We start from the raw sequence: 115343 nt of genomic DNA on the forward strand, positions 1-115343 counted from the left end.
CACGTGCGATATCTTCTACTACGTCTACGTGTTCACAGCCACCATAGTAACGTTTTCCAGGATATCCTTCAGCATACTTATTCGTTAAAACAGAACCTTGTGCCTCCATTACTGCTTCACTTACGAAGTTTTCCGAAGCAATTAACTCAATCTTTGAACGCTGTCTTCCTAGTTCTGCCTCAATTGCAGCAAATACCTTTTCATCTTGACGTTTTAAATGATCCACCAAAATCCCCCTTTTCTGAACGAATTACATCGATTCCCAACAGTTTTTTCTTATTTATTCAGAAAAAACGAAAATTCAGGTTGTAATTCTTTCGAACCTTCATGTTTTCAACTACATTCTAACATGACTTTCTATATCATAAAAGAAAAAAAAGACCGAAAATCGGTCTTTTCTTTCTTCTATTATAAAGTCAGACAACATACCTTTTATCTTATGATAAACAGTTACTATATGACTTCCTAATTTCTCATATTTAACGGCAAGTGATAGTCTCTTCCACTGCCGCATAGACAGCACGCGCTCCACCAATTAGTTTTCCACGTGTTTTGGCCATCGTTACATGCGCACTTCCAATTGCCTTCACACTTGTACGAACCGGAACAGCTACATGCTTTAAATGCATACCGATAAATGTATCACCAATATCCATTCCTGCATCAGCTTTAATAAACTCAACTACTACCGGATCTTTCAAATTGTGATACGCGTATGTCCCCAATGCACCACCTGCTGATCTAACAGGCGTAACTGTTACAATTTCAAATTGATATTTTATCGCTACTTCTCTCTCAACTACTAAAGCACGGTTTAAATGCTCACAACATTGAAACGCTAATTCAATACCTGTTTGCTCTTGAAATTGTTTTAACTCAGAGAAAATCGCCTCTGCTACTTCCATCGTTCCTGATGTTCCAATTCTTTCGCCTAGCACTTCGCTCGTGCTACAACCCACTACAAAAATTTGACCGCTTTGTAATGAAGCTTGTTCTTGGAAATCAGAAAGCGACATTTGTAGCTGTTCTCTTACCTTTACGATTTCTGTCATTACGCCTCTTCCTTTCACAGGTTGGTTCACCAAATTATATTTCACACTACTGATAGTTAGAATCTATTACTTTGTTTCGTATGTTTTAATTTTTCCTACGCGGTTTTCGTGACGACCACCTTCATAGTCAGTTGTTAACCAGATTTTCGCGATATCACGCGCTAGACCAGCACCAATTACACGCTCGCCCATCGCTAGCATGTTAGTGTCATTATGCTCTCTCGTTGCTTTCGCGCTGAAAGTATCATGAACTAACGCACAACGGATACCATTTACTTTGTTTGCTGCGATTGACATACCAATGCCTGTCCCACAAACTAAAATACCACGATCTACTTCACCATTCGCTACCATTTCAGCTGCTGGAAACGCAAAGTCAGGGTAATCAACAGAACCAGCTTCACATTCACAACCTAAATCAATATATTCAATATTTAACTCTTCTAATAAACTTACAAGTTCTTTGCGGATATTCATACCGCCATGATCAGATGCTATTACTACTTTCATTTTTACCCCTCCAAATTTTCAATCAATTATCTTCATTTCACACTCGCTACCTCACATAGGAAGAAGTGATCTCCAATATCGTATTATACACGAAACATTAACCTACTGAATGTTTTTTCAGTAAAGTTTGTACAAGTTTTTCCATCTCATCTAACGTTTCTTTATAAATAGAAAGCGAGCCTCCAAATGGATCTGAAATGTCCTTGCCTATACCTTCAGTTAATCCATATAACGTATTTAATTTCTTTTCAACGCTCGGATAATGCCCAAGTACAATTTGCTTATGGTTTTCTGTCATCGTTACGACAATATCAGCCCAATCAAGCAAAGTTTCATTTATTTGCTGCGCCGCATGATCAATTAAAATTCCTTTTTCAGCTAAAGCTTCCTTCGCATGTACCGATGCATCGCTCCCAGGATAGGCGAAAACACCAGCAGATTGCACTTCAAACTTATCTCCTCCGTGATGACGAAGCAACGCCTCAGCCATTGGACTACGACATGTATTGCCAGTACAAACAAATAACACTCGTTTCATTCAAACCCACCCCTATATTCGATTTCTTACCATTCATCATAACTTACATTAGAATAGAACAAAAGAAATGTGAATATACAAAAGGCGCATTTCTCTTATATTTTTTCTAAGAAAAATGCGCCTTATCCACATATATGTGAAACCCTATTTCCAAGTGCCTAGAGTATTTTAACATACATGCTGAACATGCAACAAAAATAAGGAATCCATTTCATACGAAACGGATTCCTCTTATATTGCAATTATTTCATTGTAACTTTCATTACTTCTGTTGAACCTTTTGTAGCTGCTACGCCTACAGTTGTCTTAATAGACTCAGCTGCATCTGTGTTTGTAATAACAATTGGAGTAATTGTGCTTTTCGCTTTTTCACGGATTAATTCTAAGTCGAATGAGATTAATTTATCTCCAGCTTTTACAGCTTGGCCTTCAGAAACGTGAGCTTCGAAACCTTCGCCTTCCATTTTTACAGTTTCTAATCCAACGTGGATTAAAATTTCTGTACCGTTTTTCGCTTTAATTCCGATAGCATGTTTTGTGTGGAATAATTGTACGATTTCACCATCAACTGGAGATACAACTACACCTTCAGTAGGATCGATTGCAACACCGTCACCCATCATACGTCCAGCAAATACTGGATCTGGTACTTCTTCAATATTTTTCACTGCTCCAGTTAATGGAGCTACGATTGTTTCTTCATTTGTTTTTGAACCAAGACCGAATAATTTTTTAAACATAGGATAGTCCTCCTTATAATTTACCTAAAAGTTTATAGGGCAATCCCTAGTAAAGCTCGGGATACATGTAAGACTTCATACTTCGAATATTATACTGTAAAAACGCTTTCGAAATAAATTACGTCATTACTAATAGACTCTTATTGTAGCGCTTCACAAAATTCCAGTCAATTCTGATTGTCTGAATAACAATTAGAAGTTAACTTCTATTTATATTTTCTCTTTTTTTGCCCAACTTGTCTAGAGGTCTTTACTACATTTTATTTTTTGTTGTTAATTTGTAAAATTTAATTCAAACTTTTTTCAAAATCCACTTGACTAAAGTAAGTAACTATTTTATTATTACTTACGTAAGGTAAGTTAATAACTTTTAGGAGGTTTTTAAAAATGATGGATTTCGGTCTACTTATTATTCGTCTTATTATAGGAATTACATTCATGGGTCATGGCGCTCAAAAATTATTTGGTTGGTTCGGCGGTTACGGTTTAAAAGGAACAGGTGGCTGGATGGAGTCAATCGGTTTACGTCCTGGTGTATTTATGGCATTTATGGCTGGCGCAACTGAATTACTAGGTGGTTTCTTATTTGCATCAGGTATTTTCATTGTAGTTGGTTCATTATTTATCGTTGGAACAATGTTAATGGCTATCTTCACTGTTCACGGAAAAAATGGTTACTGGGTAACACAAAACGGATATGAATATAACTTAATGTTAATCGCTGTCGCTGTTGGTGTAGCTTTAATCGGACCTGGCGCATACGTTTTACTTTAATTTTTATCTCAAATTTGAGATTCTTGAAAAAAGAACTTACTTCATTACAATTGAAGTAAGTTCTTTTTATGAAACAAAATATTATTTCCAGCAGGATTTTCTCATCGTTATCTTGTAAACAAACAATAAGTATTCATATTTAGAAAGGGGATTACAAGCATGTTATCCATTAATCCAAATGAACAAACTGAAAAAGATAATTACAAATTACTTACTGGAAGTATCATCCCTCGTCCTGTCGCATTCGTTACTTCTGTAACAAAAGAAGGCGTACTAAACGGAGCACCATATAGTTATTTCAATATTGTCGCTGCTAATCCACCACTTATCTCAGTATCTGTACAACGAAAAGCCGGAGAAAGAAAGGACACTTCCCGAAACGCAATTGAAAAAGGAGAATTTGTCGTACATATTTCTGACGAATCATATGTAGCAGCAATTAACGAAACAGCAGCTAACCTCCCGCCAAATGAAAGTGAAATTGAACTAGCAAAACTAACACCAATCGAAAGTGAAGTCATCTCTGTTCCAGGTGTAAAAGAAGCAAATATTCGAATGGAATGCGTATTAGAACGTGCAATTCCACTTGGCGGAACGGAAGACTCACCAGCTTGTGATCTACTAATTGGACGCGTCGTTCGTTTCCACGTTGCCGAACATCTATATGAAAAAGGGCGCATTCACGCCGAAGGACTCAAACCAATAAGCCGCCTAGCAGGACACAACTATGCAAAATTAGGAGAACAATTTGAATTGGTTAGGCCAATCTAAAAGCGGAAGCGGCTCGTTCAGAATCGCAGGGCATTGGAGCTCTCGACCTTGAAGCGCTTTTTGCTTCATGCGAGAGAGCGAAATGACCGGAGATTCTAGTCGCTGAAGCTGGATAATCTTTAAAAGTGGAAGTGGCCCGTTTAGCTCTGACCAGCTAAGGTTCTCTCGCACAAAAGGTGCTTTTTACCTTTCGTGCGGGAGGTTCTTAGATGCGAAGAGCTGGCCACTGGAACTGGATAATATCTAAAAGTGGAAGCGGCTCGTTCAGAATGGGAGGGGGATGGAGCTTCTGACGTAGAGGCGCTTTTTGCCTCGCAGGAAGACGCGAAGCCACCGACCATTCTAGCCGCTGGAGCTGGATATATTTAAAAGCAAGGCGGCTAGATTCCTCCCATCACTCAAATATAAAATCCCCTGCTTTTTAGCAGGGGATTTTATCATTGTAATTCTTCCTTCTTTTCCTCTAAAGTAGGCATTTTCTCTTTTTTCGGCTTCCCTAGCTTAATTACGAAGAAGTATAGGGAAAGCAATGTAATAAGAAAAACAATTAAAAACGGGTACGGAGAGTAAAAGGCACGCGCCGCCTCAGTCTTTCCCGCAACAAATTTCAATGACTCAATATCTAAAAACTCAGCAAACATTTGTACACCGAGCATACTAAACCAAAAAACAAAAAAACTAATAATAATACCAAAAACTTGCTTCAATCTCGTCATTCATCTCATCCTTTCTATATCTGTAATTTTTAGCGCAATAAATATAGTACAAACAAAATATTCACAGAAAGGAACTATCTCACCATTCACGAATTAACTTAATCCAACTTAACATCGAAATTTGCAAAATAATACCCCAAATTATAAGTCTTCTTAGCCATCGAGGATAGAAGGTTAAAAATTTAACATACCATTCCAATAGCTTGTTCATAATTCCCTCCTACATAAAATTATATAGGAAAAAGGATATATAATCCAAACCCAACCAAAATGATACCACCTACTATCTCACCATATGTACCGAGCATATCTTTCGCATGTCTCCCAATTAATAAACCCATCCACGCTAATAACATGCTAACAAATCCAAAAAGTAAAATCGTAATAATTGTTTGTGCTCCATAAATACCAAGACTAAGTCCTACTGAGAAACTATCTATACTGACGCCAAATGCAAATACGAATAAACTAATTCCAATAGGGGCTGTTCTAGTCTCTTCATTTTGTAAAATGCTCGAATATACGATATAAAACCCTAGTCCGATTAATAAAATAGCACCCGCAAAATGTGCGATATCTCCATACTTCTCTGATAAAAAACGACCTAGTACCATTCCTATAAACGGCATAATAATATGAAATATCCCTATCGTCATACCAATATACAGGATTTGTCTTAACTTTAGGGGTATCATCCCCATACCAAGACTCACCGAGAACGCATCCATCCCTAAGGCGAATGCCATAATTATTAAAGGTATTAGCTGTTCAAACGTCATTCATGCCCCTCCTTGGACGTGCTACTTCACAATATGCTTATCCAAGGAGAAATATTCTGTTTGCTAATCTTACCTTATCATTCAATAATAATATGATGTCCTGCCGCTTTTGTTAAACGATTCATAATTGCATTCCCTATTCCTTCATTAGGGAATGACTCACTAAAAATAACATCCACTTCACTTGCATCAAATGTTCTAAGTACATCATATAATTTAGTCGCAACACTAGCTAAGTCACTTCTAACACCACAAGATAATATAACATCTGCACTATATACATGCTGATACTCTTCTGTCGTTAATACGCCTACTTTAAATCCTTCTTCCTTTTTCTCATCCACAAGATGCTGAATAAACTCACGTGAGCCCTCAACAATACTAAGTGGTGCTTTCGGGGCATAATGTGTGTATTTCATTCCAGGCGATTTCGGTTTTTCCTTCTCATCCTTTAAAGCTGGATCTAAAGAAACAGTACCTATCACCGCTTCTAATTGTTCTTTCGTAATCCCACCTGGACGTAATATTGTTGGAACCGCGCTTGTACAATCAATTACAGTTGATTCAACGCCTACTCCAGTTGCACCACCATCAACAATACCTGCAATCTTCCCATTCAAATCTTCATATACGTGAGAAGCTAATGTTGGACTTGGACGCCCTGAACGATTCGCACTTGGTGCCGCAACAGGTACATTCGCCTCTTCAATAAGAGCAAGTGCAATTGGATGATCAGGCATTCTTACTCCAACCGTATTAAGTCCTGCCGTCACCTTCTCTGAAATCCCTTCTTTTCTCGGCAAAATAATTGTTAATGGTCCTGGCCAAAAATGCGCCATTAACTTCTCTGCAACTGGTGGAATTTCTTTCACAATCCCATCTAACTGAGATTTTGTACCTATATGGACAATGAGTGGATTATCACTCGGTCTTCCTTTCGCTTGGAAAATTTTCGCGATTGCTTCATCATCCATCGCATTTGCACCTAACCCATATACTGTTTCCGTAGGGAAAGCAACCGCCTCATTTTCTCTTAATAATTTTGCTGCTTCTTGTAACTGTGGATAATATTTTTTTCTTTCCACAACATTATCCACAACCCACATGTTTGTATGCATTTTTTTCCACGTCCTTTTCTACCCTTAAATACTTGTATATTTTTAGTTTACTATGAGATTTATCCAAAAGACAAACAAGGTTTATCCACAAAATGTGGATAAACCTAATTAATCCGTGGATAACTTTGTGAATAGCTGACAATTTAGTATTATTGCATTCTGCTCTTTTATATTTTTACAAAAATGTTCTAGTTGTTGAATTCCCTCTGGAACCTCATCCTTTTCTATAGTAAAAAAGTCAAAAAACTGAAAGATCGGTACAGATTGTGGATGATTTGTTAGTAAGTACAATTGTTGAACACTTTTTTCTTTCATATACTGCAAAAACATTTCAAAAAAATATAAGAAAGTCTGTTTATCCACATGAGGTGTGAATAAACAAGAACGAATAAGCACATCTTCCCCACTTTGTTCATAACCAATTACAGCTCGTATTTCTTCCGCCTCTTCCAAAATCATAAATTGTGCGTACAACTCATTTATTTTATCATCTTTTTTATTAGCTTGTCCGAAAAAAGAATGTAATCTTTCCACATCTGCTTTCGTAGCAAAATACACTTTCTTCATAATAAATCCCTCCTCATTTTTATATATGAAGAGGGATTTATTAATAGTACTATTTAGAGAATAAAGATGTAAAAGCTTCTACAATAAACAATTTAACTTCTGGCTTTTCTTCTTCCTCTTCTACTTTTACATACTCATTTTGCTTTTCTTGTTTTTTCTCCACAGGTTTCTCCACTTTTTCCACAGTTTTTATTTCTTCTTTACTTACAGGCTGCTCTTCGACTTTTGTTTCATTTTTTACTACTTTCTTTTCAGAAGCTGTTACTTTTTTTACTACTTCCTGCTTTACAGCTTTCGTTTCTTTTACCTTATCTACTTTCTTCTCTTCTTTATCTATTACTTCCTCATCTAGTTGTTTCACCTGCTCCTCTTCAGGAGATTCCGCCTTCACAACGTGCTCTTCTTTTCTTACAGCTGTCCCGCTCGAAAAATCTAAGAAACACATTGGTGGAAATAATACACACCACCAGTTCGCCCCTTCACCTTCTCCAATTGTGATTAATACTGCTTCATATTCTCCTGCTGGATAAATAAAATTCCCGTATACCTTTGTAGGAAACTTTACATTCTTACTAAATTTCACTTGAAATGAATCTTTACTTCCTTCTCTTTTTAACGTATTTTCCACCGTTTTCTCGATTTCTGGAATATGACTTTGAATTACTTTGCGTGCCTCTTCAAATGAAGTTAAATCCGCTACCCACCCATCAATTTGTGCTTTTACTTCATCACGCACTTTACGCTTTAATGCCTGGTCTTTATCTGAATCACTATTTGCTAAAATTCTTAATCGAACGGCCTCTTTCGGAATAACTGAAGGCCCTTTCGCATCAGCTTTCATATATCCAAACTGCACAAGTAACTGTGCACCAATTAATAGTATAAGAAGATAAGCAATAACTTGTTTTTTCATTTCCTCCACCGTCCCTTCTACAAACAGTGTGGACAGACTTTCATCTTTCTAAACTATTAAATTCAAAATCTATATGAATTTTTCCACAAAAAAATAGAGTAAGGTGTGAACCTTACTCCATCTCTGCAAATACCATACGATCTTTTCCGTTAATATCGAAAACAACCTCAACATGAGCATGTGGAAAAGCTTGTTGTAACAATCTTTTTACATCCTCACCTTGTCCTACTCCAATTTCAAACGCCACAATCGCTTTCTTCTGCAACACATTCGGCAATTCTTCCATAAAACGGCGATAGAAATCTAATCCGTCTTCACCACCAACAAGTGCTCTCTTCGGCTCATGCTCTTTCACAACAGGAGAAAGACCACGCCAATCCTCTTCCGGTATATATGGAGGATTTGAAACAACAACATCTAGCTTTTGACCCGTTTTATGAAATGGTGACAATAAATCACCGTGATAGAACGTTACTTCTGCACCTAAAGCTTTTGCATTTTCTTTTGCAACTTCAATCGACTCTTGTGCAATATCTACTGTATAAACATGAAGATTTTCATTTTCTAAAGCAAGCGTAATAGAAATCGCTCCACTACCTGTACCTATATCTGCTACATGTAGTTTCTCATCACCAAAATGGCGCTCGATTCTTTCTAATACTCCCACTATAAGCTCTTCTGTTTCCGGTCTTGGTATTAATACTTCTTCATTCACAAAGAAAGACCGTCCATAAAACATTTCATAACCAATCATATATTGAATAGGAATACCTTCTACATGCTTGTGGATAAACTCCGTAAAGCTTTTCTCTTGATCCTCAGTTATTTCTTCACGCATATTCATAAGTAATCCTGTTCTGTTCACCTTTAATACATGACAAAGGACAATTTCTCCCGCATTTTCATCTCGTCCATTTTCCTGTAAAAAAGAAGAAGCCCATTTCAGGGCTTCATAGACACGCATTACTCAGCTGCCTCCATCTTTTGAGCCTGATCTTCCATCACTAAGGCATTGATGAAATCATCTAACTTACCTTGTAAGATTTGATCTAGCTTTTGAATCGTTAAACCGATTCGATGGTCTGTAACACGGTTTTGCGGGAAGTTATACGTACGAATACGCTCTGAACGATCTCCCGTACCAACAGCTTGTTTACGGTTTTGATCATACTCAGCTTGCGCTTCTTGTCTAAACTTATCATAAACACGTGCGCGTAATACTTTCATCGCTTTTTCTTTATTCTTGATCTGTGATTTCTCATCCTGACAAGATACAACTACACCAGTCGGTAAATGCGTTAAACGCACCGCTGACATCGTTGTATTAACGCTCTGTCCACCAGGTCCACTAGAAGCGAATGTATCAACACGAACATCTTTCTCATGAATATCAATTTCTACTTCTTCTGCCTCTGGTAATACAGCTACAGTTGCTGTAGATGTATGAATACGTCCACCAGATTCCGTTTCAGGAACACGTTGTACACGGTGAGCACCATTCTCGAATTTCAGCTTCGCGAAAGCACCTTTACCATTAATCATAAAGATAATCTCTTTATATCCACCTAACTCTGTATAGCTAGCCTCAATAATCTCCGTTTTCCAGCCCTGTACCTCAGCGTAACGGCTATACATACGGTATAAGTCACCAGCAAATAAAGCTGCCTCGTCTCCACCAGCAGCTCCACGAACCTCAACGATAACGTTCTTATCATCATTAGGGTCTTTTGGAACAAGTAAAATTTTCAGACGCTCTGATAATGTTTTATCTTGTGATTCTAACTCAGAAACTTCTTCTTTTACCATTTCACGCATTTCTGCGTCTAACTTATCTTCTAACATTGCTTTCGCATCTTTTAATTGCTCACGAACATCCTTATACTCACGATACACCTCTACCGTTTCCTGTATATCAGACTGTTCCTTTGAATATTCACGAAGCTTATTTGAATCACTAATAATCGCTGGATCACTTAACAATTCATTTAACTTCTCATAACGATTTTCTACAGCTTGCAAACGATCTAACACATCATTCACCTCTACATCCTAGTATCTAATACAAATAGTATATGGTACTTACTCAAAAAAACGCAAATTATATTTAAAAGTGGCGGTGGCTCTTTCAGCTCTGACCAGCTAAGGTTCTTTCGACCTAAAGGTGCTTTTTACCTTTTGGGACGGAAGGTTCTTAGATGCAAAGAGCTAGCCACCAGAACTAGATATATTTAAAAGCGTAAGCGGCTCACACCGCTCATTCTCTCTATTTTGAAAAAAACCCGCCTTGCGCAGCGAGTTTTACTTATCTTTGTTTGCAGGTACTGCATGACAATGACGACAACGCGGTTCATACGATTCTGAAGCTCCAACTAAAATAATTGGATCATCAAATGCCGCTGGTTCTCCATCAATTAATCGTTGTGTACGACTTGCTGGAGATCCACATACAGAACATACTGCTTGTAGTTTTGTCACATGTTCAGCAATCGCCATCAGCTGAGGAACTTGTCCAAATGGTAGACCACGGAAATCTTGGTCTAAACCAGCTACAATGACACGATAGCCACGATTTGCCAATACTTGCACCACTTCCACAATGTCCCCATCAAAAAATTGCACCTCATCGATTGCAATAACATCCAGCTCTTCTGTAATATGTTCAAATATATCCTTTGAAGCCGAAACAGGAACTGCTTTTACCTTTAATCCGTTATGTGATACTACATCTTCTTCACTATATCGATTATCAATACATGGTTTAAATACAATTGCATGTTGTTTTGCAAATTGCGTACGGCGCACACGGCGGATTAGCTCTTCTGACTTGCCAGAAAACATACTACCGCAAATCACTTCAATCCAGCCATTTTGATTTATTAAGTACATGAAGCTCTCCTTTCATCTACTTTTCAGTTAAAAGTAGGGTAAAGGTATAATATTTTCGCAAAAAAAACAGACAAGCGAATACATACACTTGCCTGTTTTATGTTTTTATTACTTAAGACCGTATTTCTTATTGAAGCGGTCAACGCGTCCGTCTGCAGTAGCAAACTTCTGACGTCCAGTGTAGAATGGGTGAGAATCAGAACTGATCTCAACTTTTAGTAATGGATAAGTGTTACCATCTTCCCACTCAACAGTTTCGTTAGATCCTTTAGTAGATCCGCTTAAGAATTTGAAGCCTGTGTTTGTGTCCATGAATACAACTTTCTTGTAATCTGGGTGAATTCCTGCTTTCATTCTTTTCATCTCCTTCCGCCCTGAATCATTTTCGAAACAGAGTTTTTCATCTTCAGCTGCATACACAACTATATTGATGAAACACATATGATGAAATTATAACAAGGCTAACTTCATTTTGCAACTACCTGTTTTTGTCTTTTTAATTTTAAAAGCGCAAGCGGCTCGTTCAGAATGGGAGGGGGATGGAGCTTCTGACGTAGAGGCGCTTTTTGCCTCGTAGGAAGACGCGAAGCCACCGACCATTCTAGCCGCTGGAGCTGGATATTAAATTGAAAGTGGAGGTGGCTCGCTCAGCTCTGACCAGCTAAGGTTCTTTCGCCCTAAAGGTGCTTTTTACCTTTTGGGCGGAAGGTTCTTAGATGCGAAGAGCTAGCCACCGGAACTGGATATTATCTTAAAGTGGAGACGGCTCGTTTAGCTCTGACTGGCTAAGGTTCTCTCACTTATTTCTCTCTTTAATATCACCTAAACAGCATAAAAAACTCGCTTACTATAAAATAAGCGAGTCCTGATTTTTTCCCTTTACTTAGTTGTTACATACCTTTTTGAGTCTGCAACAATGTTTTGTAAAAACTCTTCATTTGTCTTCGTTTGACGAAGCTTACGTAAGAAACTTTCAACGAAGTCTGGTGTATCACGCATTGTTTTACGAATGCCCCATAACTTGTCTAAATGTTCTTTTGGAATTAATAGATCTTCTTTACGTGTACCAGAACGACGAATATCGATCGCCGGGAAGATACGACGTTCAGCTAATGAACGATCTAAGTGAAGTTCCATATTTCCAGTTCCTTTAAATTCCTCGTAAATAACATCGTCCATACGTGATCCTGTATCAACAAGGGCTGTTGCTAAAATTGTTAAGCTACCGCCTTCTTCAATATTACGCGCAGCTCCAAAGAAACGCTTCGGTCTATGGAAGGCAGCTGGATCGATACCACCTGATAATGTTCTACCACTTGGTGGAATAACGAGGTTGTAAGCTCGAGCTAAACGGGTAATACTATCCATTAAAATGATAACATCTTTCTTGTGCTCTACAAGACGCATCGCACGTTCTAACACAAGCTCAGCTACTTTAATATGATTTTCTGGCACTTCATCAAAAGTAGAACTTACAACATCTCCTTTAACAGAACGTTCAATGTCTGTTACTTCCTCTGGACGCTCATCAATTAAAAGTACAATTAATTCTGCTTCCGGATGATTTGTTGTAACACTATGCGCGATTTCTTTTAATAGACTTGTTTTACCAGCCTTTGGAGGCGCAACAATTAAACCACGTTGTCCAAATCCAACTGGTGCGATTAAATCCATGATGCGTGTCGGTAACTTTTTAGGTTCCGTTTCCAATTTCATTTGGCGATCTGGGTATAATGGTGTTAATGCAGGGAAATGCACACGCTCTTTTGCTGAATCTGGATCATCTCCGTTTACAGCTTCAACTTGTAATAACCCAAAATAGCGTTCATTTTCTTTCGGAGGTCGTACTTTACCAGAAACCTTATCTCCATTACGTAAATCGAAACGACGAATTTGCGAAGCTGAGATATAAATATCTTCTGAGCTTGGAGAATAGTTGATAGGACGTAGGAATCCAAATCCTTCTGATTGAATAATTTCTAATACGCCTTCCATGAAAAAGAAACCTTCTTTTTCTGCTCGAGCTTTCAAAATAGAAAAAATTAACTCTTTTTTCGTTAATTTGCTATAATACGAAATCTTAAATTCTTTCGCAAGCTCGTATAACTCTTTTAATTTCATGTTTTCTAATGCTGCAATTGACAAATTCATTCAGACACCACACTTTAACGTTATTCTCTTTTTTCATGGGTAAAGGGAAAAAATACGGAAGGCAAATAATTAATAATGAAAGGCAATAAGTTCAAGTAGGGTAATATTCACTATTGTAACCCTTTTATCTAGTTTTAATCAATACGTTGGAACACAAATACAAGAAGCGAAGACAAGAAAATTTGTCTTCGCTTCTTATTTAATTTAGTTCCAGCTCCGATAGTTAGAAAAGTCGACCATTTTAACCTTTCTGAGCGAGCCGCTTGCACTTTTTATTTAATCCAGCTCCGGTGTCTAGAAGGGTCAGTCATTTCCCCCCTTCCTGCGAGGCACAAAACGCCTCTTCGTCAGGAGTTCCAATGCCTTCCCCTTCTGAGCAAGCCACCTCCGCTTTTTACTTAATCCAGCTTCAGCAGCTAGAATGGTCGGTGGCTTCACTTCTTCCTACGAGGCAAAAAGCGCCTCTACGTCAGAAGCTCCATCCCCCTCCCATTCTGAACGAGCTGCTTACGCTTTTTATTTAATAACCAAGTTTGGTTTTTTATTCAAGCTATGACGTCCATCCACGAAGCGAACTGTGCCTGATTTTGCGCGCATAACAAGGGATTGCGTTGTTCCTACGCTACCTTTAAATTGAACACCGCGTAATAGTTCTCCATCTGTTACGCCTGTTGCTGCAAAGATTGCATCGTCACCTTTTACTAAGTCCTCCATGCGAAGGATACGATTAATGTCTTCTATGCCCATTTTTTTACAACGTGCTAATTCAGCTTCGTTTTGTGGCAATAGTTTTCCGTGAATTTCTCCACCTAAACATTTTAAAGCAACTGCTGCTAATACACCTTCAGGTGCTCCACCAGATCCAAATAAAATATCTACACCTGTACGATCAAACGCTGTATTAATCGCTCCAGCTACATCTCCATCATTAATCAATTTAATGCGCGCACCAGCTTTACGAATTTCTTCGATAATTTCTTGATGACGTGGACGATTTAAAACTGTCGCTACAACATCTTCAATATCTTTATTTTTCGCTTTCGCAACTGCACGTAAGTTATCAATAATAGGCGCATCAATGTCGACCGCCCCAACTGCTTCTGGGCCAACCGCGATTTTATCCATGTACATGTCAGGGGCATGTAACAAATTACCGTGGTCTGCAATTGCAATAACAGCAAGAGCATTCCAGCCACCAGCTGCTACGATGTTTGTCCCTTCTAAAGGATCAACCGCAACGTCTACACGTGGTCCATATCCTGTACCTAATTTCTCTCCGATATATAGCATTGGTGCTTCATCCATCTCACCTTCACCAATTACAACTGTACCTTTCATCGGAATTGTATCAAATACATCACGCATAGCTGATGTTGCTGCACCGTCTGCCTCATCCTTTTTCCCGCGCCCCATCCAACGCGCTGATGATAAAGCTGCAGCCTCTGTTACACGTACTAACTCCATAGATAAACTTCTCTCCACGATAATCCCTCTCCTTTAAGTCTTTATATTTCTGCCGTATTTTGTGAACCGTGTTTTTCTATAAAGTGATACTTCCGCAAGTAGTGATGCTTCGCTTCCCCCTTGCGGAAGTATCACTTATGCGTTCTTCATTTCTTCAATTTCTTGCTTTGTCATTTGTTCTCGCCAAATGTTTGCTCCAAGCCCTTTAAGCTTGTCCACTATATTCTCATAACCTCGATCAATATGCTCAAGTCCTGTTACTTCTGTAATTCCATCTGCCATTAATCCTGCAATAACAAGTGCCGCTCCTGCTCGTAAATCACTCGCCTTCACTTTTGCACCTTGCAATAATACAGGACCAGTTACAATTGCCGAACGACCCTCTACTTTAATTTGAGCATTCATACGACGTAATTCATCAATGTGTTTGAAACGGGCACCGTAAATTGTATCTGTTACAACTCCCGTCCCGTGCGCCTTTGTTAAAAGCGTCGTAAACGGCTGTTGTAAATCCGTTGGAAAACCTGGATATACAAGCGTTTTGATATCAACTACTTTTAACTTTCTATTACCGTTCACCGTAATTTGATCATCGTTCGTTTCAACTTGAACACCAGCTTCTCTTAGCTTTGCAGTAACTGATTCTAAATGCTGAGGAATAACGTTATCAACCGTTACTTCTCCTCCTGATGCAGCTCCTAGAATCATATACGTACCAGCTTCAATACGATCTGGGATGATAGTATGGTGACAACCATGTAAAGAGTCCACACCATCTATTCGGATTACATCTGTACCAGCACCTTTAATACGTGCTCCCATGCTTGTTAACAATGTAGCTACATCAATAATCTCGGGCTCTTTCGCTGCATTTTCAATAACAGTTCTACCTTTTGCTCGTACAGCTGCTAGCATAATATTAATCGTAGCTCCTACACTAACAACATCTAAATAAATACGTGCCCCGCGTAGCTCATCTGCTCTTAAATAGATGGCACCTTGTTCATTCGTAACATGTGCACCTAGCGCTTCAAACCCTTTAATATGCTGATCAATCGGCCTCGGTCCTAAATGACATCCACCCGGAAGCCCAATAACAGCTTTTTTAAAACGGCCAAGCATTGCACCCATTAAATAATAAGAAGCGCGCAATTTTTTCACTTTTCCATTTGGCAAAGGCATTGCAACCATGTTAGAAGGATCGACTACCATCTCCTCCTCCTGTCCATAAGTTACTTTCCCTCCAATTTCCTCTAGTAAGTCTCCTAACATTTTCACATCCGAAATATTAGGGACACCACCAATAGTTACTGGAGTATCTGCTAAAATTGTCGCTGGAATTAATGCAACGGCACTGTTCTTTGCACCACTTACTCGAATTGTTCCATTTAAAGCTCTTCCGCCTTCAATTAGCAATTTTTCCATATTGAGCTCCCTTCTTGTGAATGTATTTACTTTCTATCTTTTTATAGAAAGCTCCCCTTAAGAATCTCAATTACTCTTTCCATCCCAAAACTCAATAAATAGGAAACCATTATCTTCATTTCTCCTGTAGCACGAATAGATAAAGATCAACTATTCATCGAATGTACTTTATCAATTTAGATACGTTATCACATTTATTAATAGGACTATGCACATTATTTTCTATTTAAAAACCAAAAATGATAAAATCTTTAGACTTGTTCACGCTTTCATTATACAACGAAAGGAAACCGTCTAAAAGACTAGACGGTTTCCAAAACGGAATTTTATTCTTACGCTTTACCGTTAGAACCGAATTCGCGAATTTTACCAATAACAGTTGCTTTGATAGCGTCGCGGCCAGGTCCGATAAATTTACGAGGATCGTAAACTTCTTGGTCTTTGTTTAATACTTCACGAACAGCTTTTGTAAACTCGATTTGGTTCTCAGTGTTTACGTTGATTTTTGAAGTACCTAAAGAGATAGCTTTTTCGATATCAGCAGTTGGGATACCAGTACCACCATGTAATACTAAAGGTACGCCAGTGAAGTCACGAACTTGTTCCATTTCAGCGAATCCTAAGTTAGGCTCACCTTTGTAAGGACCGTGTACAGAACCTAAAGCTGGAGCTAGGCAATCGATACCTGTTGCTTCAACAAGGTGCTTACACTCTGCTGGGTCAGCGTAAATTACGCCTTCAGCGATTACGTCGTCTTCTTGTCCGCCAACTGTTCCAAGCTCAGCTTCAACAGATACGTTACGAGCGTGTGCGTATTCTACTACTTGTTTAGTAGTTTCAACGTTTTCTTCGAATGGGTGGTGAGAAGCGTCGATCATTACAGATGTGAAACCTGCATCGATTGCTTCTTTACATTTTTCGAAGCTTGAACCATGATCAAGGTGAATCGCTACAGGAACAGTGATGTTCATTTCTTCGATTAAAGCTTTAACCATAGCTACAACTGTTTTGAAACCAGTCATATGACGAGCTGCACCCTCAGATACACCTAGGATTACAGGAGATTTTTCTTCTTCCGCAGCAGCTAAGATAGCTTGAGTCCACTCTAAGTTGTTCATGTTGAATTGACCAACTGCGTATTTTCCTTCTAGTGCTTTGTTTAGCATTTCTTTCATAGAAACTAAAGGCATGGTGAATCCTCCTAAAAAACGTTTTTTGTATCCGATAAGTTCTTATCGCTGGTAGTATGACCAGAATAAGGTAAAATATGTATATCTACATACCGGACTTTTTTCTACACTCAATAGGATAACAACTTGTACTCAAAAACTCAACCGTATTCACCTGCACAATAGTCCATGTAAACGCTTTTTTCCATATTTTTTATAAAAAATTCATTTTTACGCCTCTACAGCGAGCTCATTTCTCACAGCTTGACGAATTTCATCAATATCAAATGGTTTAGCAAAATGCATTAAAGCACCTAAATCTTTTGCTTCTTGGATCATATCAAGCTCTCCATAAGCAGTCATTAAAATTACTTTAATACTCTCATCAATTTCTTTTACATGCTTTAAAATCTCTATACCATCCATGCCTGGAATTTTCATATCTAACACTACTAAATCTGGATTATCTTTTTTCACGATATCTAAAGCTTGAAATCCATTTGCTGCTTGGAATGTCTGATAACCTTCTTTTTGGAACACTTCATGTAATAGCACACGAATCCCATATTGATCATCAACGATTAAAATTTTACCTTCCATAATTCCCAACCTTTCTGTGTAAGTACAAGATTTAAAGCTTCTTATATCTTAACGATTTATTTTCGCTATTCTTTGGCAAATTCCTTCCTATTCTTTCTTATTTTACCGTTTCCTATTTTGTTATGCTACCCTACGATTTCACCTTTCTAAAAAAATAAACTATAATGAAAGCCGGCAAACACGTACGAAGGGAGTAACATTATGTTAAAAATTTTTTCAACTCAATTAAGTGGTTATTTCTCCAGAGTTTCTCAAAAAGAAGAAATGAATATAGAAGATAGTGCTCGTTTACTTGCTCAAGCACTAGTTGGCGATGGTTTCATTTATTTACATGGTACAAATGAAATGGAAGGCGTTGTTGCCGAGGCACTATTCGGTGCTGAACCAATGAAGCAAGCAAAACGCTTATTTGAAAATGGTAAAGAAGCAGAAGTAACCTCTGCGGATCGTGTACTTCTTATTAGCCGTTTTTCAACAGATGAAGCGGTTGTAGAAATTGCAAAAAAACTACAAGAAGAGGGACACTCTATTGTCGGCATTTCTGCTCTTCAAGAAGGTACGGAATCACTCGAACGATATACAGACGTACATATTGATACAAAACTGTTAAAAGGTCTTATTCCAGACGATGAAGGTAATCGCTACGGATTCCCAAGTTTAATAGTAGCTTTATTTGCTTATCACGGAATCAAATTTACAATCGATGAAATGTTAAATGAATATTAAAAAAAAGCGCCTTATTTCAGGCGCTTTTTTTATTACTTGCTCTCTTTATTCGTAATAGAAGCTCTTACGAAGTCATGGAACAATGGTTGTGGACGGTTTGGACGAGAAACAAGTTCTGGGTGGAACTGTGCTGCCACGAACCAAGGGTGGTCTTTTAATTCAATGATTTCAACTAGACGGCCGTCTGGGCTTGTACCAGAGAATACAAATCCTTCTTTTTCCATATCAGGACGGAACTGGTTGTTGAACTCATAACGATGACGATGACGCTCATATACAACCGGCTCATTATAAGCATTGTAAGCATTTGTTTCTTCAGCAAGCTTACATGGGTATAGACCAAGACGAAGTGTACCACCTAGGTCCTCTACATCTTTTTGTTCTGGTAATAAGTCGATGATTGCATATGGTGTGTCAGGGTTGATTTCAGAAGAGTTAGCACCTTCTAAACCTAATACATTACGTGCGAATTCGATTGATGCAAGTTGCATACCTAAGCAAATTCCTAAGAATGGAACTTTATTTTCACGAGCATATTGAATCGCAACGATTTTACCTTCTACACCACGATCGCCGAAGCCACCTGGTACAAGGATACCATCTGTATCGCCAACTAATTCTTTTACGTTTTCTGCTGTTACGTGCTCAGCATTTACCCATTTTACTTCTACATCTGTGTCGAATGAGTAACCAGCATGACGAAGTGCTTCTACAACAGAAATATAAGCATCTTGAAGTTCTACATATTTACCAACAAGAGCGATTTTTGTTTTCTTAGAAAGATTACGCACTTTGTTAACTAGCGCAGTCCACTCTGTCATATCTGCAGCTGGATTGTCTAATTTTAAGTGGTCACAAACGATTTGGTCCATGTTTTGTTCTTGAAGAGATAATGGAACCGCATATAAAGTATCTGCATCGCGAGCTTCGATAACTGCTTTTGTATCGATGTCACAGAATAATGCAAGCTTGTCTTTCATATCTTGAGAAACAGGCATTTCTGTACGAACAACGATAATGTTTGGTTGAATACCTAAGCTACGAAGTTCTTTAACACTATGTTGTGTTGGTTTTGTCTTCATTTCACCCGCTGCTTTTAAGTACGGGATTAACGTACAGTGAATGTACATTACATTGTCACGACCGATGTCGCTCTTAATTTGACGGATTGCTTCTAAGAATGGTAGAGACTCGATGTCACCAACAGTTCCACCGATTTCTGTAATAACAACATCCGCATTTGTTTCACGACCAGAACGATATACGCGTTCTTTAATTTCGTTAGTAATATGAGGAATAACTTGAACTGTTCCTCCTAAATATTCACCGCGACGCTCTTTTTGAAGAACTGAAGAGTAAATTTTACCTGTTGTTACGTTGCTGTATTTGTTTAAGTTAATGTCGATGAAACGCTCATAGTGACCAAGGTCTAAGTCAGTTTCTGCGCCATCATCTGTTACGAATACCTCACCGTGTTGGTATGGGCTCATAGTCCCTGGGTCTACGTTAATGTATGGATCAAACTTTTGAATCGTTACGTTTAAACCACGATTTTTTAAAAGTCTTCCAAGAGATGCTGCTGTAATACCTTTTCCTAAAGACGATACTACACCGCCTGTTACAAAAATATACTTAGTCATGAAAAAGCTCCCTTCTATTTTGCTGTTATATAATCACCGTTGCAAAGCGCAACGTATGTAGATAACACTGTATCCATCTTATTGTTAGACTCTTTTTATTTTCTAAACAAAAAACAAAAAAGAAAATTGCTCCCCTCATCACAAAAAGTAATAAGTAGGGAGCAATTTTCTTTTATATTTACACTTTAAAAGTATTATCGTCCTTTTTTAAAGAGCCCAAAAATGATTCTACATGGACGATAATAAAAAGTCAAGAACTACAGTTCTTCCTCTTCTTCTTCTTCAGTTTCATCATACTCAAGTTCTTCTTCAGCGAAGTCGTCGTCATCTTCGTCTAAATCATCAAGATCGTCGTCATCTCCGTCTTCTTCTTCAAGAACCTTGTCCAAATCTTCTACATCGTCTTCATCTTCACTTACGTCTGCATCGTCGAAGTCATCTTCGTCTTCTTCAATGTAGTCGTCAAAACCGTCTTCTTCAACTTTACGTTTCTTCTTCGGTTTTGGTTGAGGCAAGATTTCTTCATCAATTTGCTCATATGGGTACCAGCTGCGTAGTCCCCAACGATTTTCTCCTAAATTAATGAAACGTCCATCGATGTTTAAGTCTGTATAAAATTGTGCGATTTTCGCATTAACTTGCTCTTGAGATAGTCCCAGCACTTGAGCGATTTCTTGAACCAACTCGTTGAATGTCGTTGCTTGTTTTTTATCCCCTAAAACGCTATGTACAACTTCAATCATTGAACATTCTTTTAGCTCTTCTGGTGAATATTGCTTAAAATCCACTTATGCGGCACTTCCTTTCATCAAATATAACCTTATATATAACGGCCTGCTTAAAAAAATCCATACTATTCATTATAAACAAAAGTCGCACAAATATGCTACAAAAAAAACGGGAAACTTTTATAGGGTAGTAAAATTATAATTTGTCTGTTCCTTATTTCGGAAGCATATGGGCCCCTTGCAATACATACCTAATTTGCATTTCTGTATATTCTTCGAGCGTATACAGTTTTTGCAGCGCCCAGCGTCTAAATCCCCACATCTGTCCTTGTATAAAAATATTATGCGCAAGAAGCTGTATTTCTTTTTTATTTAATGTAAATGTTCCATTTTCCGTACACTGTTCTAAAATATTCTCGAACATTCCTACCATTTGAAACTCCTTTTCTAATACATACGGAAGTGATTCTTTCGGTAAAAAGCGTACCTCTTGATACATTATCAATACTTCTTCCTGTAATTCGTCCATCACTTTAAAGTAATTCGTTATTGCTATCTTTAAACTTTCTATACTCCCTTTTTCTGTACACACTACTTCCTCTAATCTTTCTTTTACATGTTCATATATACTATCACAAACTAAATATAAAACATCATCTTTGGTACGAATGTACTCATAAAGTGTCCCTATACTAAACCCAGCCGCTTTTGCAATCTCTCTCGTTGTTGTACGCGGAAATCCTTTTTGTTTAAACAGTTGCACCGCACCTTTAATCATTTGTTCACGTCTTAACGCAACTAATTTTTCATCTTTCACCGATGCATGCACATTATGTTTAACCATTCCCTTCACCTCTCTCTATTATTTTTTGGAAGGAAAAAGCGTAGGAAAATACCTACGCTTTCGTTCCTACTTCGTTAACATACGAGAAATTACAAGCCTCTGAATCTCTTGTGTTCCTTCATATATTTGTGTAATCTTTGCATCTCGCATATAACGCTCTACTGGATAATCTTTCGTATAACCGTAACCACCAAATACTTGCACCGCTTCAGTCGTCACCTTCATCGCTGCATCGCCTGCAAATACTTTTGACATCGCTGATTCTTTTCCATACGGAAGCCCTTCTGATTCAAGCCAAGCCGCTTGATATGTTAAAAGGCGTGCTGCTTCTACATCTGTTGCCATATCCGCAAGTTTAAAGCCAATCCCTTGCTGCGCCGCAATTGGTTTTCCAAATTGATGGCGCTCTCTTGCATATTCTACAGAAGCATCTAAAGCCCCTTGTGCAATACCAACAGCTTGCGCCGCAATACCGTTACGACCTCCATCTAATGTTTGCATCGCAACTTTAAACCCTTGTCCCTCTTCTCCAAGTAGATTCTCTACAGGAATACGGCAATCTTCAAACATAATTTCAGTCGTTGGTGAAGAGCGAATCCCTAGCTTGCTCTCCTTCTTCCCAACTGAAAATCCCGGTGTATCACTTTCTACAATAAATGCACTCGTACCGCGCTGCTTCGATTCAGGATCAGTTAGCGCAAAAACAACATAAATATCAGCAATACCGCCATTTGTAATGAAAATTTTTGATCCATTTAAAATATAATGATCGCCATCTCTCTTTGCGATTGTCTTCATTCCACCAGCATCCGATCCAGATCCTGGCTCCGTTAAGCCATATGCACCAATTTTCTTCCCTTCAGCCATCGGTCGTAAAAACTTTTGCTTTTGCTCTTCTGTCCCAAATTTAAAAATTGGCCATCCCGCAAGTGAAGTATGCGCGGACAGTGTTACACCTGTTGAAGCACAAACGCGAGATAATTCTTCAATAGCGATTACGTACGCTAAGTAATCGCTTCCAATTCCGCCGTACTCTCCAGGCCATGGAATACCAGTTAAACCAAGCTCTGCCATTTGATCAAATAACTCTCGATCAAATCGCTCTTCTTCATCACGCTCAGCTGCTGTTGGTGCCACTTCATTTTTAGCAAAATCTCGAACCATTTTTCTTATCATTTCATGCTCTTCTGATAGTTTAAAATGCATCTCCGTCTCCCCCTCGCCCTTTTATAAAGCACGGCTAATAACAAGTTTCTGTATTTCACTTGTTCCTTCATATATTTGCGTGATTTTCGCATCACGGAAAAATCGTTCTACTGGATAGTCTTTCGTATAACCGTAACCACCAAATACTTGCACCGCCTCAATCGCGACTTCAACCGCTGTCTTAGAAGCAAATAATTTCGCAATAGATGCTTCTTTACCGCATGGTAATCCTTGTGCCCTAAGAGATGCCGCTCTATATACGAGTAACCTTGCTGCCTCGACACTTGTTGCCATATCTGCAAGCTTGAAGCCAATCCCTTGCTGCGCCGCAATTGGTTTTCCGAATTGCTCACGTTCTTTCGCATAATCAATTGCACAGCCAAGCGCCGCTTCAGCAATTCCTAACGCCTGCGCACCGATTCCAATTCGCCCAACATCTAAATTCGCCATCGCCACTTTGAATCCTTGTCCTTCTTCCCCAAGTAAATTCTCAGCTGGCACTTTCATATCTTCAAAAGTAAGTTGTACTGTACGAGAACCGAGAAGTCCCATCTTATGTTCATCTTTTCCAATGATTAAACCAGGTGTATCTTTCTCTACTATAAATGCAGAAATACCACTTTTTCCTGCCTCTGGATTTGTAGAAGCGAATACAATGTATGTACTTGCTTCACCACCATTTGTAATAAACACTTTCGATCCATTAATAATATAATAATCACCTTTTTTCACAGCTCTTGATTTCAAACTCCCTGCATCTGATCCTGCATTTGGCTCTGTTAAAGCAAATGCACCTAAATATTCCCCAGTTGCAAGTTTAGAAACATATTTTTTCTTCTGTTCTTCTGTTCCAAAATATAAAATCGGATTCATTCCAACTGACGTATGTACAGCTAAAATTACACCAACTGTTGCACTTACCTTTGAGATTTCCTCAATTGCTAGAATGTAAGAAATAAAGTCCATTTCTGCCCCGCCGTATTTTGCAGGCGCTGGAATACCCATTAATCCAAGCTCACCCATCTTTTGCAAAATCTCTTTCGGGAACACCCCTTGTTCCATACTAGGAACAAAGGGAGCTATTTCCTTCTGTGCAAAATCCCGAACCATTTTCCTCATCATTTGCTGCTCTTCATTAAAACGAAAGTTCATATATTCCGCCTCCATTTGCTATATATCCTTTAAATAATTTGGTAAGACCACTATGTTGTAACAAAGGGGGCATTTATTCGTAAACGTAGAATCCACGACCTGTTTTACGCCCTAACCATCCTGCATTCACATACTTACGTAATAATGGACATGGGCGATATTTACTATCTCCTAATCCTTCATGCAACACTTCCATAATGTATAAACACGTATCTAAACCGATAAAATCAGCGAGTGTCAAAGGCCCCATCGGATGGTTCATACCAAGCTTCATGACTTCATCAATTGCTTCTTTCGTCGCTACACCTTCATATAACGTATAAATTGCTTCGTTAATCATCGGTAGTAAAATGCGGTTTGATACAAAACCTGGGAAATCATTCACTTCAACTGGTACTTTCCCAATTTTTTTCGTAATATCTTCAATTGCTTCATATACCGCATCATCGGTAGCCAAACCACGAATAATCTCAACAAGCTTCATAACTGGAACTGGATTCATAAAGTGCATACCGATTACTTTTTCCGGACGCTTCGTTACCGCTGCAATTTCTGTAATTGGCAGAGATGACGTATTCGTCGCTAAAATTGCGTGTTCTGGAGCAATTTCATCTAGATTCGCAAAGATTTTCTTTTTAATATCCATTTTCTCAACAGCTGCTTCAATAATAAGATCCGCTTCTTTCACACAATCTAAATCAAGCGTTACTGTAAGACGATTTAATGTCGCTTCCTTCTCTTCTTCCTTCATGCGTCCTTTTTCTACTTGGCGCGCTAAGTTTTTCGTAATGATAGCCATTCCTCTATCTAATTGCTCTTGCTTTAAATCTTGTACCTTCACGTCATATCCTGCCATTGCACATACTTGTGCAATTCCTGATCCCATTTGCCCTGCACCAATTACAACAATGTTTTGTACACCCATTTTTTCTTCCCCCTTAATTGTTAATAAATTTTATACCCTCGAACTTTAATTAGTGGACTTCAATCATCACTGCGTCCCCTTGACCGCCACCGCTACAAATCGAAGCAATTCCAATTCCGCCGCCGCGCTGCTTAAGTGCATGGATTAGTGTAACGATAATGCGCGCTCCGCTTGCTCCAATTGGATGTCCCATCGCTACCGCGCCGCCATTTACATTCAATTTTTCCGGATCAATTCCTGCGATTTCTGTACTTGCAATTGCTACCGCTGCAAATGCTTCATTAATCTCGAATAAATCGATGTCTTCAATTTTCTTGCCTGTTTTTTCAAGCAATGCGTTAATTGCATAACCTGGCGTTCTTGGGAAATCTTTAGATTCCACTGCAATTGCTGTATGTGCCAAAATTGTCGCTAATGGCTTTCTTCCTTCTTGCTTCGCTCTGTCTTCGCTCATTAATACAAGTGCGGCACCACCATCATTTAGTCCCGGCGCATTACCAGCTGTCACCGTCGCTGTCTTATCAAATACAGGTTTTAACTTTGCTAACTTTTCAATCGTTGTATCTTCACGTGGCGCCTCATCCTTTGCAACGACAATAGGATCGCCTTTTCTTTGCGGAATCGTTACTGGCACGATTTCCTCTTCAAAACGCCCTTCTTTATGCGCTGAAACCGCACGCTGATGGCTACGATATGCCCATTCATCTTGCGCTTCGCGAGAAATTCCATCTTCCTTCGCAACTTCTCCACCATAAACACCCATGTGTGTACCTGAAAATGCACATGTTAAACCGTCAGCAACGTTTAAATCAACAACTTCGTTATTGCCCATTCTGTATCCCCATCTTGCTCCGCGTAAAATGTAAGGACTGTTACTCATCGACTCCATACCGCCAGCTACAATTAGTGATTGATCGCCAGTACGAATAATCTGATCCGCCAACGTAACCGCACGAAGTCCTGATGCACAAACTTTATTCACTGTTTCCGTCTGCACTTCCCATGGGATTCCAGCAGCCCTTGCAGCTTGGCGCGATGGAATTTGCCCCTGTCCACCTTGAATAACCGTTCCAAATATAACTTCTTCAACATCACTAGCCGCAACATTTGCTCTTTCAAGCGCTGCTTTAATTGCAATTCCTCCAAGTTCCGTCGCTTTTACATCTTTTAAAGATCCTCCAAATTTTCCAACTGGTGTTCTTGCAGCACTTAAAATAACTGTTTTACTCATGTTTCTTTCCCCCATTTCATTTTTTAATACTGAGCGCTCGCTCGGTATCCCTACGTTGAGAAGAGGTGCAATCATTGCACCTCTTTCTAAAGTTGTATACATTCTTACAAACTACATCGCTTCTTTTTTCTGTCCGATAACAGATCGTTCTAAAATCTCTGTCACATCAAGAGTTTGAACCTTCTCTTCTACCTCTTTCGCTTTCGTTCCATCACTGATCATCGTTAAGCAATATGGACAACCTGTACCGATAATGGATGGCTGTACAGCTAATGCTTGTTCTGTACGAGCAACGTTAATACGTGAACCTGTTGTTTCTTCCATCCACATTAAGCCACCACCTGCGCCACAGCACATTCCCGTTTCACGGTTACGTGCCATTTCTACAAGATTCACTCCAGGAATCGCTTTCAAAATGTCACGTGGCGCTTCATACACTTCGTTGTATCTTCCTAAATAACAGGAATCATGGTACGTAACTGTTTCTTCAATAGCGTGAACAGGCTTTAAGCGCCCTTCTTTCACCCACTGAGCTAACAATTCTGTATGATGATAGACTTCTGCTTGCAAGCCAAAGTCCGGATACTCATTTTTAAATGTGTTATAAGCATGAGGATCAATCGTAACGATTTTCTTCACTCCTGCCTTTTCAAATTCTTCGATATTCTTTGTCGCCATCTCTTGGAATACAAATTCATTTCCAAGGCGGCGTGGTGTATCTCCAGAATTCTTTTCTTTATTACCGAGAATTGCGAATGAAATGCCTGCTTCGTTCATTAACTTCGCAAACGATATCGCAATCTTCTGACTACGATTGTCGTATGATCCCATTGAACCAACCCAGAATAAATACTCGAATTCCTCCCCAGCTTTTGATTTTTCTTTTACAGTTGGAACTGTTACTTCGTCATCACCTTGGCGCCATGTTTCACGCTCTTTACGGTTCAGCCCCCACGGATTTCCTTGACGCTCGATATTTGTCATCGCGCGTTGTGCTTCCGCGTCCATTTTCCCTTCAGTCAAAACGAGATATCGACGTAAGTCAATAATTTTGTCAACATGCTCATTCATAACTGGGCATTGATCTTCACAGTTACGACACGTTGTACATGCCCAAATCTCTTCTTCTGTAATAACATCTCCGATTAAACTCGGATCGTAAGCGAGCGTTGTAGACGCTGATTCTTGTTGCCCTTTTCCAGCTGCCATCATCGCTAACTGATTTCCTTGTGTATTATTGAAGGCAACTACTGGAACCCACGGTGCTTTTGATGTTACCGCAGCTCCTTTATCAGTTAAATGATCGCGAAGTTTTAAAATTAAGTCCATCGGTGATAACATTTTTCCTGTTCCTGTTGCCGGACACATATTTGTACAACGGCCACACTCTACACAAGCGTATAAGTCAATAAGTTGATTTTGTCTAAAGTCTTCAATTTTACCAACACCAAATGTTTCTTGCGTTTCATCTTCAAAATCAATCTTTTCAAGCTTCCCTGGGTTTGAAAGACGACCGAAGAATACATTAGCTGGTCCTGCAATTAAATGCGCATGTTTTGATTGTGGAACATACACTAAAAACGTTAACAAAATTAGTAAATGCACCCACCAAGAAAAATAGAACACTGAAATGGCTACGGTTTCATTTATCCCACTAAAAACGTAAGCGATTGCAGAAGCAATTGGTTCACTCCATGAAAGCTCCTCGCCATGCCATATAAGTCCCATACCGTTACCAAGTAGCACAGAAATCATTAAACCACCGATAAAAATAAGAACAAGACCTGATTTGAAGTTACGTTTTAAACGAACAAGCTTTTCTACATAACGTCTATGAAAAGCCCAAAATACTGCAATTAAAATAACAAGGGTGACAATTTCCTGGAAGAATGTAAATGCAGGGTATAGTGGTCCAAGTGGAAGATGTGATCCTGGTGCGAGTCCTTTCCAAACGAAGTCAATTGCTCCAAATTGGACAAGAATAAATCCGTAAAAGAACATAACGTGAATGATGCCGCTTTTCTTATCTTTCAGCAGCTTTTTCTGACCGAAAACATTGACCTTAAGGAGATCCCAACGCTCTTTAAAACGACGGTCAAACTCAATTTTTTTTCCTAATTGTATGTAGGCCATTCTCGTCCGTATAAGATATACAAACAAATATCCTGCATAAGCAATAACAGCAATGGCAGCCAGCCAATTAATAATCAGTAAGCTATTCATTTTTATGCTACCCCTCTCTTTGTAAGCCCTCTTTCTTTTTGAATCTTCAAAAATATATAATTTTCTGAATTATATCCCCTATCCCCATTATATAATGAGTGAGCATTCAGTCAACAGTTTTTTGTTATAGAACAACACATTTTTTCATAAAGCTGTTTATTTCGGTGAAACTATAAAGTGAAACTTTAATCAGTAGGGGCGGTTCTTCCCCCGCTGATTATTAGTTGAACCAATCGGGCTTTTACGGGCAGTTGATTTCCTAACTAGCTTCTGCTTATTCATCAATTTTTGAAATAGGAAGCTTACTGCCCGTTAAAGCGGGGTAAAGTGAAACTTTAACCAGTACAACATCTATCCTCTAAAGAAATTTATAATAACAGCCGTGCTACCCGTATCATTTGTAACATACTGAAGGTGAAAAGAATGCGAAGGAGGGAATTCACTGATGCTCTACTTATCTCTTTTGTTAATATCCGTTGCTCTTTGGATTACAATTGACCTTTCATACGGGAGACTTCTTCATTTAAAACGGGTAAGCTCTCGCACTTTCCCTTTACGTCAAAGTGATTTTCACCTTTATACATATGGGAAAGATTTATATGATGCTTTATTTACTGATATAAAACAAGCACAGCACCACATTCATATTTTATTCTTCATTGTAAAAAACGATAAAATCAGTCGTGAATTTTTAAAGTTGCTGATTGATAAGGCTCAGGAAGGAATTGAAGTACGACTTTTACTTGATCGATTTGGCAGCCATTCTTTATCAAACGAAGCTATTCGCTCCCTGCAAAAACATGGTGTATCTTTTTCATTTTGTCATAAGGTAAAATTTCCTCTTCCTTTCTTTTCTGCCAATCAAAGAAATCATAGAAAAATTACAGTGATTGATGGGAAAACCGGCTATATCGGGGGATTTAATATTGGCGAAGAGTATCTAGGGCATAATGAACACTTAGGATTATGGCGAGACTATCATTTACGTCTTACAGGAGAAGGGGTTCAAGATTTACAAAAGCAATTTTTGCATGATTGGTTTGATGATACGAAACAGAATTTATTGGATGCTTCTCTTTATTTTCCAAAACAACAACCAGGTACCATCTTGCATCAATTTATTCCGACTGATGGTGCTTATTTACAGCATACTTTTTTACATTTAATTAACGGAGCAAAAAAAGAAATCTGTATCGGTACGCCATATTTCATTCCTGGAAAAAAAATTATGAATGCCTTATTAAAAGCAAGAGAAAGAGGGGTTCAAATCACAATTCTTGTTCCAGAAAAAGCTGATCACCCTCTCGTTCGGGAAGCAAAATTCCCGTACTGCCGAAAATTAATACAGGCTGGTTGCAATATTTATGCATTTCAACAAGGGTTTTTTCACGCCAAAATTATTATAGTGGACGATGATATTTGTGATATCGGAACGGCAAACTTTGATATGAGAAGTTTATATATTAACCATGAAATAAACTGCCTGTTATATAATAAACATTTCATTCAAACAGTAAAAAATAAATTTCATGAAGATCTAGAGAATGCATCCGTACTTTCCTATAGCGATGTAAACCCGCCTTCTCTTATCAATAGAGGAAAGGAATGGATTGGAACAATACTTGCTTTCTTTTTATAGGAAAGACAATGAATAAAAGAGGTGTATCTCATATGATTATACGGTTTGGATATGTCTCACATGCAATGGCACTCTGGGACTGTTCTCCTGCCAAAACAATGACGTTTACAAGTTTTAAGAAACTTAGCAAGCAAGAACGAGAAGACAAACTGTACCATGTTATAAAGCAAAATTTAGAGCACACAATACGTATCCTTCATTACAATATAGCGCATGAAATCCCACTATATCGCCTATCGTCTTCCATCGTCCCACTTGCAACACATCCCGAAGTCGAGTTTGACTATATTGGGGTATTCACACCACTTTGGCGTAAAATAGGGGCTTTAATTAAAGAACACAATTTACGAATAAGTTTTCATCCAAATCAATTTACGCTATTTACAAGCGACAAGCCACATATTACTACTAACGCTATTACGGATATGACTTATCATTATAAAATATTGGATGCTATAGGCATTGCAGATTCTTCTTACATTAATATTCATGTAGGTGGAGCCTATGGAAATAAAGAAAAGGCGATTGAGCGCTTCCATGAAAACATAAAAAAACTTCCTACACATATAAAAAAACAAATGACTCTTGAAAATGATGATAAAACCTATACAACCGCTGAAACTTTATCCATTTGCCAAAAAGAAAATATTCCATTTGTATTTGATTATCATCATCATATGGCCAATCTTTGCGAGGAACCACTAGAAGAGTTGCTTCCTGCAATTTTTGAAACTTGGTCACATACAAATATCTCTCCTAAAGTTCACATTTCCTCCCCGAGATCGGAAAAAGAATTTAGGGCTCATGCTGAATATATCGATTTAGAGTTTATTAAGCCTTTCTTACACATTGCAAAAAAACACAATCATAATTTCGATATTATGATTGAAAGTAAACAAAAAGACTTAGCACTATTCCAATTAATAGATGAACTTTCTGCTATAAGAGGAATTAAAAGAATAAGTGGTGCAATGTTACAGTGGTAAATTGTAACTTTGCACCATTTTTTCAAAAAAGTAATTTTTATAGTAAAAAACATTCTGTTTTATATGCTATTATTTAAATTAGCATTTTCTCCCCGAGATTCAACTTTATTGAAACGGAGTCATAATATGATTAATCAAAAAAAGTATATACAATCTGTCATAATATACATATTTATATTTGCTCTTTGGATATTCCTTATACCAAATGAGTCGAATATAAAAGAAATCGGGATTCTTTTCTTATTCTGTTTCGCTGCACTTTTTTCTTGCTATTGCTTATGTAAAGCGATTAGAAAAATGACGCATGGTGATAAATTATTTTGGATTTTATTATTATGTACTTGTCTATGCGGGTTAGCTATGGAAATAACTTTATTTCTTCCTTCACTTTCTATTCATAAGCAAGTTATATTCTCATATAAAGCATTACCTTTTTTTATCATACAATATGTTTTACTCTTTGTTGGATTTGCTATAAAGTTTATAAAAATTTACTCTATTAAGGGTCTTGCTCAATTTTCATTCGATAGCATCTTTATTGTTATTATGAACATTTATTTCACTTTAACTTTTATCTTGGACCTTTCAAGCTTCCGTATGTTAACAAAGGAAACTTGGATTTTAATTGGCTATTTTATTGCACAATCATTAGTAATTTACGCCGTTATTAGTCTTTATAGAAGAGAACAATATTCTTCTAGTAGAATCGCATTAATTATCGGTTTCACTATTATACTCGTATACGGTTACATTCATCTGTTTCAATTAAATTTTGGGATGAAAACTTCTCCTGAATTTAATTATTTAATACACACTGCTTCTATTTTATTAATTGGACTTTCTTCCATACTATATATCTTGGATAAACCAATGCAACATGAAACGAAAGCAAAATATTATCGATTCGATTATGTACGTTTTATACTACCTTATTTTAGTATAATTATTACTTTTTCCTTTATTATCATTCAACCTTGGGATGATAAATTTATGTTAATTGGTCTCGTATTATCACTTATTTTGTTATTCTTGCGGCAACTTTACATGTGGAAAGATAATCAAGCACTAATCCTTACATATGAACAGTTGACTACACAACTAGAGGACGAAGTTGAAGAAGGTGCATTTGCATTATCAAAAAGTGAACAACGCTATAAGTCTTTATTCGAAGATCATCCCGATGCCGTTTTCTCTTTAAATATGAATGGCATTTTTCAACAATCTAATAAGGCATGCGAAAGCTTATTTACTGCCTATTATTGTGAAGTAGCAAGCTATTCTCTGGTACACTTCATTGATTCAAAAGACCACGAACTACTAAAGAAGGCTTTACAAATTACAAAGGAAGGTAGGCCACAAACGTTAGAAGTTCGTACAAAAGAACAAGAAGGCTATTATTATTATCTTCATATTACACTTATCCCTACTTTTATAAACAAAGAAGTGGTCGGAATGTTTGGGATAGCGCGTGATATTACCACTCTATATGAAAAACAAAAACAAGTAGAGCATTTAGCCTTTCACGATGCACTTACTGGATTACCAAATCGTCGAAAGTTCGAAAAAGATTTAAAAGCCATTTTAAATACAGCCCAAACTAACGCAAATGATGTCGCCGTCATATTCCTTGATTTAGATCGATTTAAAAAAATTAACGATAGACTTGGCCATGACGTTGGAGATTTATTATTAATTGAAGTAGCAAAAAGATTACGCGGTTGCTTGCGTTCAAAAGATATCGTCGCTCGCCAAGGTGGAGATGAGTTTACAATTCTGTTACCAGAAATGTACTCAGAAAAAAGTGCAATTTTTATAGCTGAACAGATTTTAACTATTTTAAACAAACCATTCTTCATTCAAGGCGAAGAACTCTCTATTACACCAAGTATCGGAATTGCGATGTACCCTGATTATGGAACTTATGTAAATGAATTAATGAAAAATGCTGATATGGCTATGTATCGTGCGAAAGCAAATGGAAAAAACCGATTTGTTTTCTTCTCAAAAGAAATGAGTATCGCTCAAAATGAAATTCAATTCTTAGAAGGTGAACTTTCAAAAGCATTACAACAAAATGAATTTTTCCTTGAATACCAGCCACAAGTAAGCACAAAAACAAAACAAATTATCGGTTTTGAAGCATTAATACGTTGGAAGCATCCAAAACTCGGTATCGTATCTCCTGCCCAATTTATTCCTCTAGCAGAGGAAACTGGTTTTATTATTGAACTTGGCAATTGGATTTTACGTACTGCCTGCTTAGAGGCAAAAAGATGGCATAATCAAGGTTTTTCTCACTTAAAAGTTGGTGTAAATTTATCTGTTGTTCAATTTAACCATGCAGATTTAATCCCAACTATTTCAAAGGTGTTGGAAGAAACAGAACTGAAACCAGAAGCACTAGATATTGAAATTACGGAAAGCATCGCAATTAATCAAAATCAATCTGTAGTTGCAAAACTAGAACAACTTCAAAATCTCGGTATTCAAATTTCAATCGACGACTTTGGAACTGGTTATAGTTCTTTAGCTTATTTAACAAAATATCCAATCAACACATTAAAAATCGCTCGAGAGTTTATTTGTGGAATTACAACTAGCCCTTTAGAAGAAGCAATTGTCTCTTCCATTATTACACTATCAAAAGAACTAAATTTAGAAGTGATTGCAGAAGGTGTAGAAACAGAAGAAGAATGGAAATTTTTACATAAACAAAATTGTGATCACATTCAAGGATTCTTTATTAGCAAACCTGTTTCTAGTAAAGACGTTTGGATGTTACTCCATAAAAAAACAACCGTCTAAGTAAGACGGTTGTTTTTTAGAACTCAAAAGGTACTTCATTAGCTAATTGTATCTCTTGATTATTATGAGAAATTATTTGGTTTTTCTCTAATGCTGTATCTCCTAATGAAATACCCCATGCCATCGCTAACGTTAGTAAACTACCAATAAGTAGTTTTTTCATATTCCATCACCCGCATTTTTTCTTTAAATATATCATGAAAAATTATCCAGACTTTATGCAATTATGCATATTTGTTCTTTATGTCTTTTTTATTTCTTCATTTTTTTTATAAGTGATTCTTTTAATTCATGGTTTCCTAATATATCAAAAAAGAAGCATGCTTTTTCGTAAGCATCTTCAATTTCTGCTCTATCACACCCAAGTTTTGCTAAGCATTCACCTTTTCGAAAGTATAACTGTCCAATCAATGTCATACTGTTAATTCGACACGATAGGTCAATGGCTTTATTTGCGTGACAAAGCGCTTCTTCGTATTGATTGTCTATGTATAATGCTTTTGCATGATTATGTCTCACCTTCACATCAAACTCTTTATTATCATGCAATGCCTCTAATTGTTTTAATATATTTTCAAACAAATCAATACCCTGCTTCAAATAGCCGTTTTCAGCATAAATGTTTGCAATTGCGTTTTCAATATAAAGGTTCTGATATACATCTATTCCTACCAGTTGTTGATTGAGCAATTTCTTTAATTCTAAAATGCAATATTCGTAATCGATTTTTTTCAATACGTAAGCAGCTACATAATATTGCCATTGAAGAAATTGCTGAAGCTCGGGATGATATTCTTCCTTTTTCAATTCATTGCATACTCTATTATAAATTTCTTTATATTTTTTTTGCTTACAAAGCAGAATAATTTGATCTTTTAACTGCTTATTCCTCTCAATATCAGAATAAATAAGTACCTCATAAAAATGAATGATGGGAACTTGTAATTTTGCTGCAATACCTTGCAATATATCCATACTTGGGTATACCGCGCCCGATTCAATTCGACTTACTTCCGATTGATGACATATGTTCTCGGATAACTGTTTTTGTGTTAATCCTCTCATCACCCTAATTTTCTTAATTTCACTTCCTAATTTTTCTGCGTGCATACTTACTCACCATCCCATTATAACAATCTAATTTTTTAAGTTGTCATACCACTACAATAATGTGAATTCGACAATTTTTGATATGAAATAATGCATAATATATATATAATTCGGCAAATTTTTCATACAATTCATCTCACATACAATAATAGATTAGGAGTGTTATAGATGAATTATAGAAAACTTGCTAGTGCTTTCGTTACATTCGGTCTTCTTTGCCCTTTATCAACAGAAGCTATTCATGCTCAAGAATTAGACAAAAGTGTAGTCAAAGTTGAAATTGCTCAGCCTGGTTTAACAATCGGGAAATTAACACAACCTCAAAATGATACGAAAGAAAATATTGCTAAAAAGTATTTAAAAGGTGAGGTAAATGGGGCGAAAGCTCAACAAGAACAAGTCACTACTGAAAAAAATGTAGATTTCCAACCTACAAATAAAGAAACCAAAGAAAATCAAACCGAAGTTCGCCTTGCACAAACATATAAAAACTATAAAGTATATGGCCAAGATCTCATTGTAAAAGTAGATAAAAATGGAGTGATCACAACTGTTAGTGGTAAAGTTGTTCAGAATTTAAATCAACAACCTAATCTTACTATAACAAATTTTTTGTCGAAAAATGAAGTAAAATCTAAATTACGCGATATAGTTCAAATTCCAAGTGATGCAGTTGAGACAGAATTCTCTAGCGAAACCGTTGTTTATAAGAAAAAAGATGGCTATTATACATTCGCAACTGTTATTACATTTACTTATGAAAACAATGAACAAATTATAAACGGCAATGCTATCGTTGATCTAAAAACTGGCGAAGTACTTTTCCAAGAAAAGTTCATTAAAAACAAAGAGAATAAGACTATAAATCAAGTAACATCACCTAGATTATCCCCTGCAAGTGAGCAAGGAACTGGGAAAAATGCACTTCAAGAAAACATCTCTTTCAATATTGCCAAAGGCACTGATGGGAAATTTTATTTAGCGGATTTATCACGCGGAAATGGTATTTATATTTATAATGCAAACTACGCCGATTCCCTCGGAGGATATAGTCAAGCTGGTTATCCAGGGACACTAATTTCAAGTAGCAATCCTAATTTTGCAGATAAAGAAGCCGCGGGCGCTATGAAGAATATGAGTGATATTTACGATTACTTTAAGAAAGAACATAATCTAAAAAGTTACGACAATAAAGATTCAAAAGTTGTTGCTAGTGTACACGGTTTTGATTCTACTGAAGTTAGTGATGGTGTAAAAGAAGACTATGTAAATGCATTTTGGCATCCCGCTTGGAACCAAATGGTATTTGGTGATGGTTTAGGCGGAAAACTAACATCCGCTCTTGATGTAACAGCTCATGAATTTGGACATGCTGTATTCAGTGGCACGACGAAAAATAAAGTCGTGAGATATCCAAGCGCTGAAACATCTGCACTAAACGAGGGATTAGCGGATTTCTGGGGTACACAAATCGAATATTACGTAAAGAAAGATAAAGGAAACTGGATTATGGGCGATACATTAGGTGGCCTAACAATTCGTGATATCCCAAGGGAAATTGGTGACGGCGGTCATAAATTATATACAAATTTACAAGATTTCTATAACGATGGTAATAATCAAGAATCACACGTGAATTCTGGTATTATCAGTCACGTATTATATCAATTAGCTGAAGGTAAAACATATAACGGTGTTGCTGTTCAAAAACAAGGAAATGAAAAAGTAAGTAAAGTTGTTATGCGTGCATTGCAAAATTATGCAACTTCCGCTGAAGACTTTGAATCACTTCAATCTCATATCGTACAAGCTGCAAAAGATTTATATGACACTGCCGTATCAAATGAATTTGCAAAAGCATTTGAAGCACACGGTTACAAACCGTTACAAAAAGTAAATAAAGTAATAGAAGTACAATAATTATAAAAAGAAGGTTACCTCTCATAGGTAACCTTCTTTTTATATCCAACCCTTTTCTTCCGCAATTGTAATTGCCTCAATTCTATTTTTCGCATCGAGCTTCGTTAATACTTCAGAAATATAATTACGTACTGTGCCCGGCGAAAGATAAAGTGCCTTCGCAATTTCGTTTGCCGTCTTTCCTTCTTTCGCAAGCAACAATACTTCCTTTTCGCGATCTGACAACGGATTTTGCTCCTGCCATAGGCCGAACATTAAATCTTGGGAGACCTCTCGTTTTCCCTTCATTACATTACGAATTGCTGCCGCTAAATCTTCACTTGGGCTATCTTTTAACAAATATCCGTGCACACCAGCTTTCATTGCTCGTTCAAAATAACCAGGTCTTGCAAATGTTGTTAAAATCATTACTTTGCATGATGATTTTTCTTTCTTTAAAGTCTCAGCGATATCCAATCCACTTTGAATCGGCATTTCAATATCCATAATACTTACATCTGGCTTTAACGATTCAATTAATTTTAACGCCTCTTCCCCGTTCGCAGCTTGTCCAATTACTTCGATATCATCTTCTAGATCAAGCAGAGCCCCTAACGCACCACGAAGCATCCGCTGATCTTCTGCAATAATAATTCGGATCATGCCCTCACCTCATCTTTTCCTGTTCTAATAACAACTGGAACTTTTACTGTTAACAACGTCCCTGGATTGATTGTACCTAGTTCAACAAATCCATCAATAAGAGCAATTCGTTCTTTCATGCCGCGAATACCATTTCCATCATGATTTTGATCTGTTAAACCGATTCCGTTATCTTCTACTTTCAAAATCAGTTCACCTTGTGATTCTAATACAGAAACTGCGCACCGCGTCGCCTTACTATGTTTTACAACATTTGTAACGGCCTCACGTAAACACATCCCGACAATATTTTGTTCAATTGGTGATAACGAGCTCGATCTTGCTTCTTGCCTCACTTCTAATTCAATATTAGCTGCTTGTAAGATTGCTTTTATTTGCTCTAGCTCTTCTTCTACCGTAATCATACGCATATCAGAAATTAATTCTCTCAGCTGTTTTAAGGCTGTACGAGACGTTTGTGTAATTTCCTTCGCTTCCGCACTTGCACGCTCTGGATTTTTTACGATTAACTTCTCTACAAGCTGGCTTTTTAAAGTAATAAGAGATAACGTATGCCCTAATGTGTCATGAAGATCTCTTGCAATCCGCTGCCGTTCTTCACGTTTTACTAAGTCTTTAATTTGCTCGTTCGCCTCATCTAATTGATTTCTTAACATCTTTTTCTGATTAAAATTACGCATACCAAATGGCGTAAGAAGCATTAAAATAAACATCGGAACGATATTTACTAAACTTGTAGTTGTTATTTGATTCATATTTACAAATAAAAATGCTCCAAGCATTATAACTAAAGAGCATAACAGCACTCGAAATACTTTCTTATTTGGCGCAAATCCCATCGCACTTGCTGTGAAAAAGCCAAAAAATATCATAAAAGGATTATAAAATAAAGCAAATAAAAAGATGAGTATCATTTGAATGCATGCCCATAAAATAAACGTCTTCTGAACAAAATAAAGCTGACGGTATGTGATAATAAAAAGTATCAACATACCGCTTCCTAGCACAAGCTTCCACCCTGATGCTTGTGCTAAATGGTAAATTGGAAATAATAAATACACAAGCCACATGTACGGAAAAAATCCCATATGTTTCGGAAAAATCTCAATCCTCTTCTTCTCTATCATTTATACCGCTTCCTGTCTTTTTCTTATATATATTGATACTACAACAAATATAAGGAAATAACCTCCTAATACCGCGATATTTTCCCATCCAATTGATTTTCCAGCTACAATATCCCACGCACCACTTCCGAAATGGTATGTCGGTGTCCATTCACCAATCGTTTTTAATATTTTTGGGAATACTTCAATCGGCATCCACAATCCGCCAACTATAGCTAAACTCATATTTAAAATATTTGCTAAGCCAGCAGCTGCGTCCGCCTTCTTAATGGAACCTATTACTGTTCCTAACGCTAAAAATGGTGTTACCCCTAACAATAACCATAACCCCGCACCAATCCATTGCCCTACCGTTAACTCAACATGATTAATTAGTATCCCTGCAATAAAAATAACTAATATTGAAAAAGCATTTACTACTGTTTGAGCGATAATTTTTGCTGTTAAATATGCTCCCTCTGGAAGCGGTGTAATTTTTAAAAGATGTGTCCATCCTTGCCCTTTTTCCTGAGAAAGTCTCACACCGAAACTAAAGAGTGCAGTCCCTACAATACTGAAAGTTGCCATCGAAATTAAATAATGTGCTTTCCACGCATCTCCGTTTTGTGGTACTTGAACAACATTTGTAAAAATGTAGTAAAACATAACAGGCATTAATAATGAGAAAAAGATAAATAATTTATTGCGGAATGTACGTAAAATTTCTATTTTGCACTGCATCCATAACGCTCTCATGCGATTTCCTCCTTCTGATTTGCGACAAACTGTTCAAATGCCTCATCAAGGCTTCCACGTTCAATTGAAACATCTGTTACAGGTAAACTCCTTTGATAAATGGCTTTTAAAGTTGCATCCGTATCCTCCGTTGTTAAAATGAAGCATCCTTCGTTTGACTTTACTTCTGTTACATTTGGTAATTCCTTTAGTAATTTTGTAGGAATGCTTTCCTTTGAGTAAAATGTGATTGTTTTTCTCGAAATTGTTGCTTTCATTTCGTCTGGTGTACCATCTGCGATAATCTTTCCGTTCGCAAATAATAAGATACGATTTGCTAAAGCATCTGCTTCTTCTAAATAATGCGTCGTTAAAATAATCGTTTTCCCTTCACTTGCTAACTTTCGAATCGTTTCCCAAAATATTCTTCGAGACGTAATATCCATTCCGACTGTCGGCTCATCTAAAAATAACAAAGCTGGATTTCCCGCAAGTGCAAGCGCAAAGTTTAACCTTCTTTTTTGCCCACCTGATAACTTCTCACATCTTTGCTTTCGCTCTGATTCTAAATTTGATAACTGCAGTAACGTTTCTTTCGCTATAGGATTCGTATAATAACTACAGAATAACTCAATTGCCTCTTCCACCGTAATACTATCAATGACACTTACTTCTTGCAGCATTGCACCGAGGCTATTACGAACATCTTTATGCTTTGGACTCTTTCCAAATATAAAGACCTTACCTTCTGTTGGGTCCTTTAATCCAAGCATCATCGACATCGTCGTTGTTTTCCCCGCACCATTCGGACCAAGTAACGCTACTATTTCCCCTTTATTTACATGGAATGAAACATTATTTACTGCGTTTTTATGTTTAAATGTTTTAGAAACACCATTTACTTCAATAATCTTTTCCATCTCTCCACCCCCGCTGTTTCTTATATTTACATTGTATTACTTGGAAAACTTAGGAAACAGTATAGTGCGTCATAACATCGATATGACAATTGTCATGTATTCTTTATGAGAGGAATCAACCCGCATACCGCAAGCGAGTAGCAGGACGAAAATAAACATGATACAATTGGATAAGATATATATTCGAGGAAGGACAGTGGTTTTCATGATTATTCGTAATGAACAAGATTTAGAAGGCTTACGAAAAATCGGCCGCATCGTTGCGCTTGCACGTGAAGAAATGAAAAAACAAGCGAAGCCAGGTATGACAACGAAAGAGCTTGATTTGATCGGTAAAAAAGTATTAGATGAGCATGGTGCTATTTCTGCACCTGAAAAAGAATATGATTTTCCAGGTGTAACTTGCATTAGTGTAAATGAAGAAGTTGCTCATGGTATTCCAGGAGATCGTGTATTAAAAGAAGGCGACTTAGTAAACGTCGATGTATCTGCTGCACTTGATGGCTATTATGCAGATACAGGCATTTCATTTGTTCTTGGAGAAGACGAGGCAAAAGAAAAACTTTGCCAAGCAGCGGTTGATGCATTTTGGGCAGCAATGAAAAAGGTTAGAGCTGGCTCAAAACAAAATCAAATTGGTCGTGCTGTTTCAAACTTCGCACATAAAAGTGGATACAATGTTATTCAAAACTTAACTGGTCACGGCATTGGTCTTAGCTTACATGAAGCACCAAATCACATTTTAAGTTACTATGACCCAATGGATAATGCGCTTCTAAAAGACGGTCTTGTTATCGCTGTAGAACCTTTCATCTCTATGAAAGCTGATCATATTATTGAACGTGGTGACGACGGTTGGACATTCGTTACACCTGATAAAAGTCTTGTTGCACAATGTGAACATACCGTTGTCGTAACACGCGGTGAACCAATAATCTTAACAGAAATCTAATACCAAAAACGGCTGTTTTGTAGATTTATTCCACATAAAACAGCCGTTTTTTATTTTTGGGAAAATATGTGAACTAGTGTTGAACTCTTTATCATTTAAGTATATAATCTTTAGCGGAGGTTACTTAAGCTTATCTTTACTAAAAAGATATTGTAACTAAGGAGTAAAACACCTTCTTTCTTATTGTTTAAACAGGCTCAAAAATGACCGTAGTAACGTGTTAGTCGAATATTCTGTAATCCTTATATTTCTCTAACAATGTAAGAAACTATCACCTTTCAACTTCGGTCCACTAATCGCACAACTCTCTTTAGACAAAATAAATGACTATTTTCAAAGTACATATTGTCTTCATTCTGACCAAAACCAACCCTATCTAGATTTTTATTTCCACATAACTTTAAGGCAAAAATAAGCCTTCACAAAGGGATACACTACATTGGTTAGTATGTATCGTAAAACTTACCTTTATAACCATTCTTTTTTACTAGATATACATGAAAACTATCTCACATATAAAGGTCTGATATCAGTATTTATATCAGTATTTTTTTCGACATTTTTTGTCGAATTGTGTATATTTCCATAGAACTGTGTAAATATACATTTTGTTTTACGTTAAATAATATTGCTTTGAACATAATTCTGTTTGTCTGAGAACGCGTATAGAAACGGAGGGATAACAAAAATAAATAGCTTATAACAAATACTTTTAATATTCCATTTGTTCATGTGGAATAAGTCCCCAATGGACAAATGAATGTTCAGAGGAGGAAAAATGAAAAAACTTTTTAATGTATGTTTAATTGTATTCGTACTATTTTCGCAACTTGCTAGTTTTCCATACAATCAAGTAAGAGCGGAAACCTTAACAGGAGATTCCTTATTTGACACTGTTGAAATGAAAGATGAGACGAATCATATTATTGACGAATCAAAAAATCCTAACAATTTAATAAAGATAGGATCAACCATTCAAGTAGAATACGCTTGGTCAATAAAGGATCAACAAGTTGTACATGCAAATGATACAGCAGTAGTTCAAATACCACTTGCATTAAAAGTATCTAAAGATTTGCAAGGGGATTTAGTAACAGATCAAAAAAATATTGGTCAATATTTTATAACAGCTAAAGATAATAAATTAAAATTAATATTTAATGATCAAGTAGAAAATTTGAAAGACGCTAAAGGAAAAATTAAAGTTGATACCGTGTTTAACTCAACTTTAAAACCTGGGGAAAAATCAGTTCAAATCGCTTTTCCTTTAGGAACAATGGTTCAGCCTATATCAGTTCCTGTTCAAGTAGAAAACTCTAAAGAAGATGGCACCAAACAGGATACTAATAAACAAGCGCAAGATCCAGTAGCTAAACCTGTTACTGACAATCCGGAGCAAGATCCAGCAACTAAAACTGTTACTGATAATCCGGAACAAAACCCAGCAACTAAAACTGTTACCGATAATCCGGAACAAAACCCAGCAGCTAAAACTGCCACTGATAATCCGGAACAAAACCCAGCAGCTAAAACTGCCACTGATAATCCGGAACAAAACCTAGCAGCTAAAATTGCTACTGACAATCCAGAACAAAAGCTATCAAGCGACCCTGCTGAGAATACAAATTCAGGTCCAAAGCAAATAACAACAAACATTTTAACCGGTGTAAAGTTGACGGATAAAGACGGAAAACCATTTACAGAGGATAACCGTCCAAGTACAGATTCCCCTGCCAATATTGAGTTTACATGGGAACTTTTAAAGTCAATGAATGTGAAAAATGGAGATTACTATATTTTTGATCTTCCTAAACATTTTAAGATTTACAATACAATTAACAGTCCTTTATATGACAGTGAAAACCATCAAATTGGTAATTTTACTGTTACAAAAGATGGAAAAGTCACGATGACATTCAACGATTATGTTGAAGAGCATCCAGATGTTGCTGGTAACCTACAATTAAAGACAGAATTTAATAAAGCTGAAATTAAAGGTACAACAACACAAGAAATTCCTTTCCCGATTAAAGATAAGGATATTTCTATTACAGTTGACTTTAAGCCTAATGTACAAACAGCTACGAATAAAAAAGGATTACCTGATAGACCAATTAATACAAATGAAATTAATTGGAAAGTAGAGATGAACAAAACGCAAGACACCCTTAAAAACGCTATTTTTAAAGATAACATTCCACAAGGTACAAACTTAAATAAAGATTCTATTAAAGTTTATTATTTAGAAGTTGATGTTAATGGGAATGTAACGCGTGGTGCAGAAGCTGAGCCAACAGATTACAATATTATTTCATCAGATGGCTCAAAATTGGAGATTGCTTTTAAAGATTCTATCAATAAAGCATATCAAATCGAATATGCCACAAAAATTACTGATGAAAATATTAAAAGTTTCCGAAATAACGTTACGATAACGAGTGATAATCAAAAGCAACAAAACGCAAGCTCTACTGTAACGGTTTCTCGTGGTACACACTTAAATAAAACAAGTAAATATGATCCAAAGACGCAAACAATTGAGTGGACAATTACTTACAATGGTGATCAAAGAGAGATCAAAAAAGCAGATGCGATTTTAAAAGATATTTTTGACGATACACACGAACTAGATGCAAATTCTATTGTTGTAAAAAACGCTTCATATAATGAAAAAGGAACGCTTGTAACAGGAGACGCTGTTAATAATTACACTGTAAGTAACAAGAAGAATGGCTTCGATTTACAGTTTAATGATGATATTAATAGTGCTTATGTGATTACCTATAAAACCAAGCCAACTAATAAAGTTATAGAAGATGGAAAAGTAAAAAATAAAGTTACAGCTGATAATGATTCAAGTAAAGAAAATGAAGCTAGCTTCAAGCAGCAAAATATTATTAAATCTAATAATAAAGCTGAAACAAATTATAAAGACAAAACAACACCTTGGACAATTATAGTAAATAATAACAACTATCCATTAAACAACGCGATCATTACGGACACCTTTGATCATGGTGGATTACAATTAAAAGATAAGAAACTAGAAATTAAAGACGGAAATTATACCCTTCAGGCTGGGACTGACTATATTTTAGATACAACAGATAAAGGCTTTAAAATTACTCTTATAGGTACGTATCAGTCTAATATGACAAAGACATTAGTCGTAAAATATACGACAGACTTTGATTATACAAAGCTAGAAAGTGGTAAAACTTCATTTAAAAATACAGGTAACCTATCTTGGATAGATACGGATTCTAATCCACAATCAAATAAGGTTGAAGCTAATTTTGATCCTGATACTTTCACAAAAGCAAATGGTTATAAATACGGTTCTTATAACGCCCAAACGAAGGAAATTACTTGGATAATAGGCTTTAACTATAATAATGTTGAGATTAAAGATCCTTATGTTATAGACGTCATACAAGATAAACAAAAGTTAGTGCCTGGATCCATTGAAGTGCGCGATATGATTTTAAATGGAAATCCTGATAATGCACAACCTGGTAATGCTGTACCAACTGAGAAATATGAACTTGAAGAACCTACAGAGAAAAATAAAAACACCCTAAAGGTTCATTTCAAACAATCAATTAATTCACCTTACTATATTATCTTTAAAACAAGCCTTGATGGTGAACTTATCCAAGGCACCTACAAAAACGAGGCAGATTTAAAAGATGGCTCTAAAATCGTAAACACCCTTACAGGTGACACTCAAGTAAATAAAGGTGGCAGCTTCGTTACTAAAAAAGCTGTGCAAGACGACAACTATATTAATTGGAGTATCGCAATTAACGAAAGCCAATCAACCATTGCAGATGCCGTTGTAACAGATGACCCAACCGAAAACCAGGTAATTGTGGAAGATTCATTCCACTTATATCCTACAATTGTTGATCCATATGGAAATTTAACAAAAGATACAGTAAACGAATTAAAAGAAGGAACAGACTATAAACTCAAAATAACAACAGACAATAATACCGGAAAGCAACATTTCGAAATTGCCTTCTTGAAAAAAATTGATCGAGCTTATATTTTAGAATATCGCTCACTTATTAATGCAGATGATAAAGAAAAAGTAAGTAATAAAGCGAAAATCGCAGGCAATAAGTTGACAGTTAAAAACACAGAAACTACTGAAACGATTGAAGTGAGAATGTCTTCTGGTTCAGGCGGAGGATCTGCTACTAAAGGCCGTGGAAACCTTGAAATTATAAAGGTAGATAACGACAATAAGAACGCACTATTAGCTGGGGCAGAATTTACTTTATACGATCGTACAGGTAAAACTGTTATCCGTAAAATTGCAACAGACAAAGACGGTATCGCTAAATTTAATAATTTAAAACGCGATAAATATTTATTAAAAGAAACAAAGGCTCCTGAAGGCTATGTAATTAGCTGGGATTTAAAACAAGGGAAAATTGTTGAACTTGGTACACAAGAGACTACAACATATAAACTTGCAAATAAGAAGTTTGTCGGTAAAGTAGTTTTAACAAAGTCTGATGACCTGAATAAAAACGTCACACTGCAAGGTGCCGTTTTCACACTACTTGATAAAGATAAAAAAATAATTTCAGAACACGAAAAATTAACAACAAATGATAAAGGACAAATTACTGTAGATAATTTAAAACCAGGAACTTACTACTTAAAAGAAATAAAGGCTCCTGAGCATTATCAATTAGATGATCGACTTATTGAATTTACAATCGAGGAAGATCAAACAACAGTAATTAATAAAACGGCCCAAAACAGCTTAATTAGAGGCTCAGCTATCCTAACAAAAGTTGATAAAGAGGGTAATACTTTAGAAGGTGCTGTATTTAGTGTACGGGACCAAAATAACAAAAGAATTCCTGGTTATACCAAATTAACGACAAATGGTAACGGACAAATCGAAGCGAAAAATTTACTTCCTGGAGAGTACCAGTTTGTTGAAGAGAAAGCACCTGAACATTATGAAATAGATAAAAAACCGCTTAAATTTACAATTGAAAAAAGCCAACAGAAAGCACTTACTGTTACCGCGACAAATCACCTCATTAAAGGTGGTGTCACTTTAACGAAAGTCGATGATGTCGATGGCACTGCCCTTGAAGGTGCTGTATTTAAAATTGTCGATGCGAATGACGAGAAACAAGTAATTCGTGAAAATATAAAAACAGGTTCAGATGGAAAAGTTACCATTAAAGATCTAGAGCCTGGTGTTTATAAATTTATCGAAACAGAAGCTCCTAAGGATTATACGTTAAGTACAAACCCTATCGAGTTTACAATTGATAAAAGCCAACAAGCTCTTGCTACTGTTACGGCAAATAACAGCTTAAAAACGGGCGAAGTTGAATTATTAAAAGTTGATGAGTTTGGTGAGAAAAAACCACTTGAAGGTGCAGTATTCAAGCTTGTCGATACAAATAATAATGACGTTTCCCCTTACACTAACTTAACTACTGATAAACACGGTAAAGTTAAAGTTAGTAACCTACGTCCTGGTACGTATAAATTCATTGAAATAGCTGCTCCTGAACATTACGTTTTACGAGCAGAACCTATTGAATTTACAATCGATAGAAGTCAGAAAGAAACTCTACTTGTGAAAGCTGAAAATGCTTTAAAACCAGGAGATGTTGAATTAACAAAAGTTGATGATATCGATGGTACAGCTCTTGAAGGTGCTGTATTTAAAATTGTTGATGCAAATGATGAAAAGAAAGTCATTCGCGAAAATGTAAAAACTGGTGCGGATGGTAAAGCTATCGCTACTGGCTTACGCCCTGGCGATTATAAATTTATCGAAGTAACAGCACCGAAGTATTACGACAAAAATACAAAACCAATTAAATTTACGATTACAGAAAGTCAAACAACTCAGGCTACTGTTACCGCTAAAAACAGCTTAACAAAAGGCGGTATTGAGTTAACAAAAGTGAATGCTGCAGATGAAAAGGAAACACTTGAAGGTGCAGTATTTAAAATCGTTAATAGAGATACTAATGAAGATGTTCGTACGGACCTTGTTACGAATAATAAAGGAATGCTAGTTGTAGATGACTTACGTCCTGGTAACTATAAACTTATCGAAACAAAGGCTCCAACTTATTACGATGTAAATGTAGAACCAATTGAATTTACAATCGAAAAAGGACAACAAAAACTCCTTCCACTTACATTTAAAAATAGTTTAACGAAAGGAAAAGTTAAACTTATTAAAGAAGATGATGTGGAAAGTAGTAAAGCTCTTGCCGGCGCTGTATTCACATTGCAAGACCCAACTGGCAAAGAAATTATGAAAGATTTAACAACAGATGATCACGGAGTATTAGTTATTCCTGATTTAGCACCAGGGGATTATCAATTTATCGAAACAAAAGCCCCTGAACATTATAAATTAGACCAAACACCTATTAAGTTCACAATTAAAAAAGGTAGTAAGGAAGATCTTCCTATCCCTGTTACTGTAAAAAATAGTTTACTTACAGGTGGCGTCACTTTAACAAAAGTTGATGATGTTGATGGCACTACTCTTGAAGGTGCAGAATTTATAATCGTTGACGCTCATGATACTAAAAAGGTAATTCGAAAAGATTTAACGACTGATAAAAACGGTAAAATTACTGCTTCTGATTTACGTCCTGGAGACTATCAATTTATTGAAGTAAAAGCTCCAAAAGACTATACCTTAAGCAAAGACCCTATTCCGTTCACTATCGAAAAAAGTCAAAAAGAGAATATTACTGTTACCGCTACTAACAGTTTAAAGAAAGGTGCAGTAACATTAACAAAAATTGATGACATCGATCGTACGATGCTCGAAGGTGCAATCTTTAAGATTGTGGATATGAATGGTAAGGAAGTTCATACGAATCTTGTTACAGATAAAAACGGAAAAATTTCTGTTTCTGATTTACGCCCTGGAGACTATCAGTTCATTGAAACAAAAGCTCCTGAGCACTATGTATTAGATGAAACAACGATTCCATTTACAATTGAAAGAAGTCAAACGAAAGAGATCAATGTTACAGGCAAAAATGCTTTGAAAAAAGGTAGCGTTGAACTAACAAAGATTGACGATATTGATATAAATACAAAACTTTCTAACGCCGTATTTAATTTATTAGATGCAGACGGTGAGCTAGTTGAAGAAGGCTTAAAAACAAATGCTGAAGGTAAAATTGTTGTTGAAAATCTACGTCCTGGTACGTATCAATTCGTTGAAACAATTGCTCCTGAACATTACGATTTAGATAAAAAACCTATCGTATTTACAATTAAAAAGAGCCAAACTGAAACTCTTCATATCACTGCTACAAATGCTTTAACAAAGGGTGCAGTTAAACTTTCTAAAGTAGACGATATTGATGGCACTGTTCTTAAAGATGCAGTATTTAAAATTGTTAATATGAACGGTGATGTAGTTCATAAAGACCTTGTTACAAATGAACAAGGAATAATCGAAATTAACGACCTACGTCCTGGTGATTACCAATTCATCGAAACGAAAGCTCCTAAGCATTACGTTTTAGATGAAACACCAATCAAATTCACTATTGAAAAAGGACAGAAGAAAGTTATTTCTTTAACTGCTACAAATAGCTTAAAACAAGGTAGTATCGAATTACTTAAAGTTGATGATTTAAACACTCAAACAAAACTTGCCGATGCGGTATTTAATTTACTAGATCAAGATGGCAAAGTACTTAAAACAGATTTAAAAACAAACAGTGAAGGTAAAATCGTTATCGAAAACTTACGTCCTGGTACGTATCAATTCGTTGAAATAACGGCCCCTGAACACTATGATTTAGACAAAAAACCAATTATATTTACAATTGAAAAAAGCCAAAAAGATATTGCTACCGTTACTATGAAAAATAGTTTAACAAAAGGCGGCGTGGAACTTTCTAAAGTGGATGACGTCGATGGCACTACTCTTGAAGGCGCAGTATTTAAAATTGTGGATATGAATGGCACTGTAATTCGCAAAGATCTTGTTACGAATCAACAAGGTAAAATTAGCGTTTCTGACCTACGTCCTGGTGATTATCAATTCATCGAGACAACGGCTCCGAAACACTATGATTTAAACAAAGAGCCAATTCCATTCACAATCACAAAGAGCCAAGCTGATCCTATCTCCGTTACAGCTACAAATAGCTTAACGAAAGGCACTGTGGAACTTTCTAAAGTAGATGATGTAGATGGTACTGCTCTTAAAGATGCGATATTTAAAATTACTGATATGAATGGTAACGACATTCGCACTGAACTTACAACAGATGTACATGGAAAAATTTCTGTTTCTGATTTACGTCCTGGGGACTATCAGTTTATTGAAACGAAAGCTCCTGAACACTATAAATTAGATAGTACACCTATTAAGTTTACAATTAAGAAAAGCCAAAAAGAAAAGCTCCAAGTTACTGCTACAAATAGCTTAACTGAGGGTGCTGTAGAATTAATAAAAGTGGATGATATAAATCCAGATACAAAACTTTCTGATGCAGTGTTTAACATCATCGATGCGAAAGGTAAAATTGTTCGCACTGATTTAACTACTGATAAAGATGGGAAGATTTCAGTTTCTGATTTACGTCCGGGAGATTATCAGTTCATTGAAACGAAAGCTCCAACTGGCTATGATTTAAACGTTAAACCAATTCCTTTCACAATTACGAAAGGACAATCTCAGGTTACCTCTGTTACAGCCTTAAATAGTTTAACAACAGGTTCAATTGAGTTAACTAAAGTTGATATTGATCACCATGGAACACTTGAAGGTGCCATTTTCAATATTTTAGACCAAGATGGAAAAGTCATCCGAGAAGGTTTAAAAACAGATCAACACGGAAAAGTAATCGTAAATGATTTGAAACCTGGTAATTATCAATTAGTAGAAACAAAGGCTCCTAAAGGCTATCAATTAGATGCATCACCAATAAACTTTACAATTGATAAAGCCCAAGCTAAGCCACTACAAATTACAGTTTCAAATAAAAAAATTGAATCTTCTTCAGGTGGAGATGACAAGCCAATTACTCCTCCAAATAAAGAAGATAACAAAGGCAATGAAACATCTGAGAAACACGAAAACGGAACTTCTGAAGAACAAAATAATGAAACACCTGAGAAACACGAAAACGGAACTTCCGAAGAAACATCGAATAAAACAGATAACAAACAGCAAGATGATCGAAATACGGATAAGCACCTTCCAAATACAGGTCATAAAGAAGACCCTACACAAACAGTAGGTATTGTTCTTCTACTAGCTGGATTATTAAGTATTTTAGCTACAAAACGCAAAAAAAATTATTAATAATTTTTTCACATCCAATCAATCTCTCAATTGATTGGATGTTTTTTTATACAAAAAGGACGATACATAAAGTATCGTCCTTTTAACGGGGTGAGGCTGCCCAAAAGTACGGAAAACCTTTGAACAGCCTCTTATTTTCATATGGATGCCTTACATATATCACTGATAATAATTATGAAATGCGGAAACATAATTACCATCAACTGATTCAAACATGAGAAATGAAACCCTACAGTGGTTCCATTCCTCTACATAATCTAAAGTTTGGGTACACTAGATTCATGCAATGTAGGAGCTTTCAGAGTAGAAAGCGAACCTTCGTTTAAAATGATAGCATACATATCTCCCTCAAAAATATGCAAATATGCATATATCGTTTTTTTATTTCTCAATGTCAGAATATTGAAAAATAAAAGGTGTGAAGGTAAAATAAAGTCATTATCCGTCTTCTTTTGTCAGTCAGAGAGAATAGAAGAATAGGAGAGGAAAAAATGAGAAAATCATTGAAACAAAAAATAGTAAGCTCTTTGCTTGCTGTATCACTTGCTGTTAGCTTAGCTCCAATTGGGCAAGCAAAAGCGGATTCCACGTCAGAGGTTACACAAACTCCATCTATTACAAAACAGATTGATCCAAACCGCGCGATTGAACATGTTCGTTTCTTATCTGAAACAATTGGTCCTCGCCCCGGTGGAACAAAATCCGAAGAATGGGCTTCTCGTTACATTGGTATGCAGCTTAAATCAATGGGCTATGAAGTAGAATATCAACCATTTCAGGTGCCCGATCAATACGTTGGATTCATTGAATCACCCCTATCAACAAAACGTAATTGGCAAGCTGGTGCTGCTCCTAATGCACTAATTTCTACAGAAGCTGTTACAGCTCCCCTTATCTTTGTTCAAGGTGGGACAAAATTAGAAGATATTCCAAATGAAGTAAATGGTAAAATTGTTTTATTTGAAAGAGGAACGACAGTTACCGACTATAATAAACAAGTTGAAAATGCTGTTAGCAAAGGTGCAAAAGGTGTTCTTTTATACAGTTTAATTGGCGGACGCGGAAATTATGGACAAACCTTCAATCCCCGCCTAATGAAAAAGCAATCTATCCCTGTCTTTGGTCTTGCTTATGCGCAAGGAAATGCATTTAAAGAAGAAATCGCTAAAAAAGGGACAACAATTCTTTCCCTAAAAGCGAGACATGAATCTAAATTAACATCTCTAAATGTTATCGCCAAAAAGAAACCAAAGAAGAGTACAGGTAATGAAAAAGCAGTCGTTGTAAGCTCGCACTATGATAGTGTTGTCGGAGCACCTGGCGCAAATGATAATGCTTCTGGAACTGGATTAGTATTAGAACTAGCTCGTGCTTTTCAAAATGTAGAAACTGATAAAGAAATTCGCTTTATTACCTTTGGTTCTGAAGAAACTGGATTACTTGGTTCGGATTATTACGTGAATAGTCTATCCCAAAAAGAACGCGACCGTATTTTAGGTGTCTTTAACGCCGACATGGTTGCAACAAATTATGATAAAGCAAAGAATTTATATGCTATGACACCTGATGGCTCTACAAACTTTGTAACAGACGCTGCCTTGCAAGCAGGTAAACAACTAAATAATAACCTCATCCTACAAGGTAAATTCGGTTCTAGTGATCATGTTCCATTTGCTGAAGCTGGTATTCCTGCTGCTCTATTCATTTGGATGGGTGTCGATAGTTGGAATCCATTAATCTATCATATTGAGAAGGTATACCATACACCTCAAGATAACGTATTAGAAAACATTTCACCTGAACGAATGAGAATGGCATTAGACGTTATCGGAACAGGAGTTTATAACTCGCTTCAAAAACCTGTTCCTCAAACTGAACAGAAAGCTGCTTAATCATTTAAAAGACCACTGATTTTATCGGTGGTCTTTTATTGAGAAAAAATATATATGCATAAAAGCATATTTTATCCTACCCATTATCGTATACAATATTAATTGTAACAAAACTGATTACAACTAATAAGGAGGCTTTTTCTATTATGAAAAAAATGATTTTAGCAGGTGCATTAACTTTAGCAGGAATTACTGGAGCTACTGCGTTTATTCCTGAAACAAAAGTCGCTGCTGCCGCTCAAGAACAAAGCTTTACAAAATTTTATTCTTTGCAAACTGGAGGTAGTTCTGAACAAGAACCTATTTTCCTTCAAAAAGGACAAGAACTAACAATTCATCCTAACAGCAAAACTCCTAGTTACAGTGTTTATGACTCAAATCATAACCTAATTGGACGTTATTCTGATGGTTACGGCCGAATTTTCACTGCAAAAACAGATGGAAATATGTATGTTCAATTTCATGCACCTTACGTTTACTATAGTCCTGTTAGTTTCTCTGTTACTTATACTATTCAATAAAAAAGAGGTCCTTTATAGGGCCCCTTTTATTTCTCTTGCCAATTCACTTTTACAAATCCATCTTTTACTGTTAATCCGCTTATATTCAATACATATTCTTCATTTGCTTTTAAAGTAACTGTAAAAGTACCTTTTTTCGATTCACAAATTTCCTTTAACTCTTTTATACCTTCTCCTTGTCTTTCATACACACTAAAGCATAAGTTTCCTCGTTTTGCATCTGTCTCATAAGAAAATGTCACTTCTGTATCCTTTTCATACTGAAATTCAATATCCTTACTGGCAATATCCCATGATGAGAATTTTGCCTCATAACTTGTTTTCCCTTGCTTCTCATTTGCTAAATATATATCCCCGGCTCTCCACGCGTCATCTAACGTTTGTGCAAAAGTAAAACCACTAAGTAATACAAACATTGTGCTTGCCAATATCGCAACTAATGTTACTTTCTGTTTTTTAACAAAATTCACCTTACATTCTCCTTCAACCTTCTTTTTACTTCTTCTTACCATATATAATAAAAAACCAATAAAGAATGGCAATATAACTGCTAAAATACTCCATCCTTTGCTCATTTGATGTGCTTTAGCATCTGTATATACCCATGATGCAACACATATTAAAAGTGCTATAAAAGCTAAAAACATCGTCACTCCAGCTACTTCAAATAGTACAAACGGATTAGCGAACTCTTTCATGTAATCTATACTCCTTCTTTAAAAATGACTGTATTACAACATATATCGGAATGTATACATGCATCATAATCACAATGGCTATCAACATAGGAATTTTATAATCCAAATGTGTGACAAATTGTTCTATAACAATTGTTAACAAAACAATCCAAATGGTGTGAATACAAATCATCCATTTCCTCTCTAACTTCTGAGCCTTTCGCACGCCCTGCTTCGTGTTATTTATTAGCTCTTCGCTTGGAGTTATCTCTTCTGCTAAGCTACTCTTTACCTTCTGTTCAAATTTATCTTCTGTCATAAACGAACCCCTCCAAATGTTCTCGCATTTGCTTCTTCGCATAATTAAGGCGATATTTCACTGTATCAATCGGTATATTTAATATTTCGCTCATTTCTTTATAAGAGTATTGTTCATAATAGTAGAGTACGAGCACGGTTTTATATTTTTCATTCAATAGCTGTATAACTTCCCGTATCATTTCCGCTTCCACTTTTTGAATAAATTCTTCTGATATATTCACATCATCTGCGAAATCTATTTCTCCACCATCTTCTTTATGAAATAAATCTAAGACGCGATCTTTCCATCTTTTCTTCTTGCGGTAAAAGTCATAAAATGTACGAACGCAAATTGTAGTAATCCACTTTTTATAATTATCTACATAAGAAAGTTGGTGCCTTGATGAAAAAACCTTTATCCACGTCTCTTGAAAAATATCTTCCGCATCTTCTTTCGTTTTCGCTAACTTATAGCATAAGGAATATATTTGCTGCTTATATATATCAATTAATTCTTCTATCTTTTCTTCCATCACAAGCCTCCTGTCATTTATATAAGACGACGCAAATTCCCCTTTTGTTTGATAAATTTTTTTTATTATCTCCACATAAAAAGGCAATCACAACATCGTGTGATTGCCTTTTATTTAAAAACGAAAGTCCTATTCTAAACGAGCCGCTTCCGCTTTTCTTCATTACATTTTTTCTGGTGCAGATACTCCTACGATTGCTAATGCATTTTGAAGTGTAGTGCGTACTGCTTTCATTAACTCGTAACGAGCTTTACTTAATTCTAAGTTATCTTGGTTTAATACTTTTTCTGCATTGTAGAAGCTGTGTAATGTTGCTGCTAATTCAAATGCATAGTTTGTAATACGGTGTGGCAGACGTTTTTGTGCTGCATCCGCAACTACAGCTGGGAATTCACCAAGTTTTTTCAGTAACTCTACTTCTTTCTCAGAAGTAACAAGTTTATAGTTCACATCTCCATCTACAGCTAATCCTAATTCTTCGCCTTGACGAAGGATACTACATACGCGAGCATGAGCATATTGTGCATAGTATACTGGGTTTTCATTAGATTTTGATACAGCTAAGTCCATATCGAAGTCTAAATGAGAATCACCGCTACGCATTGCGAAGAAGTAACGCATTGCGTCCACGCCTACTTCTTCCATAAGCTCACGAAGTGTAACTGCTTTACCCGTACGCTTACTCATCTTCATTTTTTCACCATTTTGGTATAGTTGTACCATTTGGATGATTTCTACTTCAAGCGTGTCTTTATCGTAACCAAGTGCTTGAATAGCAGCCTTCATACGAGGAATGTAACCGTGGTGGTCAGCACCCCAAATGTTGATTAACTTATCAAAACCACGCTCTAATTTATCACGGTGATACGCGATATCTGGCGTTAAGTATGTGTAAGAACCGTCGTTTTTAATTAATACACGATTTTTGTCATCGCCGTAAGTCATTGAACGGAACCAAGTTGCGCCGTCTTCTTCAAAGATCTCTTCACGCTCTTTTAATACAGCAAGAGCTTGATCGATTTTTCCGTTTTTGTATAGTGATGTTTCTGAGAACCATACATCAAATTTAACACGGAAGCTTTCTAAGTCTTTTTGAAGTTTTGCTAATTCATATTTTAAACCGTATTCACGATAGAATTCATAACTTTCTTTTTCATCAGCTTTCGCATAACGATCGCCGAATTCTTCAGCTAAACGTTTACCGATTCCAATGATATCCGCACCATGATAACCGTCTTCTGGCATTTCTTTATCTAAGCCTAAAGCTTGCATGTAACGAGCTTCAACAGAAAGAGCTAAGTTATGAATTTGGTTACCAGCATCATTAATGTAGTACTCACGAGATACATCGTAGCCTGCTTTTGCTAATAAGTTACATAAAGTGTCACCTACTGCCGCACCACGTGCATGTCCTAAGTGAAGGTCACCTGTTGGATTCGCAGATACGAACTCAACTTGTACTTTTTCACCTTTACCAGTATTCGTTTCACCGTAAGCTTCACCAGCGTTTACGATTGTTGGAATTAAATCTGTTAAGTAGCTATTATCCATATAGAAGTTAATAAAACCAGGACCAGCGATTTCGATTTTTTCAATAGAAGCTTTTGCTTTATCGAAGTTTGCAACTAGTTCTTCTGCAATCATACGAGGTGCTTTTTTCGCAACGCGTGCAAGTTGCATTGCCATATTTGTAGAGAAGTCACCATTTGTTTTATCTTTTGGAGATTCTAATACAACGTTTGGAATCTGTTCTTCTGTCGCTAATTCTGCCTTTAATACAGCAGCCTGAATTTCTTCTTTAATCAATCCTTTTACTTGTTCTAAGGAATTCATTATTTTGCCTCCTTCAAATTAATTGTAATAGTATATCTGCCAGCTTCTTGTTCACTTAGAAGCAATGCGTAAGTTAAGAAGAGTTGTCCTTTTTTCTTTTCATCCGACCATTTAAAAAGAACGTTATCAGTCTTTGTTTGCAATGCAAACGTACCAAGTTCACTCGTATACGTACCAGTTGTCCATTCACCTTTCACATGCGTCTGACGCATAGAAACAGCACCTGAACGCATAATGAGAACTTGTTCATCTTGAATTTTAATAATTGTTTTCACTTCGCCTTGTTCGTTCGGCTCCTGGAATGTTACATATGTACCTTGACCTTTTACATAGTATTGACCATTTGCTTCAAAAGCAACGGTTTCCTTCCTCGCCCCTTCACGGATTTCTGTTACGAAATGAACGTGTACCGGCAAGCCTGCAAGTTGTTTCTCCACGTCTTGCACACCTTTCAAATGTTATAGATATTAAATACTACTTATAATAAATCACTTTTCCTATCATATCAAAAAAAGACTCTGTCTGTCTGCTGAAAAATCAGGAAAACTCCATTTCAAAAAATAATTCACTTCTACTTTATTTCATATGATAAAATATTTTTTAAATCTAAATATTCTTTCAATTAAAGAGGTGAATATAGTGATACCAACAAAGTTAAAAAAGGGTGATGAAATACGAGTGATTTCACCATCGTGTAGTTTAAGTATTGTTTCAAATGAAAATAGAAAACTTGCTATAAAAAGATTAACTGACATGGGCTTTCAAGTTACATTCTCAAAATATGCTGATGAGATAGATCGATTTGCTTCCTCCTCTATTTCTTCCCGCATTCAAGACCTCCATGAAGCATTTGGAGACCCTAATGTAAAAGCTATTTTGACTACACTTGGCGGATACAACTCAAATGGTTTATTGAAACATCTCGATTATGATTTAATTCGTGAAAACCCGAAATTTTTCTGTGGTTATTCTGATATTACTGCCTTAAATAATGCAATTTACGCAAAAACAGGGCTTGTTACATATTCAGGACCCCATTTCTCTTCGTTTGGAATGGAGAAAGGGCTCGGGTATACAACCGATTACTTTTTAAAGTGCTTAACTTCTAATGAGCCTATTGAAGTCCTGCCATCTGAAACATGGAGCGATGATTCTTGGTATATAGATCAGGAAAATCGAGAATTTATTAAAAATGAAGGATACGTTTCAATTCAGGAAGGAGAAGCTACGGGAGATATTATCGGTGGCAATATGAGCACATTTAACTTACTGCAAGGCACACCATATATGCCAAATTTAAAGCACAAAATTTTATTTATTGAAGAAGATAGTTTAACTGGAACATCTACTCTTAAAACTTTTGATCGTTATTTACATTCCCTTATGCAGCAGCAAGATTTTGAATACATAAAGGAAATCATTATAGGAAAGATGCAAAAAGGTGCAGAATGTACGATAGAAGACATTCAAGAAATGATTGCTTCAAAACCTGAACTTGCACATATTCCTATCATTGCAAACGCAAGTTTCGGGCATACAACCCCGATTTTCACTTTCCCAATTGGTGGATGTGCAAAAATTATTTCTAACAAGGAAAAAACATCTATCACTATTTTAACCCACTAAAAAGGAGCGAATGAGTCGCTCCTTTTATGGTTTTTCTATTTTTTCCAACGCTTTTTGTGGAATAGATTCTTTCGGGATTTCAGCCCATCCTTTTCCTTGCATACCTTTTGCATAAATTTTTATAAACGCCCCCGTATGCAATTCACGGTTCATCATTCTTTTAATGATCTGTAACTTTCCGTCTTCTGTATACCCTTTAAAAGTATACAAGTATTCTCCGTCTTTTTTCTCACCTTTATCTATAACCGCATAATAATCTTGTATTTCTTTATTTGAAAAGAAGTTGTCTACAAAAGCATGTACACCTTCTGTTTTTGTGTTCAAATAATACGCTGTTCCACCTAGAATAATGGCGAATATAGCTAAAACTTTAATTACCAATTTCATACATGAACCTCCTGTTTGCACTTCTTTCTCACTAGTATTATATCTATACTTGTATTATACGGAAAAGAGCATACTATACTCTATCTAAAAGTCTTACACTTTCCTTACATTATTGTAAGGGATTTTTTCTTACAGCAAGTTCCCAAGAAAAAATTTTTCCGTTTCATACACTTTTATATTATTATTGAATGATACGAATTTTTATTACAAAAATCAAAGGAGACAGTTTTCAAATGGCTATCTTGCAAGGTTTAGCACTATTACTTGTTGTACTTTGTCTATTTACACTTTTTAGTTACCGTGCGCCTTATGGAATGAAGGCGATGGGTGCTTTAGCTAATGCAGCAATCGCAAGTTTTCTTATTGAAGCATTTCACCGTTATATAGGTGGAGAAATGTTTCATAATGACTTTTTACAATCAGTAGGAGAAGCTTCCGGTAGTATGAGCGGTGTCGCAGCAGCGATTTTAGTCGCATTAGCAATCGGTGTTTCCCCCGTATACGCTGTTTTAATTGGTATCGCTACTAGTGGATTCGGTATTTTACCAGGATTTTTCGCTGGATACGTTTGTGCTTTCGTCGTGAAATTTCTCGAAAAGAAATTACCAGCTGGCGTGGAATTTTTAGCAATCCTATTTATCGCTGCACCAATCTCACGCGGAATGGCAATGCTTATGGATCCGCTTGTTAACGCAACACTCGGTAAAATCGGTTCTATGATTTCAGTTGCAACTACAGAAAGCCCTATCATTATGGGTATTATGCTTGGTGGATTAATAACAGTTATTTCTACCTCTCCACTAAGTTCTATGGCACTAACTGCAATGCTTGGATTAACAGGTTTACCTATGGCAATTGGTAGTCTTGCCGTTGCGGCCTCAGCCCCGATGAACTTTATTTTCTTTAAACGATTAAAAATTTGTTCAAAGAAAGATACAATTGCTGTAGCAATCGAACCTTTAACACAAGCCGATGTTGTCTCAGCAAATCCAATTCCAATCTATATGACAAATTTCGTTGGCGGTGCACTTGCCGGTATTATTACATCGCTATTCCAGCTTGTTAATAATGCACCAGGAACAGCATCACCAATTCCAGGTCTTCTTGTCCTATTCGGATTTAATGACGTTATAAAAGTAACGATCGCTGCCGTACTATGTGGAATCGTTACCACTATTGTCGGATACATTGGATCTATTGTGTTCCGTAAATATCCAATCCGCTCTGCTGATGAAATTCGCGGAGTTACTTCGGAAGAGAAGGTTGCATAAGAAAAAGAGCTATTCCCATCGTTTGAGAATAGCTTTTTTTGTGTTGCGTAACGGTAAATGAAATTATATCGGCGGTTTTTTTAATATATCAGCGCAACTCGAATTATATCGGCGGTTTTTTTAATATATCAGCGCAACTCGAATTATATCGGCGATTTTTTTAATATATCGACTTACCGACACATAACGACAAAATAAGAGCCCTCTAATCATATAGAGGGCTCTTACTTTATCTAGCTGCAGCGGCTAGAATCTCCAGCCATTTCACACTCTCGGTCGAGCGTTCCAATGACCTGCGATTCTGAGCGAGCTGCCTCCGCTTTTATTACTATCCAGTTACGCCTCCTAGACCCTTGCGTCTAAGAACCTGCAGTGGCTAGAATGATCGGTGGCTTCGCTTCTTCCTTCGAGGCAAAAAGCGCCTCTACGTCTGAAACTCCATCCCCCTCACATTCTGAGCGAGCCGCTTCCGCTTTTATTTCACCCAACCGAGCAGCATTTCCCGCACGAATTTGCTTGCTGCGACTGGTGTTTGATCACTATGGTCGTAGACTGGAGCTACTTCTACTAAGTCTGCTCCAACTACATTTATATTTGAATTTGCAATTGCTACGATGGAATCTAATAATTCTTTAGATGTGATACCGCCAGCTTCTAACGTTCCTGTTCCTGGAGCGTGAGCTGGGTCTAATACATCAATGTCGATTGTGACATAGACTGGGCGGCCAGCAAGTTTCGGTAATACTTCCTTTAACGGTTCTAATACGTCAAATTTGTATAAGTTCATACCTACTTCTTTCGCCCATTCAAATTCTTCCTTCATTCCAGAACGAATTCCGAAAGAATATACGTTTTCCGGACCAATTAAATCACACACTTTACGAATTGGTGTAGAGTGGGATAAAGGCTCCCCTTCATACGATTCACGTAAATCAGTATGAGCATCCATGTGGATGATTGCTAAATCCGGATATTTTTTTGCCATTGCCTTAAAAATTGGCCAAGACACTAGGTGCTCACCGCCGAGACCTAGTGGAAACTTATCGGCATCTAAAAGTTTTGATACATACTCTTCAATCATGTCTAAGCTGCGTTGTGCGTTTCCGAATGGTAATGGGATATCACCCGCATCAAAATATTTTACCTCTTCTAGTTCACGATCTAAATACGGGCTATATTCTTCAAGACCGATTGATACTTCACGAATACGTGCAGGGCCAAAACGAGATCCCGGACGGTAACTTACTGTCCAATCCATAGGCATCCCATAAATAACTACCTTTGACTCTTCAAAACTTGGATGACTTTTAATAAATACTTTACCTGAATAAGCTTCATCAAAACGCATATTCTTTTCCTCCTTATGTGGAACTTAAGGTATCCCAACCTTTCACTATTTCTCAAATTTGGAGCGAATTGCTCCTCTTTCTCGATTTACCGGGTCTTCTGTTTCATAACAAGAAGACGATTTTCTTTACAGGAGTGTAAGTATCTAGCATGTTCAAGTCTTCTGGACAAACACCTTAAATGAGCTACTTACACTTTATTTGTTTGATACAATTCTCTTACTTAATTAAATCGCCAACAAATTTCGGTAATGCGAATGCTGCATTGTGTAATTCTTTTGTGTAGTATTTCGTTTCGATTTCGTGGAAACGCTCTTCACTTACTTCTAATGGATCATGTTTTTTAGATCCAATTGTGAACGTCCAAAGACCACTTGGGTAAGTTGGAATGTTTGCTGTGTATAAACGAGTAATTGGGAAGATCTCTTTTACGTCTTTAAACACAGTTGTAATTAGTTCTGGTGTAAACCAAGGGTTGTCCGTTTGTGCAACGAAAATACCATCTTCTTTTAACGCTTTTGAAATTCCAGCGTAGAAGCCTTTTGTAAATAGGTTTACTGCTGGTCCTACTGGCTCAGTAGAATCTACCATAATTACATCGTATTCATTTTCGCTTTCTGCGATATGTAGGAAACCGTCTCCTACTTTTACTTCTACACGCTCATTATCTAATGCGCCTGCAATTGATGGTAAGTATTGTTTAGAGTACTCAATTACTTTTCCATCGATTTCAACAAGAGTTGCTTTCTTTACACTTGGGTGTTTTAACACTTCACGAATAACACCACCATCACCGCCACCAACAACTAATACGTTTTCAGGGTTTGGATGTGTAAATAAAGGTACGTGTGCTACCATTTCGTGATAAACGAACTCATCTTTTTCTGTTGTCATAACCATGCCATCTAAAATAAGCATGTTTCCGAACTCTTCCGTTTCGACCATATCAAGTTTTTGGAATTCTGTTTGCTCCGTATGTAATGTGCGGTTAATACGCGCCGTAATCCCAAAATGTTTTGTTTGTTTTTCAGTGAACCATAGTTCCATCGTACAATCACGCCTTTCAATGCAAATTTATAATAGGGACATCATTAATGTCCCCTAACAAAAATAAAACAAAACATCCAAAATGTATAGTTAAAAGTACAAAAATACCGAAAATATATTTTAGTCAGAGGGTTCTAACATATGTGCGGAAAGGGTTTGCACCGTAAAAGGAAAGAAAACCCTTTCTTAAGAAAGGGCTTTTGTCTCTATTTCTACTGGTTTACGAATTGGAATTAGGATCATAATACAACCTACTAACACAACAATTCCACCTACTAAAAACGGACTTTGTGGTGAAACAGTATGACCGATAATTCCTGATAAAATTGGAGCAATCGCACCACCTAACCAACGAACAAAGTTATAAACACCTGACGTAACAGATCTTTCATAAGGTGAAATATCCATTACATAACTTGTATATAATGCATTGTTTAAGCCAGATGCCAATCCTGATAAAACGATAAGAGTAATTTGTAACCACATAATTTTCACAAAGAATAGTGCAATTAAGAAAATCGCAAATACGAGTAAACTACCCTTTAATAATGTTTTTGGTTCATATTTCCCTTCTAGCTTATGTGCTAAAATTGCAGAACCGTAAGCTAACGCGAGCCCCCATCCGCAAAATACAAAGCCTAATTGAATAGCTGATAAATGCATAATAAGTGGTGAATATGCTAACACAACGAAAAATCCGTAGTAGTATAACATTCCTGAAATCGCACCTTGCATAAACGGTTTATACTTCACCAGGTTAAGTAATTCTCCTACCCCAGCAGCCTTACGCTTCACTTTTCGCTCCGGTTCTTTTACAAAAAAGAATACTAAAATAAATGCTAAGAAAATTAAAATACTTGTCGCGAAAAACGGATAACGCCAAGAATGACCACCTAATATCCCGCCTAATAATGGTCCGCCAGCCATGCCTAAACCGATAGCTGCTTCGTATAATCCTACTGCTTCATGAACTTCTTTACTTAATGCTATTAATAGCGTCATTGCTGTAGCAAAAAACATCGCATTTCCTAATCCCCATCCAGCGCGGAAAAGAGATAATTGAGCAATCGTTTGCGATATACCGCATATAAACGCAAATACAGTCACAATCGCAAGACCGATTGTCATCATTCGTTTATCACCAAATCTCGATGCAAATATACCAGCTGGTAACATCATGATTGCCATCGTTAAAATATAAGCGGTAAATAACATTTCAACTTGCCAATGCGTTGCACCGATTTTCTCAGCAATAATTGGCAAAATTGGGTCAACTACCCCTATACCCGAAAAGGCAAGGAAGGTAGCCACCACTGTAATCAATCTCCCTAGTTTTTGTTTGCTCTCCATTTTGATTACTCTCCTTTTGTGTTCTCTAAAAATGTTACTGCACGATGTAAACTATCTTCTAGTTCTGCCTTTACACGTTGCATTTGCTCCATTTTTTCGTCTAGCGTTTCCACTTGTTTTTCAAGCATATCTTTAATTTCTTGAATCACTTCACGATCACGAGGGTTTTCGCTATTTCTTCTTTGCTCCATTCTTTCTTTTAACGATAAAAAATGCTGCATCTCTTGAAGCGTAATTCCTAACACTTCTTTCGCTTCCACAATTTTTTTAATTCTGGCGATATCCCCGTCTGTATACAGGCGAATGTTCCCCTCACTACGTTCAGGGGGATGAATTAAACCAATTTCCTCATAATAACGAAGTGTACGTTTTGTCAAACCAACTTGCTTTGTTACTTCATCAATTTTATACATGTTTATTCCTCCCTTCACTTGATTATTACATTTTACGTTAACGTTAACTTTTGTGCAACTGTTAGACTTTTGTAAATGTTTGTCATATTCAATTGTATTTTCCCTAAAGCAGTTTCATAATGAAAGAAAAGAGATAATAAGGAGAATTTCACATGAGTAAACCACTTATTTTCGCTCACCGCGGAGTAAAAGGAACACATCCCGAAAATACGATGATTGCCTTCCAAGAAGCAGAACGCATTGGCGCTCACGGAATTGAACTCGATGTCCACTTATCAAAAGATGGTGAACTTGTCGTAATTCACGATGAAACCGTCAATCGTACAACAAATGGCGTTGGACTTGTTTCGGAAAAAACGGTAGAGGAACTACAATCATTGGACACTGGTAGCTATAAAGACCCTTCTTTCCATGAAGCAAAAATCCCAACGTTGCGTGAGGTTTTCATTTGGCTTTCCACAACGAACTTACAACTAAATATTGAATTAAAGACAGATGTTATTCATTACCCAAATATTGAGGAAAAAGCTGTTGCACTTGTGCGTGAATATCATCTTTCTAATCAAATTGTATTTTCATCATTTAACCATGACTCTGTTTCATTATTAGCAGAAATTGCTCCTGAAATCCCAAGAGCAATTTTATATGATACACCACTTTCTGATCCAATTGCCGAAGCAAAACATAGAGAAGCAAATGGATTACATCCAAACTTCCAGTTATTAACGAAAGAATTTGTGCAGTCAGCACAAGAGCAAGGGTATGTTTTCCGTCCATATACAATTAATGAATACAAAGATTTACAAACTATGATTGATTATGGTGTAGATGTCATCATTACCGATTGGCCAGCACGTGCCTTTGAGCTCCTTTTTTAATGGAAGGGGCTTTTTTATTTTCGAAATTTCATTGTTTAAAATAAATGAAAACCCTCAATACTAATACAATAACGCTTGTATTAATGAGGGGCTGAAAAAAGATGGATCAAACTATGAATCCAAAACTTAAAAAATATAAACGTCTTTTCTTCACCGCAATGTTTTCTTGCGTCCTTTTCTTCGTTTTTTCTTTTTTTGTTATTATTATAGTTGCAAAAATTATGGGACCTCCTCCTGTTGCGGTCCCGCAAACAAGCGTCTTTTACGCAAATGATGACACTGTTATAGGACAAAGTAATGAAATGCAAAAACGTTACAATGTATCTCTTAATGAAATTTCACCTTATGTAAAAGAGGCGACACTATCTATTGAAGATCAACGATTCTACAAACATCATGGCTTTGATATGAAACGTATTGCTGGTGCCATTGTTGCCGATTTAAAAGCGATGGCAAAAGTCCAAGGTGCTAGTACGATTACACAACAGTATGCTCGTAACCTTTACTTAGATCATGATAAAACGTGGAAACGTAAACTATTAGAAGCAATGTACACAATTCGCCTTGAGGTGAATTATAATAAAAATCATATTTTAGAAGGATATTTAAATACAATTTATTACGGACATGGCGCTTATGGCATCGAAGCTGCATCCCGTCTATATTTCGATAAAACGGCAAAAGAGTTAACATTAGCAGAAGCTAGTATGCTCGCAGGTATCCCGAAAGGGCCAAGTGTCTATTCTCCCTTTTTGAAAGAGGATCGTGCGAAAGGACGACAAGCTCTCATATTAGATGAAATGGTAGAACAAGGATATATTACGAAGCAACAAGCAGCCTTAGCGAAGAAAGAGCCACTAACTTTTGCCTCATTAGATACGAAAAAAGTAGCAGAGGTCGCACCATATTTCCAAGATGCTGTACAAGCTTCGCTCCTTCGTGATGTTGGATTAGACGAACAAGCTTTACAACGGGGTGGCTTGCGAATTTATACAACGCTAGACCCTAAACTACAAGCTGTAGCAGAACAAGCTGTAAAAGATCACATACCTGACACAACAAACATACAAACTGCTCTCGTCTCTATGAATCCAAAGACAGGTGAAGTGGCTGCTCTTGTTGGTGGAACTGATTATACTACGAGTCAATTTAACAGGGCTACACAAGCCATTCGTCAGCCTGGTTCTACATTTAAGCCATTTCTATATTATGCGGCATTAGAACGAGGATTCACGCCTGCTACGCGCTTAAAAAGCGAATATACTGTATTCACCTTAGGTGACGGCGTTTCAAAGTATAAACCGAAGAACTATAAAGATTATTATGCAGATGATTTCGTAACGATGGCACAAGCTCTCGCAGTCTCTGATAACATTTATGCTGTGAAAACGAATTTGTTTTTAGGCGATGACGCGCTTGCAAAAACAGCGAAACAATTTGGAATTAAAAGTGCATTAAAAGATGTGCCTTCTCTAGCTCTTGGTACATCACCAGTAAAACCAATTGAAATGGTTAACGCTTATAGCATGTTCGCAAATGGTGGAAAAGAAGTAAAACCTACTTTCATTCGCCGCATTATGGATCACGAAGGAAATATATTATACGATGCTCATTTAGAGAGTAAACAAGTTCTCGACAAGAGCAAAGCGTTTGTAATGGAAGAAATGATGACTGGTATGTTTAATAAGAAACTAAGCAGTTATGCTGCTGTAACTGGTCAATCGATGTTATCCAAACTATCAAGAACATATGCCGGCAAATCTGGTTCTACTGAAACGGATAGTTGGATGATCGGATTTACTCCGCAAATCGTAACTGGTGTGTGGGTCGGATATGATCAACCTAAATCTATTTCAAACGTAGCAGAACAAGGATATGCGAAGAAAATATGGACTGATACGATGGAGAAAGGGTTAGAGGGACAACCAAAAAAAGAATTTAAACAACCAAGTGACGTCGTAGCGGTTAATATCAATCCAGAGAACGGTAAAATTGCTACAAAAAATTGTCCTATTTCTGTGAAAATGTATTTCGCTAAAGGTACCGAACCGACTGAATATTGTATGGATCACGTCGATGATAAAGAAGAATTTGAAAAAACGACTGAAGAAAAGAAAAAAACAAGTTGGTGGAAAAAATATCTTCCTTGGTAAAAAAAATAGCTGACGGGCATCCGTCAGCTATTTTTTATTCACTTAATAATGCACGGCGCAATTCTTCACTAGATTCGTTCCAAATCGCTTCATTATGTTCTTTCAAGAACGTACCAAGTACCTTTTTAGATGATTCATCCATATGGTCAACCATAATGTGACGCTTCAATGATTTATCCATTTTATTTACGTGCTCTGGAAGTGATTTATATCCGCGGCGAATTTCACGGTCTACTGTCATTTCACAAGCTGTTACACCTGCATAATACGCACCTGTCGCAGTTCTTTCAATCGTTACCCAAACAAGCCAAAATGGTTTTCCGTTTGGAACTTCATCTTTATTTGTTAAAAACTTAATACCTTTTTCTACTGTACTACGCGCGTGCATCGCACCAATATCAACGAATGCAGTTTTCTCTAGTACATCAACAAATACAGGTGAAATGTTTTCTAAGCTTAATGCCCCAACACCAAATCCACCATGTCCATCTGTTGAATCATTTTTCACGATATTAAAACCGATTTTTTTCTTTTTCTCTGTCATATGTAAAATCCTCCTCACTTAAAAATTATAAAAGGCCAAAAATAGGCGCAATGATGCTATCTAAAAATACAAATACATGCGGAATAACTACCTGGAAAATAGGTTGAATTGTGTAATTACTAAGCGGTGTAATAACGAGAATTAATAACGCAATTGCCCCGTATTTTTCATACTGTGTCATTTTCGCGCGAATATTTGCTGGCGCTAAATCTTCCACAACTCGATACCCATCAAGTGGCGGGATCGGTAATAAGTTAAATACAAGTAAAACGATATTCAGCATAATAAAAATCTGGAAAAATTGAGCTAACGTATCTGCTACTGCAGATGGAATTGAGTATAATACACCAAATTTTACTAAGCTATACCAAATAATTAAACCAATTGCGCTTAAAATTAAGTTACTAATCGGCCCTGCAATTGAAACTAATATACCTGCAAGACGCGGTCTTTTAAAGTTATATGGGTTAACAGGAACCGGTCTTGCCCAACCGAATCCAAGAATTAATACTGCAATCAAACCTATAGGATCTAAGTGTGCCATCGGTGATAACGTTAAACGGCCTTGTCTCTTTGCTGTATCGTCTCCAAATTTATATGCTACATATGCATGTGCAAATTCATGAACTGATAATGCGATAATAATGGCCATTGCTACCAAAGGAATTTGGTGCAACGGGTATCTAAATAACTGATCCATGCTTCATCTCCTCTTCCATATGTCAAAAAAAGAAATTATTTGTTTTTTCGATTGTTCTTCCCCATAATCCGCTATAATAAGAGTGTAACTTACATAAAAGGAGCGATTGTACATGCCATACGTAACAGTGAAAATGCTAGAAGGACGCACAGAAGAACAAAAGAAAGCTCTTGCTGAGAAAGTAACAGCAGCAGTAAGCGAAACAACTGGTGCTCCTGAAGAAAACATCGTTGTTTTCATCGAAGAAATGTCTAAAAACCATTATGCAGTTGGCGGAAAACGCTTAAGTGACAAATAATTTCAAGTTTTTTCATAAGAAGCAGCCATTAGCTGCTTCTTATTTCTTTCCTTCTAACAACTCAATAATTCTCTCTTTATATTTTCCTTTTCTTCCATCTTCATAGATTAAATCATGTGGATAGAATAGCTTTTGATCCGTTCTTTTCTTACCTGTAATCGCCTCAACAATATCCGACTCACGTGAAAGCTCTCTAAGCTCTCCGTTTGGCATAAGAAGTAGGATTGGTAGACGCTCTTCTTCTTCTCCTGCACGATAAAAGTCATACGGTAAGTCTGATGTTGAATCAACTACTAAATAATACTCCGGATCAAGTCCAATCTTTTTAAATAAACTACTTAATTCCATCCAATTATCTAAACCGTGTTTATCTGTAAACTCTACATATTTAAATAGATTTCGATTCATAAAACGGCGGCATAAATCGCTTAAAATTGAATCTTCTTCTTCCTGCCATACTTGGAAGTAGTAATACATAACGTTCTCGTCTAACTTTAAATAATCCTCTACTGTTACTTCTTCTTCAAATAAAGAATAGAAATGAACAGGATGATTTTTAAATGTATAATACTTCTCGTGCAGTGATTTCGCACGGTGTAAAATCTTCGTTAAAATAACTTCTGCACTTCGCGTTACCGGGTGGAAATATACTTGCCAATACATTTGATAACGACTCATAATGTAATGCTCAACAGCATGCATACCACTATTTTTAATGACTACTTGATTCCCATACGGACGCATTACACGCAGTATACGTTCCATATCGAAGTTTCCGTACTTTACGCCTGTAAAATAAGCATCTCTTAATAAATAATCCATACGATCCGCATCAATTTGGCTCGAAATCATACTAATCGCTAATTTATTAGTAGATGTTTTTGCAATTACATCTGCTACCTTTTGTGGAAACTCCTTATCAACACGACTTAATACATCATTAATCTCCGTATCGCCTACGATAATCTTTTGCGTAAATTTCTCATGATCTAATGAAAATACTTTTTCAAACGAGTGAGAAAATGGGCCGTGACCGACATCATGAAGTAATGCCGCACATAAACATAACAATCTATCTTCAGCATTCCAATTTGGTCTGCCATCAAACACATCATCAATCATACGACGAATAATTTCGTATACACCTAACGAATGAGTAAAGCGACTATGCTCTGCACCGTGAAATGTAAAAAATGTCGTTCCAAGCTGCTTAATACGGCGCAAGCGTTGAAATTCTTTCGTTCCGATTAAATCCCAAATAACACGATCACGCACGTGCACATATTTATGTACTGGGTCTTTAAACACTTTTGTTTCGCTGAGTTTGTCGTTTAAATATACCACTTTCCGACATCCCCCTTTCTTTACTACATTCTTACTTTATATTATAAACGAAATGAGAAACAGAAAGAAATGAAAGACTGTATTAATTCCCTTTATAAAAAGAAAAAATCACCTTTACCGAAGTAAAAGTGATTTCCTTTATACATTATTTACCTAAAACGAATTCAGCAACTTCGTCTAAGATCATATCTTTCCCTAGTGGGAAGTAACCTTTGTTTAAGTCTTCATTTTTAATTGTAAATACGTGGTTATTTTTAACAGCGTTCATGTTTTTCCAAATTGATTCTTCTTGGAATTCTTTTAAGCGCTGAGAACCGTCACCAGTTGTAAATACGAATAAGTAATCTGGGTTGTAATCGATTAAAGCTTCTTTTTGTACTTGTATTAACGGTTTATCAGTTGGTGTACCTTTAACTGCTGGTAGTTTTAAATCATTAAAGATTACGCTACCGTAACCGTAATCACCATATACGCGGAAAGCATTTGGATATGCAGCCATTTTCATAAATGTTGCTTCACCAGTTTTAGCGACGATTTTGTCATGTAATTTGCTTGCTTTTTCATCATACTTTTTGAACCATTCTTTTGTTTCTTTTTCTTTACCGAAGATTTGACCTACTTCTTCGAATTTTGGACGCCATTGATCTAATGGAGTGTTTAACATAACTGTTGGTGCAATTTTAGATAATTGATCATAAATCTTTTCTTGACGATTATTTACAAGAATTAAATCTGGTTTTGCAGCAGCTACTGCTTCAATGTTAATTTTATCGCCCCAAGCAGAACCAACTGGTTTAACGTCTTTTAGTTTCTTTTCAATATGTGCATCAATTTTTTCTTGAGATGTATTAGCAGTAATAACCGGTTTCATACCGAAAATTAATAATTCTTCTGTTGAACCACTAAGGTCAGCAATTTTCTTTGGGTTTGCAGGAATTTTAATTTCCCCTTTTGCATGTTTTACAGTGCGCTCTTCAGTCTTTGCATCTGCTTTCTTTTCTTCTTCTTTGTTAGAACAAGCTGCAAATAGTACAGAAGTCACAACTAGTACCATTGCTAATAGTGCCATTTTAAAATTCTTCATGTTCCCACTCCTTCTAGCTGTATTTATCTTATAAGTTACAATGAACTATAAGAAACAAGGATAACAATTAATCAATATATATTTATTAATTGTTGTTAACAACCCATTCTAACGGGCGTTCAACTTCCCATTCTTATATAAGAAGCTCAACGTCCATTAGAAGCCCCCCTCTTTACGAGGGGGTTCTACTTATGCTTTTTTACGCAATTGATTACTAATCATCGCTAAATCATATGTTAAACAAATTGGCTTACAGTTTACTGGACATGGAACGATTTGAGCTTCAATCTCAAATACGTTACGAAGTGTTTCACTTGTCATAACTTCATCTGGCGTTCCTTGTTTCATTAACTTACCTGCTTTTAATGCAATCATATGATCAGAGAAACGAGAAGCATGGTTTAAGTCATGGATAACCATAACAATCGTTCTACCTTCTTCTTCATTTAACTTTTTCAATAAGTTTAATACTTCTAATTGATGAGCCATATCTAAGTACGTTGTTGGTTCATCCAATACAAGTAATTCTGTTCCTTGTGCAAGAGCCATTGCGATCCAAACACGTTGACGTTGACCACCTGATAGCGCTTCTGCTGGACGATTCGCAAATTCTTTCATTCCTGTCACTTCAAGTGCCCAGTTAATGTAGCGATAATCCTCTTCTTTCAACGTGCCAAACCCTTTTTGATGAGGGAATCTTCCATATGACACAAGCTCAAATACAGTAAGACCCGTTGGCACTTCTGCAGTTTGTGGTAAAATCGCCATTTTCTTTGCAATTTCTTTCGTTGGCTGTTTCTCAATTGCTTTTCCGTCGAGATAAACAGTACCTTGCTTTGCCTTCAAAATACGAGACGCCGTTTTTAATAATGTGGACTTCCCACAACCATTTGGTCCAATAATTGTTGTAATTTTCCCTTCCGGAATTTCAACTGTTAACCCGTCAATAATTAAACCTTCATTATAGCCAACAGATACCGCATCCACCGCTAAAGTTGCCATACGAAAAGCCTCCCTTTATTTTGTCCTCATAAGTAAATAAATGAAATATGGTGCACCAATTACAGAAATAACAAGACCGACTGGTATTTCTGAAGTTGTTAATACACTTCTTGAAATTACGTCTGCGAATAAAAGTAAAAACGTTCCTATTAGCGCAGCGGTGGGCAACATAATTTGATGTTTACCACCAACAAGGCGCCTTGCTAAATGCGGGGCCATTAAACCGATAAAGCCAATTCCGCCCGCAACAGCAACAGATGCACCTGCTAAACAAACTGCAATAAATAATAATTTACGTCTTTCTTTTTCTACGTTTACACCAAGGCCAACTGCTGTAGAATCGCCTAGGTTCATTACATTTAATATGTGTGCTTTACTTATAGCAAGCGGTAAGAAAATAACCATCCATGGAAGTACACTTAATACGAATTTCCAATCTGTACCCCATAGACTTCCCGCCAGCCAAATCGTAGCAAAACGAAAATCGTTAGATGTCATCTTCATAGAGAAAATTAAACTAACAGCTCCAAATCCAGCTGCAACGGCAATACCGACAAGTATTAATCGAGTCGATGAAACGCCGTCTTTCCATGCTAGTAAATAAATAATTACCGCTGCTAATATCGCTCCAACTAGTGCAAAGAATGGAAGAATGAATACAGATAAAAATGTACCAGTCCCTACTTTCCCGAAGAAGAAGTAGACGAATATAACAACTGTTAATCCCGCTCCAGCATTAATACCTATAATACCTGGATCAGCAAGCGGATTTCGTGATAAACCTTGCAAAATCGCACCTGACATAGCTAAAGCAGATCCGACTAGTATAGCAATTACCATACGCGGCATACGGAATTCAAATAAAATAACAGACTGATCTTCAGCCCCTAGTCCAACCAATGACTTTAATACGTCCATTGGCGGGATTTTAAAAGTTCCTGTATTTAAACTAATAAGAAATATAGAAACGATTAGTCCTACTAAAATCGTTAATATAGAAATGTTCTTTTTTGTTAAGACACTCGTCCTCACATCTTTCCTCTCCCTTCATTACGTGCTAAGTAGAGGAAGAATGGAACCCCAATTAGCGCTGTAATTGCTCCAATTGGCGTTTCAAATGGCGGGTTAATAACGCGAGATAACATATCTGCACATTCAATTAACAGCCCGCCTAAGACCGCAGAACATGGAATAACCCATCTATAGTCCGAGCCTACAAGAAAACGAGTCATATGCGGAATTACAAGACCAACAAATCCAACTGATCCTGCCATGGAAACTGCGGAACCCGTTAAAACAAGAACAAGTACTGTTCCGATAAATTTAATTAATGTCGTATTTTGACCAAGTCCAATTGCAATTTCTTCACCGAAGCTCAAAATTGTAATATATCTCGACATCATAATTGCGATAAAAAGACAAACAAGGCCAATTGGCACTAACATATTAATACTTTGCCATTTCACTCCAGCAACTCCGCCTGCATTCCACATGCTTACCTCTTGGGCAAGATTGAAATACAATGCGATTCCAGATGAAATCGCCCCTAATAAAGCACTAATAGCTGCACCTGCTAAAGCTAATTTCACAGGTGTTAATCCACCTGGTGAAGAAGACCCAATTCCATATACAATGCTTGCACCAAACGCAGCTCCAATAAAAGATGCGATAACAAACATTAAATAAGGTGAATTAGGAAAAAATGCATACATAATTGCAATTCCAAATACAGCCCCATCTGTAATCCCCATTAACGATGGCGAAGCAAGTGGATTTCGCGTCATACCTTGCATAATTGCTCCTGATACCGCTAAAAAGGCACCTGCAACTACGCCCCCTATTGCTCTAGGCATGCGAAGCTCTTGAATTACATTATGATGTGTAATAGATCCATCAAACTGAAATACAGCTTGCCATACAGTCTTTAAACTAATATCTGCAGCCCCAAAAGAAATAGAAACTGCCATGCTTAAAGCTAACAAAACTGTACCCGCTACTAAAATAATAGAAGCGATAAGCGGTCTGCTCTTAATCTCTTTAACATTCTCTTCTTGCTGTTCTATACTGCTTGCGCTCGCTTCCATCCCTCAACCATCCTAACTAACAACATATATTTATTGAAATGAAATTTATTCTCAAATAGTAATAAAAAAATTAGGTGAATTGTTATTTTCCTGATAATGATTCTCAGAATCAGACACTTCTATTCTACCTATCGCTTTAAAAGACTGTCAACCATTATTTTGAAATATAAATTTATACAAATTGGAATTTTAATACAAAAGTTGTGTCTATCCTTTAGAAAACGTTCGTCCATACAAGAGTACTTTCGCAGAATAAATTATTCCTCTTATGGGCATAAAAAAGAAGAGTAATCTTTTCACTCTTCTTTTTCTTACTTATTTAACTTTGCTTCAATTTTTGCGATTAACTCATCTTCTGTTGGAGCCGCAACTGGACGGTTATTTACAAATGCGAATGATTTTTTACGACCAGGACCACAGTAAGACTGACATCCAACTTCAATCGTTGCACATGAATCTACTTTTTTTAACTTCGGAACTAACGTTTTAACGTTCGTTGCCTGACAGTCATCGCACACGCGAAACTCGTTTCCCATTATATAACACTTCCTCTATTTTAAACTTTTCTCAAGTACGTTTAAAAATAAACACTAAATGGTATTTTACCGCTCTTTGAAGCTCGTTGCAAGTTTCCCTACAAAGCCTATTCTCTACATAATGCTACATATTTTATATGCTCTCCTACAGAAGCGCTCACCATTCATGGGAAAATTTTTACCTTTCATCGAAATCTACCATATTTTTAAAAGCTTTGTATAAAAGTTTATTTTTTTGCCCATTATAAAAATAGGAAGTTCATAAAAAGAAAGGGAGTTGAATCTATGAAAGTAAGACAAGATGCTTGGACAGATGAGGATGATTTATTACTTGCTGAAACGGTACTTCGTCATGTTAGAGAAGGAAGTACGCAATTAAATGCATTTGAGGAAGTAGGGGATCAGTTAAATCGTACATCTGCTGCTTGTGGTTTCCGCTGGAATGCTGTTGTTCGCTATAGCTATGAACAAGCTCTTCAACTAGCAAAAAAACATCGTAAAGATAAAATGCGTGCTGCAAGCGGTGAACAAGCGAAAAAACGTTTACTTTATACACCACCAGCTTCAGATTCGATAACTGATTATGAAGAATTAGTACAAGAAGAATCAATCGTACAATATAAAGAAGCTATTCCATATCAAGAATCTACTGCTCCTGCTGCAAGAAGCTCTATGACAATGCAAGATGTTATTTATTTTTTACAAACAGTCGGATCTTCAAATATAAAAGTGACAGCTCTTGAAAACGAGAATACGAGATTGAAACAAGAAATTAAAGCACAAATCCTTCGGAATGAGGAACTAGAAAAGAAACTAGAAAAATTAGAAAAGCAATCTCATACTGTACAAGAAGATTACGAAACACTTATGAACATTATGAACCGAGCTCGTAAATTGGCAGTCATGGATGACGAAGAACGTTCTCAAACATCTTTCCGAATGGACCGAAACGGTAATTTAGAAAAAATTGCAGAATAAAAAGGATGCATGTAATGCATCCTTTTTATTATTTCACCTATAAGCTCCCCCTTTATATGTGAGAAAACTCCATTCTTCATTTTTTGCTATAATAGAGATTGTCATTTTAAAGATAAGGGGTTAGTTATATGAGCAATTCCCGTTCCATTTTATCTCAGCCAGAGTGGCGCATTGTAGATCAATCTAGTTTAGGACCAACATTCCATGCACTTCAGTCATTCGCAATGGATGACACATTATGCACAAGCATTGGAAATGGCAAGTCAGCGGCAACAATGCGTTCATGGGTTCATCACAATACAATTGTCCTTGGCATTCAAGATTCACGCCTTCCGCATTTAGAAGAAGGTATTTCTTTTTTAAAACAAAACAACTTCAATGTTATTGTCCGTAATTCTGGCGGGCTTGCGGTCGTGCTTGATGAAGGTGTTTTAAACGTATCACTTTTATTCCAAGAAACAGAAAAAGGTATCGATATTGACCTTGGATACGATACAATGTGGCATTTGATTAAGGAGATGTTAAAGGATTACGACGTTACTATCGAGGCAAAAGAAATTGTCGGCTCTTACTGTCCTGGTAGTTATGACTTAAGTATTCGCGATCAAAAATTCGCTGGTATTTCACAACGTCGTATTCGCGGAGGTGTCGCTGTCCAAATCTATCTCTGCGCTACCGGAAGTGGCTCTGAGCGTGCCGCACTCGTTCGTGATTTCTACAACCTAGCAATTCAAGGGGAAGAAACACGCTTTACGTACCCTGAAATTGTACCAAGTACGATGGCCTCACTCTCAGAATTACTTGGTGAAACCATTACAGTACAAGATTTAATGATGCGTCTTTTAAAAACATTGCAGCAATTCGCTCCAAAGTTAACACCATCTCAATTAACAATAGATGAGATTCCTTTATATGAGACGAATTTACAACGTATTATTGATCGTAATAATAAAGCACTTGGTTTAGAAAAATAAAGACCGTCGCTATAATAGCGACGGTCTTTATTTCAATTCATTATAGAATTAAAGTGCTTGAGCTGCTGTAATTAAAGCTAACTTGTACACTTCTTCCTCGTTACATCCACGAGATAGGTCATTTACAGGCATGTTTAAGCCTTGTAAGATTGGTCCTACTGCTTCGAAGTTACCTAAACGTTGAGCGATTTTGTAGCCGATATTACCAGCTTCTAAGCTTGGGAATACGAATACGTTAGCATCACCTTTAATTGTAGAACCTGGAGCTTTTTTCTCAGCTACAGATGGTACGAATGCAGCATCGAATTGGAATTCTCCATCTAAAGTTAACTCAGGAACCATTTCTTTTGCAATGCGAGTTGCTTCTACAACTTTTTCTGTTTCTGGAGATTTCGCAGAACCTTTTGTAGAGAAGCTTAACATAGCAACGCGTGGATCAATGCCGAATAACTCAGCAGTTTTCGCACTTTCGATACCGATTTCAGCTAAATCTTGGCTGTTTGGTGCAATGTTAATTGCGCAATCAGCGAATACATATTTCTCTTCTTCACGTACCATGATGAATACGCCAGAAGTTTTTGTAACGCCTGGTTTTGTTTTAATAATTTGAAGTGCTGGACGAACTGTATCAGCTGTAGAGTGAGCTGCACCACTTACTAGACCGTGTGCTTTGCCCATGTATACAAGCATTGTACCGAAGTAGTTTTCGTCTTTAAGGATTTTGCGAGCGTCTTCTTCAGTTGCTTTACCTTTACGGCGTTCAACGAAAGATGCTACCATTGCATCCATTTCTTCGTATGTAGCTGGGTCGTAAATATCAACGCCTGCTAATGTTAAATTCATGCTAGCAGCTTTTGCGCTAATTTCTTCTCTATTACCAACTAAGATTGGTTTTACTAACTCTTCTTTTGCTAAACGCTCTGCAGCGCCTAAAATTCTTTCATCAGTTCCTTCAGGAAGTACGATAGAAATGCCTTTTCCTTGAACTTTTTCTTTTACTGTTGTAAATAAGTTGCTCACGAATAAACCCTCCTACATATGTTAAAAAAACTCTATCTTTAAGAATACTGCTTTTCTTCTATATTTTAAACTTATAGCTCCCAAAAAATAGATAAAATAAAAATGATTATATTTTCATAAAATTCAGCCGTTAAATTCACCTTGCTTAAACACTTAAATGTGACAATTTTATGCGCCAAGGTTTTATATAGATGATTTTAAAACTATATATGCTATAGTTAACGTGTAAAACTATCATTAACTGAGGTGAATAGAATGAGTGAAGCAACAACAACGTTAGATGGCTGGTATTGTTTACATGATTTACGTTCTATTGATTGGGCTGCATGGAAAACATTATCTAGCGACGAACGCGGACAAGCAGTGTCTGAATTTTTAAATGTCGTTGAAAAATGGAACGAAGTAGCTACTGCGAAAAAAGGTAGTCACGCAATGTATACAGTTGTTGGCCAAAAAGCTGATATTATGCTTATGATTTTACGTCCAACAATGGAAGAGTTAAATGAAATTGAGACAGAATTGAATAAAACAACTTTAGCTGAATATATGGTTCCTGCATATTCTTACGTATCTGTTGTTGAATTAAGCAACTATCTTCCAGCTGATGAGGATCCATACCAAAACCCGCAAATTTTAGCTCGCTTATATCCTGAATTGCCGAAAGCAAATCATATTTGCTTCTATCCAATGGATAAGCGTCGCCAAGGTGATGACAACTGGTACATGCTTCCTATGGAAGAGCGTAAAAAAATGATGTACAGTCATAGTAAAATTGGCCGTCAATACGCAGGTAAAGTACGCCAAGTGATTTCAGGATCTGTTGGATTCGACGATTTCGAATGGGGCGTAACATTATTCGCTGACGATGTTCTTCAATTTAAAAAACTTATATATGAAATGCGCTTCGATGAAGTAAGTGCTCGTTATGGTGAATTTGGAACATTCTTCGTTGGAAACATTTTACCAGACGAAAAAGTAGAGAAATTTTTACACATATAAATGGTGAAAAGGAACGAAATTCGTTCCTTTTTTTATTCTTCTCTATATTTATCCTCAAAAATCCCCTTTTTTCTGCACTTTTGAAGAAAAACCGACATTTTTTCAAATTTATTGTAAAATTGTAACCTTTTTATATGTAAAGATATGCTAAAATGATACGAGCTATATGCTAAATAACGATGCGAAGGTGATAATCTATATGAAAAAAATTTTGTCTATTTTACTATTGCTTGTATTGTCAATTTCTTCCTTAGGAGTAACAACATCCCATGCGGAAGAAAAAATACATATTGAGGCAGCCGCTGCACTTTTATTTGATGCAGATACTGGAAAAATACTTCACGAGCAAAATCCCGATGAATTGCTAGCTATTGCTAGTATGTCGAAATTAATTGTTGTTTACGCTGTTTTAGAAGCAATTAAAGAAGGAAAAATCACATGGGATACGAAAGTAAATATTTCTGATTACGCTTATGAAGTCTCTCGTAATAATGAATTCTCTAATGTACCGTTCGAAAAAGGACGTCAATATACTGTAAAAGAATTATATCATTCTATTGTTATATTCTCTGCAAATGGATCTAGTATCGCTTTAGCAGAACTTCTTGCAGGAAGTGAGAAAAACTTCTTAAATCTTGCAAATGAACATGCTAAAAAGCTAGGATTAAAGAAATATAAATTTGTAAACGCTACGGGCTTAAATAACGCTGACTTAAAAGGAAAACATCCTGAGGGTACTGATCCAAATGCAGAAAACTCTATGTCAGCTCGTGATATGGGTATGCTTTCAAAAGCAATGATTACAAAGTATCCAGAAATGCTAGAGGATACAAAACAAAGATTTAGAAACTTCCCAGACAATCACCCAAAACCAATTCGTATGGAAAACTGGAATTGGATGTTACCAGGAGCTGCTTTCGCTTATGAAGGTACTGATGGTTTAAAAACTGGAAGTTCTGATACAGCTGGATACGGATTTACTATTACTGCTAAACGTGGTGATGTACGTCTTATCTCGGTTATTATTAAAACAAAATCAATGGATGAACGTTTCACAGAATCTCGTGAATTAATCGAATATGGATTTAATAACTTTGAAAAACAAAAACTAAAAGTTAATAAGAACAATACAATCTCTGTAGTAAAAGGGAAAGAAGACCAAGTAACTGTTGCACCCGAAAAAGAAATAACAGTAATTGCGAAAAAAGGTAGCAAAGAACCTTATAAAATTGGGACTGAATTAGATAAATCTCTTGCTGAAGATGGACATTTAGTTGCTCCTATTAAGAAAGATGCCAAAGTAGGCTCAATTACTTTAGAATCAACTGATAAATATGGTTTCTTAGACGGTAGTAAAAGTATGAAAGTTACTGCAAAAACGACAGAGGAAGTTGAAAAAGCAAATTGGTTTGTGTTAACAATGCGCTCTATTGGTGATTTCTTCTCAAACTTATGGTCTAAAGTTTTTTAATAAAAAAGCTGGCTCACGCTAGCTTTTTTTATTTTCCGCTCTCAATGTAAAACTTCGTTTGGTTGTCATATCTGAGCCCTTTTCCTCATACGTATGAACTAGTAATTGTTACACACTTCATCTAGAGATAAACCTCTTTCCAAAAGGTATTCCAAAAAGAGAGGTGACACATAATGGGAGTTATTGCTTATAACGAAGAAGATGTAAAGTTGTTAGCTAGACTGATGCGTGCTGAAGCCGAAGGAGAAGGACAACAAGGAATGTTAATGGTCGGAAACGTTGGGGTAAATCGTGTCCGCGGAAATTGTTTAGACTTTAAAAGCATTCGTAATTTACGTCAAATGGTTTATCAAAACCCCGGCGGTTTTGAAGCAACGCAAAAAGGATACTTTTATCAACGGGCACGTGAACAAGATATTGCCCTAGCAAGACGGACCATTCAAGGGCAACGTTTTTGGCCTGCCAACTTTGCCTTATGGTTCTTTAGACCTGAAGGGGCATGTCCACCGACTTGGTATAACCAACAAAACTCTGGTCGCTTTAAAAAGCACTGCTTCTTCCAGCCATCTGCTGGAGACTGCCCTAGCGTATATTAAGGAATAAAAATGAGGAGGGATTTTTGAATGGCACAGCAACAAAATCCGTACTATGGAACAGGTTTTTATCAACCATCTGGAACTTATGTACAACCGCAACAAATGACTCAACAACAGCAGCAAGCGATGCAACAACAAACAGCTCAAGCTGCGCAAGCTCAATATGCAATTTCTCAAGGCATGTTACCTCTAGAGCAATCCTATATTGAAAATATCCTTCGTTTAAACAAAGGTAAGCAAGCTACGGTTGTAATGACTTATGAACGTGGCAGTTCCCTTGGTACACAATCTTATACAGGTATTATTGAAGCAGCTGGCCGTGACCATATTGTTATTAGTGAACCGCAATCAGGAAAACGCTATTTACTACTAATGATCTACTTAGATTACGTAGAGTTTCCAGAAGAAATTGCGTATTTACCTAGTCAACAAGCAACTTATACTCCAAGACCATAAAAAAAGCTGGCAAATGCCAGCTTTTGTTTTTTTATAATCCTTTTACAACTGCAGTCCCTACTAGAATCCACGCCACAATAAACGCTACACCACCAAGAGGTGTAATTGGACCAAAGAACTTAATGCCTGTCGTACTTAATGCATACAAACTACCTGAGAACATAATAATTCCAGCTACCATTAGCCAACCAGCAGTAGTTAAAAGTGATGATTGAACCTTATCCATCAATAAAGCAACTACGAATAGTCCACCTGCATGAAACATTTGATATGTAACGCCTGTTTTCCAAACTTCTAACATTTTTGCAGAAATTTTATTTTCTAAACCGTGTGCTCCAAAGGCTCCTAACGCAACAGATAGCCCCGCTGCAATACAACCTAGTAAAAAGAAAATTTTCATCTTAATTCCCCTTTTTTACCTTTATCATAAGCAATTTTTGCATATAAGCCAAACGATTTATCTTCTAAAAATCAAATAAAGAATTACCGTTTGCATCACTTTCTTTTATATATACTGGCTCCCCAGAAACAGGTGCAATTGGTTGCATAGTTGTTACTGGTTGTGATCCAATTACTTGCGATTGAATTTTCGGTTCTCTATATGTAGATGTTTCAACTTGTTCATCTAATAATAAGTCACATAAAGCACGCACAACTAATAAATGTTCTTTTGACTTTTGTCCTTCACTACTTTTTGCCTTCGCAATTTCATTCGCCATTTTATTTAAAATCTTGTCGCTAGATATTTGCATTCCTTATCACCTCGTACTTTGTAATTCTTTCTCGAATTGTCCCAATTTTTCTACTGAACCAAATACTATTATCATATCACGTTCTTTCAATTTTTCCTGCCCTGCCGGATTATGTATAATATTCCCATTTCTTGAAATCGCTAATATTGTTACATCAAACTGATTCCTTACATTACTCTCTAGTAACGATTTACCAACTAATATTGAATCTTTTCCAACTAGAATTTCTTCAATGACAAATGACTGTTCTACTCCATACAACACTGTATCAATATAATGAACGGTTAATGGATTTGCAATACCTTTTGCGATATGAATACCCGCCATACTAGATGGATTAATAACCTTATTTGCACCAGCACGCCTTAATTTCTCTTCAGTTTCTGGCTTTTCAGATCTCGCCACAATTTTAATCGTATCGTTTAACCCTCTTGCTGTTAATGTAATAAATACATTTTCAGCATCATTTGCAACAATAGCAACTAAACCAGCTGCTTTTAAAATTCCGGCATTATGTAATACTTGATCTTCCGTTGCATCTCCATGTACAAATAAAAGCTTTTCCTGCTCCAATATACTTTCATCTTTATCAACAACGACAAATGGAATATTCTTTTCTTGCAATTCATGTACAACTTGAAGCCCCACTCTACCGCAACCACATACTATAATATGATTTTTCAACTGCGCTATTTGTTTATCCATCTTCTTCCTCCGTACTGCATGAAATAAATTCCCTTCAATAATCATAGCTGCCACTACCCCAATTGCATACGTAACAATACCTACGCCAACAGGAATAATAAGAAGCGCAAATACTTTCCCCGTTTGCGTTACAGGAACGGCATCTCCGTATCCAACAGTCAATACAGTAATCATTGTCATCCAAAATGCTTGAAACAAACTAATCTCTTCAATCGTCATAAATCCTATCGTTCCTAGAATTACAACAAAAGTCATACATATAACTGCTATCCATAATTGCTTACGTGCATTCATACTGTGTTTCAACTCTTTTCTCTATCTACAATCTTTGCCAGTGGAAATAAAATACGTATATACTAGATACGGAATCTATGAAAGAGGTTGATATAATGAAGACATTTCTTTCCGCCTTACAATGGGCACTATTTATTTTAGCTGGAAGCCTTATTGTACCAATTAGTGTCGCAACTAGTTATGGTCTTAATGGCGCTGAAGCCATCGCATTTGTACAAAGAACATTATTTGTTCTAGGTTTTGCTGGTCTCTTGCAAGCTATATTTGGGCATAAACTTCCTATTCAAGAAGGTCCTGCTGGCCTTTGGTGGGGAATTTTCTCCCTTTACGCAAGTTTAGGCGTCGTACTATTTGGATCAAATAATGAGACACTTAAAGTTCTTCAATATGCTTTCTTATTAAGTGGTATTATTTGTATTATTCTTAGCGTTTTTGGACTTATTGATAAACTCGTTCGCTATTTTACACCGACAGTCATTGGAACGTATTTATTTCTTCTTGTCGCGCAGCTTAGTGGCTCCTTCTTAAAGGGAATGTTTGGCCTTGATGGAAAACATACAGAAGTACAACCTAACGTATTTATTCTTTCACTCATTGTTATTTTACTATCCTTTTTCATCATGAAGCTACCTATTATTGGACAATATTCCGTTCTTTTCAGTATCGTATGCGGCTGGATATTATTCGCATGCTTCGGATTATCTAATCCAATAACACCAGTGACAGACATAATCCGTTTTCCATCCTTATTTGTTTTCGGAATGCCTCGTGTTGAATGGAACATGGTAATTACGGTCATTTTCGTTACGCTCTTACTTCTAACAAATATGTTAGCAAGTATTCGCATTGTACAAAAGGTTGTCTCTAAATATGAAGAAAACGCTGCATCAGATCGTTTTAAACAAGCTGGCATTATAACAGGAATCAACCAATTGCTAGGCGGCCTATTTTCAGCTATTGGGCCTGTCGCTATTTCTGGATCAGCAGGTTTTATTGCAACGACTAATATTTATAAACGTCTCCCGTTTATATTAGGGTCAAGCTTTATTATTGTCGTTAGTATATTTCCAAAGATTACTTCATTCTTTGCAGCAATCCCTGTTGCAGTTGGTTATGCCGCTATTTATCCTGTATTCGCAAGCATGATTGGCCTCGCCTTTCGAGAATACGAAACTGTCCAGGATAAAGAACGATTATTTAAAGTAGCCGGTCTTTCAATCTTTACGGGAGTCGGAGTTATGTTTGTTCCAGCAGGAGCATATTCCACACTTCCACCATTTCTAGCATCGTTTTTAAGTAATGGTCTCGTTCTTGGATCTGTAATGGCAATCTTGCTAGAAATACTATTTTCTCGTTCCACAGCAAAACAAATATCTTAAATTGGAAAACTTCCATTATTGCACTCTACCTTTAGAGTTGTTACGATAAAATCAAACTTTAATCATTGGGGTTTTATTCATCCCCAATGATTATTAACCAATATTATGAGCAACACACTCATAATAATTTATCTACTTCTTTTCAAAGAGGTTTGATGTCTTACTATTATTCCTCAATCTCTTCATGAACATGTATTTTGATTTCAATTAAAGAAAGGAATTTTCTATATGACTTATAAAATGATTGTTTTAGATTTAGATGATACTTTATTACGTGATGACCATACTATTTCACCTCGTACGAAAGAAGCGTTAATGACTGCACAAGAGCAAGGCGTAAAGGTTGTACTTGCTTCTGGACGTCCAACGTTCGGTATGCGCAATGTAGCGAAAGAACTTCGTTTAGAAGAATACGGCAGTTTCATTTTATCTTTTAATGGTGCAAAAATTATTAACTGTAAAACAAACGAAGAAATCTTTAGTAGTACACTATCTCCTGAAATCGTTCACAACCTATTTGAAATTAGTCAAACTGAAGATGTATGGATTCATACTTATATGGGCGATGATATCGTAACGGAAGAAAATAATCCTTATACTGAAATTGAGGGCGATATTACTGGTATGCCAATTGTTGTAGTAGATGACTTTAAAGCTGCAGTTAAAGAGCCCGTAGTAAAAGTATTAATGAATAAAGAAGCTGAACGCCTTGTTGAAGTTGAAAAGAAACTACAAAAACAGCTAGAAGGCCAATTAAGCGTGATGCGTTCGAAACCATTCTTCTTAGAATTTACTGAAGCTGGTGTTACAAAAGGAACGAGCTTAAACAAACTGATCCAAAAGCTTGGCATTAAGCGTGAAGAAGTTATCGCAATGGGCGATAGCTATAACGACCAAGCGATGATTGAATTTGCTGGTCTTGGCGTTGCAATGGGCAATGCACCTGATGATATTAAAGAAATTGCAAACTACGTAACAGATACAAACATGAACGATGGTGTTGCAAAAGTTGTAGAGAAATTCGTTTTAAAAACGGATATACTTGTTTAATATTTTCATTCACAAAACCTATTTGAAGTCAAATACTTCAAATAGGTTTTTATTTAAATTCTCATGCTTTTGTGACTATATTTTGAACTTTGCACTATTCTCGTAGTGTAAACTTTCTTTTTGTATATAATGAAACAAAATAGACTATTTTATTTTGAAAAAGAATACAAATTTACTATATACAAGCATACGTTAAAGGAGGCTACTTTATGTTATCTACACCAATCGGACGATTAAGAGCAATTGGACTAGTTGAGGGTATTTCTTTCCTATTACTATTATTTGTAGCAATGCCATTGAAATATTTCGCAGGATTTGCAACAGCTGTTAAAATTACAGGCATGGCTCATGGTGTTCTATTTATTCTATTCATCTTTGCAGTAATTCAAGTAACAATCGTACACCGTAAATCAATTTTATGGGCACTTGGAGCATTTGTTTCATCAGTTATCCCATTTGGCACTTTTGTACTAGATGCAAAATTAAAGAACGAGCAACAATAATAATAAAAAGGTAGTTAACGACTGTTAACTACCTTTTCTATTTATAAATTTGGAATTTCCCAATCAATTTCTCTTTCGCCCATATTAGCTAAAATCGTATTTACTTTAGAATATGGCTTACTACCAAAGAAACCACGTCTTGCCGATAATGGGCTTGGATGTACAGATTCGATAATATGATGATTCGGATTCGTAATTAACTTCTTCTTCGCCTGCGCATGGCGCCCCCACAATATGAAAATAACTGGCTTTTCACGCTCATTCAACAGTTCAATTACACGATCTGTAAAGTGCTCCCATCCTTTTCCCTTATGAGAATTTGCTTCGCCTTGCCGAACTGTTAATACGGTATTTAGTAATAATACTCCTTGTTCCGCCCATTTTACTAAATAACCGTTATTCGGGATTTCATAACCATATTCATCTCGAAGTTCTTTATACATATTTAACAATGACGGTGGTGTTTTAACACCAGGTTGCACAGAAAAGCTTAAACCATGCGCTTGATTCGGTCCATGATATGGATCTTGTCCTAAAATAACAACCTTTGTATTTTCATAACTTGTATACTGAAGAGCGTTAAAAATATCTTCTACCTTCGGATAAACAACATGCGTGCTGTATTCTTCTGTCAAAAAACTGGATAGAGTAAGATAATACTCTTTCTCGAATTCTGGTGCCAATAGTGGCTCCCAATCATTCTTTAAAACATTTTCCATACTGTCACTTCCTGTCTAATTAATTCACCATATCCTGTCTTGTAAATACTACGAACGAAATAACAAGAGAAACAACTGCCCAAACAGTTAAATTCATCAAAGAAAATCCCATCGATAAACCTTGTAATGCAGGTAATTTTCCTGATAAATAATCCGTTAATGATAAATTCACACTAAAAATATATTTGGCGCCTTCCCAAGATGTTGCGAACGAGCTTAAAATACCGCCTGCAATTAATGCAGCTAGCATAACGCCCATACCAGCTGGTGTATTACGAATTAAAACAGAGACCATAAATGATATAGTTCCGACAACGATAGCAACAAACCATGCTAGTCCATACGCCATTAAGATGTATTGCCACTGCGGAATAAGATGCACAAAGTTCGTATTTAGCGTTTCCTTATCAATAACAAATCCTGTTAAAACAGGTAAATTCCATCCCGAGTATCCAAATACAAGCCCTGATAATATGTAAGCAAACAAACCTACAAGAAACAGTATGAGCGAAATGAAAAATAACATCGTCACGTATTTACTAAGGAGTATTTTCCAACGCCGAATTGGCCGCGTAAGTAACATCTTCATCGTCCCATCACTTCGTTCTCCTGAAACGATATCAATGGCTACAATCATTACAAGAAGCGGAATAAATAATGTAATTCCTTGTTCAATAAATGCTCTGACAAAAGTCGGTGCACCCGGTGCCATCGGATTAATATCATGATCTAAATAATATTGTTGTTGCTCAACTCTTACCTTTAACCAATCACGCCATTCTTCTGGCAACCTAGAATTGTTCAACCGGTTCTGAGAATCAACAATTTGCTGTTGCAATGAAACCTTCCAATCAGTTGTACCGAGTCTTTTTTGTGTCGTTTCTATTTCACGATACTGCGCATACACAAAAAGCGGGATCAAGATTGCTAAAATAAGCATGACAACAAAAATACGTTTCTTGCGGTAAATCTTTTCTGATTCATTTAAAACTAGATTCGCAAATTCACGCATGCTGCTCACCCCTTGTGAGTTCAATAAATAAATCTTCTAGCGTAAATACAAGCTCCTTAACGCTATGTACATCTATTTCATTTTCGACAAAGTGTTTATTCCAACTACTTATAGATGCAATATCCATGCGGCATAGTAATCGATCGCCTTCTACACTCACTTCCCTTACTTCTTCGGCCGCTTCTAGCATATCTTTCGCCTTAGAAATTGGTGTAACAATCCATTCTACACGATCACTTGCTGTTTTAATTAATTCTTCAACCTTGGCAACTGTTATCATTTTTCCTTTATGAATAATAGCAACGCGATCGCATATCATTTGCACTTCACTTAGCAAGTGACTTGAAATAAACACGCTCATATTTTCTTCTTTTACAAGCTTATGTATAAATTCCCTAAGTTCTCTAATCCCTGCTGGATCTAAACCATTCGTTGGCTCATCTAATATGAGCAATTTTGGATTCCCAAGGAGCGCCTGCGCAATTCCAAGGCGTTGTTTCATACCAAGTGAGTACGTTTTTACCTTGTCATGAATTCTTTCATCTAAATGAACCATTTCAGCAATTTCAATAATACGTTCATCTGATATATCACCTAACATACGAGCAAATTGCTTTAAATTTTCCCATCCCGTTAAATATGTATACAACTCTGGGTTTTCAACGATACTCCCAATTTGACGCATCGCTTCTCTGAAATTTTCCTTAATCGAATAACCACCAATAGAAATCGTACCTTCTGTCGCCTTAATCAATCCGACTAACATTCGAATGGTAGTCGTCTTTCCAGCACCATTTGGTCCTAAGAACCCGAACACTTCTCCTTGCTTTACATCAAAGGAAATATTCTCTACAAGAGTCTTCTTTCCAATTACCTTCTTCAAATCTCGTACGGAAAGTATCGTCGTCATTTTACCCCTCCTTGTTCTAGTTTTAATTTACTTACAACATTTTGAACTAAACGTTCTGCCATATACGTATAACCTACTTCGTTCGGATGAAAATGATCAGAGTATAATAAATCTTTCCCACGGTTTTGGAATAAATCAAATGTCGGTGTAATATATACATTTTTATCGTTTAGCGCTAACTTCTCTAAAGATGCATTCCAGTCCACAACAATGTTTGAAGACCCTTTTAAATCTTCTACATCTTCAAAAGGATTGTATAAACCAAGCCAAAAAATCGGACTATCTGTATTTAATTTACGAATTTCTTCTATAATTTTCTTTGCTTCATTTTGAAACGTTTCTGTGTCAGGACGATACGTCTCTAAATCTATTTTCCCAAGCGATTCCCAGCCTGGGAACAAATCATTCCCACCAATCGTTAACACGATTACATCTGCTTGCTTAATTGAATATTGAGCGCCATTACTTTCAATTTGTTTTAATAAATCGGGCATTTTTGCACCACTAACTGCTAAATTTGTTAATGCAATTTTTTGCTTATAATCTTTTTGTAAATCCTCTTTCATTCGCCCAACATAGCCAATTCCTTCTTTATCACCAACGCCACGCGTTAATGAATCACCTAAACTAACGATTTGTAACGTTCCCGTTTTCTTTTTCTCTTTTGCCACTACATCGGTCTTTTTAATTAAATTTGAAGCTTTCGGATTTAATACATCATTTACACCTGAAACAAAGCCATATGCAAATAAACAGAAAGATGCAATTGTAATGAGTAGAATTACTTTTACTACTTTTGATCTCATATCAAAACCCCTTTTAGCCCTCATAGATTGTCCATAATTATACCAAACGAAATTTTGAAAAGCGATTTTCACACCTTCTCAATTACGTCGTTTCTCTATTTACTAACTCTGGTAATAACTCTATATGCTTCACATCTAATTTCTCTTCATTAATCTTTTCATATAATAATTCAAACGCTTTTACTCCAACGTTTTTACTAGAATGCGAAATCGTCGTTATACCCAATATATCTGCCACCTCTTGATCATCACACCCGATAATCGTAATATCCTCTGGAATACGAATTCCTTGTTTTTTTGCTTCTGTAACCATCCCCGCTGCAATATGGTTACAAGATACAAGGAACGCCGTCGGTTTTACTGACATATGAGCCCATTCTCTAATTACATTGCGTCCATCTTCCACTGTAAAACAACCCTCAAATTTCCAGGTCTCTAACGGTGTTACGATACTCTGTTGAAGCGAATCTTCATATGCCTTCTTTCGTCTTTGGCTATTAACACTATTACTTCTTCCAATACAATATCCAATATGTGTATGACCGGCATCTATTAAGCTTTTCATCCCAAGTGAAAATACTTTGTAGTAATCGATATGGACACTTGAAATGCATTTTGAATCTATTTCTTCACACATAACAATCGGGCCGAATTTTGTATATTCTTCAAGCTTCTCCTTACTATTTGCCCGAGAACAAATAATAACCCCATCAAGCTTTTTCATTTTTAACATATTTAAAATTTCTAGTTCTCTTTCTTCGCTATAATTCGTCTGGCAAAGCATCATATTATAATTATTCTTTGCTGTCTCTTTTGATATCCCCTCGATAATAGCGCTATAATATTGATCATTTACGTGTGGCAATAAAACGCCAATTACATTCGTTTTTCCTTTCACTAAATGAATTGCATTCACATTTTGCGTGTAATTTAATTCTTCTATAATCGCTAAAATTTCTTTTCGTTTCTGTTCATTTACGTACGGATGATTATTTAGTACACGTGAAACAGTTGAAACAGATACTCCAGCAAGTTCAGCAATCTTTCTTATATTTGTCATCTCATTTTCCCCTTCTCACAAAAATTCTCCCTTGACCTGGTAAGCTTTCCACAATATATCCTTTCCTAGCAAATACATTTAGAAAGGATATACAACTATGCTTCGATTCAAATTAGAATATATATTTTTCATTGGCGGTTTACTCATTCTTGCCATCGGTATTAATATGATGACGACAATTACTTCCTTTGGACTTAGCCCTTATGATTCCTTCTTTATTGCACTATATCAAAATTTTGGCATAAGTATTGGTTTTTGGATTTTCATGATTAACTTTGCTTTTACACTTATCGTACTCTTTTGGAATAAAAAACAAATTACAATCGGTACAATTGTAACGATGGTTCTTATTTCTCTTTTTGTTGATTGGATTGGTTCCATTACAACTATTATGGACGCTATCCGCTCTCTTCCAAAATATATAACACTTATTTGCGGAAATCTATTCGTTGGAGCTGGAATTGGTCTTTACGTCTCTACAAACCTTTGCGCAGCGCCTCAAGAAGCTTTCGTTTTAACGGTTGCTGAGAAGAAAAAATGGACGTTTAGAAGAACAGAGATTTCATTAGCCTTTTTATTTTTAACGTTAAGCTTTTTATTAGACGGACCTATCTATTTTGGAACAATCATCTTATCCTTTACAACAGGCTGGATTATCCAAGCATTTATTCAAGTTGGTACGCAGATTTTAAATAGAAAAGAGCCTATTAAGCAAGCTGCTTAATAGGCTCTTTCTGTTTTATGGTAAGGATACTACTTAGCATCCCCTTCAATTCGATAGTTCGCTTTCAAACAATCTATTTCTTCATACCCTTGCAACGTATGTAGAATATAATCATAATCAGCAAGAGACGCACGATGCGTTACAATTACAATTTCAGCCTTTCCTTTCTCTTCAAGCGGCATTTGAATAATTTTCTCAAAGCTAACTCCGCGCTCAGAGAACAATGAAGTAATTTTTGCAAATACACCAATTTCGTCTTTTACATGCAGTCTTAAAAACTTTTTCACGACAATTTCGTCTGGCTCTTTTAATACTTTTTGATATTGTGGGACTACAGCACTATTTCCTGTTACCCCTAATCTAATATTTTGCATTACAGCAACTAAATCCGAAACAACAGCTGTCGCTGTTGGTAAACTTCCTGCGCCTGGTCCATAAAACATCGTTTCCCCAACTGCTTCACCATACACATACACAGCGTTATATTCATTTTGTACTGCCGCAAGAGGATGTGTATTTGGAAGTAAAGTTGGTTCAACTGTAACCTCCAATTTTTCACCATCTCGTTTTGCAAGACCGATTAATTTAATTGTATAACCTAAGCTCTTACTATATTCAATATCTTCCTCTGTAATAGAGGTAATCCCTTTTACTTTCACGTCTCCAAGCTCTACATTTGTAGAGAAACCGAGAGTAGCTAAAATCGTCATTTTTCTTGCTGCATCTAAACCTTCTACATCTGATGTTGGATCTGCTTCTGCAAATCCAAGTTGTTGGGCTTCTTTTAACACGTCGTTATATGCTCTCCCTTCGTCTGACATTTTCGTCAAAATAAAATTTGTCGTTCCATTTACAATTCCCATTACTTTCGTAATAAGATCTGAGGAAAGTCCTTCTACGATACTGCGTAAAATTGGAATTCCCCCTGCCACACTCGCCTCATAGAATAAATCAGCCTTATTATCTTTTGCTGTCGCTAATAACTCAGCTCCATGTAATGCCATTAAGTCTTTATTTGCAGTTACAATATGCTTTCCGCTTTTTAAAGCTTGTAAAATATATGATTTTGCATCATCAATGCCACCCATCACTTCAATGACAACATCAATATTTGGATTATCTAAAATTTCATTTGCATCTTGTGTTAATAGAGTAGAAGGTACCTCTACCTCTCTCTCTTTCTCAATGTTTTGCACTAATACTTTCGTTACCTTCACTGGACAACCTACTTGGTGTATGAGTCGTTCTTGATGATCCGTAATAATACGAACCACACCACTGCCAACTGTCCCAAGACCTAATAACCCAACTTGAATTTCTTTCATAGTACTGTCCACCCCTCAAAAATTGTGTTTAGATGAAATTATATGAGTAAAAAATCTGAAAAACAATGTATTTTGAACATTCAGAAAAATAAAGTTTAATCTTTACAAGGAAAACGTTGCCACGTGTTACACAATCCTTCTTTACAATATATAAGGGGTTTCTTGATACACGTAATAATTCAACCAATTAGAAAACAATAAATTACCATGACTCCTCCACCTAACAAGCGGCTTTTCATCTGGATTATTATGTTTAAAATAGTTTTTTGGCACATCAATATTTAATCCCTTGTCACGATCTCGTTCGTATTCTTGTTTTAACGTCTCACAACTATATTCGCTATGTCCAAGGGCAAACACTTGCCTTCCTTCTGGCCCAATAACAAGGTGAACACCTGCTTCTTCAGAGTTTGCTAACAATGTTAAGTCTTTCACTCCTCTAATATCATTCTCTCGTACTTCTGTATGACGAGAATGCGGAGCAAAAAACAATTCATCAAATCCTTGTAACAATTTCACATGTTGCTCGCAAACTTCATGTTCAAATACACCGAACATTTTTTCCTTAAGGGGATACTTTGGAACACCATAATGATAGTACAAGCCAGCCTGTGCTCCCCAGCAAATATGGAGCGTAGATGTTACATTCGTTTTTGAATACTCCATAATATGTTTAAGCTCTTCCCAATAATCTACCTCTTCAAAAGCAAGAGTCTCCACTGGCGCTCCTGTAATAATGAGCCCATCAAACTTTTCATTTTCAATATCACGAAACGTTTTATAAAAGCTTGTTAAATGTTCTTGCGTTACATTACGAGATAGATGTGATTCCATATGAAGCAAATGAACATCTAATTGTAACGGTGTGTTTCCAATTAAGCGAAGTAATTGTGCCTCTGTGTCTTGCTTCGTTGGCATTAAATTTAATATAGCAATTTTCAAAGCGCGTATATCTTGTGTTTCCGCTCGCTCCTTCGTCATTACAAAAATATTTTCTTTTTGTAACACTTTGCGAGCCGGTAAATCTTTATCAATTATGATCGGCATGTGTTTTGCCCCCAACTAGAGCTGCTTCCAAATCTGCAATAATATCAGAAACATCTTCTATACCAACTGATAAACGAATTAAATCAGATGTAACACCAGCTAAACGCTGATCTTCAGCATTTAATTGTCTATGCGTCGTACTAGCAGGATGTATAACGCAAGTTCGTGCATCAGCTACGTGTGTTACAAGAGTTGCTAGTTTTACATTTGCGATAAATTCTTTTGCTGCTTCTAATCCGCCTTTAATACCGAAAGTTAAAACACCACTAGCACCTTTTTTCAAGTACTGTTGTGCCAATGAGTAATTTTCATTACTATCTAAGCCCGGATAATTCACCCATTCAATACGTTCATGATTAGCAAGCCACTTAGCAACTGCAAGAGCATTTTCACTATGACGTTCCATTCGTAAATGCAATGTTTCTAAGCCAATATTGCTAATATATGCATTGAATGGGCTCATACAATTTCCATAATCTCTTAATAGCTGAACACGTGCTTTCACAATATACGCTGCTGCACCAAAGTTTTGAACGTAACTTACACCGTGATAACTTGGATCTGGTTCAACAAGTTCAGGATACTTTCCATTTGTCCAATCAAAGTTTCCACCGTCAATTACAATACCGCCTAAGGAGCTCGCATGCCCATCGATATACTTCGTCGTAGAATGAACAATAATATTTGCCCCATGTTCAAACGCCTGGCATAAATAAGGAGTTGCTAATGTATTATCAACGATAAAAGGTACCTCTAATTCTTTAGCAGCAGCTGAAAATTCTTTAAAATTTAAAACATTCATCGCTGGATTTCCTAACGATTCTGCATAGATAAGTTTCGTCTTGTCATTAGCAAGCGCCGTAATTTCATCTGCCGTTAAATTTGGATTAAAGAACGTAACATCAATGCCCAGTTTACGCAAACTCACTCCAAATAAATTAAACGTTCCCCCGTAAACCGTTGAAGAACAAAGTAAATGATCCCCACTACTACAAATATTTAAAACTGCGAGCATAATAGCTGCTTGCCCAGAAGCCGTTGCAACAGCTCCTACACCGCCTTCTAAATCTGATAACTTCTGCTCAAATGCGGCTAGAGTAGGGTTTCCAATACGTGTATAAATATATCCTTCTGCCTCTAAGTTAAATAGGGCTGCTAAATCATCTGAAGTATCGTATTTATATGTTGTACTTTGATAAAGTGGTAAAACACGTGGTTCACCATTTTTTGGCGTATAGCCACCTTGCACACAAATTGTTCCTTTTCCCCATGATTCTCCCATCTCTCATTCTCCTTTCTTTTATACAAAATAAAAAACTGCCCCTTTCCTGAAAACAAGAAAGGAGCAGTTTGAAAACACGCTCTAAAGGCTCTTTCTTATCTTTCAGGATTACTACCTGCAGGATTTGGCACAATTCCGTTATACGGCTGTTGCCAAGGTTTCATCGGGCCTGTCCCTCCACCTTTTCTTGATAAGACTATGCAATTACCGTTGATTTTATAGCAATAATTTCCTAATGTCAAACGGTTTTTCTGAATGTTCTAAAATAAATGTTAACAGTTTCATATAAAGCAACAAAAGAAATATATTCTAGTCTATTTCAAAAAAGACCTTTAAAAACCTCAAATCAGTCTATAAAATTAAATAAGTAATTTAACCTATAAATTCAAATTCCCCTAAAGTTAGCCTATATGTTGAATAGGCCATCTTCTCAAAAAGATACTATATATATTCAATCCATTTTTCACTAGTATATTTCACTTTTTTACCTACTAAGATTTACATAACGGAGGTATAACATGACAAATAAAAAAGATATGCAGTACATACTTGCTCTATATGGCATTCTTCTAGGATCTATAGTAGGAGCTACAGTCTGGTTATTTTTAGTCACAATAAATATTGGAATCCACTTTATTTGGGGATACTTGCCTGAAGTTCTCTCTTTTCCCTCTTATTACACCCTTTGCGTAACAATAATTGGCGGGGTCCTTGTTGGTCTATCACAAAAACATTTCGGTACATACCCACGCCTTATGCCTGAAGTGATGGCTGAATATAAAAAAACTGGTCGAATCGAATATCGCTTTGTCCATCAGGCTACTTTAACAGCGATTATTGTTTTAATTTTCGGTGCTAGTCTTGGTCCAGAAGCCGCACTAGTTGGAATTATAGGCGGACTGTGCACATGGGTAGGGGATCGCTTTAAATTTGCCTTAAAGAGTATGAATGAGCTAACCGAGATCGGAATTGGAGCTACTTTAAGTGTCATTTTTAACGCACCATTATTCGGTTATTTAGCACCAAATGAAAATGAGGGGGAACAAATTGCTGCTTTTTCTAAAGGAAAAAAGGCGATTGTATACTTAGCTACTACTTTCGCAGGTTTTTCTGTTTATTTACTACTGAGTAAACTCGATAATCGTGGATCCTTTATTGTTGATTTCGGGGAAGGTGCACTTTCTTTCAATGAATGGATCGCATTTCTTCCACTTGCTAGTATCGGTGCTATAGTTGGTTTCTTTTATTTCAAGTTAGAATTCACATTAGAGAAGTTAATTCACCCTTTTAGGGAATACAAACTGACACTCGGAATTATCGGTGGTATTTTATTAGGAATTGCGGGAACTTTTCTTCCGTACACATTATTTTCAGGTGAACATCAATTAAAAGAATTAGTTGTTGAATGGAGCCATTTATCTTTTTGGATACTACTTCTTTCAGGGATTTTAAAGTTGTGCATTACTGCCGTTTGTTTGAACACAGGGTGGCGAGGTGGACATATCTTCCCAATTATATTTTCCGGGTCAAGTATCGGATACGCTGTAGCATCTATTCTTCCTATAGATCCAGTAGCATCTGTTGCCATCGTAACGACAGCAATTTCAAGCTATGCGTTACGAAAGCCAATAGCTATAACATTACTATTACTTATGTTTTTCCCGCTTAATTTACTATTGCCCATGCTTGGTGCAGCTGCTATCGGGAATGCCTTTCCGCTCCCAAAACATAACGAAAATAAAAATTAATAAAAATAGGCAGTGGGGATGAAAGCTCCACTGCCTATTTTTTTATTACACATGCTGCTTTAATAACGCTTCTAACTCCTCAAAATTATGCACTTCATATGTCGGTATAATCCCACTATCATTTAATTTCCTTTCTGGATTAAACCAACAAGTATCAATTCCCGCTACATATCCACCTTTCATATCAGCGCTTAATGAATCCCCAATAATCAGCCCTGCTTCAGGTGCAAAGTTAGGAATCCGTTCAAAAACATAATCAAAATACTCTTTCATCGGTTTTTGAAAACCTGTATCTTCCGAAACAAAAACATCTTTAAATAATGAATGTAAACCTGCATTACGCAAACGTTTATCTTGCGTCTTAGAAACACCATTTGTCACTATATACAATTCATACTCTCCTTGAATTTGATTTATAAATTCAAACGCACCTTGCATGAGTTGATTTCCTTCTTCTAAGTAGTTACGATAATTATTTTCCAATAATATTCCATCCACTTCTTCTCCATACTCTTTAAACAACAGAGAAAATCTTGTATTTACAACTTCATCGCGTGATAGTTCTCCTTTTTCAAAAGCATCCCAAAGACCTTTATTTATTTTTTTATAACGAGCCTCTATCTCGTCTGTTAAAGGGATTCCCTTCTCTTCAAAAAGCACCCGTAAAGCCACTTTTTCAGCCTTTTGGAAATCTAGTAATGTATCATCTACATCAAATAACAATGTTTTATATTTTTTCATAAATTCATCACACTCTCTTTTCTACAAAAACAAATTTACATAAATCGTATCATTCCTTCTTGTAAAGATAATAGGAGATATCTCATACTATACATGGGGGTGAAAATATGAAAATCAGCAAAAATGAGGAAGAAATTTATCAATACATGCGAATCCATCAATTCCATACCCTATTTTCATTTCATGTCTTGCCATATGTAGAGCTGCATTCTTTTCAAACGAAAGAGATGATATGTAGCGAAGGAAATGCTCTCCCTTATCTCTATTACTTAATTTCTGGGAAAGCAAAAATATATATGAGTCATAAAAACGGGAAGGTTTCATTAATTAATTTTATTCAAGCACCATCTTTTATCGGGGAATTAGGATTAATAGGAGTAGAAAATATTACTAAGTCCGTTGAAGTACTAGAAGATTGTGTGTGTTTGGCACTTCCTCTTAAAGATTGTCAGCAACTTTTATTACAAGATGCAACGTTTTTACAGCACTTATGTAAATTTATTGGAGAAAAGACAATTACTCGCACTGAAAATCACGCAAAAAACTATAGTTATCCTTTTGAAAATCGATTAGCTGCTTTTATTTTATTAACAGAGCAAAATAATTGTTATATAGAAAAGCATACCGAGGCCTCGGAATATTTAAATGTCAGCTACCGTCATCTTTTATATGTATTAAATCAGTTTTGCCAACAAAATTATTTAAGAAAAGAAGGCCGAACATATTATATACAAGATCGAAATACATTAGAAAAACTTGCTGATGAACTAAAAATATAAAAAAACAGCATTAACGTTTACATGTTAATGCTGTTTTTTCGAGTGACGATTATACTTTTAATTAAAATTTACTTGCTACTTTAGCTGCTTCTTCAAGACCTGCAGCAATGATTTCTTCTGCTTTATCTGGGAATTGGTTATGCCCTTCAATAACTACTGTTTCCATGTTTGTTGCGCCGAAGAAGCCCATCATACTTGCTACATATTTAACAGCCATTTCTACCTCAGCTGCTGGACCTTCTGAATATACGCCGCCTCTTGCATTTAATAATGCAATCTTCTTATCTCCGATTAGGCCAACTGGACCCTCTGGCGTATATTTGAACGTTTTACCAGCACGGTTTAAATAATCAATATATGTGTGCAATACTGCTGGAATCGTTAAGTTCCATAATGGGAAGCCGAAAACAACTTTATCAGCTTCTAGGAATTGATTTAAATACTTATCAGCAACTGCTACTGCTTTTGCCTCTTCTTCTGTTAAATCAAATCCTTTACCTACCTTGAATGTACCATTAATCATATCTACGCCTACATATGGTAATTCTTCTTTATATAAATCAAGTTCTACTACTGTATCATTTGGGTGTGCTTCTTTATAGTTTGCTAAAAATGCCTCATATAATTTTACACTAACTGCTTGTTCCGCTGGACGGTTATTTGCTTTAACGAATAAAACTGTTGCCATTATTTATTCCTCCTAGTACTCACTCTTATGTTGTTATATGCTTTCAAAAAAGGTATCCCTTGTAATTGTTGTTTTGTTGCTTACAAACATATTTTATCTTTATATAATGACAATTTCGTCCTCACATAGACGTATTTTTCCATAAAAAAAGTCCACCTTCCAAAGGCGAACTTGGTCTTACGACTTTCGTCTTATACAATTCCATTTTTCACTGCATATAATGCCGCTTGCGTACGATCAGATAAATTCAACTTACTCAAAATGCTACTTACATGCGCCTTAACCGTCTTTTCTGTAATAACTAAAACAGATGCAACTTCCTTATTGCTCATCCCTTTCGCTAATAGCTGCAATACTTCATTTTCTCTCGCTGTTAGCACATCCACTTGAATAGAAGGTTCTTCTTCCTTTTCTTCTACAGGTAACGTTTGAGAGAGAAGAGCATTTGCTATATCCGGATGTAATTGAATATTACCTTTATATGCGCTTCGAATAGCCTCAACAAGCTGATCTGGTTCTACATCTTTTAAAATATAACCACTTGCTCCAGCCCTTAATGCAGGTAACACATGCGCCTGATCAGAAAAGCTAGTTAATACAATTACTTTCACATTTGGATACTCTTTTTTAATATATGCCGTCGCCTCAACACCATCCATTTCAGGCATGTATAAATCCATTAATATAACATCGGGAGTTGTTTCTCCTACTTTCACTAACGCTTCTTTCCCATTATTCGCTTCTCCAACTAACTCTAAATCTTCCTGTGTACTTAAGAAAAATGCTAATCCTTTTAAAACGACTGTATGATCATCAACTAACAATACTTTTATTTTCACGAACTTCCCTCATTTTCACATCATAATGGTACGTTTATTTTTACACTTGTTCTTTTCTTATCACTTACAATTTTAATTGTTCCACCAACTAATTCTACTCTTTCACGCATCGTAGTCATACCTAGTGATTTCTTTTCTTTTATATTCTTTTCCACAAATCCCTTTCCTTGATCAACTATTTCTAATGATACATTTTTCTCATTCACTGTAAAATAAATCGTCGCTTCTTTTATACCTGCATGCTTACTTACATTGTTCAGTGCTTCTTGGCCTATGCGCCACAAAGCTTCTTCTACTACACGAGGTAAATCACGAACACCCGTAACTTGCTCCCTAATTTTCAGTCCCAAATTTTCACCGTACTGCTTTAGAGCTGGCAATAATCCTTTTTCTAATCCTGCCGGACGAAGCTGCCAAATTAATGTCCTCATTTCTTTCAAAGCTCCTTGCGCCAGTTCACGCATCTCATACAAAGATTGATCTACCTTTTCATTTTTACCTTTTAAAACTGCCTCAGCGCCTTTTGTCATGAAGGTTAATGAAAATAATTTTTGCGAAACAGAATCATGTAAATCTCTTGCTAACCGATTTCTTTCTTCCATTCGCACAAGTTCACGGCGCTGCTCGTTTAACCTCAAATTCTCTATTATTAACGAAACATGGTTCGATAATGCTTGAATTACATCTATTGTATTAGCATCCAACTCTCCATTATTCAAGCTAACACATAAAACACCAAATATATGGTTTTGAATATGTATTGGTGTAGCAATAACAGCTCGATTTAGATGTACATTATGTCCTATTTGATGTTTTATTAGAACTGGTTCATCTTGTTCTAACGCCTTCTTGGCCGCCTCTTTTATATCCTCTTTTAACTCTTCCTGAACGTAAGACGCTCGCAGAGATAATTCTTTTTCCTCCCTAATAAAAAGCGCTACTTGATTCCATTGAAATACTTCACCTACGTGATTTACCACCTTTTCAGGTAGTACATTAAACTTATGAATCGTTTTTAAATCTTGAATGAAACGCTCTAATTTCACATAATAATGTGCTCTTCTCTTTTCATTTTCATATAATTTTGTTCGCTTTAAAGCCGTACCAATTTGGAAGGCAACCGATTGGAGTAATACTAATTCTTCTTCTGAAAAATGTGTTTTACCCGGACTTGCAACATTTAACACCCCAAATTTTTCTCCCCCAGCTTTTAAAGGAACCGTAGCATGATGAAGAATGCCCTCCGTATCCCCCCAATTATATTCAATTGCATTATTAATTCTTTTACATTCAATAATATTAACGGCTCTCTCTAATTTTCCATCTACAAAACCTCGTAAACACCAACATTCACCTTCGCACATCGGGCGTTTATTTTCATATGTAAGTGCCTCTGGTAATTGATAATCAATTAACTTCGTATACTTCCCATTTTCATCCGCAAGAAAAATCCATCCTGTCGTTAAGCCTGTTACACTTAGTAATTTCTCTAGGACAGCTTGCAATACATGATATGTATCATTTGATGTATTTAATGTTTCTGCAATTTCCTTTAATATAACTAATTCATTTGTACGATTATCTCGAAACATACTCAGTCTCCTGCATACAAGATTTTAAATAGCTCTTAAAATAAATCATCTACTTTTCACTTTGTACTTATTCGTAACATTGATATAATGGTGAGAACATAGTTTTCATTATATCACTCGAGGGGGCTTTCATAATGACATTAAATAAAGCACTTACTATCGCTGGTTCTGACACAAGTGGCGGTGCTGGTATACAAGCAGATTTAAAAACATTCCAAGAACTGGGCGTATACGGAATGACATCTCTTACAACAATCGTAACGATGGATCCACATAACGGTTGGGCACATAACGTATTTCCAATCCCAGCTTCTACATTAAAACCACAATTAGAAACAACAATTGAAGGTGTTGGCGTAGACGCTTTAAAAACAGGTATGCTTGGATCAGTAGAAATTATTGAAATGGTTGCAGAAACAATCGAAAAGCACAATTTCAAAAATGTAGTAGTTGACCCTGTTATGGTATGTAAAGGTGCTGATGAAGCATTACATCCTGAAACGAATGATTGCTTACGTGACGTTCTTGTTCCAAAGGCATTAGTTGTAACACCAAACTTATTTGAAGCTTACCAATTAAGTGGCGTAAAGATTAATTCTCTTGAAGACATGAAAGAAGCAGCGAAAAAGATCCATGCTTTAGGTGCGAAATACGTCCTAATTAAAGGCGGTAGCAAACTTGGTACGGAAACTGCAATCGACGTCCTATATGATGGAGAAACATTCGACCTTCTAGAATCAGAAAAAATTGATACGACAAATACACACGGCGCAGGTTGCACATATTCTGCTGCAATTACAGCAGAACTTGCAAAAGGAAAACCTGTGAAAGAAGCAGTAAAAACTGCTAAAGAATTCATCACAGCTGCTATTCGTTACTCATTCAAAATTAACGAATACGTAGGTCCAACTCACCATGGTGCATATCGTAAATTTGTTGTATCAAAAGAACTTGTCTAATATATAAATAAAAAACACTCACAAAGTTCATACATTGCCTCTGTGAGTGTTTTTTATAAGCTTTATGTCTTCTGGTCATCTTATCTTTAAGATACAGAGCTGACCTTATTTCTACCATTTCGTTTCGAGTAGTATAACGCATCATCTGCCACTTGAATAAATTGCTCCGGTGATCCTTCATATTCTGAAACCCCCACCGAAACTGTAATTTTTATTTTCGTTTCATCTAACAATTGAAATGAGTGACTTTCAACAGCTGTACGAATTTGCTCGCCCGTAAGAATTCCGTAAGCTAATCCCTTATTCGGTATCAAAAGCGCAAACTCCTCTCCACCCTTTCGAAAAGCCAAATCTGGAAATTGTGAAGTTTCTCGTAAAATACATCCTACTTGTTTTAGCACTTCGTCCCCTGCAGGATGCCCGTACGTATCATTTACATACTTAAAGTGGTCAATATCTATAAGTAGTAAACAAAACGAATCATTTTTCATGTTCTTATTACTAATATGACGATTCATCTCTAAATCAAACTGTCTTACGTTTCCTAAACCTGTCAATGCATCTATCGTTGCGTATTGTTTTATCTTTTGAAATAACTCATTGGATTGTAAAACATAATTTGCACTTATGAATGTTATGTAACCTGTAATAATACTAGAAATTAAATATAATCTCACTATGTGGATCTCTTTAATTAACCATATATATAACGCTGGGATTAGAATAGATAAAATATATGTGTGTAACCATACCCACTTTCCCCCTAAAGAAAGCTTCATGCGCGAAATAAAGATACTCCCTATTCCTATCGCAATGATTGTATAAAAAGCCACTTGAGAAGCTAATGAATAATCCATAAACAACAGCCTAGTTACTAAAATCATACCAATTGTTATGGTACTCGCTATCGGTCCTCCAATAATAACAGCTAGAATAACAGCTAAGTAGCGTAAATCCAATAGAATGGTACCAACACGAACACTGAAATACATTAATACTATACCTAGTATCCCAGTAAAAATGCCTACTACACATTTCTGCCCAAAAGAGAATCCTTCTTTTAACGGCTTATCCCTTAAAAGCTGACCTCCAATAAAAATAAAGGAAAGAATAATTGTTGTATTTACAAATAAGTCCCTTAACATAAAATAATCTCCCTACTTTTCCATCTATCCCCTTCCTCACCTTATTGTATACGAAATACCTTTAATTCCCAAATATTTTATTTATTTTTGCTGTTCCACGTGAAACAGCAAAAAAATAAAAAGGGCGAAAACTCGCCCTTTTTCATTAACAACAGCGTGATATTTTTCCACCCTTTACATTAAATCTTGCTTCTTGTGCCTCAGCAAAAAATTGCTTTTGACATACAACCTCTTCTTCAGGATGATGCTTTTTCATATGCTCCACATATACTTCATAACTTGGTACCCCAACGAGCAAACTAATAAAGCGTTTTCTTTCACCCCATACTTGCCACAACTTTTTAAGCATAGTTCCTCGACTCACTTTCATCTCTAGGAATATATGGTGCCTCTTTTAACGGCATTGGCTTATTTCTTAATACTTGGATCCAAATTCGAAGTGCTGAAATTAACACAGCGATTACAACTATCATAAAAATTCCGCAAAGCGCTGCATCGATATAATCATTGAAAATAATTTGCTTCATTTGAGCAACATTTTTTGCTGGCGCTAACACTTTTCCCTCATCTAATGCTCCCTGAAATACCTTTGCATGCGATAGAAATCCAATTTTAGGATTTTCATGAAATAGCTTTTGATATCCCGCCGTCATCGTTACAATCAGCAACCCGACAGTTGGAATAAGTGTTACCCAAACGTACGCCTTTTTTCCCATTTTGAACAAAATTGTCGTTCCAAGTAATAATGCAATACCTGCTAGCATTTGATTTGCAATACCGAAAAGTGGCCATAATGTATTAATTCCACCGAGCGGATCTATTACCCCTTGGTATAAGAAATATCCCCACCCTAATACACATAATGTTGTAGCGATTACATTCGCTAATGTAGAATCCGTTTTCCCAAATGGCTTATATACATGCCCTAAAATATCTTGAATCATAAATCGGCCGACACGCGTTCCGGCATCAATTGTTGTTAAAATGAATAGAGCTTCAAAGAGAATCGCAAAATGATACCAAAATGCCATCATGGCCGTTCCACCTATTACTTGTGAGAAAATATATGCCATACCTATCGCTAATGTTGGCGCACCACCTGTACGTGATAAAATTGTTTGCTCTCCAACATTTACAGCGAGATCTTTTAGTTCATTTGGTGTAATAGCAAATCCCCATGAGGAAATAACTTGAGCTGCCTGCGAAACATCTGTACCGATAAGTGCTGCGGGGCTATTAATTGCAAAATACGTTCCCGGTGTTAATACACAAGCCGCAATCATCGCCATCGCTGCTACAAACGACTCCATTAACATTGCTCCATAACCGATTGGCTGTGCGTGTCCCTCTTGCTCGATCATCTTCGGCGTCGTACCTGATGAAACGAGAGCATGGAATCCAGACACTGCACCACAAGCAATAGTAATAAATAAGAACGGGAATAAGTTTCCAGAAAACACAGGACCAGTTCCATCAATAAATTTCGAAACTGCTGGCATTTGTAAATCTGGTGCTACAATTAAGATACCGATTGCTAACCCTACAATTGTTCCGACTTTTAAAAATGTACTTAAATAATCACGTGGTGCTAAAAGCATCCAAACTGGTAATGCCGATGCGATAAATCCATATACAATAAGCATAATAGCAATTGTTTCACCACTAAATGTGAACATACTTGCAAGTGTTGGATTTTCTGCTACATACTGTCCTCCAACAAGAGATAAAATAAGTAGGATAATACCAATTACTGATCCTTCTCCAACACGACCAGGCCTAATATAGCGCATATAAACTCCCATTAAAATAGCGATAGGAATCGTTGCTGCTATCGTAAACATTCCCCAAGGACTTCCGATTAGTGCCTTTACTACGACTAACGCTAATACTGCTAATAAAATAATCATAATTCCTAAAATACCTATCATTGCAATTAGTCCTGTAACAGGTCCAATCTCATCTTTAATCATTTCTCCTAACGATTTACCATTACGTCTCATCGAAGCAAATAAAATGACAAAATCTTGGACAGCCCCCGCAACAACTACCCCAACAATAATCCAAATGGTTCCTGGTAAATATCCCATTTGTGCTGCTAAAATCGGTCCTACTAAAGGTCCCGCCCCAGCAATCGCTGCAAAGTGATGTCCAAACAATACCCACTTATTTGTTGGAACATAGTCTTTCCCATCGTTTAATGTATGGGCTGGTGTTTGCCGATTATCATCTAAATTAAAAACCTTTCTCGCTATAAATCTACTATAAAAGCGGTAAGCAACTGCATATACACATACGGCAGCTACTAAGAGCCATACAGCATTAATGGTTTCACCTTGTGATAAAGCTATTACCCCAAAAGCACCTGCTCCTACTGCTGTAATAACGCCCCAAAGTAAGATCGATTTCAATGTCTTCACATACAATTCCCCCAATACTATTTCTTAGTGGAGATTGTACTAAATTTTCTGAATATTTAACTTGAATCCTCCCTATCATGAAGGATTTTCAGTTTATCATGTTAAAATACTCTCATTACCTACTATAATTCAATGTTATTTCGAAGGCGTTTTACATAATTACGACTGACTGGAATCGGTTGCTCATCATACCTATCTAAATACAAATTATACGTGCCATTATAGTAAGGTTTCAGTTCTTTTACATATGACATATTAATTAAATAGCTTTTATGTACACGTAAAAAATCATATGCATTTAGCTTATTTTCTAATTCCTGAAGTGTATATGTTGAAATATACTGATTATTCGTTGTGTAAATTGAAACAGTTTTATTTTCTTTATTTTTACTTACATATACGATATCTTCTGGAAGAATATATCGTATACCCTCTTGACTTTCTATCGGTAGTTTTCGCAAATAACTCTTTGCTTTCTCACCTTGTTCTTTACCTATTTTATATAAAAGAAATTGTAAATCTTCTTCACGAAATGGTCGCAATAAATAATAAAATGCTTGGAAACGAAAAGCTGTAATAGATTCTTCTATGTTTTCACCTACAAAAATAAATTTTGTATAGCAATTTATTTCTCGTAATAAACTTGCATATTCAAAACCAGTACCATCTAGTAATTTGGAACTTAAAAAAACAAAGTCTGGTATATGTTTTTTCATCATAAATAAAGATTCTGTTCCTGTCTTTGCTTCAAAATATTCTACATTTCTCATATTTTCAGTGAAATTTTCAGCTAACTCTCTTCTCTCTTCTGCCTCTTCCATGATCAGTAAAATTTTCATTTCTTCAACCACCTAATTCTTTGTCCATATGTCCTGTTGTATACATTCGCTTTTATAAGAAATAATCCCTTTTTCTTACTATACCATTATTTATCTAAAAAAACAGAAAAAAGGAAACCACTTCGGTTTCCTCTCCCCTTTTATCCCGCACTAACTGCCTATAAAGAGCCGAGTAGTGTAGGATAATAAACGGTCAGGGATACGTTCAAATTTTCACTTTATACTAATTCTCGTTGCTTCGTTTCCTGTCCAAGTATTATTACAGCGAATACACCAATTAAAATTGATCCACAGAAAATCGTAAATATTAATGATAGTGAAGCTTCTGAAGCAACTAAATATCCCACTAATAGTGGCCCAAGAATACCACCAATACGACCAAATGCTGCTGCCATTCCTGCACCTGTACCACGAATAACCGTTGGATACTGCTCAGGTGTATAGGCGTATAATGCTCCCCAAGCACCTAAGTTAAAGAAGGATAGTAACATACCTGCCACGATTAATACTGTTAATGAATCCGCAACCCCAAACAAATAAGCACTGCAAGCTGTCCCGATTAAATACGTAACCAAAACAAATTTACGACCGAGACGTTCAATAAACCAAGCAGCTGTGAAATATCCTGGAAGTTGAGCTAATGTCATAATAAGTACGTATTGGAAACTTTTTATTAAACTAAATCCTTTTAGCACCATTACACTCGGTAACCAAAGGAACATTCCATAATAGGAAAAAACAACACAAAACCATAGAATCCATAGCATAATTGTTGCTTTACGATATTCCCCAGACCAAACTGATTTTATATTTTCAATAACAGATGGCCTTTTTTCAACTTTTTGGAACCTTGGGGAATCCGGTAAATTCCATCTTAAATATAAAGCATATAATGCTGGAACTGCACTCAATACCATCGCAACTTCCCAACCATATTTAGGAATAACAAAATACGAGATAAGAGCTGCAATTAGCCATCCACCTGCCCAAAAACTTTCTAATAACACAACAATTTTCCCACGTTCATGCGCTTCAACACTCTCTGATACTAGTGTAGAGGCAACCGGAAGCTCTCCGCCAAGCCCCATACCAATTAAAAAGCGTAAAACGAGAAACATCGCAAGTGTTGTTGTTAATGCAGTTAAACCACTACCGATAGAAAATAATAATAATGTAATAATAAAGACTGATTTTCGCCCTATTTTATCTGATAGTATCCCAAAAATAAGCGCTCCTACTGCCATACCGATTGAGTTAATACTGCCTATCCAGCCCATTTCTTGCGTACTTAATCCCCAATCCTTTTGCAAGGCTACCATTACAAATGAAAGCATTCCAACATCCATTGCATCAAATAGCCATCCAAGCCCAGCTATACCTAGTAGTTTGCGCTTCGAAATTTCTTTAACCTTGCCCACTAGAAGTCCTCCTCACACAGGTGTCTTTACACATCATTTTACATGTGTGAATTGTATAAGTAAAATACTTTTGTGTAAAAAATTCTCCTTCATCATTCCCAAAAAGTAAAACGTCTATCCCGATTGGTGAGAGCTAATAATCTGTGGGGATGCCTCACTGATTAAAGTTTCAATTTATTAAAAATGAACAAATAAAAAAAGCAGCGATATTTCGCTACTTTTTCGAACGCATTACTTCTTTTAAAAATTCCGCTAATACTAACTGACGACGCCAGCGTGTTGGATTACTGCATAATCTATAAAACCACTCTAAATGAATCGCTTGAATCCATTTTGGTGCACGTTTTACCTCTCCAGCCCATACGTCTAAACTTCCACCTACTCCAACAGCCATTTTCGTTTCTAAACGATGCTTATTGTTTTGGATAAAGTTCTCTTGTCTCGGGAAACCAAGTGCAACAAGTAATAAATCTGGTTTTGCTTCTTGAATGCGAGAAATAATATTCTCTTCGTCTTCTTGTTTAAAATAACCATCTTGTATACCGGCGATGGATACAGCTGAATATGTCTTTGTTAAATGATCTGCTGCAGCTTGTACAACATGCGGCTTTGCACCTAATAAGAAAACAGATACCGGCTTACTATCTTCTGATAACTTCGCAAGTAAATTACACATTAAATCAAAACCTGCTACACGTTCTTTTAAAGGTGTACCAAGCATCCCGCTTGCCTTTACAACCCCAATACCATCAGGTGTAATTAAATCTGTATTCAATAATGTTTGATAGAACTTTTCATCCTTTTTTGCGCACATAACAATTTCAGGGTTTGCTGTTACTACCTGAAACGTATGAGTTCGCTCCGCTTCTAGTTGTTCTTTTAAATATTGGACCGTTTCATCCATTGTCATTGTAGAAAAAGGAACGCCTAGAATATCAACTGTTTGTACTGCCATAGTTAACTATCCTCTCTATCATTACAAGTTTTTCGCTATTAATTGCTTATATGTTTCCTTTGTATCTTCATATAGTTTCTGAAGTGAGAAGTTCATAGTAGCATGCTCATAAATATGTTTACCCATTGCTGCTAACTCTCCAGTTTTCCACTTATCATACGCTTCTTCTAAAGCTAATGCTAATGCCTTTCCATCACCTGTTGGCACAATCCATCCGTAAGTTTCATCTACGATTAATGGTTCAATTTCTCCAGCCCTAGTCACAATTGATGGTACGCGTTGATTTGCCGCTTCTAATAAAACTAGTGGGAACCCTTCACTATGGGAAGTTAATAAATTTACATGTGACGACGCAAATAATTGTTTTACATCTTGACGATGTCCTAAAAACTCTACTTTATCGTTAATCCCTTTTTCAGTAGCTAATGACTTTAGATTTTCTTCTAATGGGCCATCGCCAACTAATAATACTTTAATTTTCTCTAATTTTGTTTGTTGTAACGCATCGAATAAAACTTCATGTCCTTTGACAGGATGTAATCGTGCTACTTGGATTGCCGTAAATACATCTTCATCAATATTGAACATTTCTTTTTTATTATAGCCTTCTGCTTTTTCCTTATCGTATTCAATTCCATTATAAATAACATGCATCTTTTCATTTGAAATACCTAATGCTGCCAGGCTTTTTTTCAATCTATTTGTTACAACGAAAAATAAGTCTATATTTTTTAAGGCTTTCAAATTTAATTTCGTAAAAATCCAACCTTTTAAGCCCTGTTTAGTAAAGTCTTGAAATGGATCACTATGAATAGTCGTTACCCATTTTGCCTTTATTCTCTTTTTCATTAAAGAAACATAGAAATTAGCCCTAGGGCCATGTGTATGAACTACATCAAATTTTTCTTTATTAATAAATTCACTTATATTCTTTAAAATGGATAAATCATAGCGCGATTTTTGTGAAAACACATGGACTTTTATCCCTAACTCCCTTGCTTCCTTCGCAACAATTCCATCTTCAAATACTGCTAATTCTACTTCACCAGTTGGAAACTGATCGAGAAGTGAAATAATATGTGTTTTCCCTCCCCCATCTTCTGCTCCTGCATTCATATGCAATATTTTCATATTTTTTCCTCCTTTAAATCCTCGCTACGTTTCCATCTATTTTTATTTTACTGTACTAAAAAATAAAAGCTAACAAAAGTTAGCTTTTATTTTTATCATTCAATTTCTAGGTCTACTATTAGATAAGCTAACACCACTACAAAGTAAATCCCAACTCCTGGTGCTGTTAAAATATGTCCTGCAATATAAGCAATACCTAACGCTAACAATAAGCTTGCTGAAATCATTCCATATTTTATATTAAATATGTCCTTAAATCTCGTAGCAAATGCTAGTAGAATTCTTAGCCCGTAATAAATAAATGGAATCATTAGTAATACAAAGCCAATAATCCCAAAATCATAAAACCAATCATGGAAGTCCATTTCAATTAGTTTTGGATCTGGCTGCTTTTGTTCATTGTATTTAAAGTTACCTGCATAACCCATTCCTAATAACTTTTGTGACATTGGCGCTTCTTTAAAGAACTGCTTATGTCTTTCTTCATATACTTGACGTCCACTGAAAATAAGATTTTCTTGATTTTCTTTCTTTTGCTCTTTCTCAAGCTCTTTCTTAACTTCCTCTTCTATCTTCGCCTTTTCTTCTGGCTTTTCAACTTTATGATGATTTTCTTCTTTTGCTTTAAGTTCTTGCTCTTTTTTCAGCTTCTCTTTAATTTCTTTTTCTTTTTGACCTTGCTGCGCCACATTTTGCTCTGATAAATAATTATTGTGAATACCCATATTTTGTGCTAATGGCGTTTGTTTAAACGTTCCGACTACACCAGCTAATAGGACAATAGCAATTACTGCATTAAGTGCAAGGGATTTTTTGTTCGGATTTTTTCTATCAAATAATAATTGTAGTAAAATAATCCCGATTGCTGCCACTAACGTAGCACCAATTGAGCCCATTCCTACTTTTGTACCAACTTGAATTAGCGAATAAATCATTAAAAGTGATGGAATCCAATATAGAATGTGTTTCCAGCTCTTTGTTTTTTGAATAGAATATAGTACTACAATAGGGAAAATAATAGCTAAGATTGAACCTAGTTCATTCCCTGCATAGAACCAACCTCGAGAACCAACCTTCATCCATTCATAACTACCAAAGTCAGTAGATGTTGAAATAGAAATAACCATAATTGCGTTAATGATTAATGTAGAATATACAATACTATTTCGAACCTTATCACTAATATTAACTGTCTTTTTCAATGATTTTAAAGCTAAAATGTATGATCCCAGCATGATATATATATATAATGCTTTCGCAACGAATTTAACCTCTTCACTAAGTACAATAGGATCCTTAACTAGTTTGTTATTAATAAATCCTATCCCTAAAACTCCGGCTAACAATATAAGATAAATTAAAAACTTTCTATTTTCCTTCTCTTTTGCCTGAATTAAAATGTAAATACCACCAACAGCCATAATAAGGAATCTTACTAAAATTCCAACGGTAGCATTTGACTTTAATAAAGTGATGCTAAGAGACGTTAATAAATCTAAAACAGGCTGTAAAATAATAAAAAAGAGCAAAAAATGCTCAAATCTAACCCTAGCTTGATTTGCTAACATTCCAAGACCTCCATACAAAATCTTAACATTATCTTTTAATCATAATTTTTTATCATTCAAACACACCTAGCAATTATAACATAACTCATATTCAAATCGAGAACTATTTTTCCAGCTAAAACTAGCCAGGACAAGTATTAATCAGTAATAGAAATTATCGTCCTTTAGCTATACTCCCCTATTTTTATAAAATCTATCTAACAACCACCCCCTTATTTTTGTCAGTATATAAATATTTTTTTATCATTTTATACAAATATAAATAACCTACCTATAATTGTAATGTTTTAACAAATAAACAACATCAAAAAATGTAAAATTAATCTTTTCATATCTTTTTCAAATTACTTTATGGCTATTTTCCAAACATTTTCAAACGCTTTCTTTATGAATTTTATCCGTTTTTCTACATGTAGCGAAAAGTAATTGTTATTTCCAATACTTTAGTGTATATTTTTTCTCTGGAACATCTTTAAGAGGAAGGGATTAAGGCCATGTTATTAATCGATATATTTACGTTTCTTGGCATTATCGCCGCTGCCATTTCTGGTACATTAGTTGGTTTAAAAAAAGATTTAGATTTATTTGGTGTCCTTTGTTTAGCTGTAGCTACTGCGCTCGGCGGCGGTATTATTCGTGATATCATGATTGGTAACCTGCCCCCTGTCGCATTTGTAAAACCCATTTACTTTTTCGTAAGTGTATTATCAGCATTATTTACTTGTATGTTTTTTGAGCGCATCAATAAACTTCAAGTCGTTATTATGCTTTCTGATGCTGTTGGCTTAGGTGTTTTTACAGCTATTGGTGCAAATGCGGCAATGTCACATCATGTTGACGCCTCATTTCTAGTTGTTTCAATGGGAGTCATTACAGGTATTGGAGGCGGTATTTTGCGTGACATTTGTGCTCAAGATATCCCTTACGTATTCCGAAAAGAGATTTACGCAATCGCTTCTATCTTAGGAGCAATTAGCTTCCTAATCACACACGCTATGGGGGCGCACGTGTTAGCTTTCTATGTTTGTTTATTAGTAACATTCATTATTCGTGTCGTCACTGTAATATATAATGTTCATTTCCCTGTTTTCTTTAAAACACATGCTAAAATTAATAAAGGCCATTAAGAGAATTCTAGATAGAATTCTCTTAATTTATATACTATTCAACGAACTAATATAGAGTAATTATATATAAGCATATATAATTACTCTATATTAGTTTTAAAATTGAAAACGTTTTATATACAGGGGGAAGAATGATGCTTGGGGTTTTCAAAAAAAATATTAATAAAACAAATGCCAGTATAATCGAATTAAGTAAGGACCAACAAATAACTTTTAATGTCCCTACTAATTCTGAATTAAAAATTCAAATGGATATGCTACATATTTCAAAAGAAGATTTACAAGTTGTAAAAGTACTACAGCCTTTTATTTATGCAGAAATTGATTGGATTACTGAAAAATTCTATGCCAACATTACAAAACAACCTAATTTAATTACTATTATTGAACGTTACAGCTCTATTCCAAAACTAAAACAAACTTTAAAAACACATATTAAAGAATTATTCAGCGGCAATATGCATGAAGATTTTATTGAACAGCGTGTTAGGATTGCCAAAAGGCATGTACAAATTGGTTTACATCGAAAATGGTATACTGCTGCTTATCAAGAATTGTTCCGCTCTATCATGAAGATTTTGCAAACAAAAATAACAACAATCGATGATTTTTCCTATTCTATAAATGTTATAAATAAATTATTTACTCTTGAACAAGAACTTGTTCTTGCAGCTTATGAATCTGAATATGAAAGAATGCGAAAAGAGCATGAGAAAGAAAAAGAACTAACTGCTATGACAATTACGCATATCGCAACAGAACTAGCTGCTGTATCTGAAAAAACAAGCTCTTCTATTCAAAAACTAACCGCCAAATCTGAAACTATTGTAGAGATTGCTAAAACAGGTACATCATTAGCTACAACATCTGAAGAAAAAGCCAATAAAGGGAAAGAACAATTAAACCAACAAAACAAACGAATGGGATCTATTCAAATGAATATGGAAACGATTATTACAGATACTCATGAACTCCTTAATATTTCTAACAAAATTAATGAAATCATAGATATTGTTAAATCGATTGCGGAGCAAACCAATTTACTCGCACTAAATGCAGCTATCGAGTCTGCACGTGCTGGAGAATTTGGGAAGGGGTTTTCTGTTGTTGCTGGTGAAATTCGAAAATTATCAGAGCAAACGAAAGAATCTATATTTAACGTTACAAAGCTCGTTGAAAAAACAAATGAACAAATTACCCGTGTCTCGTCTTCCGTGAAACAAATTAGCTCTCTCGTATCGGAAGGAACGGATAGTATGTCAGCAACAGATCGATACTTCCAAGAAATTGTAAAAGATATGTCTAACTCAAAAGAACAGAATAAGAAAATTGAACACGAGCTACAAGCTATTTCACAAGTAATGAAAGGAATTCAAGATGATTCCTCACAAATGGCTCTAACAGCCGATAATTTACAACTAGAACTAAATCGATAAGATAAAGTGAAACTTTAATCAACGGGGGTTTTGTTCATCCCCCGTTGATTATCAGCCCTCACCAATCGGGCTTTTACGGGCAGCCCGCCCCCCACCTAACTTCTTTGCTTTCGCTGATTTTGAGGTGGGGGTCTTACTGCCTGGAAAATAGCGGGATCAAATTCAAGTCAGGCATACTTTTCATCTGCACTGACTACTAAATTTCATCTTCCATCAAAAAAAGAATCCAGAATGGATTCTTTTTATTTTCTGAAAAATATTTTTTGACAATACACATAACTCATATAAACACCAAAGCTCTGCAAAATGAACAATGCCGGCATAATTACATTGTAATATGCCATATCTACTTGAAAGAGCTTTAACAATACGTAGCCACTAATTAAAAATAAGAACAACATATATCCCTCATTTTGTTGTTTCTTAATAAGGAAGTGTAATAGAGCTATAGTCATAAACAATGTTACGGCTATATATATCAGTTTTTCACATTTGAAAAGAATAGAATTTACCCCTTCATCTGAAAACTGATTTATCATCGGCTCTAAAAGTTTAAATCTTTCTCCCTCAATCTCTTTTAACTTTTGATCAATATGCTCTGTTACACTTTGATTTTTCGATATTTTTTCTTCATGTTGCGTCTTTCCAATTAAAACAGATTGAACATACGTCTCATTTGAAATCGTATATTGTGACAATCCCATTGCCTTAATTCCATAATTCACACTAAAATGGGCACTATAAAATAGAATAAGTATCCCTATCATTTTTAGTAACACCTTTTGTTTCGTTGCTGATTGAAATACTTCGATTAATAATACATATACCGTAATAAAAATAGGAAGAAATAATCCCATTGGGAAAACCATATTACTAAATGCAAATAAAATCGCTGAAAACACCCACATATAAGGATGATCTAATCCTTTATATAAAAGTATGTAACAAGCAAAATAAAATAAAAATATTGCAATTGATTCAGGAGTTAATACGGAACTCATGAATATATTTGGAATATACAGAGCATAAAAGATAGAAGCAATACGACCGCATTCTTCTCCAAAAACCATTCCCGCAATA

General features: G+C 36.2%; 108 protein-coding genes, 1 pseudogene and 1 riboswitch (2 of these 110 only partly in view). Of the genes and pseudogenes, 32 read left to right on the top strand and 77 right to left on the bottom strand.

The window, feature by feature from the left end; genetic code table 11:
- The 5 genes from glyA to DN407_RS26265 form a co-directional block, all read right to left on the bottom strand.
- On the bottom strand, positions 1-226 hold the start of the coding sequence (glyA, locus tag DN407_RS26245) for a serine hydroxymethyltransferase (RefSeq protein ID WP_149216715.1). It extends 1016 nt beyond the left edge of the window; 226 of the gene's 1242 nt are visible here — the first part of the coding sequence; its start codon is at positions 224-226; its stop codon lies off the left edge, out of view.
- A gap of 253 nt (positions 227-479) precedes the next feature.
- Positions 480-1052, bottom strand: a complete 573-nt coding sequence (locus DN407_RS26250) for a TIGR01440 family protein (RefSeq protein ID WP_000136375.1) — start codon at positions 1050-1052, stop codon at positions 480-482.
- Between the two features lie 66 nt (positions 1053-1118).
- Positions 1119-1562 (bottom strand): ribose 5-phosphate isomerase B, encoded by a 444-nt coding sequence (rpiB, locus tag DN407_RS26255; RefSeq protein ID WP_000869542.1) that lies wholly within the window; start codon positions 1560-1562, stop codon positions 1119-1121.
- 97 nt (positions 1563-1659) lie between these two features.
- A complete protein-coding gene (locus tag DN407_RS26260; RefSeq protein WP_000832368.1) occupies positions 1660-2100 on the bottom strand; it encodes a low molecular weight protein arginine phosphatase in 441 nt (146 codons plus the stop codon).
- A gap of 242 nt (positions 2101-2342) precedes the next feature.
- Positions 2343-2840 carry a PTS sugar transporter subunit IIA gene (locus DN407_RS26265; protein ID WP_000473665.1) on the bottom strand — a complete coding sequence of 166 codons (498 nt, stop codon included), beginning with the start codon at positions 2838-2840 and terminating at the stop codon, positions 2343-2345.
- 387 nt (positions 2841-3227) lie between these two features.
- Between DN407_RS26265 and DN407_RS26270 the strand changes: the two genes are divergently transcribed.
- Positions 3228-3614 carry a DoxX family protein gene (locus DN407_RS26270; RefSeq protein ID WP_000968616.1) on the top strand — a complete coding sequence of 129 codons (387 nt, stop codon included), beginning with the start codon at positions 3228-3230 and terminating at the stop codon, positions 3612-3614.
- 159 nt (positions 3615-3773) lie between these two features.
- Positions 3774-4385, top strand: a complete 612-nt coding sequence (locus tag DN407_RS26275; RefSeq protein WP_000949054.1) for a flavin reductase family protein — start codon at positions 3774-3776, stop codon at positions 4383-4385.
- A 437-nt stretch (positions 4386-4822) separates the two neighbouring features.
- Here DN407_RS26275 and DN407_RS26280 read toward each other — a convergent pair whose 3' ends face one another.
- The 15 genes from DN407_RS26280 to spo0F all read right to left on the bottom strand — a co-directional run bounded on the left by DN407_RS26280 (position 4823) and on the right by spo0F (position 18173).
- Entirely contained in the window at positions 4823-5101 is a 279-nt protein-coding gene (locus tag DN407_RS26280) for a DUF3935 domain-containing protein (protein ID WP_000197472.1), read from the bottom strand.
- Between the two features lie 79 nt (positions 5102-5180).
- Entirely contained in the window at positions 5181-5312 is a 132-nt protein-coding gene (locus tag DN407_RS32290) for a hypothetical protein (RefSeq protein ID WP_255446469.1), read from the bottom strand.
- A 19-nt stretch (positions 5313-5331) separates the two neighbouring features.
- Positions 5332-5880 (bottom strand): manganese efflux pump MntP, encoded by a 549-nt coding sequence (locus tag DN407_RS26285; RefSeq protein ID WP_000142463.1) that lies wholly within the window; start codon positions 5878-5880, stop codon positions 5332-5334.
- A gap of 77 nt (positions 5881-5957) precedes the next feature.
- Positions 5958-6998 (bottom strand): L-threonylcarbamoyladenylate synthase, encoded by a 1041-nt coding sequence (locus tag DN407_RS26290; protein WP_016111025.1) that lies wholly within the window; start codon positions 6996-6998, stop codon positions 5958-5960.
- 108 nt (positions 6999-7106) lie between these two features.
- Positions 7107-7565, bottom strand: a complete 459-nt coding sequence (locus DN407_RS26295) for a GNAT family N-acetyltransferase (RefSeq protein ID WP_000758437.1) — start codon at positions 7563-7565, stop codon at positions 7107-7109.
- Between the two features lie 49 nt (positions 7566-7614).
- Positions 7615-8478 carry a stage II sporulation protein R gene (spoIIR, locus tag DN407_RS26300; RefSeq protein ID WP_000745063.1) on the bottom strand — a complete coding sequence of 288 codons (864 nt, stop codon included), beginning with the start codon at positions 8476-8478 and terminating at the stop codon, positions 7615-7617.
- Positions 8479-8590: 112 nt separating this feature from the next.
- On the bottom strand, positions 8591-9442 hold the full coding sequence (gene prmC / locus DN407_RS26305) for a peptide chain release factor N(5)-glutamine methyltransferase (RefSeq protein WP_001267055.1): 852 nt from the start codon (positions 9440-9442) through the stop codon (positions 8591-8593).
- Positions 9442-10509, bottom strand: coding sequence for a peptide chain release factor 1 (gene prfA / locus DN407_RS26310; RefSeq protein ID WP_000887064.1), 1068 nt, complete (start codon positions 10507-10509; stop codon positions 9442-9444). The genes prmC and prfA overlap by 1 nt, the downstream gene beginning before the upstream one ends.
- Positions 10510-10776: 267 nt before the next feature.
- Positions 10777-11364: a thymidine kinase gene (locus tag DN407_RS26315; protein ID WP_000280859.1), complete on the bottom strand. Its 588-nt coding sequence runs from the start codon at positions 11362-11364 to the stop codon at positions 10777-10779.
- 108 nt (positions 11365-11472) lie between these two features.
- Positions 11473-11718 (bottom strand): type B 50S ribosomal protein L31, encoded by a 246-nt coding sequence (locus DN407_RS26320; protein ID WP_000643433.1) that lies wholly within the window; start codon positions 11716-11718, stop codon positions 11473-11475.
- Between the two features lie 525 nt (positions 11719-12243).
- On the bottom strand, positions 12244-13515 hold the full coding sequence (gene rho, locus DN407_RS26325) for a transcription termination factor Rho (protein WP_001053903.1): 1272 nt from the start codon (positions 13513-13515) through the stop codon (positions 12244-12246).
- Positions 13516-14031: 516 nt separating this feature from the next.
- Complete coding sequence (gene glpX / locus DN407_RS26330; protein WP_000442340.1) at positions 14032-14997, bottom strand: class II fructose-bisphosphatase; 966 nt, start codon at positions 14995-14997, stop codon at positions 14032-14034.
- A 117-nt stretch (positions 14998-15114) separates the two neighbouring features.
- On the bottom strand, positions 15115-16404 hold the full coding sequence (murA, locus tag DN407_RS26335; protein WP_000413254.1) for a UDP-N-acetylglucosamine 1-carboxyvinyltransferase: 1290 nt from the start codon (positions 16402-16404) through the stop codon (positions 15115-15117).
- Between the two features lie 332 nt (positions 16405-16736).
- Positions 16737-17594 (bottom strand): class II fructose-bisphosphate aldolase, encoded by an 858-nt coding sequence (locus tag DN407_RS26340; RefSeq protein ID WP_001131855.1) that lies wholly within the window; start codon positions 17592-17594, stop codon positions 16737-16739.
- Between the two features lie 210 nt (positions 17595-17804).
- Positions 17805-18173 (bottom strand): sporulation initiation phosphotransferase Spo0F, encoded by a 369-nt coding sequence (gene spo0F, locus DN407_RS26345; protein WP_000398594.1) that lies wholly within the window; start codon positions 18171-18173, stop codon positions 17805-17807.
- A gap of 201 nt (positions 18174-18374) precedes the next feature.
- Here spo0F and DN407_RS26350 point away from each other — a divergent pair, with 201 nt between their 5' ends.
- Positions 18375-18899, top strand: a complete 525-nt coding sequence (locus tag DN407_RS26350; RefSeq protein WP_000912402.1) for a DUF2529 domain-containing protein — start codon at positions 18375-18377, stop codon at positions 18897-18899.
- 32 nt (positions 18900-18931) lie between these two features.
- On the opposite strand, the gene pyrG is transcribed toward DN407_RS26350, so the two are convergent.
- The 8 genes from pyrG to DN407_RS26390 all read right to left on the bottom strand — a co-directional run bounded on the left by pyrG (position 18932) and on the right by DN407_RS26390 (position 28848).
- Positions 18932-20539, bottom strand: a complete 1608-nt coding sequence (gene pyrG, locus DN407_RS26355) for a CTP synthase (protein ID WP_000170460.1) — start codon at positions 20537-20539, stop codon at positions 18932-18934.
- Positions 20540-20796: 257 nt separating this feature from the next.
- Positions 20797-21327 (bottom strand): DNA-directed RNA polymerase subunit delta, encoded by a 531-nt coding sequence (rpoE, locus tag DN407_RS26360; RefSeq protein ID WP_000346280.1) that lies wholly within the window; start codon positions 21325-21327, stop codon positions 20797-20799.
- A 154-nt stretch (positions 21328-21481) separates the two neighbouring features.
- Positions 21482-22111 carry a TetR/AcrR family transcriptional regulator gene (locus tag DN407_RS26365; RefSeq protein ID WP_000238599.1) on the bottom strand — a complete coding sequence of 210 codons (630 nt, stop codon included), beginning with the start codon at positions 22109-22111 and terminating at the stop codon, positions 21482-21484.
- Positions 22112-22177: 66 nt separating this feature from the next.
- On the bottom strand, positions 22178-23317 hold the full coding sequence (acdA, locus tag DN407_RS26370; RefSeq protein WP_149216716.1) for an acyl-CoA dehydrogenase AcdA: 1140 nt from the start codon (positions 23315-23317) through the stop codon (positions 22178-22180).
- A 21-nt stretch (positions 23318-23338) separates the two neighbouring features.
- Positions 23339-24469 (bottom strand): acyl-CoA dehydrogenase, encoded by a 1131-nt coding sequence (locus tag DN407_RS26375; protein ID WP_130813676.1) that lies wholly within the window; start codon positions 24467-24469, stop codon positions 23339-23341.
- Between the two features lie 73 nt (positions 24470-24542).
- A complete protein-coding gene (locus DN407_RS26380; protein ID WP_000538880.1) occupies positions 24543-25394 on the bottom strand; it encodes a 3-hydroxybutyryl-CoA dehydrogenase in 852 nt (283 codons plus the stop codon).
- A 49-nt stretch (positions 25395-25443) separates the two neighbouring features.
- Positions 25444-26727, bottom strand: coding sequence for an acetyl-CoA C-acetyltransferase (locus DN407_RS26385; protein ID WP_002005994.1), 1284 nt, complete (start codon positions 26725-26727; stop codon positions 25444-25446).
- Between the two features lie 9 nt (positions 26728-26736).
- On the bottom strand, positions 26737-28848 hold the full coding sequence (locus DN407_RS26390; RefSeq protein WP_001086776.1) for a (Fe-S)-binding protein: 2112 nt from the start codon (positions 28846-28848) through the stop codon (positions 26737-26739).
- Positions 28849-29293: 445 nt separating this feature from the next.
- On the opposite strand from DN407_RS26390, the gene cls reads away from it, so the two are divergent.
- The 3 genes from cls (at position 29294) to DN407_RS26405 (ending at position 34278) form a co-directional block, all read left to right on the top strand.
- Complete coding sequence (cls, locus tag DN407_RS26395; RefSeq protein ID WP_000966417.1) at positions 29294-30487, top strand: cardiolipin synthase; 1194 nt, start codon at positions 29294-29296, stop codon at positions 30485-30487.
- Between the two features lie 32 nt (positions 30488-30519).
- Positions 30520-31473 (top strand): UV DNA damage repair endonuclease UvsE, encoded by a 954-nt coding sequence (gene uvsE, locus DN407_RS26400; protein WP_002101584.1) that lies wholly within the window; start codon positions 30520-30522, stop codon positions 31471-31473.
- A gap of 126 nt (positions 31474-31599) precedes the next feature.
- Positions 31600-34278, top strand: coding sequence for a DUF4084 domain-containing protein (locus DN407_RS26405; protein WP_149216717.1), 2679 nt, complete (start codon positions 31600-31602; stop codon positions 34276-34278).
- Positions 34279-34294: 16 nt separating this feature from the next.
- On the opposite strand, the gene DN407_RS26410 is transcribed toward DN407_RS26405, so the two are convergent.
- Both DN407_RS26410 and DN407_RS26415 read right to left on the bottom strand, forming a co-directional pair.
- Positions 34295-34441, bottom strand: a complete 147-nt coding sequence (locus DN407_RS26410; RefSeq protein WP_000734726.1) for a quorum-sensing peptide PapR — start codon at positions 34439-34441, stop codon at positions 34295-34297.
- An 89-nt stretch (positions 34442-34530) separates the two neighbouring features.
- Positions 34531-35388: a helix-turn-helix domain-containing protein gene (locus DN407_RS26415; protein ID WP_000542925.1), complete on the bottom strand. Its 858-nt coding sequence runs from the start codon at positions 35386-35388 to the stop codon at positions 34531-34533.
- A gap of 168 nt (positions 35389-35556) precedes the next feature.
- On the opposite strand from DN407_RS26415, the gene DN407_RS26420 reads away from it, so the two are divergent.
- Positions 35557-37308: a M4 family metallopeptidase gene (locus DN407_RS26420; protein WP_149216718.1), complete on the top strand. Its 1752-nt coding sequence runs from the start codon at positions 35557-35559 to the stop codon at positions 37306-37308.
- Between the two features lie 39 nt (positions 37309-37347).
- Here DN407_RS26420 and DN407_RS26425 read toward each other — a convergent pair whose 3' ends face one another.
- The 4 genes from DN407_RS26425 to DN407_RS26440 are packed head-to-tail and all read right to left on the bottom strand — an operon-like array spanning position 37348 to position 40711.
- Positions 37348-37950 (bottom strand): response regulator transcription factor, encoded by a 603-nt coding sequence (locus DN407_RS26425; protein ID WP_098293334.1) that lies wholly within the window; start codon positions 37948-37950, stop codon positions 37348-37350.
- On the bottom strand, positions 37947-39077 hold the full coding sequence (locus DN407_RS26430; RefSeq protein ID WP_000570624.1) for a sensor histidine kinase: 1131 nt from the start codon (positions 39075-39077) through the stop codon (positions 37947-37949). The genes DN407_RS26425 and DN407_RS26430 overlap by 4 nt, the downstream gene beginning before the upstream one ends.
- The gene (locus tag DN407_RS26435) at positions 39078-39812 is read right to left on the bottom strand and encodes an ABC transporter permease (RefSeq protein ID WP_098293335.1); all 735 of its coding nucleotides are present in this window, start codon (positions 39810-39812) and stop codon (positions 39078-39080) included.
- Positions 39809-40711, bottom strand: coding sequence for an ABC transporter ATP-binding protein (locus DN407_RS26440; protein WP_149216719.1), 903 nt, complete (start codon positions 40709-40711; stop codon positions 39809-39811). The genes DN407_RS26435 and DN407_RS26440 overlap by 4 nt, the downstream gene beginning before the upstream one ends.
- A gap of 157 nt (positions 40712-40868) precedes the next feature.
- Between DN407_RS26440 and map the strand changes: the two genes are divergently transcribed.
- From map to DN407_RS26460, 4 genes are all read left to right on the top strand, one after another.
- Positions 40869-41663, top strand: coding sequence for a type I methionyl aminopeptidase (map, locus tag DN407_RS26445; RefSeq protein ID WP_149216720.1), 795 nt, complete (start codon positions 40869-40871; stop codon positions 41661-41663).
- A 778-nt stretch (positions 41664-42441) separates the two neighbouring features.
- Positions 42442-51000: a SpaA isopeptide-forming pilin-related protein gene (locus DN407_RS26450; RefSeq protein WP_149216721.1), complete on the top strand. Its 8559-nt coding sequence runs from the start codon at positions 42442-42444 to the stop codon at positions 50998-51000.
- Between the two features lie 491 nt (positions 51001-51491).
- Positions 51492-52892 carry a M28 family metallopeptidase gene (locus DN407_RS26455; protein WP_001232226.1) on the top strand — a complete coding sequence of 467 codons (1401 nt, stop codon included), beginning with the start codon at positions 51492-51494 and terminating at the stop codon, positions 52890-52892.
- A gap of 146 nt (positions 52893-53038) precedes the next feature.
- Positions 53039-53413 (top strand): hypothetical protein, encoded by a 375-nt coding sequence (locus DN407_RS26460; RefSeq protein WP_000738221.1) that lies wholly within the window; start codon positions 53039-53041, stop codon positions 53411-53413.
- Between the two features lie 26 nt (positions 53414-53439).
- On the opposite strand, the gene DN407_RS26465 is transcribed toward DN407_RS26460, so the two are convergent.
- The 5 genes from DN407_RS26465 to DN407_RS26485 all read right to left on the bottom strand — a co-directional run bounded on the left by DN407_RS26465 (position 53440) and on the right by DN407_RS26485 (position 57193).
- Positions 53440-54111: a hypothetical protein gene (locus DN407_RS26465; RefSeq protein ID WP_000657192.1), complete on the bottom strand. Its 672-nt coding sequence runs from the start codon at positions 54109-54111 to the stop codon at positions 53440-53442.
- Positions 54095-54409 (bottom strand): hypothetical protein, encoded by a 315-nt coding sequence (locus DN407_RS26470; protein ID WP_000133823.1) that lies wholly within the window; start codon positions 54407-54409, stop codon positions 54095-54097. The genes DN407_RS26465 and DN407_RS26470 overlap by 17 nt, the downstream gene beginning before the upstream one ends.
- Positions 54396-54923 carry an RNA polymerase sigma factor gene (locus tag DN407_RS26475; RefSeq protein ID WP_149216722.1) on the bottom strand — a complete coding sequence of 176 codons (528 nt, stop codon included), beginning with the start codon at positions 54921-54923 and terminating at the stop codon, positions 54396-54398. The genes DN407_RS26470 and DN407_RS26475 overlap by 14 nt, the downstream gene beginning before the upstream one ends.
- A 162-nt stretch (positions 54924-55085) precedes the next feature.
- Positions 55086-56756 carry an arginine--tRNA ligase gene (argS, locus tag DN407_RS26480; protein WP_001086446.1) on the bottom strand — a complete coding sequence of 557 codons (1671 nt, stop codon included), beginning with the start codon at positions 56754-56756 and terminating at the stop codon, positions 55086-55088.
- Entirely contained in the window at positions 56756-57193 is a 438-nt protein-coding gene (locus DN407_RS26485) for a YwiB family protein (protein ID WP_000414867.1), read from the bottom strand. The genes argS and DN407_RS26485 overlap by 1 nt, the downstream gene beginning before the upstream one ends.
- Positions 57194-57395: 202 nt before the next feature.
- Between DN407_RS26485 and DN407_RS26490 the strand changes: the two genes are divergently transcribed.
- Positions 57396-58382 carry a S66 family peptidase gene (locus DN407_RS26490; RefSeq protein ID WP_149216723.1) on the top strand — a complete coding sequence of 329 codons (987 nt, stop codon included), beginning with the start codon at positions 57396-57398 and terminating at the stop codon, positions 58380-58382.
- A gap of 24 nt (positions 58383-58406) precedes the next feature.
- Here the strand turns inward: DN407_RS26490 and DN407_RS26495 are convergent, their stop codons facing one another.
- Complete coding sequence (locus DN407_RS26495; protein WP_000779915.1) at positions 58407-58769, bottom strand: YxeA family protein; 363 nt, start codon at positions 58767-58769, stop codon at positions 58407-58409.
- Between the two features lie 233 nt (positions 58770-59002).
- Between DN407_RS26495 and DN407_RS26500 the strand changes: the two genes are divergently transcribed.
- Positions 59003-60040: a PTS sugar transporter subunit IIC gene (locus DN407_RS26500; protein ID WP_000996328.1), complete on the top strand. Its 1038-nt coding sequence runs from the start codon at positions 59003-59005 to the stop codon at positions 60038-60040.
- Positions 60041-60515: 475 nt separating this feature from the next.
- Here DN407_RS26500 and speB read toward each other — a convergent pair whose 3' ends face one another.
- The 4 genes from speB to DN407_RS26520 form a co-directional block, all read right to left on the bottom strand.
- Positions 60516-61388 carry an agmatinase gene (speB, locus tag DN407_RS26505; protein WP_001209831.1) on the bottom strand — a complete coding sequence of 291 codons (873 nt, stop codon included), beginning with the start codon at positions 61386-61388 and terminating at the stop codon, positions 60516-60518.
- A gap of 217 nt (positions 61389-61605) precedes the next feature.
- Positions 61606-62433, bottom strand: coding sequence for a polyamine aminopropyltransferase (speE, locus tag DN407_RS26510; RefSeq protein WP_000424696.1), 828 nt, complete (start codon positions 62431-62433; stop codon positions 61606-61608).
- A gap of 186 nt (positions 62434-62619) precedes the next feature.
- Positions 62620-63783, bottom strand: a complete 1164-nt coding sequence (locus DN407_RS26515; RefSeq protein ID WP_000444233.1) for an MFS transporter — start codon at positions 63781-63783, stop codon at positions 62620-62622.
- 5 nt (positions 63784-63788) lie between these two features.
- Entirely contained in the window at positions 63789-64196 is a 408-nt protein-coding gene (locus tag DN407_RS26520) for a MerR family transcriptional regulator (RefSeq protein ID WP_000276578.1), read from the bottom strand.
- Positions 64197-64348: 152 nt separating this feature from the next.
- On the opposite strand from DN407_RS26520, the gene DN407_RS26525 reads away from it, so the two are divergent.
- Both DN407_RS26525 and DN407_RS26530 read left to right on the top strand, forming a co-directional pair.
- Positions 64349-65074 (top strand): glycerophosphodiester phosphodiesterase, encoded by a 726-nt coding sequence (locus DN407_RS26525; RefSeq protein WP_149216724.1) that lies wholly within the window; start codon positions 64349-64351, stop codon positions 65072-65074.
- Between the two features lie 101 nt (positions 65075-65175).
- Positions 65176-67227 carry a transglycosylase domain-containing protein gene (locus tag DN407_RS26530; RefSeq protein ID WP_000372967.1) on the top strand — a complete coding sequence of 684 codons (2052 nt, stop codon included), beginning with the start codon at positions 65176-65178 and terminating at the stop codon, positions 67225-67227.
- Between the two features lie 34 nt (positions 67228-67261).
- On the opposite strand, the gene DN407_RS26535 is transcribed toward DN407_RS26530, so the two are convergent.
- Positions 67262-67771: a YwhD family protein gene (locus DN407_RS26535; protein WP_000136678.1), complete on the bottom strand. Its 510-nt coding sequence runs from the start codon at positions 67769-67771 to the stop codon at positions 67262-67264.
- A gap of 25 nt (positions 67772-67796) precedes the next feature.
- Positions 67797-68471 (bottom strand): site-2 protease family protein, encoded by a 675-nt coding sequence (locus DN407_RS26540; protein ID WP_000372455.1) that lies wholly within the window; start codon positions 68469-68471, stop codon positions 67797-67799.
- Between the two features lie 112 nt (positions 68472-68583).
- On the opposite strand from DN407_RS26540, the gene DN407_RS26545 reads away from it, so the two are divergent.
- Entirely contained in the window at positions 68584-68769 is a 186-nt protein-coding gene (locus tag DN407_RS26545) for a 2-hydroxymuconate tautomerase (RefSeq protein WP_001147171.1), read from the top strand.
- Between the two features lie 39 nt (positions 68770-68808).
- On the opposite strand, the gene DN407_RS26550 is transcribed toward DN407_RS26545, so the two are convergent.
- The 6 genes from DN407_RS26550 to DN407_RS26575 form a co-directional block, all read right to left on the bottom strand.
- Positions 68809-70113 (bottom strand): HD domain-containing protein, encoded by a 1305-nt coding sequence (locus DN407_RS26550; protein WP_000262731.1) that lies wholly within the window; start codon positions 70111-70113, stop codon positions 68809-68811.
- A 145-nt stretch (positions 70114-70258) separates the two neighbouring features.
- Positions 70259-71197 (bottom strand): ABC transporter substrate-binding protein, encoded by a 939-nt coding sequence (locus tag DN407_RS26555; RefSeq protein WP_149216725.1) that lies wholly within the window; start codon positions 71195-71197, stop codon positions 70259-70261.
- A 189-nt stretch (positions 71198-71386) separates the two neighbouring features.
- Positions 71387-72199, bottom strand: a complete 813-nt coding sequence (locus tag DN407_RS26560; RefSeq protein ID WP_000212068.1) for an ABC transporter ATP-binding protein — start codon at positions 72197-72199, stop codon at positions 71387-71389.
- Between the two features lie 15 nt (positions 72200-72214).
- Entirely contained in the window at positions 72215-73231 is a 1017-nt protein-coding gene (locus DN407_RS26565) for a FecCD family ABC transporter permease (protein WP_001260757.1), read from the bottom strand.
- Positions 73228-74283, bottom strand: coding sequence for a FecCD family ABC transporter permease (locus DN407_RS26570; RefSeq protein ID WP_000388296.1), 1056 nt, complete (start codon positions 74281-74283; stop codon positions 73228-73230). The genes DN407_RS26565 and DN407_RS26570 overlap by 4 nt, the downstream gene beginning before the upstream one ends.
- A gap of 311 nt (positions 74284-74594) precedes the next feature.
- Positions 74595-74819, bottom strand: coding sequence for a YuzB family protein (locus DN407_RS26575; protein ID WP_000526078.1), 225 nt, complete (start codon positions 74817-74819; stop codon positions 74595-74597).
- Positions 74820-75104: 285 nt separating this feature from the next.
- Between DN407_RS26575 and DN407_RS26580 the strand changes: the two genes are divergently transcribed.
- Positions 75105-75797, top strand: a complete 693-nt coding sequence (locus tag DN407_RS26580; RefSeq protein WP_000868358.1) for an RsfA family transcriptional regulator — start codon at positions 75105-75107, stop codon at positions 75795-75797.
- A gap of 128 nt (positions 75798-75925) precedes the next feature.
- A complete protein-coding gene (gene lipL, locus DN407_RS26585) occupies positions 75926-76771 on the top strand; it encodes an octanoyl-[GcvH]:protein N-octanoyltransferase (RefSeq protein WP_000071949.1) in 846 nt (281 codons plus the stop codon).
- A gap of 48 nt (positions 76772-76819) precedes the next feature.
- On the opposite strand, the gene pta is transcribed toward lipL, so the two are convergent.
- Positions 76820-77791, bottom strand: a complete 972-nt coding sequence (gene pta, locus DN407_RS26590; RefSeq protein WP_149216726.1) for a phosphate acetyltransferase — start codon at positions 77789-77791, stop codon at positions 76820-76822.
- Between the two features lie 255 nt (positions 77792-78046).
- Between pta and hemQ the strand changes: the two genes are divergently transcribed.
- The 4 genes from hemQ (at position 78047) to gerQ (ending at position 81313) form a co-directional block, all read left to right on the top strand.
- A complete protein-coding gene (gene hemQ / locus DN407_RS26595; protein ID WP_001287595.1) occupies positions 78047-78790 on the top strand; it encodes a hydrogen peroxide-dependent heme synthase in 744 nt (247 codons plus the stop codon).
- A 199-nt stretch (positions 78791-78989) separates the two neighbouring features.
- Positions 78990-80261 carry a serine hydrolase gene (locus DN407_RS26600; protein WP_000722867.1) on the top strand — a complete coding sequence of 424 codons (1272 nt, stop codon included), beginning with the start codon at positions 78990-78992 and terminating at the stop codon, positions 80259-80261.
- A gap of 173 nt (positions 80262-80434) precedes the next feature.
- The gene (gene cwlJ / locus DN407_RS26605) at positions 80435-80857 is read left to right on the top strand and encodes a cell wall hydrolase CwlJ (protein ID WP_000538167.1); all 423 of its coding nucleotides are present in this window, start codon (positions 80435-80437) and stop codon (positions 80855-80857) included.
- A 27-nt stretch (positions 80858-80884) separates the two neighbouring features.
- The gene (gene gerQ, locus DN407_RS26610) at positions 80885-81313 is read left to right on the top strand and encodes a spore coat protein GerQ (RefSeq protein WP_016079602.1); all 429 of its coding nucleotides are present in this window, start codon (positions 80885-80887) and stop codon (positions 81311-81313) included.
- Between the two features lie 31 nt (positions 81314-81344).
- Here the strand turns inward: gerQ and DN407_RS26615 are convergent, their stop codons facing one another.
- From DN407_RS26615 to DN407_RS26625, 3 genes are all read right to left on the bottom strand, one after another.
- The gene (locus DN407_RS26615) at positions 81345-81713 is read right to left on the bottom strand and encodes a DUF423 domain-containing protein (RefSeq protein ID WP_000688315.1); all 369 of its coding nucleotides are present in this window, start codon (positions 81711-81713) and stop codon (positions 81345-81347) included.
- A gap of 64 nt (positions 81714-81777) precedes the next feature.
- Positions 81778-82065: a YwdI family protein gene (locus DN407_RS26620; RefSeq protein ID WP_001167349.1), complete on the bottom strand. Its 288-nt coding sequence runs from the start codon at positions 82063-82065 to the stop codon at positions 81778-81780.
- A 6-nt stretch (positions 82066-82071) separates the two neighbouring features.
- Positions 82072-83064, bottom strand: a complete 993-nt coding sequence (locus tag DN407_RS26625) for a potassium channel family protein (RefSeq protein ID WP_000993988.1) — start codon at positions 83062-83064, stop codon at positions 82072-82074.
- Between the two features lie 95 nt (positions 83065-83159).
- On the opposite strand from DN407_RS26625, the gene DN407_RS26630 reads away from it, so the two are divergent.
- From DN407_RS26630 to DN407_RS26640, 3 genes are all read left to right on the top strand, one after another.
- Positions 83160-84443 carry a purine/pyrimidine permease gene (locus DN407_RS26630; RefSeq protein ID WP_149216727.1) on the top strand — a complete coding sequence of 428 codons (1284 nt, stop codon included), beginning with the start codon at positions 83160-83162 and terminating at the stop codon, positions 84441-84443.
- A 228-nt stretch (positions 84444-84671) separates the two neighbouring features.
- Positions 84672-85493 carry a Cof-type HAD-IIB family hydrolase gene (locus DN407_RS26635; RefSeq protein WP_149216728.1) on the top strand — a complete coding sequence of 274 codons (822 nt, stop codon included), beginning with the start codon at positions 84672-84674 and terminating at the stop codon, positions 85491-85493.
- Positions 85494-85702: 209 nt separating this feature from the next.
- Complete coding sequence (locus DN407_RS26640; protein WP_000953396.1) at positions 85703-85996, top strand: DUF3817 domain-containing protein; 294 nt, start codon at positions 85703-85705, stop codon at positions 85994-85996.
- A 41-nt stretch (positions 85997-86037) separates the two neighbouring features.
- On the opposite strand, the gene DN407_RS26645 is transcribed toward DN407_RS26640, so the two are convergent.
- Genes DN407_RS26645 through DN407_RS26665 form a run of 5 tightly spaced genes read right to left on the bottom strand, consistent with a single transcriptional unit; the run spans position 86038 to position 90503 of the window.
- Positions 86038-86715, bottom strand: a complete 678-nt coding sequence (locus DN407_RS26645) for a uracil-DNA glycosylase (RefSeq protein ID WP_000432520.1) — start codon at positions 86713-86715, stop codon at positions 86038-86040.
- A gap of 19 nt (positions 86716-86734) precedes the next feature.
- Complete coding sequence (locus DN407_RS26650; RefSeq protein WP_001206477.1) at positions 86735-87727, bottom strand: DUF2705 family protein; 993 nt, start codon at positions 87725-87727, stop codon at positions 86735-86737.
- Complete coding sequence (locus DN407_RS26655; protein WP_000207719.1) at positions 87720-88637, bottom strand: ABC transporter ATP-binding protein; 918 nt, start codon at positions 88635-88637, stop codon at positions 87720-87722. Before DN407_RS26655 ends, DN407_RS26650 begins: the two co-directional genes overlap by 8 nt.
- Positions 88634-89515 carry an SGNH/GDSL hydrolase family protein gene (locus DN407_RS26660; RefSeq protein ID WP_002022849.1) on the bottom strand — a complete coding sequence of 294 codons (882 nt, stop codon included), beginning with the start codon at positions 89513-89515 and terminating at the stop codon, positions 88634-88636. Before DN407_RS26660 ends, DN407_RS26655 begins: the two co-directional genes overlap by 4 nt.
- Positions 89516-89525: 10 nt before the next feature.
- Positions 89526-90503 (bottom strand): LacI family DNA-binding transcriptional regulator, encoded by a 978-nt coding sequence (locus DN407_RS26665; protein ID WP_000181959.1) that lies wholly within the window; start codon positions 90501-90503, stop codon positions 89526-89528.
- Between the two features lie 97 nt (positions 90504-90600).
- Between DN407_RS26665 and DN407_RS26670 the strand changes: the two genes are divergently transcribed.
- Positions 90601-91227 carry a YczE/YyaS/YitT family protein gene (locus tag DN407_RS26670; protein ID WP_000943411.1) on the top strand — a complete coding sequence of 209 codons (627 nt, stop codon included), beginning with the start codon at positions 90601-90603 and terminating at the stop codon, positions 91225-91227.
- 29 nt (positions 91228-91256) lie between these two features.
- On the opposite strand, the gene DN407_RS26675 is transcribed toward DN407_RS26670, so the two are convergent.
- From DN407_RS26675 to DN407_RS26685, 3 genes are all read right to left on the bottom strand, one after another.
- Entirely contained in the window at positions 91257-92552 is a 1296-nt protein-coding gene (locus tag DN407_RS26675) for a homoserine dehydrogenase (protein ID WP_000659107.1), read from the bottom strand.
- A gap of 141 nt (positions 92553-92693) precedes the next feature.
- Positions 92694-93599: a homoserine O-acetyltransferase MetA gene (metA, locus tag DN407_RS26680; protein ID WP_001121538.1), complete on the bottom strand. Its 906-nt coding sequence runs from the start codon at positions 93597-93599 to the stop codon at positions 92694-92696.
- Positions 93583-94881: a bifunctional O-acetylhomoserine aminocarboxypropyltransferase/cysteine synthase gene (locus DN407_RS26685; RefSeq protein ID WP_000504780.1), complete on the bottom strand. Its 1299-nt coding sequence runs from the start codon at positions 94879-94881 to the stop codon at positions 93583-93585. Before DN407_RS26685 ends, metA begins: the two co-directional genes overlap by 17 nt.
- Before the next feature lie 92 nt (positions 94882-94973).
- A riboswitch (SAM riboswitch) is annotated at positions 94974-95078 on the bottom strand.
- A gap of 321 nt (positions 95079-95399) precedes the next feature.
- On the opposite strand from DN407_RS26685, the gene DN407_RS26690 reads away from it, so the two are divergent.
- Positions 95400-96629, top strand: coding sequence for a chloride channel protein (locus tag DN407_RS26690; RefSeq protein WP_000182468.1), 1230 nt, complete (start codon positions 95400-95402; stop codon positions 96627-96629).
- A gap of 45 nt (positions 96630-96674) precedes the next feature.
- On the opposite strand, the gene DN407_RS26695 is transcribed toward DN407_RS26690, so the two are convergent.
- Positions 96675-97370, bottom strand: a complete 696-nt coding sequence (locus tag DN407_RS26695) for a YjjG family noncanonical pyrimidine nucleotidase (protein WP_098022406.1) — start codon at positions 97368-97370, stop codon at positions 96675-96677.
- A gap of 107 nt (positions 97371-97477) precedes the next feature.
- On the opposite strand from DN407_RS26695, the gene DN407_RS26700 reads away from it, so the two are divergent.
- Positions 97478-98149: a transcriptional regulator YeiL gene (locus DN407_RS26700; RefSeq protein WP_000703320.1), complete on the top strand. Its 672-nt coding sequence runs from the start codon at positions 97478-97480 to the stop codon at positions 98147-98149.
- A gap of 61 nt (positions 98150-98210) precedes the next feature.
- Here the strand turns inward: DN407_RS26700 and DN407_RS26705 are convergent, their stop codons facing one another.
- The 3 genes from DN407_RS26705 to DN407_RS26715 form a co-directional block, all read right to left on the bottom strand.
- Positions 98211-98837, bottom strand: coding sequence for an FMN-dependent NADH-azoreductase (locus DN407_RS26705; protein ID WP_000246735.1), 627 nt, complete (start codon positions 98835-98837; stop codon positions 98211-98213).
- 191 nt (positions 98838-99028) lie between these two features.
- Positions 99029-99676 (bottom strand): response regulator, encoded by a 648-nt coding sequence (locus DN407_RS26710; RefSeq protein ID WP_000695813.1) that lies wholly within the window; start codon positions 99674-99676, stop codon positions 99029-99031.
- Between the two features lie 20 nt (positions 99677-99696).
- Complete coding sequence (locus DN407_RS26715) at positions 99697-101268, bottom strand: GAF domain-containing sensor histidine kinase (protein WP_098559601.1); 1572 nt, start codon at positions 101266-101268, stop codon at positions 99697-99699.
- A gap of 134 nt (positions 101269-101402) precedes the next feature.
- Between DN407_RS26715 and pdxK the strand changes: the two genes are divergently transcribed.
- Positions 101403-102227, top strand: coding sequence for a pyridoxine/pyridoxal/pyridoxamine kinase (gene pdxK / locus DN407_RS26720; RefSeq protein WP_000174252.1), 825 nt, complete (start codon positions 101403-101405; stop codon positions 102225-102227).
- A gap of 86 nt (positions 102228-102313) precedes the next feature.
- Here the strand turns inward: pdxK and DN407_RS26725 are convergent, their stop codons facing one another.
- The 8 genes from DN407_RS26725 to DN407_RS26765 form a co-directional block, all read right to left on the bottom strand.
- Positions 102314-103372, bottom strand: coding sequence for a GGDEF domain-containing protein (locus DN407_RS26725; RefSeq protein WP_149216729.1), 1059 nt, complete (start codon positions 103370-103372; stop codon positions 102314-102316).
- Between the two features lie 145 nt (positions 103373-103517).
- Positions 103518-103721, bottom strand: a complete 204-nt coding sequence (locus DN407_RS26730) for a YbdD/YjiX family protein (RefSeq protein WP_149216730.1) — start codon at positions 103719-103721, stop codon at positions 103518-103520.
- Entirely contained in the window at positions 103714-105789 is a 2076-nt protein-coding gene (gene cstA / locus DN407_RS26735) for a carbon starvation protein CstA (RefSeq protein ID WP_000854311.1), read from the bottom strand. The genes DN407_RS26730 and cstA overlap by 8 nt, the downstream gene beginning before the upstream one ends.
- Positions 105790-105911: 122 nt before the next feature.
- Complete coding sequence (locus tag DN407_RS26740) at positions 105912-106628, bottom strand: LytR/AlgR family response regulator transcription factor (RefSeq protein ID WP_017657618.1); 717 nt, start codon at positions 106626-106628, stop codon at positions 105912-105914.
- Between the two features lie 218 nt (positions 106629-106846).
- Entirely contained in the window at positions 106847-108046 is a 1200-nt protein-coding gene (locus tag DN407_RS26745; protein ID WP_000521077.1) for an MFS transporter, read from the bottom strand.
- A 214-nt stretch (positions 108047-108260) separates the two neighbouring features.
- Positions 108261-109001 carry a WecB/TagA/CpsF family glycosyltransferase gene (locus DN407_RS26755; RefSeq protein ID WP_000290748.1) on the bottom strand — a complete coding sequence of 247 codons (741 nt, stop codon included), beginning with the start codon at positions 108999-109001 and terminating at the stop codon, positions 108261-108263.
- A gap of 21 nt (positions 109002-109022) precedes the next feature.
- Complete coding sequence (locus DN407_RS26760) at positions 109023-110132, bottom strand: glycosyltransferase family 4 protein (protein ID WP_000697464.1); 1110 nt, start codon at positions 110130-110132, stop codon at positions 109023-109025.
- Between the two features lie 95 nt (positions 110133-110227).
- Positions 110228-111700 (bottom strand): O-antigen ligase family protein, encoded by a 1473-nt coding sequence (locus tag DN407_RS26765; protein WP_061655693.1) that lies wholly within the window; start codon positions 111698-111700, stop codon positions 110228-110230.
- Positions 111701-112194: 494 nt separating this feature from the next.
- On the opposite strand from DN407_RS26765, the gene DN407_RS26770 reads away from it, so the two are divergent.
- The 3 genes and pseudogenes from DN407_RS26770 to DN407_RS32985 all read left to right on the top strand — a co-directional run bounded on the left by DN407_RS26770 (position 112195) and on the right by DN407_RS32985 (position 114263).
- Positions 112195-112827: a trimeric intracellular cation channel family protein gene (locus DN407_RS26770; protein ID WP_000924369.1), complete on the top strand. Its 633-nt coding sequence runs from the start codon at positions 112195-112197 to the stop codon at positions 112825-112827.
- Positions 112828-112961: 134 nt separating this feature from the next.
- Positions 112962-113507: pseudogene (locus DN407_RS32980) on the top strand (protoglobin family protein); the annotation flags it as partial.
- Positions 113508-113561: 54 nt separating this feature from the next.
- On the top strand, positions 113562-114263 hold the full coding sequence (locus DN407_RS32985) for a methyl-accepting chemotaxis protein (RefSeq protein WP_370658441.1): 702 nt from the start codon (positions 113562-113564) through the stop codon (positions 114261-114263).
- 242 nt (positions 114264-114505) lie between these two features.
- Here the strand turns inward: DN407_RS32985 and DN407_RS26780 are convergent, their stop codons facing one another.
- Positions 114506-115343: the 3' portion of an ArnT family glycosyltransferase gene (locus DN407_RS26780; protein WP_149216732.1), read on the bottom strand. Its footprint extends 476 nt past the window's final position; the window shows 838 of its 1314 coding nt (coding positions 477-1314); its start codon lies beyond the right edge, outside the window; it ends in the stop codon at positions 114506-114508.

It is taken from the genome of Bacillus sp. JAS24-2 (assembly GCF_008274905.1).
Taxonomy (GTDB): Bacteria; Bacillota; Bacilli; order Bacillales; family Bacillaceae_G; genus Bacillus_A; species Bacillus_A cereus.

Bases quoted from the DNA above. Each gene is read 5' to 3' on its own strand.
- DN407_RS26250 (WP_000136375.1), bottom strand. From the start codon at position 1,052: ATGACAGAAATCGTAAAGGTAAGAGAACAGCTACAAATGTCGCTTTCT.
- rpiB (WP_000869542.1), bottom strand. From the start codon at position 1,562: ATGAAAGTAGTAATAGCATCTGATCATGGCGGTATGAATATCCGCAAA.
- DN407_RS26260 (WP_000832368.1), bottom strand. From the start codon at position 2,100: ATGAAACGAGTGTTATTTGTTTGTACTGGCAATACATGTCGTAGTCCA.
- DN407_RS26265 (WP_000473665.1), bottom strand. From the start codon at position 2,840: ATGTTTAAAAAATTATTCGGTCTTGGTTCAAAAACAAATGAAGAAACA.
- DN407_RS26270 (WP_000968616.1), top strand. From the start codon at position 3,228: ATGATGGATTTCGGTCTACTTATTATTCGTCTTATTATAGGAATTACA.
- DN407_RS26275 (WP_000949054.1), top strand. From the start codon at position 3,774: ATGTTATCCATTAATCCAAATGAACAAACTGAAAAAGATAATTACAAA.
- DN407_RS26280 (WP_000197472.1), bottom strand. From the start codon at position 5,101: ATGACGAGATTGAAGCAAGTTTTTGGTATTATTATTAGTTTTTTTGTT.
- DN407_RS32290 (WP_255446469.1), bottom strand. From the start codon at position 5,312: ATGAACAAGCTATTGGAATGGTATGTTAAATTTTTAACCTTCTATCCT.
- DN407_RS26285 (WP_000142463.1), bottom strand. From the start codon at position 5,880: ATGACGTTTGAACAGCTAATACCTTTAATAATTATGGCATTCGCCTTA.
- DN407_RS26290 (WP_016111025.1), bottom strand. From the start codon at position 6,998: ATGCATACAAACATGTGGGTTGTGGATAATGTTGTGGAAAGAAAAAAA.
- DN407_RS26295 (WP_000758437.1), bottom strand. From the start codon at position 7,565: ATGAAGAAAGTGTATTTTGCTACGAAAGCAGATGTGGAAAGATTACAT.
- spoIIR (WP_000745063.1), bottom strand. From the start codon at position 8,478: ATGAAAAAACAAGTTATTGCTTATCTTCTTATACTATTAATTGGTGCA.
- prmC (WP_001267055.1), bottom strand. From the start codon at position 9,442: ATGCGTGTCTATGAAGCCCTGAAATGGGCTTCTTCTTTTTTACAGGAA.
- DN407_RS26315 (WP_000280859.1), bottom strand. From the start codon at position 11,364: ATGTACTTAATAAATCAAAATGGCTGGATTGAAGTGATTTGCGGTAGT.
- DN407_RS26320 (WP_000643433.1), bottom strand. From the start codon at position 11,718: ATGAAAGCAGGAATTCACCCAGATTACAAGAAAGTTGTATTCATGGAC.
- rho (WP_001053903.1), bottom strand. From the start codon at position 13,515: ATGAATTTGTCAATTGCAGCATTAGAAAACATGAAATTAAAAGAGTTA.
- murA (WP_000413254.1), bottom strand. From the start codon at position 16,404: ATGGAAAAATTGCTAATTGAAGGCGGAAGAGCTTTAAATGGAACAATT.
- DN407_RS26340 (WP_001131855.1), bottom strand. From the start codon at position 17,594: ATGCCTTTAGTTTCTATGAAAGAAATGCTAAACAAAGCACTAGAAGGA.
- spo0F (WP_000398594.1), bottom strand. From the start codon at position 18,173: ATGGAAGGTAAAATTTTAATCGTTGATGATCAATATGGGATTCGTGTG.
- DN407_RS26350 (WP_000912402.1), top strand. From the start codon at position 18,375: ATGTTAAAAATTTTTTCAACTCAATTAAGTGGTTATTTCTCCAGAGTT.
- pyrG (WP_000170460.1), bottom strand. From the start codon at position 20,539: ATGACTAAGTATATTTTTGTAACAGGCGGTGTAGTATCGTCTTTAGGA.
- DN407_RS26365 (WP_000238599.1), bottom strand. From the start codon at position 22,111: ATGGTTAAACATAATGTGCATGCATCGGTGAAAGATGAAAAATTAGTT.
- acdA (WP_149216716.1), bottom strand. From the start codon at position 23,317: ATGCATTTTAAACTATCAGAAGAGCATGAAATGATAAGAAAAATGGTT.
- DN407_RS26375 (WP_130813676.1), bottom strand. From the start codon at position 24,469: ATGAACTTTCGTTTTAATGAAGAGCAGCAAATGATGAGGAAAATGGTT.
- DN407_RS26380 (WP_000538880.1), bottom strand. From the start codon at position 25,394: ATGGGTGTACAAAACATTGTTGTAATTGGTGCAGGGCAAATGGGATCA.
- DN407_RS26385 (WP_002005994.1), bottom strand. From the start codon at position 26,727: ATGTATACAACTTTAGAAAGAGGTGCAATGATTGCACCTCTTCTCAAC.
- DN407_RS26390 (WP_001086776.1), bottom strand. From the start codon at position 28,848: ATGAATAGCTTACTGATTATTAATTGGCTGGCTGCCATTGCTGTTATT.
- cls (WP_000966417.1), top strand. From the start codon at position 29,294: ATGCTCTACTTATCTCTTTTGTTAATATCCGTTGCTCTTTGGATTACA.
- uvsE (WP_002101584.1), top strand. From the start codon at position 30,520: ATGATTATACGGTTTGGATATGTCTCACATGCAATGGCACTCTGGGAC.
- DN407_RS26405 (WP_149216717.1), top strand. From the start codon at position 31,600: ATGATTAATCAAAAAAAGTATATACAATCTGTCATAATATACATATTT.
- DN407_RS26410 (WP_000734726.1), bottom strand. From the start codon at position 34,441: ATGAAAAAACTACTTATTGGTAGTTTACTAACGTTAGCGATGGCATGG.
- DN407_RS26415 (WP_000542925.1), bottom strand. From the start codon at position 35,388: ATGCACGCAGAAAAATTAGGAAGTGAAATTAAGAAAATTAGGGTGATG.
- DN407_RS26420 (WP_149216718.1), top strand. From the start codon at position 35,557: ATGAATTATAGAAAACTTGCTAGTGCTTTCGTTACATTCGGTCTTCTT.
- DN407_RS26425 (WP_098293334.1), bottom strand. From the start codon at position 37,950: ATGATCCGAATTATTATTGCAGAAGATCAGCGGATGCTTCGTGGTGCG.
- DN407_RS26430 (WP_000570624.1), bottom strand. From the start codon at position 39,077: ATGATAGAGAAGAAGAGGATTGAGATTTTTCCGAAACATATGGGATTT.
- DN407_RS26435 (WP_098293335.1), bottom strand. From the start codon at position 39,812: ATGAGAGCGTTATGGATGCAGTGCAAAATAGAAATTTTACGTACATTC.
- DN407_RS26440 (WP_149216719.1), bottom strand. From the start codon at position 40,711: ATGGAAAAGATTATTGAAGTAAATGGTGTTTCTAAAACATTTAAACAT.
- map (WP_149216720.1), top strand. From the start codon at position 40,869: ATGATACAATTGGATAAGATATATATTCGAGGAAGGACAGTGGTTTTC.
- DN407_RS26450 (WP_149216721.1), top strand. From the start codon at position 42,442: ATGAAAAAACTTTTTAATGTATGTTTAATTGTATTCGTACTATTTTCG.
- DN407_RS26455 (WP_001232226.1), top strand. From the start codon at position 51,492: ATGAGAAAATCATTGAAACAAAAAATAGTAAGCTCTTTGCTTGCTGTA.
- DN407_RS26460 (WP_000738221.1), top strand. From the start codon at position 53,039: ATGAAAAAAATGATTTTAGCAGGTGCATTAACTTTAGCAGGAATTACT.
- DN407_RS26465 (WP_000657192.1), bottom strand. From the start codon at position 54,111: ATGAAAGAGTTCGCTAATCCGTTTGTACTATTTGAAGTAGCTGGAGTG.
- DN407_RS26470 (WP_000133823.1), bottom strand. From the start codon at position 54,409: ATGACAGAAGATAAATTTGAACAGAAGGTAAAGAGTAGCTTAGCAGAA.
- DN407_RS26475 (WP_149216722.1), bottom strand. From the start codon at position 54,923: ATGGAAGAAAAGATAGAAGAATTAATTGATATATATAAGCAGCAAATA.
- argS (WP_001086446.1), bottom strand. From the start codon at position 56,756: ATGAATTCCTTAGAACAAGTAAAAGGATTGATTAAAGAAGAAATTCAG.
- DN407_RS26495 (WP_000779915.1), bottom strand. From the start codon at position 58,769: ATGAAATTGGTAATTAAAGTTTTAGCTATATTCGCCATTATTCTAGGT.
- DN407_RS26500 (WP_000996328.1), top strand. From the start codon at position 59,003: ATGGCTATCTTGCAAGGTTTAGCACTATTACTTGTTGTACTTTGTCTA.
- speB (WP_001209831.1), bottom strand. From the start codon at position 61,388: ATGCGTTTTGATGAAGCTTATTCAGGTAAAGTATTTATTAAAAGTCAT.
- speE (WP_000424696.1), bottom strand. From the start codon at position 62,433: ATGGAACTATGGTTCACTGAAAAACAAACAAAACATTTTGGGATTACG.
- DN407_RS26515 (WP_000444233.1), bottom strand. From the start codon at position 63,783: ATGGAGAGCAAACAAAAACTAGGGAGATTGATTACAGTGGTGGCTACC.
- DN407_RS26520 (WP_000276578.1), bottom strand. From the start codon at position 64,196: ATGTATAAAATTGATGAAGTAACAAAGCAAGTTGGTTTGACAAAACGT.
- DN407_RS26525 (WP_149216724.1), top strand. From the start codon at position 64,349: ATGAGTAAACCACTTATTTTCGCTCACCGCGGAGTAAAAGGAACACAT.
- DN407_RS26530 (WP_000372967.1), top strand. From the start codon at position 65,176: ATGGATCAAACTATGAATCCAAAACTTAAAAAATATAAACGTCTTTTC.
- DN407_RS26535 (WP_000136678.1), bottom strand. From the start codon at position 67,771: ATGACAGAGAAAAAGAAAAAAATCGGTTTTAATATCGTGAAAAATGAT.
- DN407_RS26540 (WP_000372455.1), bottom strand. From the start codon at position 68,471: ATGGATCAGTTATTTAGATACCCGTTGCACCAAATTCCTTTGGTAGCA.
- DN407_RS26545 (WP_001147171.1), top strand. From the start codon at position 68,584: ATGCCATACGTAACAGTGAAAATGCTAGAAGGACGCACAGAAGAACAA.
- DN407_RS26555 (WP_149216725.1), bottom strand. From the start codon at position 71,197: ATGAAGAATTTTAAAATGGCACTATTAGCAATGGTACTAGTTGTGACT.
- DN407_RS26560 (WP_000212068.1), bottom strand. From the start codon at position 72,199: ATGGCAACTTTAGCGGTGGATGCGGTATCTGTTGGCTATAATGAAGGT.
- DN407_RS26570 (WP_000388296.1), bottom strand. From the start codon at position 74,283: ATGGAAGCGAGCGCAAGCAGTATAGAACAGCAAGAAGAGAATGTTAAA.
- DN407_RS26575 (WP_000526078.1), bottom strand. From the start codon at position 74,819: ATGGGAAACGAGTTTCGCGTGTGCGATGACTGTCAGGCAACGAACGTT.
- DN407_RS26580 (WP_000868358.1), top strand. From the start codon at position 75,105: ATGAAAGTAAGACAAGATGCTTGGACAGATGAGGATGATTTATTACTT.
- lipL (WP_000071949.1), top strand. From the start codon at position 75,926: ATGAGCAATTCCCGTTCCATTTTATCTCAGCCAGAGTGGCGCATTGTA.
- hemQ (WP_001287595.1), top strand. From the start codon at position 78,047: ATGAGTGAAGCAACAACAACGTTAGATGGCTGGTATTGTTTACATGAT.
- DN407_RS26600 (WP_000722867.1), top strand. From the start codon at position 78,990: ATGAAAAAAATTTTGTCTATTTTACTATTGCTTGTATTGTCAATTTCT.
- cwlJ (WP_000538167.1), top strand. From the start codon at position 80,435: ATGGGAGTTATTGCTTATAACGAAGAAGATGTAAAGTTGTTAGCTAGA.
- gerQ (WP_016079602.1), top strand. From the start codon at position 80,885: ATGGCACAGCAACAAAATCCGTACTATGGAACAGGTTTTTATCAACCA.
- DN407_RS26615 (WP_000688315.1), bottom strand. From the start codon at position 81,713: ATGAAAATTTTCTTTTTACTAGGTTGTATTGCAGCGGGGCTATCTGTT.
- DN407_RS26620 (WP_001167349.1), bottom strand. From the start codon at position 82,065: ATGCAAATATCTAGCGACAAGATTTTAAATAAAATGGCGAATGAAATT.
- DN407_RS26625 (WP_000993988.1), bottom strand. From the start codon at position 83,064: ATGAATGCACGTAAGCAATTATGGATAGCAGTTATATGTATGACTTTT.
- DN407_RS26630 (WP_149216727.1), top strand. From the start codon at position 83,160: ATGAAGACATTTCTTTCCGCCTTACAATGGGCACTATTTATTTTAGCT.
- DN407_RS26635 (WP_149216728.1), top strand. From the start codon at position 84,672: ATGACTTATAAAATGATTGTTTTAGATTTAGATGATACTTTATTACGT.
- DN407_RS26640 (WP_000953396.1), top strand. From the start codon at position 85,703: ATGTTATCTACACCAATCGGACGATTAAGAGCAATTGGACTAGTTGAG.
- DN407_RS26645 (WP_000432520.1), bottom strand. From the start codon at position 86,715: ATGGAAAATGTTTTAAAGAATGATTGGGAGCCACTATTGGCACCAGAA.
- DN407_RS26650 (WP_001206477.1), bottom strand. From the start codon at position 87,727: ATGCGTGAATTTGCGAATCTAGTTTTAAATGAATCAGAAAAGATTTAC.
- DN407_RS26655 (WP_000207719.1), bottom strand. From the start codon at position 88,637: ATGACGACGATACTTTCCGTACGAGATTTGAAGAAGGTAATTGGAAAG.
- DN407_RS26665 (WP_000181959.1), bottom strand. From the start codon at position 90,503: ATGACAAATATAAGAAAGATTGCTGAACTTGCTGGAGTATCTGTTTCA.
- DN407_RS26670 (WP_000943411.1), top strand. From the start codon at position 90,601: ATGCTTCGATTCAAATTAGAATATATATTTTTCATTGGCGGTTTACTC.
- DN407_RS26675 (WP_000659107.1), bottom strand. From the start codon at position 92,552: ATGAAAGAAATTCAAGTTGGGTTATTAGGTCTTGGGACAGTTGGCAGT.
- metA (WP_001121538.1), bottom strand. From the start codon at position 93,599: ATGCCGATCATAATTGATAAAGATTTACCGGCTCGCAAAGTGTTACAA.
- DN407_RS26685 (WP_000504780.1), bottom strand. From the start codon at position 94,881: ATGGGAGAATCATGGGGAAAAGGAACAATTTGTGTGCAAGGTGGCTAT.
- DN407_RS26690 (WP_000182468.1), top strand. From the start codon at position 95,400: ATGACAAATAAAAAAGATATGCAGTACATACTTGCTCTATATGGCATT.
- DN407_RS26695 (WP_098022406.1), bottom strand. From the start codon at position 97,370: ATGAAAAAATATAAAACATTGTTATTTGATGTAGATGATACATTACTA.
- DN407_RS26700 (WP_000703320.1), top strand. From the start codon at position 97,478: ATGAAAATCAGCAAAAATGAGGAAGAAATTTATCAATACATGCGAATC.
- DN407_RS26705 (WP_000246735.1), bottom strand. From the start codon at position 98,837: ATGGCAACAGTTTTATTCGTTAAAGCAAATAACCGTCCAGCGGAACAA.
- DN407_RS26715 (WP_098559601.1), bottom strand. From the start codon at position 101,268: ATGTTTCGAGATAATCGTACAAATGAATTAGTTATATTAAAGGAAATT.
- pdxK (WP_000174252.1), top strand. From the start codon at position 101,403: ATGACATTAAATAAAGCACTTACTATCGCTGGTTCTGACACAAGTGGC.
- DN407_RS26725 (WP_149216729.1), bottom strand. From the start codon at position 103,372: ATGTTAAGGGACTTATTTGTAAATACAACAATTATTCTTTCCTTTATT.
- DN407_RS26730 (WP_149216730.1), bottom strand. From the start codon at position 103,721: ATGCTTAAAAAGTTGTGGCAAGTATGGGGTGAAAGAAAACGCTTTATT.
- DN407_RS26740 (WP_017657618.1), bottom strand. From the start codon at position 106,628: ATGAAAATTTTACTGATCATGGAAGAGGCAGAAGAGAGAAGAGAGTTA.
- DN407_RS26755 (WP_000290748.1), bottom strand. From the start codon at position 109,001: ATGGCAGTACAAACAGTTGATATTCTAGGCGTTCCTTTTTCTACAATG.
- DN407_RS26760 (WP_000697464.1), bottom strand. From the start codon at position 110,132: ATGAAAATATTGCATATGAATGCAGGAGCAGAAGATGGGGGAGGGAAA.
- DN407_RS26765 (WP_061655693.1), bottom strand. From the start codon at position 111,700: ATGTTAGCAAATCAAGCTAGGGTTAGATTTGAGCATTTTTTGCTCTTT.
- DN407_RS26770 (WP_000924369.1), top strand. From the start codon at position 112,195: ATGTTATTAATCGATATATTTACGTTTCTTGGCATTATCGCCGCTGCC.
- DN407_RS32985 (WP_370658441.1), top strand. From the start codon at position 113,562: ATGACAATTACGCATATCGCAACAGAACTAGCTGCTGTATCTGAAAAA.